A 114,004-nucleotide genomic window follows, 5' to 3' on the forward strand; every position below is an offset into this window, starting at 1 on the left:
CCAAGATCGCATCGATACTTCAATGGGCGATCTCCACGTCAACAGACAGTATCCAAAGGGCGTACCCCGGCTCGCCTCGCCATAACAGATGGCAAAATCATGGCCGCGATATGCGCAGGGGATCGCGGCCCCGCCTCTCACCGCGTGGTTGATTGTCAGCCCCGCCCCCGCGGCGGGAGGGCGAAGCAGAAATGCTCCCAGGAGCGCGCCGTCCGCTGGACGGAGGAAGGGGCGGTGGTTCGAGCATAAACTGCAGCAAACCGGCGAGGGGCGGAGCGCGATGGAATTCCATCGGTCGCGGTGATGTGATGCTGTTATCATCGCGGCAATTCTACATCTTATTTGACCCCGCTCCACGCGCCTACCGTCACTCTTCAAAGAACGCGCTCGGCGCGCCGGAGACAAGGAAGGAGAGGCCATCAGGGGAAAAGGGGAACAGCAAATATGTACAAGACATGGCTTATGGCTTGTGTGGCCATCACGCCGGGCGTCGCGTTCGCGCAAAGCGCCTCTGAGAACGGCCTTCAGGATATCGTCGTTACCGCGCAGCGCCGCCCCGAAACGGCGCAAAAGGCCGCCGTGGCAATTAATGTGGTCTCTGGGACGAGCCTACTTGATGCGGGCATCACCCAGTCGGACCAACTCGGGAAAGCGGTTCCCGCATTGACCATTCAGCGGATTGGGCCCCAAAGCGCCGCGTTCATTCGCGGCGTCGGAAATTTCTCGGTGACATCCCAGAGCGACCCGGCGGTCGCCTTCAACTATGATGGTGTATATGTGGGCCGCACCACGGCGACCACCACTTCCTTCTTCGATCTCGACCGCATCGAGGTGCTCAAAGGGCCGCAAGGCACGCTCTACGGTCGCAACGCCACGGCAGGCGCAATCAATATCCTTCCAGCTCAACCTAAATTTGGCACCAATTCGGGTTACGTCACCGCCTCCTACGGAAACTATCAGGCACTCACCACCGAGGGCGCCGTCAACCTGGCACTCGGCGACGACATAGCCATCCGGGCTTCGGGCACGGTCATTCACCGCGACGGTTATCTGGAGGACGGCACGTCCGACGACAAATCGCAAGGCGCGCGCCTCCAGCTCAAGGCCGCTCTCACACCTTCGCTGACAGCGCGCCTGGCCTTTGATTACTCGCATATCGGCGGAAATGGCCTGGGTCTGAGCTATCTAAACAGTTTCGCCTGCAGCGCGGCAACCAAGAGCTGTCAGGTGACCCCCGTGGGCATTCCTTTGGCGCAAGGCAATCACTCCATCGCCTCGCAGGCATACTGGCAGTCGCGCCCCGTCCTGACGGTCGCGGGCCGCACCATGGACGCGTTCCCAGCCTTGTTCCGAGATGCCAGCTTTTATGGCTATACCGGCACAATCGAATATGACACCGGGCGTGGCGTCCTGACCGTCGTTCCGGCCATACGCATCGACAATGACCGTCATCTCACCCCGAGCGGGGGTTTCCCGGCACTCTCTGACGAGAAGCATGACCAGTACAGTGTCGAAACTCGCTTCGCCGGCAAGATCGCGCCTTTCGACTACACGGTCGGTTTCTTTTACTTCCGTGAGAAATCACGAGCGCTCACTGGCGCGAACACGGGAGGCTTCTCGGCGAGTTTTCAAAGTCCGCTCAATGTGGAAACCAAATCCTATGCGCCGTTCCTGCGCCTGACTGCAAACGTCAGTTCTGCCCTGCGGCTCGTTGGGGGCGTGAGATACACGCATGATGACAAGACTTCGGACGCTACGGTAACGAGCTTCACCGAAATATGCGTCATCGCGCGGTGCCCGACGGCTATCCTCCCGCCAGCTGTTCTCACTGCGTCTCAGCTTCCGTTTGCCGTACCTGCCGCGGGCGGAGCGCCCGTGCCGGGACCGACACCTGGCACCATCATCACTCGCTCCGACATCGCGTTCGATCAGGCGAAAACGTTCAGCAAGGTAACTTGGCGGGCTGCCATAGAATATAACGCAGCACCCGCCTCTCTGCTTTACGCCAGCGCGGAATCCGGGTTTCGTTCTGGCGGGTTCAGCACATCTGTGGGCTACGAGACCTACGATCCCGAATATATCACTGCCTATACTCTCGGCGCGAAAAACCGCTTCTTCAACAATATCCTTCAGCTGAACCTCGAACTGTTCTGGTGGAACTATACCAATCAGCAAGTCGCCAAGCCTGGCGTCGACCGCGCCGGGCGACCAGGAAATTTCACGCAGAACATCGGCAAAAGCCGGATCAGGGGTTTCGAACTTGAAGGGCGGCTTTTGATAACGCCGACCACCGAAATTTCGGGTGACGTCCAGTATCTCGACACCCGATTTACCAGCTTCGTCTATCAAACGGCAAAATCGCTGGGATATCCCCGCACCTTGTGCGACGTGTCGGACAGCGTCGCGGACACCACCTCATACGATGTCAACTGCTCAGGCATGCCAGCCTATAACGCGCCCAAATGGACGATCAATCTGGCCGCGCGAAAGAGCGTCCCGGTCGGTGACTATAAAGTGGCTTTCGGCGTTGACACACAATTTAAGACCGGGAGATTCATAAACGCGGATTTTGGTCCGGAGCAATATCAGCCCTCCTTCTGGACGACGAACGCGCAGGTGAGCTTTGGACCTTCCGACAACCGTTGGTCAGTTCAGGCCTTTGTACGCAATCTCCAAAATGACCGAACACTTACCGCCGTCATTGGCTTCCTTGGCCTGCAGTCAGCCTATATCAGCCCTCCGCGCACATACGGGCTGCGCGGATCCGCCAAGTTCTAGGATGCTAGCATCGCCCGCGCCGGATCGTGCGGCCCGGCGATCAGGCCTGCACCGCTGATCTATCGCCGGCGCGCTGCCCGCGTGCCAGTTCGCAGCTTAAGCGCGCGCCTGGCACGTGCGTGGTAATTGTCTGAACATTCGGAGGTATGCGGCCGCCGCCAGTCACGCTGTGCGCACGCCAGACGCCTTTTGCCAACCGCAGCTTGACGCATCATCCGACCCCTTATATACGATATCCGATCGGATCGAGTGACGATAACGTCACCATATGGATGTCATGAAAGGGGAGGTTGATGAAAAAGGCGATATTTTTAGCGGGCACGGCAATCTTATTTACGTCGAACATTGCGTTCGCACAAACGGGACCATCGGAAGCCCCCGCATCGACCCCGGCCGATCAGTCAACGACCGGTCTTGAAGACATCATTGTCACCGCGCAGCGAAAGGTCGAGACAGCGCAGAAGGCGGCGCTGCCGGTCAGTGTGGTTTCGGGCTCGGATTTGAGCGATTCCGGCATCACGGCATCAAACAGGCTGAGTCAGGCCGTGCCTGCGCTCACGCTGGTTCGGATCGGTGCCCAAAGTGCGGCATTCATCCGGGGCGTCGGCAATTTCTCCGTGACATCGCAAAGCGATCCTGCGGTCGCATTCAACTATGATGGTGTCTATATCGGGCGGAACACGGCGACTATCACGTCCTACTTCGACCTCGATCGGATCGAGGTGCTGAAAGGCCCGCAGGGCACCCTCTACGGTCGCAACGCTACGGCCGGGGCTATCAATATCATTCCCGTCCAACCGAAATATGGAGAGTTCTCCGGCTTCGGGTCGGCTTCCTACGGAAATTACGACGCAGTCGTCCTCGAAGGGGCAGTTAATGCGCCCTTGGGCGAAAATGGTGCGTTGCGCGTGTCGGGAACCTACATCAATCGCGATGGGTATCTGAAGGACGGCACGTCGGACGACAAGTCGCACGGCCTGCGGGTGCAGCTCAAATCGGACCTCACGCCGTCGCTGACAGTCCGCGCGGCCTTCGATTATTCGCATATCGGTGGAATGGGCTATGGCACCAGCTACCTCAACACTTACACATGCAGCGCCGTCACGACCGCCTGTACCGTCACGCCACTCGGCATCCCCGTATCGGACGGCGTCTTGTCGCCGCGGTCGCAGGCGTTTTGGCAGTCGCGTCCCGTGCTCACCGTTCCAGGAAGAAAATATAATCCGTTCCCTGACCTGTTTCAGCAGAGCAACTTCTATGGCGGCAGCGTCAATATCGAATATGATACCGGCGCCGGTGTCCTGACGATCATCCCCGCAGCACGCTTCGACGAAATGAAGGGGCTTGCCGTGTGCGGAGCCTTCCCATGCATTTCTTCGGAAAAGCATGATCAATATAGTGTAGAAACGCGCTTCGCGGGCAAGATTTCACTATTCGATTATACCCTTGGCTTCTTCTATTTCGACGAGGAATCGCGTGGGCAAACCCAGGCTCAGGCGTTGCCATTCTCGGCAAGCTTCCAAGGTCCGCTGAATGTTGCAACGAAGTCCTATGCGCCGTTTGTGCGGCTCACGGCAAACCTTACGCCGCGGTTGCGTATCGTGGGCGGGGCTCGCTACACGCATGACAGGAAGAAGTTTGATGCGACGGTGACGGGCTTCACGGAAATATGCGTCCTGCCAAGCTGCCCCAATGCCATTCTGCCTCCACTGGTGCTTTACCCCTCGCAACTTGGCTTTAATGTCCCCGCTCCGGGTGGGCCTCCGGTCCCGGGGCCGACGCCCGGCACCATCATCTCGCGATCTGATGTCTCTTTCAGCCAGCGCAAAACCTTTGAAAAGGTAACGTGGCGCGGGGCCGTCGAGTATGACGTCGCGCCAGCGTCAATGCTGTATGCCAGCGTTGAGACAGGTTTCCGGTCTGGCGGATTCAGCACGTCGGTAGGATATGAAACCTACCAGCCGGAGTATATCACCGCTTATACGATCGGTTCGAAGAACCGCTTCTTTAACAATCGCGTGCAACTCAATGCCGAGCTGTTCTGGTGGGATTATTCCAATCAGCAGGTCGCCAAGGCCGGCGTCGACCTTCTCAACAGGCCGGGGAATTTTACGCAGAACATCGGCAAAAGCCGCATTCGCGGACTCGAAGTGGACGGTCGATTCCTTGTCACCACGACGACGGAAATAAGCGCCGATGTCCAGTATCTGGATTCGAAGTTCACGAGTTTCGTGTACCAGGCAGCCAAGTCGCTTGGATATCCTCGGACGCTTTGTGGCGTCTCAACCAACGCGTCCAACGCCACGCTTTACGACATCAACTGTTCTGGAAAACCGGCGTATAATGCGCCGAAATGGACGGTGAATTTTTCGGCCCAGCAGACCGTTCCCTTGGGTGACTATAAGATCGTGTTCGGTGCGAACACCCAATATCGCAGCGGTCGGTTCGTCAATGCGGAATTCGGCCCGGAGCAATATCAGTCGTCCAGCTGGACTTCCAACGCCCAGGTCACCTTCGGCCCGGAAGATAACATGTGGTCTCTCCAAGCGTTCGTCCGAAACATCGAGAATGATCGCCTCCTGGTGTCGGCGACCCAATTCAACGGTTTGCAGGCGGCATATACAAGCCCTCCCAGAACTTATGGCGTGCGAGGTCTTTTCAAGTTCTGAGCACGCTCTCGCTACGGAAAATGCCCCGGCCTGCAACGGCCGGGGCATTTTTTTATCTGCTATCGTGCCGCCCATGCGAGGCGGTCTGGTCTCTATATCGAGAGCTACTTCTTGGTGGTCTTGGCCAGCGCGCAGATTCGAGCGATCGGCGTGGGATCGACGCGACCAGGCTGATTAACATTGAACCAACGGTCCGGCACCGGCGGACTGGAGATAGGGTCCTTCAGATTGAAGCTGGCGAACCCCTTCACTTCAATCTCGCGATAGCTGGTTTCAGGGCAATTGATTTCCAGCTTCTTCAGAATGGAGCGCATGCCTTGACCGTTCGCACGCAGGCGAAAGACTTCGCCCCTAATCCAGGCCGTGACATGTCCGTTGGGAAGTTTTTCAATGCTGGTCGGATCATAAAGCGTAAACCGGGTGGTATCGAGCGTATTTTCGACGAAGTTCCCCTTGGTGATGTTCCGGCCGACCCAGTCGCGCAACTCCGCTTCACTAGCCCCCTCGGCAGGCGGTTGGACGGAGGCGGTGGCGTGGTGGCCGGTGCTCATGTCCTCGCTCCACGCTGAGGCGGGGACCGTCGTCGCGAAAAGCGCCGCCGCCAACGGCAGCCAGTTCATGTAAAGTGGGCGTCTCATTAAAAAATCCTCTTTGCTCGATTGGGGGACTTCAACACCGTGTCCAATAGCCGTCAGTACGCGCCAGAAGGGCCGTTCCACCGAGAGACCATGAGAGCGGGGCGCTGGCCATAAGGCGCAATCGCAGCGCGGTCCGTTTTCACTTGTCCGACGCCGCCCCGCTCACTTCTGATGGGTAGGCGCGCGGAACGCACTTGTGGCCGTCCTGAACTAGCGGACTGGGGGGGCTCGGTCAGATATGAAATACATCTCACCGATCACAAATTACCATCTCCGGGTTTCTTATCGATATCGCTTATAGATGGGTTCCATGCGTGTTTGGCTGACGGCGATGTGGTGTCGCATGGCATCGGCGGCGGCGTTGGCGTCACCGGCAGCCATTGCCGTCCAGATGGCGGCATGCTCCTTGACGGCGGCCTCCGTGACGGCGGTCTGATGGCCGAGGCGGATGAGGTGCATGTGGGCGTAGATGCGTCCCAGCGCCTCGATGATATTCTCGTTGCCACAGGCTTCGGCGATGATTTCGTGGAAGCGCGCGTCGAGGATCGCGAAGCGGCCATAGCTCGGATCGCCGGGCTCGGCGAGGCAGGCTTCCATGGCGGTGATCATCGCGGTGAGTTCGGCGCGCTGGGCCTCATTCATGCGCTCGGTGGCGAGCGCGGCCGCCGCAGGCTCGAGCATCATCCTGAACTCATACATGCCGCGGAAGCGCTCGCCCGATGGGATGGGCGCGGCGCTGTAGCCCGCATTATGCTTGCGCAGGACGAGCCCCTCGGTCTCGAGCCGGATCAGCGCCGCCCGGATCGGCGTCTGCGACACGCCGAAATCGCGCACGAGGGCATCGACCGAGATCCGCTCACCTGGCGCAATGCGCAAGGTGATGAGCTGGGTCAGAAGGGCTTCATAGACATCGTCGCCCACCGCATTTCTGCGGGGCAGGGCGAACTCCTCGCTAGGGGAGCCTGACAAGCTGAGCTGGCTGAATCGAGACATGAGCTCTCCTTAGCAGGTTGACGCAGATTTACATCCCTTATATACGATATCCGATCGGATTCGGTAGCGATCGTTCCGCTCGCGACCGCAGCGTCGATGTCTTGGCTGCTACACCATTCAGTGGGAGGGGCGCAAAATTATGAACACACCCCTCGGGCCGACACCGTCTTTACGTGCCGTGCAATTCTTGTGATGAAGCTCACCCACATTCGCGACGTCATCGCCGTTGCCGAGCGGGGAAGTTTGCGCGCGGCAGCGCGGCATCTCGGGGTTGCACAGCCGGCCATCACGCGAAGCATACGCGAAGTCGAGAACATTCTGGGCGTGGTCCTGTTCGAGCGTCACACCCGGGGCGTCGTAACAACGGCGATGGGCGAGACCTTTTTGCGGCGCGCAGTTGTTGTGCAGAACGAGTTGAGACTTGCCCAGGACGAGATCGAGCAAATTCGTGGCGCCGAATCTGGGCATATCTCTGTTGTGCTTTCCACGGCGTCGCATCTAACGCTGCTACCACGCGCACTGGAGCGGTTTCGCCGGCGTTTCCCTCACATCGTCTTGCACGTCCGAGAAGGCCTGATCGCGAATTGCGAACCCCTGCTGCAGGACGGTTCCTGCGATTTCTATATCGGCCCGCTTGCCGGCTGCCAGCCATCTCACCAGTTCCTCGTCGAGAAGCTCTTCGACAGTCGCAGCGTTGTCCTCGCTCGAAAGGGGCATGCGCTAGCTGGATCCGTTTCGCTGGCCGATTTGGTTCCGGGGAAATGGCTAAGCGCTGCCGACGCTATCGCCGACGACAACGAGCTCGACTCGCTGTTCGCACGAAACGGCTTGCCGGCCCCTGTGGTCGAGATGTTTGGCGGTTGCGGCCTGACGACCTTGATCGCAGCGGTCAGCTCCGACCTGTTGGCGCTGGTCCCCGACCAATGGCTCGTTCTTCCCAATATCTACACGATGTTCGAGACGATCAACGTCGCAGAAGAGCTTCCGAGCTCGATGACATGCGTAGTGCGCAGGGCCCATCTCCCGCTCACGCCTGCTGCCGAATATCTATGCGACACCCTGCGTTGGGCCAGCCAGGTCTATGTCGCTGCTGTCACGCACGGACACAAGCACGCCCTGTTCTCCGACAAGCCACCGCTGGGTCTTGTTCGCGCGCTCGGCTGAGCCTGCGGCGCATCCACGCATAATTAACTGAGATATAGAATGGCGCGACGCCCTCAACATGCTGGTCAACATGACCTAACCACAGGGCCGATAGCGTCGAGCCTGCTCGCGTTCGCGTTGCCAACGCTCGCTTCGAATGTCCTCCAGACGCTCAACGGTTCGGTCAACGCGATCTGGGTCGGCCGTTTCCTTGGAGAAAGCGCCCTCGCCGCGACCGCGAACGCGAACATCATCATGTTCCTCATGTCGAGCGCGGTGTTCGGTTTCGGCATGGCAGCGGCGATTTTGGTGGGCCAGAGCTTTGGCCGGCGCGACGTTGACAGTGCGCGTCGCGCTTTCGGTTCCGCTGTCGGCATGGTCGTTGTCGGCTCAATGATCATCGCGACGCTCGGCTGGATTTTTGCACCAAATATTCTGCATGTACTTGCCACCCCGGGGGCCGCCCTGGCGTTCGCGCTTTCCTATCTCCGCGTCATTTTCATCGGGCTGCCAGCCTCAATGTTGCTGGTGCTGCTCACTGGTGGACTGCGCGGTTCGGGCGACTCCCTTACCCCCTTCTGGTTCATGGGGCTTACAGTTCTGCTCGACGCCACGCTGAACCCCGTCTTTATCCTTGGTCTTGGGCCGTTTCCCGCGATGGGAATCGCTGGCTCGGCCATGGCAACGCTGATTGCAAATGTCGTCTCTGTGGCCGCGATGCTCGGCTACATCTATCGGCGCAATCTGCCGATCCGGCTTCGCGGAGCGGAATGGCAATATCTTCTGCCGGGCCGCGCCTTGGCCACGACCATTGTCGCAAAGGGCCTCCCGATGGGAGCGCAGATGGTGGTGGTGTCGGTCGCCGGGTTGACCATGATCGGCCTCGTCAATCGGCTTGGAGTCGATACGGCCGCTGCCTATGGAATCTCGCTCCAGCTGTGGGCTTATATTCAGATGCCCGCGGTCGCGATCGGCGCCGCAGTCAGCGCCATGGTTGCGCAGAATATCGGTGCCGGACGGTGGGACCGGGTTTCGCGCATTACTACCGCGGGTCTTCTGATAGGCTTGGCGGTCACGAGCACGATGGTGACTTTCATCTTGCTGTTCGACCGTCCCATTATGACGCTCTTTCTAGGCTCGCACAGCCCGGCCTTGCCTATCGCCAGCCATATCCAGCTTATCGCGAGCTGGAACTTCTCCCTTTTCGCGATGACCATGACCTACTTCGCCGCAACGCGCGCGAACGGCGCGGTCATGGTTCCCCTGCTGACACTGCTGGTCGCGTTCTTCCCCGTGCGCATTGGTTTCGCCTTCATCGCCAAACCATGGCTCCAAGCCGACGCTCTCTGGTGGAGTTTCCCTGTCGGTTCAATCGCGGCGCTCGGGATAGCCGCGACATATTATTATCACGGCGGCTGGCGCCGGAACGTACTCAAGGTGGCGCCAACGCCTCTCGAGACCGATGATGGCGTCGAGGCCGTCGCAACCGACGTTGGGCGGCAGCATCCCAATGGTTGAACTGCGGCCACACCCCGTTCGTCCCAACTGGCGCCGCGATACGTGCAGCCGCGGCGCTGGCTTTGATTTGGCCCAAGTCGGCCGCTCACAAGCATCCCGCCGCAGGCAGGGCGCACGCAATCACTTCTCCTCGAGGGAGCATGACGAAGGCGCGCGCCCACTTTGCAAAAGCACAGCCCGAACCAATCGGCCGAAACGCGCCGCGCCCTCTTTCAGCAAGGCCAAGGAAGCCGCACATGCCAATTGAAGATATTGATCTGCTGATCGTCGGTGCAGGTCCCGCGGGGCTTCTTGCATCTATCATCGCCTCGAAGCTCGGCCTAACGCACCAGGTTGTCGAGCGGCGCGCGGGACTTCACACCGAGCCGTCCGCCCATGTGCTTAAAACCCATAGTATGGAGGTATATCGCCGCCTCGGCATGGCCCACTCGATTGTCGCCCAAGGCACGCCTGAAAGCCTTCAGCAATGTGTGACGTGGTGCGAGAGCGTCACCGGCGTCATCTACGGCAAGCTGAATCTGGTCGGCCAGAAGGGCAGGGTGCCTCGTTTCACCGAAATCAGCCCTGCCCATTCAGTCAATATTCCGCAGAGCGTCGTCGAGCCGATCCTCCATGCGCGCGCGAAAGCGCTCGGCGGCGATAACATCGTATCGTTCGAAACGTACTTTCGCGGCTTTTCGCAGGATGGTGACGGCGTCATCTCGACGCTTGAGGATGGGGCAGGGACGCGCGCAGTTCGGTCGCGCTTTCTGATTGGCGCCGATGGCGCTGGCAGCCGCGTGCGGCGCGCAGCCGGAATTGATGTCGAGGGTCCGCCAGCGCTCGCGAACTTCCTGGCGATCCACATCCATTCCGACGTCCGCCCGCTGCTTGAGCGAGCACCCGGCGTCCTTTTCTTCATTCACACACCCGACCTCGAAGGCTTCTTCATCATGCACCAGCCTAACGGCTCCCAGGTGCTTATGATGCGGTACGACCCTGATCTTACGCCGTTCGAGAGCTTTGGTGAGGCTCAGTGCCGCGATATCATTCGGCAAGCGATAGGCGCAGATCATGCGTTCACCGTGGCGGCCATCGATCGCTGGGCCATGACAGCGCAGGTCGCGCGCGACTATCGCCGGGGCCGTGTGCTTCTGGTCGGTGACGCAGCCCACCGCTTTCCTCCGACGGGTGGTTTGGGTCTCAACACTGGTGTCGAAGACGTCGAAAACCTGATCTGGAAGCTCGGCGCGGTGCTGCGCGGGCACGCAAACATGACGCTCCTCGACAGCTTTGCCGAGGAATGCCGTCCGATCGCGATACGCAACACCAAGCAATCCGTCACGAACCGAATCCGCATGGCGGAAGTTGCAGCCGCAATCGGGGCAGATGGCAGCGATGCCGACTTCCGTGCAGCAATCGAGGAGTTGAGATCCGATCCCGGGGGCGCCCGTGCGCAGGCGGCACAGCAGGCAGTCGACGACCAGCTGCCGCATTTCTCGTTCCTCGAACTGGAAATGGCCGCCACGCCGCTCAGCGGCGCCTTCTTGCCTGCCGAGCGGTCCGTCGCGCAGCCGCTCGCGCCGGTCGAAGGCTATCTGCCCAGCTTTGCTCCGGGCAGCCACATCCCGCATCTGTGGATCGCCCCGGATGTGTCCACCATCGACATGCTGCGCTTTGATAGTTTCACGCTGTTCGTGCCCAAAGAGGACGAGGCTGCATGGCGGTCCGCCGTGGCGGAGCTACCGGGGCAGGGGATGCCCGTGGGCGTGGTCGCGCTCTCAGGAGATATGCGGTCCGATCGAGCGAGCGCTGCCGACTATTGGGGCGACACGCCTTATGCTGTTCTCGTTCGTCCCGATGGGCGCATCGCCTGGGTCGAGCCTGCGGCGCTTCGGGACCGCGCCGGCGCGCTGCGCGACGCGCTGCACAAAGTCACACGCGCTGCGGAGCATCCCGACGAGGCGGCGGCAGCATGAAACGCGTGGTCCTAATATCGCCGCCACGCCGCAGAGGACGGCTCGCCGCGTGCCCGAGCTGCACATCATATTTTCAAGGAGACCTGATTTGAAACTCGTGAGCTTCACCACCGACAACGGTCCGAGCTTCGGCGTGCTTCGTGAAGATGGCATCATCGATGCGGGCGCGCGTATGCCGCAATATGCTGATCTGACGGCAGCGCTGGGAGATCTGCCGGGCCTCGAAGCCCTGGCGGGCGATCCGGCGGACTATCCGCTCGGTTCGGTTAAGCTTCTCCCGCCCATCCCGCGTTCGAGCCGCATCATCTGCGTAGGCCTGAACTATAAGACCCACATTGCCGAGACCGGTAATGAGCCACCAGCCTTTCCAAGTCTGTTCCCCCGCTATCCCGACTCCATCGTCGCGGACGGCGAGCCGATCATTCGCCCGCGGGTATCGGTAACGCTCGATTTCGAAGGCGAACTGGCCGTCGTCATCAGCAAACCAGGCCGGAACATCCCGGTAGATGCGGCGCTCGACCATGTCGCAGGTTACGCCTGTTTCAACGACGGATCGATCCGAGAATTCCAACGCCATACCAACCAGGTTTTGCCCGGAAAGAATTTCCACCGCACGGGCAGCTTCGGACCTTGGCTCGTTACCAAAGACGAGGCCGGCGACGTAAACGACCTCCAGCTCACCACCAGGCTCAATGGTGAAATCGTGCAGCAGTCCGGGGTCGACGATCTGCTTTTCGGCGTAGAAGCCCTCATCGCCTATGTTTCGCAGATCTGGGAGGTTCAGCCGGGCGACGTGATCGTCACCGGCACCCCGGGCGGCGTAGGCGCGCTTCGCAAGCCTCCATTATGGATGAAGCCTGGGGATCTCGTCACCGTGGAAATTGACCGGTTGGGGACATTGTCGAACCCGGTCGTCGCTGAGGAAGACCTGTTATGACAGCGCCTACCCGCCTCTCCCATATCGTGCACCGAACCAATGAACTTAAAGTGATGTGCGACTGGTACTGCGCCGTCCTTGAGGCGCATGTCGTGTTCGCCAACGACCGGATCGCCTTCCTCACCTATGACGATGAGCATCACAGAATCGCGTTCGCTGCTACGGCGGAGTTCGCGCCGCGCCCCACAGTGCCGACCGTCGGGTTCTATCATGTCGCCTTCACGTACGAGACGCTCGGCGATCTGCTCGACACCTACGAGCGGCTCTTAGCGGCAGGTATCCGCCCATGGCGGACCATCAATCATGGTCCCACCATGTCCTTCTATTATGCCGACCCCGACGGCAATGACGTCGAGCTCCAGGTGGATCGTTTCAAGGATCCTCTTGACGCACAAACGTGGATGCACGGAACCGCCTTCGCCAACAATCCGATCGGTATTGAGGTGCGGCCGGAGGATCTCCGCCGCCGGCTCGAGGACGGTGAACCGTTCGATTCCATCATGGTCCGCGAGGATGAACTCGCGCTATGAATTCGGCGGCTCATCAACCTGCGCGCCCGGGACAAGCAGCCCGGTCAGGCGCAGCCTCGTTGGCTTTTGGCGCCCAGCTCGACGCGAGAGGGAAATGAAGTGATCGACAAACGAGAGGCTACTGCCGAAGACGCGCTTCGTGACGTTGCGGACGGCGCCACCGTCCTGATCGGTGGCTTCGGCGAAGCTGGTAGCCCTACCGAACTTGTTCATGCCCTTATTGATCAAGGCGCGCGTGACCTCACGATCGTCAACAATAATGCAGGAAACGGGGAAATGGGCCTCGCACGCCTTCTCCAGGCGGGTCGTGTCCGGAAACTGATCTGTTCCTATCCGCGCAGCTCGCACAGCTTCGTGTTCAGTGCGCTGTTCAAGAAACGTGAAATCGAGCTCGAGCTCGTGCCACAGGGGACGCTGGCCGAACGGATCAGGGCGGGTGGCGCCGGCATTCCGGCCTTCTATACACCAACTGCCGTCGGCACAGCCTTGGCCGAAGGTAAGGAAGCGCGCGAGTTCAACGGGCGGGCCTATTTGCTCGAGCACGCCATCCAGGGCGATTTCGCGCTCGTCAAAGCGCGCGCGGCCGATCGATGGGGCAATCTCGTCTATAGCAAGGCGGCTCGCAACTTCGGGCCCCTCATGGCGATGGCTGCGCGAACAACGCTGGTCCAGGTGCGCGAGCTGGTGGAACTCGGCGACCTAGATGCTGAGGCGATCGTTACGCCGTCCATTTTCGTCGATCGGATCGTGCAGATAGCCGAGCCCGTTAGCGAGCGCGAAGAACTCCTAAAACTTGGTCGAAAGAAACTATCGTGAGCGGTTGGTCCACTGATGAGATGGCGACCCGTGCGGCCGCCGATATTGAAAATGGCTGGTTCGTCAATCTCGGCATCGGGCTGCCCGAACGCGTCTCCGATCATATTCCAGAGGGCCGCGAGGTGATCCTGCACAGCGAGAATGGAATCCTTGGTATGGGGCCGCGCGCACCCGTCGATCAGGAGGATTCGGATCTCATCAATGCAGGCAAAAACCCCGTCACGCTTATCGCGGGCGGGGCCTATTTTCACCATGCCGACAGCTTCGCGATGATCCGCGGGGGCCATGTCGACCTCTGCATACTGGGCGCGTTCGAGGTGGCTGCAAACGGAGACGTTGCAAACTGGTCGAGCGGCAGCGACGAAGTGCCGGCGGTCGGCGGCGCAATGGACCTCGTCGCCGGCGCTCGATTGGTCCGGGTGATCATGTCGCAGGTCACGCGCGCCGGCGCACCGAAGCTGCGGGCATCGCTATCGCTCCCTGCCACCGGTCGCGGCGTCGTCGATTGCATCTACACCGATCTGGCCGTACTTCGCCCGGCCGGAGACCATTATTCCCTTGTCGAACTCGCGCCGGGCATCTCGCTCGACGAGCTCCGCGCGAAGACAAGCGCGCCGGTTCGCGCGTGAACCAACGCGTTCCGATCCCTTGGAGCTCTCCGCTTCATGTGGCCGGGGACGTTCGGTCGCCTTGCCATAAAACAGGGCGGCGATCGCGCACGCCCGACCGTTGTGAATGGGAAACGGACCTCCTACCGATGACAGCAATCGCGTCGCACGGGCGCAGACAATGAGCACATCCAACCGGCTCGACCGCCGTCACGCGCTCGCGCTGGTGGGATGGGGTAGCCTTGCAGCGTTATTCCCGCCGTCCGCACGAGCCGCTGCCAGGGACCAACGTATGGACTTGGATGCCCATGGCTGCGGGGCACCGCAGATTGGCAACATCATCGATGTCCATGCTCACGCAATCCTGCCTTCCTGGATAGACGCCCTCAAGCGAAGCCCGAGCGATATGGCGCCGTTGGCTGCCATCCCCTGGAGCCCGCAAATGGCCATCGATACGATGGACCAGAACGACATCAGCCTCATGGTGCTGTCAAATCCGCTTGGGACCAGAGGGTTCGCGGGTTCGGACGCCAACCAGCTGGCGCAACGCATGAATAACGAACTTGCGGCGATGGTCTCGGCTCATCCGCGCCGCTTCGGCGCTTTCGCCGCCCTTCCTCTGACCGATGTCGAGGCCAGCCTGGTCGAGCTCGACCGTGCCCTCGGGTCGCTCGCCCTTGACGGTGTCTGCCTTCAGACCAACGCGGACGGCGCGTATCTCGGTGATGGAAGATTCGACCCGCTGTTCGCTGAACTGGACCGCCGTCGCGCTGTCGCCTTCGTCCATCCGGTAGCGCCAAAGTTTCAAGCCAGTATCGGCCTGCCGTTCAGCCCCGGCATCATGGAGTTCATGTTCGACACCACCCGAGCCGTCGCCAGCATGGTGTTTTCGGGCATGCGCAGCCGCTATCGGAACTTCACCTATATCGCTACCCATGGCGGGGGTACAATTCCCTATCTCGCCGAGCGCTTCGCGACTGACAATATGCTCCCGCAGGGCGGCTACCGCGTCGCCATGAGCGCGGACGATATTCGCCGCGATCTGCGGAGTTTCATATTCGATCTAACCTCGGCGACAAGCGCCGGTAGCATCGCGGCCCTCAGAGCGCTGGCGCCCGCCGATAACATCGTGATGGGCTTCGACTATCCAATGCGGCACCGCGAGAAGATCGCCGAGGCGCTCGCGGACATCCTTCGTTCCCCGTCGATAGCAAACGCAGACCTGCCTGGTCTTTGTTGCGGAAACGCACTCCGATTGCTGCCTACCGTCGCGCGGAGACTGAACTGATGGAAAGTCTATCAGTGACGTCAGACCTGAAGCCGGGGTCGCTGGAGCCGGCCGCGCGCGTTGGCCGATCGGCCTACGCCGCGCGGCGCGTAGCAGCCCTCTCGGCCGATGCCCTTCAATCGATAGAGACGGCCCATGTATGATTTGTTAAAAGGGCTGAGGATTGTCGAAGGCGCCGCGTTTATCGCGGGACCGTCGTGCACGCTTCATATGGCGCAGATGGGCGCCGAGGTCATCCGGTTCGATAACATTGGAGGCGGTCCTGACTATCAGCGATGGCCTCTGGCAAGCGCGCGCGACCATTCTGCCAGCCTTTATTGGGAGGGGCTCAACAAAGGGAAGAAGTCGATCGCACTCGATCTGTCGAGGCCAGAGGGACGCGAACTCGCGCTCGCTCTCGCGGCGGCGCCAGGCGACAATGCCGGGCTGTTCGTTACAAACTACCCGGCGCGCAGCTTCCTCTCGCACGCAGCGCTCGCCGCACGTCGCGCCGACATTGTCTCGATCAGGATCATGGGCTGGGCCGATGGAACGCCAGGGGTCGATTACACGATCAATGCAGCAGCCGGCATTCCGACGATGACCGGGCCCGTAGACGCCGACCGCCCGACGAATCATGTCCTTCCCGCGTGGGACCTACTCGCCGGCGCTTATGCCGCATTCGTCGCGATCTCAGCGATACACAGGCGCTCTCTCACCGGCGAAGGTGCAGAAATCCGGCTGCCTCTGTCCGACGTGGCCGCCGCGAGCCTCAGCCACCTTGGGCAGGTCGCAGAGGTCCTGCTCCACGGCGATCGGCCCCGCATGGGCAATGAACTCTATGGCGCGTTCGGTCGCGATTTCCTGTGCGCCGACGGCACCCGACTGATCGTCGTTGCGATCACCTCCCGCCAATGGACAGGCCTTGTGATGTCGCTGGGGCTGGCCGAAGCGGTGGCGGCGATCGAGGCCGAGACGGGCGCGCAGTTCGAGCGCGATGAAGGCGCTCGGTTCCAGCATCGGCACCGCCTCTTTCCCTTGGTCGAAAAGGCCATGGCGCTGCGCAACGCAGATGATCTCGGTGCGGCTTTCGACGCCGCCGGCGCGACCTGGGGACGCTATCAGACATTAGGTGAGGCGGTCTCTAAGGATGCCAGGTTCGTCTCCGGCAACCCGATCTTCGAACCGGTGCGTCATCCCAGTGGTCATAGCTACCCCACGGCCGGCGCCGCCGCGACCTTGGTCGCCGAGAACCGCGCGGCGGTGCCACGCGCGCCTCGACTTGGCGAACATACCGATCAGCTCCTCGCCGATCTCCTTGGTCTCAGCAACGGCGAGATCGGCGCCCTTCACGACGCCGGCCTGATCGCATGATTCTCTCAGAAGACGATATCCGGTACTGGCAGACATGGGTCGGGCGTACCGCTGCGCGTGATGAACGCCTTGATCCTGCTGCGCTGCGCCGGTTCGGATCGGCCCTGGGGGAGGCCGGGCAGCCCTCCCTCGCGCACTGGGCGTTTTTTCTGCCCGACATCCCTGTCGATGAACTCGACGTCGACGGACATCGCAAGCGTGGTGGGTTCCTGCCGCCCGTGACTCTGCCACGACGCATGTTCGCTGCGGCCACAATGCAGTTTCGCGCGCCTTTGCTGATTGATGAGCAAGCGACACAGACCGCGACGATCCGCTCCGTTACGCGCAAGTCCGGCCACGCAGGCGAACTGGTCCTTGTCGAGGTCGAAAACAGGATCCTTCAGCGCGATCTGTTACGGATCGTCGAGGTCCAGACCATCATCTACCGCGATGAAGGCCCGGCCACGCCGCCGGTTGCGCCGGCTCCCTTCACGGTGCGTGAAGAGGATATGGTGTGGCACCCAAGCACCGTAGAGCTATTCCGTTTCTCAGCGGTGACTTTCAATGCGCATCGCATCCATTATGATCAAACCTATGCGACCTCTGCCGAGGGATATCCAGGGCTTGTCGTGCATGGCCCACTTACCGCAGCGCGGCTTTTCAGCCTAGCGTATCGGCAGGGGCAACCTACCGGCTTCGCATTTCGCGCGATGGCGCCGCTCTTCCAGGGCCAGCCAATTTTGTTGCGCGCCGGGTCCGCCCCCGGCACCTTCGAAGCCGTCCGTTGCGACGCGGCGGTCGCGATGCAAGCCAGCGCCACCTATGGCTGAGCCATCCCGGCACGCCTCAACCCACCGAGAATACGAGGAGCTTCTTCATGCTGAACCGCAACTTCCTACAGGCCTCACGCTGCGCACAGCGCGTACAGGGGAGGCGCTGATATGCGCCGCGCCGCTATTGTCAGCCCGCTGCGTACGCCGATCGGCGGCTTTGGCGGAGCCCTGCGCGATGTTCCGGTCGAGACTCTGGGCAGCCTCGTCGTCAACGCCATACTTGAGCGCACCGGTCTCGATCCCGCGCGGATCGAGGACGTCTGTTTCGCACAGTCCTACGCCAATAGTGAAACGCCCTGCGTCGGACGCTGGATTGCACTGGAAGCGGGCCTCCCCATCGAAGTTCCAGGTTTGCAGCTGGACCGGCGCTGCGGGGGCGGCCTCCAGTCGATCGTGACGGCCGCGATGATGGTGCAGTCCGGCGCCTGTGACGTGGTGCTCGCAGGCGGCGTCGAAAGCATGAGCCGCATCGAATATTACAGCACCGAGATGCGCTGGGGCAGGCGATCAGGCAATGCCGCCCTCTACGACCGACTGGATCGCGGGCGGGAACGCTCCCAGCCCGTCGGCCGCTTCGGCTATATCTCCGGGATGATCGAGACGGCTGAAACGCTTGCACGCGAATATGGCATTGATCGCGCGGCTGCCGATGCCTTCGCCCTCGAAAGCCATCGTCGAGCGGCTGCCGCATGGGATGAAGGGCGGTTCGCCGACGAAGTCGTTCCGGTGCCCGTCCCGCAGCGCAAAGGCGAACCTAAGCTGTTCGAACGCGACGAGGGTATCCGTACGGACAGCTCAGCTGAAACTATGGCGAAGCTTCGTACGATCACGCCCGACGGTGTGGTGACCGCAGGCAACGCCGCTCAGCAGAATGATGCCACCGCTGCCTGCCTTGTGGTCGCCGAGGACAAGCTCGACGCCCTCGGTCTCGATCCGATTGCCTTTCTGGTGGGCTGGACCGCCGTGGGATGCGACCCGGCCCGCATGGGAATTGGCCCGGTTCCAGCAACGTTGCGCCTGTTTGCAAAAACCGGGCTCAGCTTCGACGACATGGGTCTCGTGGAGGTCAACGAGGCCTTCGCGCCCCAGGTCCTCGCTGTGCTCAAGGGCTGGGATTGGGATGACCGTAGCCGCCTCAATGTAAATGGTTCGGGCATCTCCCTCGGGCATCCCGTCGGCGCGACGGGCGTCCGCATTATGACAACGCTAACCCATGAGATGAAACGTCGCGGTGTGCGCTACGGCCTGGAAACGATGTGCATCGGGGGCGGGCAGGGGATGGCCGCGATCTTCGAAAGGGCTTGAATCGCTTCCCCCTGCGAACGCCGGTCTCGCTCGCAGACTTCGCTCCTGAAGACCGGCGACGGTTTGACGGACGGGGTGTCGCCTGCCGTCGATCGATACGACGGCAGGCGAGGGGCTGGCGCCTGCCGGTGCCTCGTCGAACCACCAAGTCTCACGCGCGATAGGGATCGAGCATGGCGGTTTGTACGCCATCGAGGATTTCGATGGCGGCGAGCTGCCCGATAATTGGGGCCATGGTCAGCCCGTTGTTCATGACGGCGACAAACAGATTTAGATGGCTCCTGACCGTTCCCGCAGTGGCAAGGCCGTCCTTTCGCCATGCCGGCCTGCCAACCGTCATGAAATCGAGCTCGGCATGCCTCATCTTTGGGAAATAGGCGGCAGCCTCGGCGAACATTTGCCGGCCCAGAGCCTCGGTCGGCGCAAGGCTCCTGCTGCCGGCGAAGTGATAGCCTGCAACAATCCTCCCGTCCGGGTTCTGCTTGATGCTGAATTTCGGAAGAAGGACGACCCGATCGATGATCGGTGCCATCGCCTTGCTGTGCGCGAGGACCCCGGATCCTTCGACGAGCGACGCATCGACGCCGATCTGCTGCGCCAGCGCGGCGGAAGGGAAACCGGACGCAAGAACGAAATGGTCCGCGTTCATCTCCCCGCGGTTCGTCATGATCCCTTGGACACGTCCCCCGGTCGCCCGCAACTCGGTCACATCGCAGGGATAGACGAGCTTCGCTCCGTGGGCCTGCGCTTTCTCGAGAAGAATGTTAGTCGCATGGCTTGGGTCAAGTGTCGCTTCATTTTCGCAAAACGCCGCGGCAGCGACGGGTCCGGTCCGCACCCCCGGCAGCAGCGCGCCGATCTCGACCGGATCAACCAAACGGACGGAAAGGCCCATCCGAGCGCGGGCCAGCGCGTTCACCTTGAGCGCCTCCGCCTGAAGATCTTCGCCGACCCATTCGACGCTCCCGCCCCACTGGATGCGAAGCGCGGGACCGATCTCAAGTGCTAGGCGCTGCCAACCCAATATACCAGCGACGTGGAGATCATAATAGGGCAACGGGTCGCGCGCGTACGCGTTAATCCAGGCGAAAGACCCTTGCGTCGCTCCCGAACCCGGCTGCGCTTTGTCGAGAATGACGACCTCGGCGCCGCGAGCAGCGAGATGATACGAAATCGAGGCGCCCATGATGCCCGCGCCGATCACGATCACGCGCTTTCGCTCGCTGGCGCGGGCTGGAGCCAGGGGAAGCGCGGCGATGGCGCTGGCCAGAGCTAGACTGATCTCGCGGCGCGTCATCGCGGTCATGATTCCTCCTCCGGTAAGCTAGACCTCGTCACGCGTTAGACCCTGTAGGGGTCGAGCAGGTCAGTGAGCACGCCATCAAGGACCTCGGTCGCCGCGAGTTGTCCAATGGCTGGTGCAAGCGTGACACCGCTATTCATCACCGCCAGGAACAGGTTGCGATATCGGACGGTTGATCCGGCCACGGGGAGACCATCCGTGCGCATCGCTGGCTTGCCCAAGGTCATGAAATCAAGCTGCGCCCACTTCAGCATCGGCAAGAAGTGTGCGGCCCTGGCGAGCGTCTGCTCGCCGAATTCGCGTGTCGGCAGAAGTTTGCGGCTCCCGGCAAAGTGGGCTCCGGCTACGATCCTGCCGTCCGGATTCTGTTTGATGCTGAACTCAGGCAGCAGAACCACGCGGTCGATGAGGCGGGGCATTGGCTTGCTGTGGGCCAGGACGCCGGAGCCTTCGATGATCGGAGCCATAATTCCGACCTGCCGCGCCAGATCCATCATGCCCCCCCCGGCCGCAAGGACATAGCTGTCGGCCCGCATCCGGCCGCGGTTGGTGATCACCGCATCGATGCGGCCATCCCGGGATTCTAGCGAGAGAACATCGCACCCGCTTATCAAGCGCGCCCCCAACCTCTGCGCGTCCGCAAGCAAGGCCCTGGTCGCCTGAAGCGGATCGACCGTCGCCTCGATCTCGGCGAAGCTCGCCACCGCGACCGGACCCGTCTCGACCCCAGGCAGAAGCGCGCGAACCTCGTCAGCAGTGATCAGGCGGATTGGGTAGCCCATCCTTTGACGTTCGCTCACCGTGGTGCGCAGCGCTTCAGCCTTGTCCGGTGCGTCGAACCATTGGACGCTCCCGCCCCATTGAACGGTCAGCGCGGAACCCAGTTCGCGTGCTACGCGGCGCCAGCCCATCACCCCGGCCAGATTAAGTTCGTAATAGCCTGCCGGTTTTTTGTCATAGGCATTGATCCACGCGAACGAGCCTTGTGTCGCACCGGCGGCCGGACCTGCCTTTTCAAGGATCGTGACTTGTGCGCCGCGCCTCGCGAGATGAGACGCGATCGACGCGCCCATGATCCCCGCCCCCACAATGATCACATGTCTTCGCGGTACCCTGACTGCGCCATGGACCGGGATACCGGTCAGGGAGGCTGCAAGACCTACTGAGAATTCGCGGCGGCTCACCTTGGGCATTGTCGCATCCCTCATCGCGGACCGTGAGCTGATCGCTCCGTTCCAGCCGCTTCGCGCCTGCTCGCTCGCTCACCGCAGGTTGCGCACGCCCAAGGCCGCCCACTTATAGTCGAGCGCGGGCTTTCTGGAGCGATGGTATTTTCTGACGGGTGATACGGCCCGGTTGTCGTCCCGGATCCTAGATCTCGGTTGCCCTTACTCTTTGGGAGCGTGTCCGCGGCTGAACAGCCGCTCCCCCGACACGCGGCGGAGCGGCTGGCGTTAGAACTTGGCCGAGGTACGCACGCCATAGGTGCGAGGAGGGCTGGTATAGCCTGACAGAAGGCCTAGAAACCCTGTTCCGGCGACGATCAGGCGGTTGTTCTCGATATTGCGGACATAGCCCGCGATCGACCACCGGCCGTCTTTCGTACCGAAGGACAATTGCGCGTCGCTCGACCAGCTCGCCGCCTGAACCTGCTCGGGGCGATAGTCGACATTTGTATGGCGCGCCGAGCGATGTTGTGTGTTCGCGCTCAACACCATCTTATAGTCGCCGATCGGGATGGTCTGCTCGCCCCTCAGATTGAAGGTCCAGGTCGGAGCGTTGTAGGATTGCAGACCGGCGCAGTCGACGTCGTAGAGCGCCGCGTTGGCGGCATTGGTCGACACCTTGCAAAGAGTGCGCGGCAGTCCGAGGAACTTGGCTTGTTGATAGGTGAAGTCGATATTCCTTGCCTTGAGATACTGGACATCGGCGCTCAGCAGGCTGTTCGGCGTCACCAATATGCTAGACTCGACCTCCACTCCTTTCATCCGGCTCTTGCCGATATTCTGCGTGAAATTACCCGCGCGCCCGATCAGATCGACGCCTGAATGCGCGACCTGGGCGTCAGTATAGTCCCACCAGAACGCCTCCACGTTGAGCTGGACCCTGTTGGCCAAGAAGCGGTTCTTCGAGCCGATCGTATAGGCTGTCAGATATTCCGGCTTATAGGTTTCGTAGCCGACCGAGCTGCTGAAACCGCCCGAACGGAAGCCTGTCTCAACGCTCGCATAGAGCATGGAGGCAGGCGCGACGTCGTATTCGGCGGCGGCCCGCCAGGTCACCCGGCCGAAGGACAGGTGGTTATCGAAGGATATGTCGCTGCGGCTGATGATGGTGTGCGGGGTAGGACCAGGCACGGCCTGCCCGCTTGCCACCGGAATGGCGAACGCAAGCTGCGAGGGGTAGAGAACCGCCGTCGGGAGGATGGCGTCCGCACAGGTAAAGCCTGCGGCGCAGCTTTCCGAGATGGTGATGCTCTTCACGCTAAACTGCTTGGCATCATGGGTGTACCGCAGACCCCCGACGACCCGGAGCGATGACGTCAGGTTCGCGGTGAGCCTTGCAAAGGGCGCGTAGGATTGTGTCGCAATCTTGCTCGGCGAGGAAAACCCCGCCGAGATCCCGCTGGTGACCGACCCCGAAACCGATTGCCCGTCGGCGTTGAAATAAAAGAAGCCTAATGTGTAGTCGACCTTCCCCACCTTACCTGCGAAGCGCGCCTCAGCGCTATATTGAAGGTCGCTGATGCGGTTGGAGATCGGGAACCCTCCACCCGGCGCGACGTGTCGCAATTCATCGAAACGGACCGCGGGTATCAAGGTTAGGACGCCGGCCCCAGTGTCATACTCGACGGCGGCATTAGAGCCGTAGAAGCTGTAATCCCTGTTAAGACCGGGGAACGGATCGTATTTCCTCCCCGTCACGCGTGTTGCCTGGTTCGTCCAGAATGCCTGCGCGGCGGGGGACAGGTTGCCATCCGATCGCGGGATGTTGGTCGGCTTGACGAGGCAGGTCAGCGTCGTTGCGTTGCAGCTGAAAGTGCTCAGATAGTTGATGCCAAGCCCCGCGCCGCCCAGGTGAGAATAATCGAACGCTGCGCGGACCGTCAGCGAAGGCGTAAGCCTTGCTTTGAGTTGAGCCCGGAATGCCTGCGACTTATCGTCTGAGGTCCCGTCACTCAGATAGCCGTCACGATTAACGACATTGCCCGAGAGCCTGACAGCTCCGTCATCGCCGACGGGCAGATTGATGGCGCCCTCGACCACCAGATCATTGTAATTTCCATAGGATAGGGAGGCGTAGCCCGAAAACGATCCGAATTTGGGTTGAGTGGGGATGACGTTGATGACGCCAGCCGTCGCGTTGCGGCCGTACAGCGTGCCCTGCGGACCCTTCAATACTTCGACGCGTTCAAGGTCGAAAAAGGTTTTCGGCGTGATAGCGCTGTTGAAGTAGACACCGTCATAATTAAGGGCGACGGCGGGGTCACTCGTAGACGCTACGGAGAAGTTTCCCACTCCCCGCACGAAATAGACATTCGAAGGACCAACTTTGGCGATGGTCAGCGATGGGACCAGCTTGCCGAGCTGGTCGGTCTCATAAACGCCAGCTTCGACGAGGGCATTTCCTCCGACGACGGTAATGGCGACGGCTGCGCGCTGGGCACTTTCCTGCCGGCGCTGGGCGGTGACCACGATCTCATCCAATCCACCTTCACTCTCGACCGCCGCTGACGTCGACTGCTCCTGCGCCCGACTCACACTTGCCACACAGCTCAACAGGGCTGTTCCACCCAACAACAACATTTTTCGCACGTCTATCCCCCTGTTAATAAGAATCGCCCCTCCCTTGTGATTGTCGCAATAGGCTTGTTGATCGTTGCCCAACGGCAGTCGCGACAGATGCAAAAATTTGTGCAGTGATGTGACAATGGAGGCGCCTGGAGCACATCTATCGCGCCAACTCCTGAAAACATGGCGACGCCGCCCTTTGGTCTGCCGCGTAGTGCCTGCTAGCACGTGCTGAACGCAGCAACCGGCATCGCACCGTTCTTGACGCTCTCTCCCGCACGCTATATGCGATATCCGATCGGATTTTATAAGGTTGTGGAGAGTCTCTGATGCGTAAGAAGTTTCGCGCCGCCGTTATCGGTATGGCTCTGGTCTGTACGCCCTTGACGGGGGTTGGCCTGGCTTCCGCGCAAACCCCTCCCGCCGGCGAGTCTCCGCCAATGCACGACCGGATCGTCGAGCAACTGCGCAAGCTCGCCAATGCACCCGTCAACGTCGTGCCGTTGCGCGGCGGGGCCTATTGGGTTCCTTCCGCCACGGGATCAACCAACGGCGGATTCATCATTGGCGATAAGGGTGTCATCGTCATCGATGCCCAGATGTTCAAGCCAACGATCGATAAAATGCTTGCCGAAATAGCCAAGATCACTCCAAATCCGGTTACGACGATCATCCTGACGCATTCGGATCCTGATCACATCAACGGCTTGCCCTTCTGGCCGCGAGGGGTCGAGGTCATCTCGACGACAGAGACCAAGGCGCAGATCGAACGCATGCTGGTCAATCCGAAGGTGAATGGCGAACTGCTTCCGACTCCCGAGATCCGCGACTACGTCCCAAGGCTGGCGATCACGGGAAAGCGGCGGATCGTGCGCAATGGCGTGACGATCGAACTACTACACATCGCACCGGCGCATACCGACGGGGACCTCGTCATTTATCTCCCGCAGCAGAAGATCGTTTATGCGGGCGATCTTACCCCGCTTGGGCCCTATCCGGGCATTCACACCTTTAAAGGTGGGTCGCTCGCGGGCTGGATCGCGACGATGAAGGCCATGTTGGCCCTGGATGCCGACACCTATATTCCCGGGCATAACGACATCCTCAGCAAGGCGGAATTGCAGCGCCGTCTCGACGCGACAATCGCCCGACGCGCGGAGATCAAGGCAATGATCGAAAAGGGCATGACTCTCGAACAGGTCAAGGCAGCGTTGCACGATCCGGCGCCAAGCGGCGAGGGCGCTATGTTCCCGGGATTCACCGAGAACACCTATGAAGAGCTAAAGGCTCCAAGCGAACGCGCCAAGATTAAGTCGATGATCGCCAAGGGCATGACCCTCGAACAGATTAAAGCTGCCGTGCACGAACGGGCGCCAATCGGACTGGAACGCCAGTTCCCGAGTTTCGTCGAGCGTACTTATCGCCAGCTGACCGCACGGAACGGATCGCGCTAGATCCATCGAGGGCGGCGGCGCCGAAAGCGGCGCCATGTGCGCCCAATGCAGCCCTAGGTACGGGCTCCGCGATGGCGGCGACAGAACGGTTGAGGCCGCTCCAAGATTTCAATTTCTGAGGCGGAAACGAGGGCACGCGATTTAAAATAGAGCAAACACTCTAGAAAAAGCTTGTGACGCAGTACATTTTAAGTAGATCAAACGCTCTAATATTGCATGGGAGGGCTCTGAGCGCCGCTCCCGCAACCATCCTCATGAGGAGACACTAATGCAGATGCGGCAACTTGGCGCTAATGGCCCACAAGTTTCGGCGATTGGTTTAGGTACCATGCGAACCTCCTTCGTGCCCGGTAGCGGGGATGAGGTCACGATCGCGACCATCCAGGCCGCGCTCGATGCCGGCATCAATCTGCTCAATACCGGCGACTTCTACGGAATGGGCTCCAACGAGTTGACGATCGGCCGCGCCATCAAGGGACGACGCGACGACGCGCTTGTCAGTGTCAAATTCGGACCCATGCGGACACATTCCGGCGGTTTCATCGGCTTCGATGGGCGGCCGAGCGCCGTGAAGAATTTCGCGGCCTATTCGCTCACTCGCCTGGGCGTCGACGTCATCGACATCTACCAGCCCGCTCGCGTGGATCCGGCAGTTCCCATCGAAGAGACCGTCGGCGCCATTGCCGACCTCATCAAGGAAGGGAAGGTGCGCTATCTCGGGCTTTCCGAGGCCTCGGCTGACAATATCCGACGGGCGCATGCGGTCCATTCGGTGACCGCTCTCGAGATCGAATATTCGCTCGCAACCCGCTTCATCGAAAAGACCATTCTTCCCACCGCGCGCGAGCTCGGTATCGGCGTGGTTGCCTATAGTGTGGTCGGTCAGGGGCTGCTCGTGGGCAATATCGAGGGCGTGCTGCCACCCGGCGACCCGCGTAAGATCTTCCCGCGCTTCGAGGATGAGAATCTCGTTCACAATCTCAAGCAGGTAGCTATCCTGAAGGACATCGCCAGCCGCAAAGGCTTCTCGCCGGCGCAGATCGCGATCGCCTGGGTCCTCTCGCGCGGGGACGATATCGTCCCTCTGGTTGGCATGAGCCGGCCGACCCGCGTGCCCGAGAATCTCGCCACCCTCGATATCGTGCTAACCGATACGGAACTGGCTGAACTCGACGCGGCCTTCGCGCCGGGCATGATCGCCGGCGACCGCTATCCTGCGCATGCCCGAGCCCTCGCGCCCGAATAGGCTCGAACGGATCAGGGATACACGCTCGTCAAGGTAAGGGCGGCTGCTTCCTGCGCGGCCGGCCTTTCAACTGTCGGCGGTCGGGTCAGCGGCCGAGGGCAGGCCTCGTACGGTTGCTTGAATTGCCAGACGGCGCCCTAAGATAGAACGTGGGCGTCCACGACAACTCGACGCCGGGACCATGGGGTTGAAAGATCATCTCGCGCACGCCCCACAAAGGCACGTTGACCGCGTCCGTGTCACCCCTCCGCGTAAGCGGCTAGGAGCCGTTCTGCTCTTTGCAGATGCGGTCGGTCGACCATCTTGCCGTCCAGCTTGAGTGCGCCAGCGCCAGGTGCTGCGTTAAATGCCGCGACAACCCTGCGGGCGTGCGTCGCATCCTCGTGCGATGGCGTGAATCCAGCATTGATAGCAGCAATCTGGTTCGGATGGATCGCCATCATTCCGCTGAAGCCATCGCGTCGCGCGCGAGCGACGTAATTGCCCAAAGCATCGAGTGCGTGGATATCCGCAAACACCGTCTCGATGGCCGGGACGGATGCCGCATGCGCGCCAAAGAGCGTGAGCGCACGAGCGACGGCGAAAGGCGACGTGAGACCCCCGTCCTCGTCCCGCGGCGTTCCGGCACCAACCGCGGTCGCGAGGTCTTCCACGCCCCAGGTCAGGCCCGCGAGGTCCTTTTCGACTTCGGCGAACGATCCTATGCCGAAAATCCCCGCAGCATGCTCAGCCGCTATGGGGAGGACGGGCGGCAAGGCGGTTCGCGCCCTTGCCTGCAGGGAGCGAACGGTCGATCCACCTTCCGCCTTGGGTAAGACAATGCCGTCTGGCCTTACGGCCGCGATCGTGTCCAGATCGCGGTCGATTTCGCCACTGTCGAGCGGGTTGATGCGTACAAAGGTCGTGATTCCCGGGTCCGATGCGAGCCAATCCAGCACCGCGGATCGCGCCGACGGTTTGTGGTCTGGTGACACCGAGTCCTCCAGATCCAAGATCAGCGCGTCAGCACCCGAGGCCGCCGCCTTGGAGAAACGCTCGGGACGATCGCCCGGGACGAAGAGAAGCGAACGAAGCCGCATTTACAGCCCTTTCCACGCAGTGCCTGATGGTGGCTTGAGGCGGCATCTGCGAACCCGGCCTCAGAACGGGGCCGGACCGACGAAAGGAACTATGATACGGCGCCGCCCACCGGATCGACGGCCGGTCCCGCCGCCAGCTCTCAGGACTTCGAGAGAAAGCCCGTGTGACAGGTGCTTTGCTTCCAGCTGTCACCAACACGGTTCCACGTCTGACTGACGATAGCGGTGATGTTAACGATGTTCTCGCCGCCCGCCACTTGCACCGACTGCGACAACGGGCCCACGACGACGACGACATCGCCATAGACACGAATGTTGAGTTCACCGCGCTCAACCTTGTGAAAGGTGTATTTGCTGCGGATGCCCTCCAGATATTCGGACTTGGTGTCGAACTTGCCGGTTCCATGCACATGGACGAGGTCGTCGATGAGCATTGCATCGAGGGCATCGACATCGCCTGACACCAGCGCCGCGCAGCGCCGCTTTTCAAGTTCCTGGATCGCCTGCACCACGGCTTCACTCATTTCTGTGACCTTTCCCTCTAACATACGCGCGGCTAGCGCCGCTCGCGATCCTCTATCATCGATTCAAAGTAGACACTATAGTCTCGTATGAGTTTTTGGGCGCAACGATCTGTCCCGCTGCGATCTCGCAAGTTTCGGCTAAACGGGCCCAGCCACGCAGCCCGCAGTTGCCGCGAAGCGATGACACGACAAGCTGGGCGCGCCTTTTGACCCAGGATAGGCCGCTTCCTCTCGCCGAATAAGATCGATAATTTCGCTGGCTGATAACGAATTGCCATCGCCTCTTTGGCCACTCAGCCACGCGAGGCCCGGTCTTAGGACAGCCACGGTCTGGCAAACGATGCAAGCCGTGGAAGGTCGTAACAGATCGATGCGCGATCATTATCACGGTAAAAAATTTACATCTTCCCACGTGGCCGATGCCCCCCCTAGCGGGGATCTTCAAAAACCTGCCGGCCAAGGCTTTGAAGTAGAGGATGTGGCGAGGGGTCACGCCGGGCGCGTCGCGCGGCACCCTTTCCCCACCACCTCCGCGTCGAAGCCCAACATTACGCGATACCGCTGTGGCTCGATGCTACGGCGCCTGCGCTCGACCAAGATGCTCACAGTGCATCTTCAAATGAAACAGACGAGTTCCGCCAAGGGGCCGCCGTGTGGACAATGAGGGAGGGGATATGAAGAAGGTGACGACAAGCAGCGTTATAGCGATCGGCTGCGCGCTGCTCGCGCAGGCTGGTTTGACATCTGCGGCCCAGGCACAGTCTAACGGCGGGGAGGGCGGACCCGCAACGAGCGCGGCTATGCCGCAAGACCCTAGCGACGCCGGCATCAAGGACATCGTCGTCACCGCCACACGCCGTTCAACCAACCTGCAACAGGTGCCCGTGACGGTGACCGCCTTGCCCGCAGAAGCGCTCAAGGCCCAGAATATCACTGGCGTCCTGCAACTCTCCGATGCTGTTCCGGGCCTACAGGTGTCAGCGACCGGAGGCAATAACCTCTATCTTCGTGGCGTCGGATCGACCAGCGGGGGCTACGCTGAGGGACAGGTCGCGATGTATATCGACGGCCTCTACCTCACCAATCCAGCGATGAGCATCTTCTCGTTCAACAATATCGACCAGATCGAGGTGCTCAAGGGGCCACAAGGCACGCTCTACGGACGGAACGCCACGGCCGGCCTCATCTCGGTCACAACCCGTAACCCTGGCGATGCGCCACGGCTCGACGCCACGGTCGGCTATGACAACTACCAGACCCGGACCGAAACGCTCTACGGATCCATCCCCGTCTCCGACACTCTGGCGGCCAATGTCGCGGTTTATGACACCAAACAGAATAAGGGTTGGACCAGGAACAGCCTGACGGGCCGCGACGGACAGACCGCCCGTGAAACTGCCGTCCAGACGAAGCTCCTGTGGAAGCCAGGCTCCGACACGAAGGTCACGGCCAATTTCATTTATGATACGAACAACCGTACCTACGGGCTGGTGTATCAGGAACTTCCCGGCACGATCGCATCGGACGGCACGCCCTTCCTCGGAGGAGACCGGTTCGTCGCGCGTGTCGATCCCAAGGCGCCGCTCAAGGCGCAGATCGCCTCGCTGAAGATTCAGCAAGATCTCGGCTTCGCGTCTTTGATGAGCCTTACCGGCTATCAGCACAGCAAACAGGATCTCGTGGCGCTTGGTACGGTCGCGACGCGCGATGGCGTTGTGCTGGACTTCAACAACAGCAGCCGGAGTTGGAGCCAAGAACTTCAGCTCACCTCGCGCACGAGCGCCTCCCGGCTTGATTGGATCGCGGGGTTCTTTTTCTTCAACGACCACACTGTCCAGTCGCTGGGCATGTACACGACCTGTTCGGGATCGGTCTGCGTTCCCGGGCCCGCGCCGACCAGGGCCACGGGGCGCCCCAAGACCAATTCCTACTCCGGCTACCTTGACGCAACTTACCGGCTCTTCAGCGCAACGAAACTGACGGTCGGCCTGCGCTACACGAATGAGACGAAGTCGCTGACGAGCGTCCGGGTACCGATTCTCGGTCGACCGGACAGCGTCGCCTCGCCGACCCTCTTATTTCCGGGAACGTCCGGTATCCCGGGATCTACCAACTTCGAGAAACTCACCTACCGCATCGTCCTCGCCCAGGACTTTGGTCCCAATGTTCATGCCTATATATCGGACAATCTCGGCTTCAAATCGGGGGCCTATAACGCGACAAGCTTCGTCAATCCGGCCGTGAAGCCGGAAACGCTTCACGCTTATGAGGCAGGGGTCAAAAGTCAGTTTTTCGATCGTCGGGTCCGGCTCAACCTCGCCTACTTCCATTACGACTACAAGGACGTGCAGGCCCGCTTCGCGAACCCGCCCGCTCCGGCGATATTGCGTAATGTCGCCAAGGAGAGGCTCCGGGGTCTCGACGTCGACTTCACGATTGCACCGTTCCCAGACTTTTCCGTCAACGGGGGGTTTGAAGTCCTCGACAGCAAATATATCGACTATCCAGGAGCCGTCTGCTGGACCAAAGGACCAGATCGCACTGTAAACGGCGTCACGGTCGGAACTGTGACGTCGGCCATATGCAACGTAGCGGGCCGCAAAGTCCCCTATGCCGCACCGTTCACGGGCACGCTCGGGTTCAGCTATACGGTCGACACCAACCGGGGTCGGTTCACCTTCAGCGCCAATGACCGCTATACCAGCCGCTACTCGCTGGCGCCCGATGGCAGCATTGATGCGCCGCGCGCGCACAATGTGAATGCAAGTCTGGCCTGGACGTCGCCCGAGCGCCGTTATGACGTTCAGCTCTACGTGCGCAATCTCACGAACAAGTACAGCTATGCCGCCGGCGTGACCTCAACCTCCGGTTTCACTATCACGCCCAACGCGCCGCGCGTCTTCGGCATGACGGCCGGCCTGCATTATTGATGGCTAGCTGTGTGTGGCGTCGGTACGTCACGCCCGCTAAACGAAGCACTTCAAAAGACGCCTGCTGGCCGGCTCCGGCCTAGCCAGCAGGCCGGCTGCCCAGCTGCCCAGCCAGGCCAGCGCGTCGTCCCGGTTTGCAAACACCTTGAAGAGGCCGCCGGATTTGACGCGTTTCACCTGCAGCTTGACCAGCACACTGGAAATCACAAGCGCGGTCGGACCTGGCAGCTTCGTGCCTGCGATCACAGCCGACAAGGCGCGCAAGACGTCCTGACCTGCGGCGGCTGGTCGGAGCAATCCGCGAGATAATAGACGGTCTCATCCGGATCCACACTGGCGCGAATTTCAACCATCGCCTCGCGCCATCGCTGCTCAAAGGCGGCGACGGTGTCGAGGGTCCAGAACCCTCGTGCTACCGCAGTAACCATCCGATTGTGCCGATCTATCTCGAAGTCGAACCCCGGAACGATGCCGTGTCGGCCATGTTCAATTCCTGTCCGCGCCATGGAGACACTGACGATTACATCATGGCCAGAAGCCTGTCTGTCGTTTTCGCACCCACTCGGCCGATCATGTCGGGGCGGGCCTTTTGCGAGCGGTGCGATCAGTCTGGCAGACACGGCTCTAGTCGAACGGCCGCCACCAGGACAGGAGCTCGGGGCCTTCCTTCTTCAATCTCTCGGCCACCATCGTTGCGGTCGCGTCCGCGTCCGCAGGAGGAATACTGAGGCTCCGGAGGAACATGCTGGTCATGGTCTCAATATAGGCTCGCGGAGCAGTCACGCGGCGCAACTGATGCATGGCTTCGACCTTCGTGCCGATAATGAGGTCGACCGCGATATCGAGATCGGGAATCGAGAAATCACCAGAGACGAAACCCGCCTCGAGATCCTTGCGCATGTCCGACGTCAGCGCATTGCTTCGGCTCAGACGATGGCCATGCGTGATGAAGGTTGCCCAATCAGGATCGATCACCGCCCGCGACAGAAAGAGCTGAAAGCCCGTTGCAGCGCGAAATTTCGGATCGGTCAAATCCGAGTAAATGGACGCCCTCATCAGCGCGAACTCTTGCGACAGCTGTGCAGTGAGCTCCTGCACCGCCTCCTCGAGCGAAGTGAAATGCTTATAAAAGGTCGCTCGCGAGATCTTCGCTTCTCGCACGACGTCATCAACGACCGCTCCGCTGGGGTCGCTGCCTGGATAGGCCACAAGCACGGCGTCAAGGATCTGCGCGCGCGTCCGAACCCGCTTGGTCTGCGCCGCGCGCGCGCGAAAATTGCCAGCATCAGACCCCGTCATTGTCACAATCGCACTTCTGTCCCGAGTTCAACCTGCCGCGGACAGGCTTCCGCAACGGCGCCTGTTCGTAGGCAACAACGTCCCTCATGAAAAGCGCCCCGTCCGTCCCCGCCGCCGGCATCCATCACATCCGCCCATGACTGATCCGGATCGCTTGCTCCAAGGCGCCCGCCGCACCCTCAGGACCGCTCTTCGAGCGCCACAGGACATGACCATCGGGACGGACTGCAACAGCGCCATGATCGCCGATCCCCAACAGATCGCGCGCGGCGTTCCCAAAGGACTGTGCGTCTACATGATAGCACTGCACCGCGATGCCGGCCGTTGCCGAAACATTCTTCGATACTTCCCGCCACCGCGGTTCTGCATAGAACAGCGTGACGCCTTCCGGCTGGACCTGGCCGAGCGTAGAGGCGGCGAAACATCCGCTCGCCGAGGCAAAGGGCAAACGCGCACCCGGGTGCGCGTCCGGCCGGTAGTGGCAAGGCCCGGCGGACGGCGGCGGCGATCCATCCGGAACGAAGGCGCCCGCGATATAGGAAAAGCCGAGATCAGTGCCCGCGCCCTGCGCAAAATGCTCGGCCTGCGCATCGATCGCTATCTGAACGGCCGCGCGATGCGCCTCGGCCTGCGCGCTATCGCCGTCGATCCGCAGCGTGCCCGGCGCATAAGCCGAAACAGGGCCCTTCGCAGCGTCTGCGGCGATCGGCGCAAGTGTTGCAACACCCAAGGCTTCGTCGATCAAGCTCATCTTCATGAGATTTTGCACGCTTTGATCAGTGTTGCGCTGCGCCACGGGCCGGCGCTCGCTCTCGTAGCTGTCAAGCAGCGTCTCTCGCGCACGTCCCTCGATCACCGCAGCAAGCTTCCAGACAAGATTATGCGCATCGTGGATCCCGGTATTCATGCCGAGACCTCCCATGGGTGGAAACCGATGGGCTGCGTCTCCCGCCAGAAAGATGGGGCCACTACGATAGGTGCCGGCGACCTGGGCGCTCATGTTCCAATGGTTGAGCCCGATAATGCGGACGTCGACGGCGTCGGTGCCGATCGCTTTGTTGACGAGCGCGCGCGCGTCGGCAGTGTCGAAACTATCCGCGGGCAGATCCCCGATCGGCACGAGCATTGCCCAGACCTGTCCCTCCTTGTCGAAGGAGATGAACACCCCCCGCGCGTCCTTGCCGCCGATCCAGTAGAGTAGCCCCCGCCGGTTCACACGAAATCGCTCGAGGTCGGCATGAAAGTAGATGGTGAGAAACCGCGCGAGTGTCCGCGGCCCATGCATCTCAATGCCGACCGAGCGTCGTACGGTACTGCCCGCGCCGTCGCAGCCGAGAAGCCAGTCATAGACCTCGCTGGCGGTCTCGTTCGACGCGATCGATCGTATGGAGACGCGGGCGCTGCCATCATCCGCCGTCACATCGACCGCCTCATCCCCGAAGCGCACCGCGCCGCCAAGCGCAAGCAAACGCTGATACAGGATCATTTCAATGAGATTTTGCGCGATATTGACCGAGGAAAAGGCGCTGAGCGGTCCGCGATCATCCTCGGCCGCGCCTGCGATCCGCAGCACGCCATATTGACGCGCGGCCAGGCTCTCGACCCAGACGACCATGCCGCTTGCGCTACTGATCGCCGTCGGATCGCCCTGCTCGGCCATCGTTTCGGCCAGCCCCATCTCGGCGAGGATCTCCATCGACCGCGTGTTGATGACATGCGCCGCCGGCAGGCTCTCGAGCCGGGGCCGTCGATCGATCACGGTCGGACGATACCCTCGCAGCCTCAGCAGGATGGCACCTGAGAGGCCGGTCGGGCCGGCTCCGACGATCAGGATATTATCTCTTGCCGGCGGTGTCGAACACTGCACGCTGTTGCCCCCCCCTGAAGATGTACGGCCGTCTGATCGGCCGCCCAGCCTTGACCGATCAGTGACCCAGACGAACCATGGCGCGCACGCCATAGGTTCGGGGCGCCCCGATATTCGCGGCGATGAGGCCGGGAATGAGAGCATTTTGGATGCCCCCTGAATAATAAACGGACCCTGTCAAGTTGCGCCCAAAGACACTGACGGCATAGCGCTGATCGGGCGAATTATAGGTGAGACTCGCGTCGAAAAGCGCATAGGCATTGTCTCGCTCGGCCGGAACGAAATCGATCGTCAGCCATCGCGCACTGGCGAAGGTCAGATTGCCGTCGAAGCTGATCGAGCCCCCGTTGGCGAGGCTGAACTCATGACGGTAGCTGGCCAGGCCCGACCATTTGGGAACGCGGGCGACCTGAAAGCCGCGGCAATCGCCCAGGAAGGCAGGCGACGGCCCGGTATTGGTCGACGATCCATATGCCGGCACGGGAAGGGCTGCCCCCGGTGCATAGGGACCGGTCACCGCACACCCAGTGCTCGCAGGGTTGAAGCCGGGGGCAGGGGGCGGGAGGCTGGGCGCCAGGAAGGAGAAGCTGTCGTAGCGCGAATGAGTATATTCGACGGACAGCGAGAAACTGTCCGCGCGTGTCGGACGCGCGGTCAGTTCCAGCGTGCCGCCATAAAGCGTGGCGTCGCCTGAATTGAATGTCGCGACGCCGAGAGTCCCCGTCGCGTCGATCGCGGGACGGGTGTCCTGAACCGCCTTATATTTCCAGCGGAACCCCGACAGGTTGATCTGCAACTTATTGTTCAGGAACCGGTTCTTCGTGCCGATCTCGAGCGCCTCGAGCCGCTCGGGCGCATATTCGTTGGGAGACGCCGACGACGAGAAGCCGCCCGACTTATCGCCGGTGCTGTAGGTCGCGTAAAGGAGGTTGCGCGACGACACGTCATATTCGGCGCCGACCTTGTACGAAACCTTGTTGAAGGTCGCGTCGCCGGTATAGAATTTGGTGCTGTTGGTGATCAGGCTGGTGTTCGACCCGGTAAAGCGCTTCCGTTCGCTTGTGTAACGCAGGCCGCCGATCAGGCGCGCGCCGTCGGCAATCGTTACTGTCGCCTGGCCAAAACCGGCATAGGATCGCGTCTTGGGTTTCGAGATGATGTACTGACTGAGGAAGGCTGCCGCCTTGGCGAATGACTCGCCCCGTTTCGTGTCTTCGTCGAAATAGTACCCGCCAATGACCCAGTTCAGCGCCGCGCTGCTATGGGAGAGACGCACTTCCATGGACTGCTGGGCGAACACATTATGGTTCTCGACACGTGCGCCGAAGTGCGCGGCGTAATTGGTGTCGACATGCCGATATGCAGGGATGAGCGTTAGCGTCGCGAAGGGCAGGGACCAGTCGAGCTGGGCGCTCAGATTATAGAGCTTTGTGTTCTGAAAGCTGTCGGGCTGCACATCTTCGGCGAGCAATCCGCCTGGGAGCGCATTCTGATAGGCGTTTGCCGCTGCGCTCGATTGCGCTTCATACGGATCGGAACCAGGGCGACGGGGCAGGTAGACCCGATCGTAGCCCTTCCCACCCAAATGGCTGTAATCGGCGTTCAGCAACAGCGAGACGTCGGGGGTCGCCTCCCATTTCAAGCGGACGCGCGCCGATTGCTGAATATCGTCATTCGTCCCGTCCGATAGATACCCGTCACGGTGCACGATGTTGCCCGCAGCCCGGATCGCGGCGGTCTCGCCGATGGAAAGATTGATCGCAGCGGTCAGCCGCCAAAGATCATAATTGCCGGCCTCGCTGCTAAGATCGAGCGAACGGGTGCCGAGGCGCGGCTCATTCGTGATCAGATTGATAGCGCCGCCTGTTGCGTTGCGACCGTAGAGCGTACCTTGGGGGCCCTTGACCACCTCGACGCGGGCCAGATCGTAGAAATTGCCGCTCGTGCCTTCCGGCCGGCCAACATAGATCCCGTCGACGTTGAAGGCGACCCCCGGCACCGACATGGGGTTGGCAGCGGCGCTGCCGACGCCCCGGATGAAGACCTGCGTGTTCCCGCCGCTCTGGCCGATCTGAACGCCTGCCGTGACCCGCTGCATGCCGGAAAGATCCGTAACGCCGCCCTTGTCGATCTCCTCGCCGCTCAACACCTGGATGGTGATCGGCGCGCGCTGCGTCGTGGTTGTCAGGCGCTCGGCGGTCACGACGATGTCCGTGACGCCGCTATTGTCCTGCACCCCGCCATTACCCTGCGCCCCGGGGGAGGCGCCACCAGCCGTCTGGGCTATGGCCGCGTCCGGCAAGAGCAGTACAGCAACGAGCGCCGCTACGGCACACGCATTACAGAATTTCCGTCTCATATCCCTCTCCCGGTTTTCTCTTCGGACGGCAGGTGTGTCCGCTCTGCGATCCCGGCTATGACCGGTGACCGAACACGTCCCACGCGTTCTCTCGCCTTCTCGGAAGGGCTGCAGCCGCCCTGCCTGACAGTCTCCTGTCCGAACCAAGTCCGCTGCCCATTTAGAATAGTTTAGATCCCGCTCTCCGCGATTGCGGCCGCGGAGAGCGGGACCTTTACGCGGCGCTGGCGCCCCCTTTGCCCCAACCCGACGCAAAACCTCTCGCGTGCGTGTGATCAGGCTCCCAGTCGATACCGCCGATCGTTCGTATCGCGACGGCGGTGTTTCGCCCAGGCGCGCTGCCCGCATCGCGAGCCCTGTCGACGCGGTCTTCCGCGCTGCGCGCTGCCTCGAGCCCAGGATGATGATGGATGATGATGGCTCCGGGCACCGTCTCAACACTGCTCAATCCGAATCCGGCATCTCCGGAAGGCGGCATCGAGCAAAGCGTCCGGCCGAGATCCGCGCCTCTTGATCGGCTGACGAACAGGCTCGAGGCCCCTTCGCTCGCCCCTTCGCTCGGCCGCTCCGGCACCAACATGTCGTCGGTCGCGATCCAGAAGGCGGCTCCCAGGTCAGTATCCTTCCCTGACGGCGCATCGAGGACGTCGGCCAGGTCACCCCGAGCTGCGCCTTGATCGAGTTGCGCCGCCAGTTCGACAAGTGGAGAGCCACGGCACAATAGCCGGAGTTCGGCGACCAAGGCTGCGACCTGAGGCGGGCGGTGCGCGGCGACGACTGTCCTGAGCCGATCGATCCAGTCCCTCGCGACGACTGCTGGCAGCTTCACGAAGCCATCGCGCGCATAATCTGCGGCTTCCTGGCCGGTAATCGAGCGCAGTGCGGACATCGCGTCACTCTCCTTATTATCTAACCGACCGATCCGAACTGGAAGTGGCTCAGTCGGCGCCACACGCATTCAACGTCTCGTCGATCGGCCGCTTGCGATCTGGGGTCGCATTCGCTGCCTCGTTGCACCGGCCAGGTCAGCCTGCCCCGTCGGGCAGCCATCCACGGAAGGTCTCCGACAACCCGAAAGGGTCTCGCGAAGCCTGGCCTCGCGCGCCCTCCCGACTCCGCCGGCAACGTCCCTTCGGGTTATACAAGATGGACATATTAGTCAATTATGAGTCTCGCCATCTTATATGTTGGCACGACGGACGCCAGGATGGCAGCCCTAGGGCCGTCCGTCCCGTCGCCACCAATTTTGGAACCTGCTTCAGGCCACCGGCGTCCGATCTTCCCACACGATCGGAAATTCCGGCGAATCCATGACGTCGCCTTCGCGTAGCGAGGGGCTGGTCATATCGGCCTGGGTCCGCAGATGATAACGCAGATCAGCGCCCCCATAGCGCAGCGCGGCGGCACGCCGGATCCGGCTGGGATCCGTGTTCCCGGTCGACCCGTGCAGCGTCCGATAGTGGTGAACGATGATGTCGCCAGGCACGGTCTCGACATAGCGAACGCCATATTTCTCCTCGTTCCCCTCGATATCGGGAATACGCTCACCCGCGGAGCCGGGCAGGGTGGTTTGACTTACGAACATATTGGCTGCGAACTGGCGGCCCCACAGATGTGAGCCCGGCACATAGCCCATCGCGCCATTCGCCTTGTCGACGATATCGACCGGTATCCAGAAGGTAGCGCACTGCTCGCCGGTGCAGTTGAAATAGCTCTCGTCCTGATGGAAAGCCGTCCGCCGCGCCGCGCCCGGCTCTTTCAGGAAAATCTGGTCGATGAGGAAGTTGACCTTAGGCGACCGGTAAAGCTGCGCCGCAAGCTCGGGCAAAGGCGCGCCCAGGCAAAGCGCCTTCAGCGAGGGATGATCCTTCCACACATTAGTGCTGAAGCAGAAACGCCCAGTCAACGCAGAGCCTCCGTCCGACAACAGATCATCGCCTGCGGCATTGGCCAACTTCTCCAGAGTCTCGGCTTCGGTCGAGCGGACGACGCCGTCGACGTACAGCGTCTGGATGACCTCGCGCAGCCGGTCCACCCACTCGCTCGGGAGTATCTGGGGCAGCTTCACGAAGCCGTCGCGCTCGAAATCGGCGATCTCCTGGTCGGTTATGGAACGGAGTGCGGACATGACGATATTCTCCTTGATCATTGGCATGTCGAAAGGCTCGACTGCTCTGTTTTTCCGGGGTGTTCTGGCTCGGTCCTGTCTTGCCCGAGCCAATCTTGTTCAGCGCGCCGAAGCGCGGTGATCTCTTCGGGCCGATCAATGCCGGGCAAGCTGCTCGAAACCGCTCGCCCGGCGCGCGCGCTGCTATAGGCGATCCACCGATACGGCATGCGCAGCGACGCCAAGAGTGCGTCGTCGATGGCGATCGCCTGATCCGGACGTACGGGGGCAATGGCGTCAAACAGATAGTAGGCCCGGAGCCCTGCGACGAGCCAGTCGCCGTCGGTTCTGACGGCACGCCACAAAAGTCGCGTCTGGCTGGTCAACTGAATCTGCGTGCCGTCCATTTCGGTCAGCCCCCTCATCGTGCAACCGCAGTCCGCGATCGCGCGTTCCCCACGAACCGTAACGACCGCGGGGCTCATTTGATGAATGCCCAGGATCGCGCTCGCGATTTGCCGGGAGGCGGCTACGAAACCAGCGCCGGACCCGCGAAACCAGGATATCTCCACAACGGCATCGGGATGGTAACAGGCTGCCATCTCATCCCAGCGTTCGCCATCGCGCGCCGCTCGCTCTCGTTGGATGAGCGCGTCGATGGCGTAGCAATCGAGATAGGTATGGCTACCGTCGCGGTCGGGCATCTGCAGTGTCTTCCTCTAAGCGGGGTGTCAGATCTTGACGCCTTCGACACCGACCGGTCCGCTCGGCGGACGCCGCTTGAGTTCCTCTTCATTCTCGCCAGCGAGCAAGCGCTCGCGCAGCGCGTCCGGATCGAACTCGACGCCGATCGGATTGATATTGAAGGCATCCGTGAAGAAGAACTGTGTAGCCTCTTCGACCGTGTCGAAATTCTCTACCTGGAACTCAAGGTGATTTCCGTCCGGATCCTTGTAATAAAGCGATGTCGTCGGCCCGTGATTAATCGCCCAGGCCGGCTCAATGCCAAGCGCCTTGAGGCGGGCATGGTTCTCGAGCAGGTCGGCTAGCGACCCGTAGGTGAAGGCGACATGGTGAAGGCCCGCCGAAGCGGATGATTGTTCGCCCAGAGCCGGGATGCTGACCACTGCAATCCGATGATGTTCGCCGTCATATGTCAGAAAAGCGAGGCCGGGATTCTCGTATGACGCGGTCGCGTGCATCACGAGCTTGTACCAATTTACCAGTTCTTCGAAGCGTGAGGTACGCAGGACAAAATGCGCGAGCTTGATCGGGGGTACGATCTGGGCTGCAATATCGGATGATGGGTTAATCAGGCTGGCCATCGGAGCTCTCCTTGATGTCGGCGAAAAATCGGAGCGGGCTGGGGCGGTTGTCGAACGCGAACGCCGTCCCTACGCTGCGACTTCGAGAAGCGAGCGGCCGTAACCGACCATCGATCCCTCAAAGAACGCGTGCGTGCTGATCATGTTGATGTTGCGGAACGCCAGCTGAAGGCGCGAATCCCCGCGGAACGCGTTCGCGCCGCATCCCAACACGAGATCGTTGACTGCATCCCTGCAGAAACGGGTCAGGAACGTCGCCTGAGCCTTGAATGCAGCAAGTCCGGCGGCATCCATGTTGGCGCCTTCTGGCGACTCGACCAAGGCGAGCATCGTGTCGAGCAACGACTCGGCGACCCAAGCATTGGTCAGGCCCGTTCCGATCATGTCTTGAACGCTCTGCTTTTCCTTGGCCTTGGCACCGTCGTTCGTGCCGACGCGACCCGTCGAAATATCGAGCGCCTCTGTAGCCACGCCGCGCAGCGCGCCGACGAACGCCGAAAGGACATAGGCGAAGGTCACGAGCATCATGGGCCGGGTGTAAAAGCTGTTCTCGTGCAGCGCCGCTCCCGGCGTCGCACCCTTCATCAGCGCTGGCGCAGGAACCGTGCGGTAATCCGGCACGAACACTTCGTCGAACAGGACGTCCCAGCTACCCGTCGCGCGCATACCCGCCACGTCCCAGCTGTCCTCCAGGGTGACGTCCTTAATCGGCACGATGAGGCTGATCGGCGGGCCCTTGGGCGTGCCGCCCTCAAACACCATCCCGGCTCCAAGGATCCAGTCGGCGTGGGGTGCGCCCGAGTTCCAGCCATTGCGGCCGCTCACGCGAAATCCGCCGTCGACCGGCGTCAGCCGTAGCTTGGGCGCAAGCACCCCGGCGGAGCAGGGCGAGGGGTTGTCCGCGAAAATCTCCGCCTGTCCCTGCTCGGGGAACTGACAGTGAAGGAAATTATGTCCGATATAGAAGGAAAGCACCCAGGCCGTGGCGAGATCGGACGCCGCGACGATCTGAATGATCTTTGAAGCCGTGACGAGACCTGCCTCAACCCCCCCGAAACGGTGCGGAACGAGCGTCGAAACCAGCCCTTCCTCGACGAACCGCCGCGCGAGATCATCGGGCAGTTTGCTGTCACTGTCGATCTCGCGCGCGCGCGCCCTGACCTCGTCGGCAAGCTTGCGCGCGCGATTGATCAGGACTGTCGAAGTCGGCTGCATTCTTGTTCCTCTCCATCATGTCGCTCGGAGTGACCCTCCGCTGCGATCCGAAAATCTTAGCTTGGTGTCGCAAAGCCGCTCGCGAGCAGGTCGAGCGCCTCGGTAATCAGCGGCAGAAAAGGACCGGGCGCCTCGGACCTCAGAAAGATCGCGATCGCTGTTTCGGTAACCGCAGCAACGGCCGCGGCCACGGAACGCGCGTAGAGCGCGCCCGCCTCCATCCCCGTACGCTCGGCGACTGCGCGCGCGAATTCGGAATTCTCGGCAAGCGCCTCGCGCATGATCTGGCTCTGGATCGCGCCATGGCCAAAGAGCAGGCGCAGTTCGGCCATCGTTGCGGGTGACGGGCCGTCGGCGTTCTCGGCCGAGCGCAGCCAAGGTTCTCTGACGGCGGCGCGGATCGCATCCCACAAAGGCTCGTCACGGGGGCGATCGCGCAGCACATCGGCGGCGAATTGCATGCGTTCGACATAGCGGTAGGTCACCGCCTCATATTTGTTGGCGAAGTAATTGTTGAATGTCCGTGGCGACACGCCCGCCGCCTCGGCGATGTCGGTCGTCCGGATCGATTCGAGCCCTCCATTGTGCATGCCCAACTGGATCGCGGCGTCGGCAATCGCCCGGCGAGTCGACAGCTGATTGAGCTCGCGCATTGAGGGCTTTTTGCGGGATGAGACCGTTTGCATGGAAATCTCCTAACTGAAACTTGCGCATTCGGCAAGTTATGCGTAATGAGCATGGTGTCAGCTCCGGTCAGCACCCTGCTCCGAGCCGCTCCAGCATAGAAGGGTTCACAGGCATGAGTCGTCGCTTGTTGTTGGGATTGTCCGGCAGTTTACGCCGCGGCTCCGTGAGTACCGCGATCTTGAAATCACTAGCGAGTGCAGTGAGCGACAGAGCCGAGCTAAGGATTCATCCGCTGGGCGATCTCCCGCTCTACAACGGCGACGAGGATGGCGAGCATGCGCCCGAGTCGGTCGCCGCACTCAAAGCTGCGATCGCCGACGCCGAGGGCGTCGTGGTGGCCTCGCCAGAATATAATTATGGTATCTCCGGCGTACTCAAGAATGCGATCGATTGGGCATCGCGTCCGGCCTATGCATCGGTACTGAAAGGCAAGCCGGTCCTTATCATCTCGTCATCGCCAGGTCTCACGGGCGGCGTGCGTGCGCAGGCCCAGGCCCGACAGACATTTGCGGCGACGTTGTCGCGGGTCATCGCGCACCCCGAGGTCGTCATCACCGAGGTCTATCAGAAAGTCGTCGAGGGCGCGCTGGTCGATGAGACGGCACTCGCATTTACGACCGCCGCGCTTGATGCGCTGCTTGCTGAGATCGCGCTCCTCGCCGAAGCCGAACCCGAGGCTGCGCTCGCGTAGCACGCCGTATCGCCGGGGGGGGCGACCAAGGCCGACACGCGGTGCGACGCCCACCTGTCCGGCGCATGGTTCCAGCGCCTCAAAAAATCATCAAACTGGAGAGATTGCCGTGGCTAAGATCATTATTTCCTGCGCTATCACGGGCGGTATTCACACGCCGACCATGTCGGATGCGCTTCCCCAGACGCCCGAGCAGATCGCCGAAGAGTCGATCGCGGCAGCCGAGGCCGGTGCCGCCATTATCCACTTGCACGCGCGCGTTCCCGAAGACGGCAGACCGACCGGCGATCCGGAAGTGTTCGCGCGCTTTCTGCCTGTCATCAAGCAACGCACCGACGCCGTGCTCAATCTCACGACTGGCGGGAGCCTCACGATGCCCGTGCAAGAGCGCCTGGCGGCGGCGGTGCGGTTTCAACCGGAGGTCTGCTCGCTCAACATGGGCAGCATGAACTTTGCCATCTTCCCCGTCGCCGGACGCATCACCGAATGGAAATATCCCTGGGAGAAAGATTATGTCGTCAACTCCGACGACTATGTCTTCCGCAACAGCTTCCGTGACATCGCCTACATGTTCGAGACGCTGGGTGGCATGGGCACCAAATTCGAGCACGAATGCTACGACCTTTCCCATCTCTACAACCTAGCGCATTTTGTCGATCGCGGTCTCATCGAGCCACCCTTTTTTATCCAGATGGTCTTCGGGCTGCTTGGCGGCGTCGGCGCAGATCCCGAGAATCTGGCCTTTATGAAGCAGACCGCCGATCGTCTGTTCGGCAAGGAGAATTTCCAATGGTCGGTCCTAGCCGCCGGTCGCCATCAAATGCAGTTCGCGACACAGGCAGCACTGCTCGGCGGACATGTGCGGGTGGGCCTCGAGGATAGTCTGTATATCGAGCGCGGAAAGCTCGCCACGTCGAACGCCCAGCAGGTCGAGAAAATCCGGCGCATTCTCGCCGAACTGGGCCATGAGCCTGCCACCCCGACCGAAGCGCGCGAGATGCTTGGCCTGAAGGGCGGCGACCGTACCCTGATCTGATGATCGTAGCGCATTGGCGGCAGGTGCTTCGCCGACGCGCCTGAACCCCCTTTGCCGACAAGCTTGAGAGACGCCGCATGAACATGGTGATAGATCAATCGAGGCGCGACCTGGTAACGGCGCTGGAGCATCTCGATACCCGGCTGCTCTGGCTGTCTTCGTGGATGATCCACAATGCCAATCACATCCGGCCGAAGCCAGATGGACTGAAGGTTGGCGGGCATCAGGCGAGCTGCGCGTCGATCACCGCGATCATGGCGGCCCTCTACTTCCACGCGCTCGGTCCCAACGACAAGGTCGCCGTCAAGCCGCATGCCGGTCCGGTCCTGCACGCCATCCATTATCTGCTCGGCAATCAGACGCTCGACCACATGCAACGATTTCGGGGACTGGGCGGCGTGCAGAGCTATCCGAGCCGGACCAAGGACATCATTCCGGTCGATTTCTCGACTGGCTCGGTCGGGCTTGGTGTTGCAGTGACGGCATTCAGCAGCCTCGTCCAAGACTATCTCATCGCCCATGGTCAGCTCCGCGAGGAGCAGGCAGGTCGCATGATCGCGCTGATGGGCGACGCCGAACTCGACGAAGGTAATATCTATGAATGCCTAATCGAAGGCTACAAGCATGATCTGCGCAATTGCTGGTGGATCGTAGACTATAACCGCCAGTCGCTCGACGCCACCACTGCGGATCGCATGTTCCGCCGCTTTGACGACATCTTCGAAACCTGCGGCTGGCGTGTGGTTACCCTTAAATATGGCAAGCTCCAGCAACTGGCGTTCAAACGGCCAGGAGGCAAGACACTCGAACAATGGATCGATGCGTGCCCGAACGCCGACTTCGCGGCTCTGACCTATCAGGGCGGCGCCGCCTGGCGCGCAAGGCTTGTCGCCGATATTGGGTTGAAGCCGCACGTCGGCAAGCTGCTCGCCAGTTACGACGACGACGGACTCGCCCGGCTCATGACCAATCTTGGCGGCCATTGCCACGAGACGCTGATCGACGCCTTCGATGGTGCCCGCGACGAAAAGCCAACGCTTTTCATCGCCTATACGGTGAAGGGGCACGGTCTCCCGCTAGCCGGGCACAAGGACAACCACTCGGGCATGATGAATCCTGCCCAGATGGAGCAATTCCGGGCGAGCCTCGGCGTTGAGTCAGGCAAGGAGTGGGACTTTTGGAGTGGCCTCGGCGATAACATCGCCTCTGAGCTTGAAGCAGTCGTCGCGGCCAGTCCCATTGCGCGCGCGCGCGCCGAGCCGGAGGCGCTCCCGGTACCGGTTCCCGCGCGTCTGCATGTGCCTGACGGCGCCGAACAGTCGACCCAGGCGGCGTTCGGGCGCATTCTGCTCGAGCTCGCGAAATCGAGCGACGAACTTGCGGACCGCATCGTAACGACCGCGCCTGATGTGACTCAGACAACGAACCTTGGCGCCTTCGTGAACCAGCGCGGACTTTTTCGTCGCCAGGAGCTCGCTGACGTCTTCCACAAGGCGAAGATACCATCCGCACAGAAATGGTCCCAACATGCCGCCGGGCAGCACATCGAACTCGGCATCGCCGAGAATAACTTCTTCCTGCTGCTGGCCTCGCTCGGGCTGGCCGCCCCCCACTTCGGCACGCGTCTTATCCCTGTCGGCACCGTTTATGACCCCTTCATCTCGCGCGGCCTCGATGCCCTCAATTACGGCTGTTATCAGGATGCGCGCTTCCTTCTGGTAGGAACGCCGTCCGGCATCACGCTCGCGGCCGAAGGCGGCGCGCACCAGTCGCTCAACACGCCGCTGATCGGCATGGGGCAACCAAACCTAACCTATTTCGAGCCGGCGTTCGCCGACGAGCTGACCGTCATGATGCGCTGGGCGTTCGATCACATGCAGCAACCCGACGGGAGCTCGGTGTACCTCCGACTCACGACACGCGCGATACCGCAGGCCACTCGCGACGGGCTTAGTTGGGAAGCAGACGCTTTGAAGGGCGGCTATTGGTTGCGTGGGCCCGGGCCCGACGCGCAGGCGGCCATCGTGTTCACCGGTGTCGTGGCACCAGAAGCCCTAGAAGCCTGGGAAGAGCTGGCCGACGACATCCCCGGCATCGGTCTGCTCAATGTGACCTCGCCCGACCTGTTGCACCGCGGCTGGTCTGCCCGTCGCGCGGCGCGTTGGACCGGCGGAGGCGTCGAACCCTGCCATGCCGAGACACTGCTTGGCGCGCTGGCGCCGCACGCCGGCCTGGTCACCGTCCTCGATGGCGCACCGGGTGCGCTATCGTGGCTCGGAGGCGTAACCGGCATGCGTGTCAGCCCGCTCGGGACGGACCGCTTCGGACAAACCGGCAACCTTCCCGATCTCTACCGAATCTACCGGCTCGACAGCGAAGCGATCGTCGATGCCGCGGCTGAACTCTTTCTGGGCAAGTGACATGACGGTGCAACTCAAGATGCCGGCCTTGTCGCCGACGATGGAAAAGGGAACGCTAGCGAAATGGCTGGTTGCCGAAGGCGACCTGATCAAAACCGGCGATCTGATCGCAGAGGTCGAGACCGACAAGGCCACAATGGAGGTCGAAGCCAGCGACGCCGGGCGATTGACAAAGCTCGTGGTGGCCGAGGGTACCAGCGACGTGCAGGTCGGAGCGGTGATCGCCCTCATCACCGGCGCTGAGGAGTCAGCGGAGGCGGTGTCTGTAAAATCGCCGCCCTCAGCTGGCGCGGAGGCACCCGCCGCTGTCTCGCCGCCGGTCGAAACAGCACCCCGCGAGACGACTCCGGCAGCAGTTTCAACTGAAGCCGAGCGCCCGCCCCGTCAGAGACCGGCCGATCGGATCAGGGTCAGCCCGCTCGCTTCGCGCATTGCACATGCGAAGGGCATCGACCTGTCGGATATCCGCGGCACAGGCCCGGGAGGGCGGATTGTTCGCGCGGATTTGGGCGTTTCGTTACCAAGCGAGGCGCTGGTCGCCTCGGCGACCCCACCCGCAGCGCCCCTCGTTGCCGCCCTCGTATCGCTGCCGCCAGAGGGCGTACCGGTAACGACGGCGAAGCTTAGCGGCATGCGCAGGACGATCGCGCGTCGGCTGACCGAGAGCAAGCAGACGGTTCCTCATTTCTATCTAACCATACGCTGCAATCTCGATCCCTTGCTCGCGCTTCGTGGCGAACTCAACGCCGCGCTGGTGCAGCGGGGCATCAAGCTCAGCGTCAACGATATGGTGATGAAGGCGATGGCCCAATCGCTGATCGCCGTTCCCGATGCCAATGTCCAATTCGGAGGCGACGACCTTCACCGCTTCGGGCGAGTCGATATCGCGATGGCGGTCGCTATCGACGGAGGACTCATCACGCCGGTGATCCGCGGCGTGGACACGCTCTCACTGTCGAGCATCGCGCAGGCGAGCAAGACGCTCGCCACCAAGGCGCGAGACGGCAAGCTGCTGCCTGAGGACTATCAAGGCGGCACCGTCTCGATCTCAAATCTCGGGATGTTCGGTATCGATGAGATGGTCCCCGTCATCAATCCGCCGCAGGCGCTCATCCTTGGCGTTGGCGCGGGGATCGAACAGCCCTGGAAAGTGGGAAGCGAGATTGCCCTCGCCACCGTCGTCGCATTGACGGCTAGTTTCGATCACCGCGCGATCGATGGGGCCGTTGCCGCGCACTTCATGCAGTCGTTGCGCGAGCATATCGCCGACCCGCTGTTGCTCTGCAGTTGAGGGGCAGGTCGTGGTGACGGGCAATCAAGGACGGCGCGCGGTCGCGGCGCAGTGCGCCAGGCTAACTGGCCGGTCCCTTGCTGAACAGCTTGCGACCACCGACAGCCTCGCCGGGGGAGACCTTCGATGATGGCGACGAACATCTCTTTCATGGCGCGAGGCGCGTGCGGCGCCCAAACGGTGTCGCCAACTACCCGGCCAAAGCCATGAGCGTAGTGGACCCGCAGCAGTTCCGCCACGTCCTTGGCCATCACCCAACGGGCGTCTGCATCATTACGACCGTGCTTGAGGATGGCGCACCAGCCGGCATGGCGGTCGGATCCTTTCTGTCGGTGTCGCTCGATCCACCACTCGTCGGCTTCCTCCCCGCCAAGACTTCGGCAAGCTGGACGAAAATCGAGAAATCGCCCCGCTTCTGCGTGAATATATTGGCCGACAACCAAGTCGATCTTTGCCAGCGTTTCGCATCGAAGACCGAAGATAAATTTGCCGGCGTAGCCCATCATATGTCCGCTTCCGGATTGCCGATGATCGACCGGGCCGTGGGCTGGATAGAGTGTACGCGTCACGCCATCCAGGATGCGGGCGATCACTATTTCGTTCTCGGCGCGGTGGAGACGCTGGCACTCGCCGACGATCGCCGACCGCTGATCTTCTTCAGGGGCAACTACGGCCAGTTCATGTCGCTGCCAAGATGGCCGGATCCCATTGTCTGATTGCGAGTATTCCAATGAAAACTGAACCCGTTGTGATCGCCAGTTACGCCCGGACTCCGATGGGTGGCTTCCAAGGCGCGCTATCCCAACTCACGGCGACGCAACTGGGCGCCGCAGCCGTACGCGCCGCCGTCGATCGCGCCGCCGCTCCGATCGCCGCGATCGAGCGGATCTACATGGGCTGCGTCCTGCCTGCCGGGCTTGGCCAGGCGCCGGCCCGCCAAGCCGCGCTCGGCGCCGGCCTTCCATCGAGCGTTCAGGCGACCACGGTGAATAAGATGTGCGGATCAGGGATGCAGGCCGCAATCATGGCAACTGAAACGCTGCATGCGCGAGCCGCAGACATCATTATTGCCGGCGGCATGGAGAGCATGACCAATGCCCCCTTTGCTTTGCCCAAGCATCGCGGCGGCGCACGCATCGGCCATGATCGCGTCATCGATACGATGATGATGGACGGGCTGGAGGATGCCTACACGGCAGGCAAGCCCATGGGCGCTTTTGCTCAGGACACTGCCGACGCCTATCAGTTCACCCGCGAAATGATGGACGCTTATGCCGTTCGGTCATTGACCCGGGCGCGCAATGCCCTCGAAAGCGGGGCCTTCGCCGACGAAATCATTCCGGTGACCGTGCCCACGCGTTCCGGACCGATGCAGGTGCACACCGACGAACAACCCGGCAACGCGCGTCCCGATAAAATCGCTTTGCTCAAGCCAGCCTTCGCGTTCGGCGGCACGATCACGGCCGCGAGCTCGGCATCCATCTCCGATGGCGCCGCGGCGTTGGTGCTGACGCGCGAAAGCGTGGCGCGAAGCCATGGCATGCCCATGCTGGCACGCGTCGCGGGAACAGCGGCATTTGCTCATGCCCCGGATCAGTTCGCCACGGCCCCAGTTCACGCCATTCGCGCGGTACTCGGAAAAGCCGGATGGTCCGTAGCGGACGTCGATCTCTTCGAGGTCAACGAAGCATTCGCGGCCGTCGCCATGATCGCGGCACGGGATCTGGACCTCCCGGACGACCGCCTCAACATCCATGGCGGCGCGACAGCACTTGGCCATCCGATCGGCGCCTCGGGCGCGAGGATCATCGCCACGCTGCTTGCGGCTTTGCGCAAAGTGGGCGGTCGCCGCGGGGTGGCGAGCCTTTGCATCGGCGGAGGCGAAGCCACTGCGATGGCGTTTGAACTGCTCTGAGGAGGACCAGATGGAATTAAGCCAGGTTGCAGCGATCGTGACAGGTGGCGCGTCCGGACTAGGCGCGGCCACGGCCGATCGACTTGCCCATGGCGGCGCGAACGTCACCATTTTCGATATGAATGCCGACTTGGGGGACGCAAAGGCCAAGGAGATCGGCGCACGTTTCGCCTTGGTCGATGTCGCGGACGAGGCGGCGGTTAAGACCGCGGTGGCTCAGGCCGAGGCCGCGCATGGCGTCGCCCGGGTCCTCGTCAATTGTGCCGGCGTCGCCACCCCGGGCAAGGTCATCGGTCGTGACGGCAAGGCAAGTGCTCTGGCCGATTTCTCGAGGATCGTTACGATCAATCTGGTTGGAACCCTCAACGTTCTCGCCGCCTTCGCCGAACGCCTGCACGATGCTGAGACCCTCGGGGAAGAGCGCGGCGTCATCGTCAACACCGCCTCGGTCGCCGCTTATGACGGCCAGATTGGCCAGGCCGGCTATGCGGCGTCGAAGGGCGGCATCGTCGCGATCACGCTCCCTGTTGCGCGCGAGTTCGCGCGCTATGGGATCCGCGTCATGGCGATCGCACCTGGCATCTTCTGGACGCCGTTGCTGGCAGGGCTACCGCAGGATGCCCAGGATTCGCTCGGCAAGCAGGTCCCGTTTCCGAGCCGCCTCGGCAAGCCGGAGGAATATGCTCAACTCGTTGAAAGCATCGTCGCCAATCCGATGCTCAACGGCGAGGTCATCCGGCTGGACGGCGCGATCAGAATGGCGCCGAGATGATCGCATGACTCCGTTCGTCCTTGTGGCCCCGGCCGGCACGCCCGCCGCGCGTGTGCCGGCAGGCATGGCGGGGAGGCGCCCGTTCCAGGAAAGACTGAAACACCGCTTCTCGGCGCACCGGAGGTTATCTCTAGCCGAATGGTCGCTATGAGGGACGCTTTCATTCCGCCACATACGCTGCCGACGGTCAATCGCCAGATGGCACTCGTGCAGCGTCCGGCCGGAACCCCTCGCGCATCAGATTTCGAATGCTTGCGGGGGGCCGTCCCCACTTGCGGTGAGGGCGGATTTCTCGTCCGCAACCTCTATCTGTCGGCGGATCCTGCGCAGCGCGGCTGGGCGGCAGATACCGCTCTCACCCCGTTCGGAGCGCCAATGCGGGCCCTGGCCGTCGGGATTGTCGTGGATAGTCGCGACGAGACGGTGGTGCCGGGCGACATCGTCTATGGGCGTTTCGGCTGGCAGGATTATGCCGTCGCCGGGCATGACGACCTGTTCTCCCAAATCCGTGATCCGCAGACCCCCATCTCCCTCTATGCAGGCGTGCTCGGCATGCCGGGGATAACGGCGTGGCTGGCGCTGCGACAGCTTGCTTCGCCTTGTGCGGACGATCTACTTCTGGTCACCACGGCCGCAGGCGCTGTCGGGAGCGTCGTCGGACAGCTCGCCCGGATGAGCGGGGCACGGGTGGTTGGTCTCACGGGAAGCGATGAGAAGGCGGCGCGCTGCGTGGCGCGCTACGGCTATCATCAGGCGCTGAACTATCGGACCGGAAATCTGGCCCAAGATCTGGAAAATGTTGCGCCCGAAGGGTTCACAATCTTCTTTGACAATGCTGGCGGCACCATTGCTGACATCGCCCTCCGCACGATGCGCCGGCACGGGCGAATAATTCAGTGCGGCACCGCTGCAACTCCGGCGTGGAAGCCGATACCAACGGGACCGCGAAACGAGCGCGAGATACTTATGCGCGCGCTCAGCTGGACAGGCTTCATTATTTTTGACCATCGCGCGCGCTTCCCCGGGGCGCTGGAGGCGCTGACCGCCATGGTGTTGGCGGGCCAGCTGACTCATGATGAGGAGATAGTGTCGGGAATGGACCAGATCGCCACAGCGTTCGAAGGTATGATGACCGGTCGCAACAGGGGCAAGATACTGGCTTTCATTGGGGAGGACCGAACCGGATGACCAGCTTGGGCAGGGCGGCAGCCGCAATAGAACCGCGCAAAGCAGATGGGAGCTTTCTCCAGTGCTGGCGTGCAATTTCGCGGTGGCGTGCCAGGCCACAACGCCGGCCAAGCCGCCACAGTTACGAAGGCAAGGCCCGGAAGATGCGACGAAACAAGTTGATATCAAGATGGACGAACAGGTCCATCTTGACTCAGGGGCGAGGCGCGGGATAGCCTCGGCTTCTCAGATCAGGCGCCCGCCGCGCGCTCGGCACGATGGTCCATATTGGATCAGCCAGAAGTTCTGGCAGGAAGGATGTCCGATGAAAAATAAGCGCTTGGGAGTCGGAATCATTGGCCTTCAGCCCGGACGCAGCTGGGCCTCTCGCGCTCATATCCCGGCCCTGCGTGCGCTGGCCGATCGGTTCGACATCATCGGTGTCGCGAATAGCAGCCCTGAGAGCGCCAGCGAGGCCGCCGCGGCGTCGGGCATCTCGAAGGGGTTTGCCGACGCTCGGGCGCTGGTGACGGCGCCGGAAGTCGATATCGTCACCGTCACCGTCCGCGTGCCTTTTCACCGCGAGTTGGTAACCATTGCGCTTGAGGCGGGAAAGCACGTCTATTGTGAATGGCCGCTTGGCAACGGGCTGGTCGAAGCCGAGGACATGGCAGCGCTCGCACGATCGGCCAATGTGCTCGGTGTTGTCGGGACGCAGGCCCGCGTCTCGCCGACAATACTCCATCTGAAACAGCTGCTCTCCGATGGCTATGTCGGGGATATCCTGTCCTCCACGCTTGTCGGCCGCGGTGGCGCTTGGGGTGGCCCGATCCAGGACAAGAAGGTCCAGGCCTACCAGCTAGACGCCGCGAATGGTGCGACCATGCTGACAATTCCCGTTGGCCACACGCTTGCCGCCGTGCGCGAGGTTCTAGGCGAGATCGGTGCGGTGGCGTCCGTGCTCGCCACCCGACGACCCGTAACGATCGTCGCTGGAACCGAAGAGAGCCTCCCGGTCACGGCGCCTGACCAGGTCCTCGTCAGTGCGACCTTGATCGACGGCGCGCCGTTATCGCTCCATTATCGCGGCGGCGCGCCACGCGATGGGCAAGGCTTTCTATGGGAAATCAACGGAACGAAAGGCGATATTCGTATCCGAGCGCCGCTCGGCCATGTCCAGATGGTCCCGCTGTTGCTCGAGGTCGCCCGAGGCGACGATAAGCTCTTCAGCCCTATCGATATACCACAGGAAATGGTGGGAGACCTGCCGGCCGATCCGGTGACCGGCAATGTCGCGCGGCTCTATGAGCGCATGGCCGACGATATCGAACACAGCACGCGATCCGCCCCGACGTTCGATGACGCCGTCGCGCTCCATCGTGTGATTGATGCGATCGAGGACGCCGCCAGGCGGCCTGGAACGCGCGTGGAAAGCTGACATCGGTGCAACCGGCCGTCGTAGCCCTGCCGCCACGGCGCTGCTTCTGCCCTGCGCCGCTTACACACTGACATTAGGCACGAACTACAGAATATTTCAGGAGGGAATCAGAGTGACCGACAAATCCTATCGCCGGCGAAACCTTCTTCTCGGTGGCCTCGTGGCCGCGCTGGCCCCGCTCGCCGCCAGATCGGCGACCGCAGCCCCCAGAGCCAAGGCGGGCACTGGCAAGACCCCGCCACCGCCCGGCGGTGGAGGCCATCTCAAGGATGCCGCCGGCATGCTCGATAGGGTTGCGATCGAGCAGGTCCTGTTGCGCGAGCGCTTCGGCCGCGAAACCCACGACTTCGACACCGAGCAAGCATGCTTCACGCCCGATGCGTTCATCGAGGCATCCTGGTTCAAGGGCAGTGCAAAGGACTTCGTCGATCAAGGGCGCAAGCAGGTCGCCAACGCCCGGGGTTCCAGCAGACTCATCAGCTTCGATTCTCTTAGTCCTGTCGTGATCTGGGTAAATGGTGATCGCGCGATCGCCGAGGGCTCGACCGCCGTGCACCAGGTTCTGCCGATCCAAGGAATCGAGGCGCATATGACGAGCTTTACCCGGATAATGTCGCGTCTGCAGCGGATCGACGGCGAATGGCTCATCGCCGCCAAGCACGCCGTCTATATCCGGGATGTTCTCGAGCCGATGAACCCGAAGGAAGTCCCCGAGATCGACACGGAAAAGCTGAAGCAATACCGGCCGTCCTATCGTCATCTCAGCTACGTCCTCTCGCTTGCGGGCATACCGCTGCGCGACGACCTTCCCGGCGTTGACCGCCCTGAAGCCGTGACGGCGCTGCGCGTCTCGGAACGCGAGTGGCTGGCACAGGGCTGACGTCCGCGGGGCGGGAGCTTGATGGCGTCGGGCCAGGCCGGTCCTGGCTTTTGTCGCCGGGGCCGTGCGGCGGGCCGGGTGTCTGTAGCTGACCCCGCCTGCCTGAACAGTTTCCGGCCCGATCTCGGTTCCGCGACCTCACCTCGATGGCGCGCGTCGAACGACCGCGGCCGCGCCCTGGATCGTGGAGGCTAGAGCGCTTTTCGATCAGTGTGGATCATAGCCGCACGACAACGTCGCCGGGCCGCAGTTCGGGCACGAGCACCTGGGTGACATAGGCTTCGAACCAATCGCCGTTGATCGGCCCGTCCAGCACCATCGGCGCGATCATGCCGGTCATGCGCAGACCCGCGACCAGCGTGGTGGTCTTGCGGTGGCCGTGCGGGAAGCCCATCCGCAGGCGCTCGCCCCTGGCACAGCGGCCATGGCTGCGGGTCATGTTGGTCGCGGTCCAGGTTTCGTCGATGAACACGAGCCGTTCGGGGGCGAGGTCGGTTGGCCATCGAACCAGTCATGCCGCTGGCTCAGGACGTCGGGGCGGTCCTGCTCGATCGTATGGCCAGTCTTTATGGATGGCCCACCCCTCACCACCGGCGCAGGCTGGCGTCGTACAGAGGAGAAGCTGACCATTATCAAGACGCCCGTCGCCGTGCTGGGAATTGACCTCGGCAAGAACAGTTGCAGCCTGGCCGGTCTGGATGCCAGCGGCGCCGTAGCGCTGCGACGGCGGATGACGCGGGAAGGCGTGATCGTGTTTGTGGCCAAGCTGCCGGCCTGCGTCGTGGCTATGGAAGCCTGTTGCGGGGCGCATTTCCTTGGACGGACGTTTCAGGCGCAAGGACACGAGGTGCGGCTGATGTCGCCCGAGTATGTCCAGCCTTACGTTAAGGCTCAGAAGACCGACGATCGTGACGCGGAAGCGATCGCCGAGGCGACGACTCGGCCGACCATGCGGCTGGTGACACTGAAGACCGAGGCGCAGCTCGACTTGCAGGTGCTGCACCGGGCTCGGCAACGGCTGGTGACCTCGCGGACCCGCCTGACCAATCAGCTCCGTGCGGTTCTGCTCGAACGCGGCATCATTCTGCCCAAGCGTCGGGCATCCCTTGTTCAGCGGCTGGACGAACTGATGAACGGTGAGCTCCCGATCAGCGTCCGAGCGGTCCGGCTGCTCGGCGACCTACGGGACGAGTGGGCGAGTCTGGACCGGCGGATCAAGAGCTATGACGACGAGCTTGCGGCACTTACCCGTGACGACGCTCAAGCTCGCGCGCTCGCCACCATCCCGGGTATCGGCGTCATCAACGCTACCGCGCTGCTCGCCGCTGTCGACGACGGCTCGGCCTTTGCGAGGGGAAGAGATCTGGCAGCGTGGCTTGGCCTGACGCCACGCCAGCACTCCACCGGCGGCAAAACCAGGCTGCTTGGCGTCAGCAAGCGAGGGAACAAGTACATTCGCGTGCAGCTGATTCACGGCGCGCGTGCGGCCATGGCGCACTTCGTCAGGCAGGCCACGCCGACGGGCGAGTGGGTGCGCCGGCTGGTCGCACGTGCTCACCCCAACGTCGTGGTGGTGGCGCTCGCCGCGAAGCTGGCACGGACCGCATGGGCCGTGCTCCGTCATGGACGCAGCTTTGATCGTCAGACGCCCGTGGCAGCCTGACCAGGAATAGCGGCTCTGCTCAGCGCCGACGCCGCTCACGATGTCTGTGGAGGTGAAGGACAGATGGCGTAACGGTTGACCCCGCGTCGCGACAGCCTGGGCAAAAATGTGGTGCTCGACACCCCCGTCTTTATGAGGCCCGTGACGCGCGAGATCCATCTTGGCCAGGGCTGAAGCCTTGAGACCGGATACGTTGATGCAGACCAGCACGTCGTCCAATTTCACTCTTGCAGACGGGGTGGGCCATACGTTTTTTGCGCGTCATACCGTGACGAATGAAGAACCGGTGAAGCCCGGCCACCGAGACCTCCAGGCCAAGCTCGAGCAGCGCCAGGCGCAGTTCTTCCAGCGAGATGTCCTTGCGCGCCTCCCACACGGCGAGGATCTCCGCTCGCCGCTCCTCGACCCGGCGCGAGCGCATGTCGCCACCTTGAGGCTTGGGAGCAAAGTTGCCGGTCATGCGCCGCTGATCCTGCCAGCGGATCGCCGTCGAGGGCGCGACCCCGAAGCGAGCCGCCGCAGCACGGCAACTCATCCCATCATCGATCGCCGTCAGAAGCCGCCTGCGCAAATCCATCGATAGAGGTTGTCCCATCCATGCCGGCCTCCTTCACCAGCACGGATTCTGAATCAGAAATCGCGCACGGTGGGAATCCCTCGACGATTCATAACGGTCGAAAATCGCTCTAGCCACTGTCTTGTTCGATGGCAGACGGAATAGCTAGTGTTAGGTCCGCGTGCCCGGCGACATATCGTTCGAGCATCGCGGAAGCTATCGTCACGCTGACGCGCGGCCACCTGAGCAGCCATTTAGAAGGTCCGGCGCTATCGTGCATTGCCGTACGTGGACAGCTTTGTGCGAGCACTGAACGTGCCTGACTGACACCTCGCGAGATCAAGCCGCAGAATTTCAGAAACTGGCGATGATGATTGAACCGGCGCAGATCGCCGGCTTCCGCCAGGATGGTCAGCGCGTTAATCGGGCCAATATCAGGAATCTTGCGCAGCAACTGGTAATCGACATGCTCGGCCAGCCTGGCATGCGCAAGACGCTCGATCTCATTACGCTGCTGGATGAGACTGCGCGCCTGCGCGATGATCATACGGAACATCGTAATGGCTGCCGAGTCCTCTGGGACCGGCAGAGCGACGGAAGCGCAGGCCGTTTCGTAAATATCGTTGATGAGCCGTGCCTTGGAGACCTTGCGACCGATGAGCGGGCAAGCTTCCGCTGAGAACGCCTCACGGTCGAGTGCCATGATACTGGCAGGCGCCGGAAAGCGCTCGATAAGTGCAAAAAACCGGTTGGACCTGCTGTTGCCAGCGAAGCGGGCGATCTCGGGAAAGTAGAGCGGCAAATAGCGGGTGAGGATCTGGTGCCAGGTTTGCGTCTTGGCTTTGGAAATCGTCTCGTGAATCTTCGACAGTTCCTGCAGGTCCTTGATTCCGGCGCCAGCGGATCGACATAGCGCTGCGTCGCGCCGATCCGCAACATGTGCAAGATTACCTGCGCATCTTTGGAATCGTTTTTGTCCCAACCGTTGTGCAGTGCCTCGCGTGTGCGGGCGAGCGCGACTGACGAAATGAGGCGCAGCTCAAACCCCGCGTTCAGCAGTCTCTGTGCGCCAGCGTGCGACAGTAATTTCTCAAGCTGGACCTCGGGATAGGCGGCGCAGAACCGGGCCGCGACCTCGCCCATCGCGATCTGGCAGAAAAGCAGCGGCGCACTGATCTTCATGTGCCCACGCGGCGTCTCGCCGCCCGAGGCGATCGCCGCGACGGTCTCGTCGAGATCGGTCAGCAGCTTGGCACTACGTTCGTGGAGTGCGCGCCCCTTCTCGGTGAGCTTGAGATCGCGGCCGCCCCGCTCGAGCAGGCGCAGGCCCAAGCCAGCCTCGAACTCCGCCACCCGGCGCGACAGCGTTGCCTTGGGGCGATTTGCGGCGCGGGCAGCCTTACTGAAGCCGCCGTGGCGGGCAACGAGGTTGAAATTGGCAAGCGCCACGTGATCCAGGTTTCACCTGCAGGACAGTTAAGCGGAAAGCTGCACACTTCGCCTCGCCAGCGAAACAGTCAATACCGAAGATGATAGGGGCTTTCGCGTATGCAACGAAACCGGACGGCGCTGGGCCGCCCGGTTTCGCAGGCCGAGAGTCCGGCCGATATCCGTTGCGTGTTAGTTGGCGAGGAAGGGATTGATCGCGGCGACCGTTTCTTCGAAGCGATCCTCCTTCTCCGCCCGACGCATAAAGTCGACCTCTTCTACCAGCACCTCGGTCGGCGTCTGATCGCGCTGCATCTGCTCCATGACCTGGTCGATGAATACCTCGGGCGGCATGAAGCGCTCGTTGTTCTCCTGTCCCGGCGTCAGCGTGGTGCGCAGTGCTGGCGGGGCGATCTCGATCACCTCCACCTTGTCCTTGAGCACCGCGCGCAGCGAGACGGTGTAGTTGTGAATGCCGGCCTTGATCGCCGAATAGGTCGGCGCGATCACCAGGGGCACGAAGGCGAGCCCCGAGGTCACGTTGACGAGCGCCGCATCCGGCTGCGCGACCAGATGGTCGATCAGTGCGTTGGTGAGCCGGATCGGACCCAGGAGGTTGTTGGTGACCGATTCCTCCGCGTCAGCAAGATCGCGCTTGGAAGCGAGAGTGCCTTCCATACGCATGATGCCGGCATTGTTGATCAGCACGTTGGCCTGAGGGAAGTGGCTGGCGATCCGCTGCGCGAAGGCATCGATGCTGGCCGGATCTGTCTGGTCGAGCGGCAGCGTGTGCATGTTCGCATATCCCTGCGCCGTCTGAGCGAGCGCCGCCGTGTCACGGCTCGCGATGATGACGCTATTGCCCGCATCGTGCAGCCGCTGCGCCAGCAAGCGACCGATGCCCGAGCCGCCGCCGGTGATGATGATGGTGTTGCCGCTCTTCTTCATGTCAGTTTTCCTTCATTGATGGATACGGAATGCTGTTCCGTCTCTCTGAAAGATGAGATATATGTTCAAAGAACCGGAGATAAGCCGCTTGATTGGCACGCTCCGTTCCACACATGAGACACTAAAAGGAGTTCTGCATGAGTTTGGAAGGTGGTTGCCGCTGCGGCGGGGTTCGGTACGAGTTGGCGAGCGATGATCTGCCGCTGACCTATGCCTGCCACTGCCTCGACTGTCAGACGTGGAGCGGCAGCGCGTTCGCGCTCCATGCGATCGTAGCCCAAAATGCGCTTTCGATCGAAGGAAGTGTGCATGACTTCCGCCTGCCCGAAGGACAGGAGGCGAGGCCATCCGACCATATCGGGTGCGCAGTCTGCCTCACTCGTATCGTCAACAGGAACGAAGCGCTGCCGAACATGCTTGTGCTACGGGTTGGTACGCTCGACCGGAGCCGCGATGTCAGCCCCGCCGTGCACATCTGGACGCGTCAGAAGCAGGAGTGGCTGACGATCGACGATAGCACGCCTACCTTCGAAGTCTCCCCCACACCGGCCGAATTCGCGGCCGCATTGAGCGGATAGAAGCGTCTTAGGCCATGGCGCCATCGAATCGGTTGCGCGCCGACGCGAAGCGCAGCGAAGAAGCAGTCATCAAAGCTGCGCGCGATCTCTTCGCCGCCGAAGGAATCGACGTGCCGAACCGCACGATCGCGCAGGCAGCCAATGTCGGTGTCGGCACGCTCTACCGACGATTTCCGACCCGCGCCGACCTCATCGCGGCCGTGTTTCGCCAGGAGATCGATGCCTGCGCGCGGGCGGCCGGCGAACTCGCGGGGACACAGCCGCCTTTCGAGGCGCTCGCCGACTGGCTGCGGCGGTTCGCGGCTTTCATCATGACGAAGCGCGGCTTTTCGACCGCGCTGCATTCGGGCGATTCCGCCTATGCAGGGCTTCCGGTGCATTTTGAGGAGCGGCTTTATCCCGCACTCGACGGCCTGCTTGCAGAGGTGCGGAAAGTGAAGGCGATCAGGGCTGATGTGACGGCCGACGATCTCGTCAAGGCGGTCGCTCGGCTCGTGGCGCCCGAGGACACAGGTCTCGGCGAACGGATGCTGGAAATCCTGATCGATGGGCTGCGGGCAAACTGACGAGGTTCGCAGTCCGCCCGCAGCGGCGATCGAAGCGCAACGCGCGCTCGATCTACTTCTGTTCGATGGTGCCCTGCGGAACGGGCGCATCGGTCACGTCGCTGACCGCCGAGCGCCACGCTTCGTCCGAACCCGAAAGGGTGCTGCGCAGGAAGGCGGTCGATAAACTCTGGACAGCAGCGACCCGCGCCGGGTCTTCATCGGTCGTCTCACGAGCTTCGTAATTCGGAATGCCCCCGAGCGAATGCTCGCCGCCACGGACCTCGAACAACGCCTTGGCGCCAGGGCTGAGGTCGTAGGCTTCGCGCCACCAGTCGGGACCGCGGACGGTCATCGCGCCATTGTCGTTTTCGCCCGCCACCACGAGGGTCGGGGTCTGCAGGCCGGAGAAGTCCGGGTGCATGAACGGGAAGTTCTGCGTAGCGAACTCACTCAGATTGTCTCCGCCGGTCCCAGGCACCGCAAACAGCACGCCGGCCTTTACGCGCCCGTCGCTCAACGAGACGGTCGACCCGTCATCGGGATCGGGATGCGTCGCGCCGAGGAACATGCTAGCGGTCTGCGCACCCCAGGAATGCCCCGCCACGGCGACGCGGTCCCGGTCGATCCGTCCTTTAATAAAGGCGACGGCCTCCTCGATCGCGTCGAGATTGTCGAGCAGCGCGAGGATATCCTGCTCGCGGTGCCGCCAGAGTTGGGGACGGCGCGGATCGTCCGCGGCAAGCGCGATCATCCGCGAGTCCAGATGAGTCGGGTTGATAACCGCGAAGCCGTGAGACGCCCAGTAATTGACGAGCGGGCCGTAAGTATAGAGCGATTGCCCATTCCCGTGCGAGAAGAGGATCACCGGCAGGCTGCCGCCCTCGGCGGGAGCGGTCACCCGGTAGGTCAGATCCTCGCCGCGTCCTTCGATCGGAAGCGAGAGAGGGCCCATGGACAGCGCGGGTGCAAGGTCCATGGCACCCGACCGGATGGTTGGGTTGGCATGTGCTGGCATTGGGATCTCCTTGTCTCCGGCAAGAGCGCCGAAGCGATGGCCGATTATATGCGGAACGTTGTTCCGTTTTCAAGACGTGGGTAAGAAGGCGTTTCTAGAGCGAGCCGTCCGCGAGCATCTCGCGGGTGCGCTTCAGCGTCGAGGGAAGCGCAGCCTTGTAGCCTTTGCCGCTGTCGAACTGCGCCTGCTCGGCTTGTTCTTCCGGCCCACCGGGCTCTTTGCCGCGCAGACCCAGATAGCAGTAGAACTTGAGCTGCAGCGCGCCCTTTTCATCCTCGAACAACTCGTTGATGATTGCGCCTTCACGTGGGCCGCTGGCCTGGAAGAAGGTCACCTTGGACTGCGGTTCGAGCGCGATGATCTCGCGCACGGCCTCGTTCCCGATGGTCGCTTCGCGCACGAAATGGGTGGCACTTTCCTCGGTCACTTCGCAGCGCGTCCAGACACCAGGCGGAAGGAACAGCCGCGCGTCGCGCGCCTTACGCTCAAGCCCTTGCCAGATCTGGTCGCGGGTGAGCGGAGTCTCGCGATCGGGGTTCACTGGCACGGCAGCGGTCGAATAGATCATGATGTGTCCTTCGCGATTGGGGTGGAACGCCTTTCAAATTAAGGGTCCGCCTCGCGCGCACTAGGCGCCGACTTCGAACGTACCGTTTCATTGGTTGAACGTCGGCGGCAATTGCGATTGTCTCTGTGGCGAGACGATACGTCCCAATCGATCGTCTATTCGCTGCTCGGGTAACCCCTAATCTCCAGCCCATCACGGAGGAGTTTCGCCATGACCCGCACCGCCCAGTCCGCGCGGAATCCGAACGATGTACCAATTACGCGCGAAGCTCTCGTCCCCGGCGCGATCCGCGACGTGTTCGACTTCGTCGCGGCCGAGGACGTTTTGCCGAAGATCCTGACCGGTTACGGACTTGTGCCCGGGATATCGCACACTTCCGACATCACCGGCCCCTGGGATCAGCCCGGCCCGCGGCGCATCGTCCATCTGCTCGACGGCAGCACTGTGCGCGAGGGCGTGACCCATTATGATCGGTCACACTATTTCGCGTACCGGGTGAGCGACCCGAGCTTCGCACTGAAGCACCTGATGGTCGAAGCGAAAGGCGAGTTCTGGTTCGAGGAGACCGATGCCGGAGCGCAGGTGCGCTGGACCTACACCCTCCGCGCCAAGAACCGTCTCCCGAAGCTCCCGCTTCGCCTCTTCGTCGGCACGCAGTGGACGGGCTGCATGGACGTCTGCATGACGAACGTCATCGCGCACTTCGATGCGCTCCGGTCCGCTGGTGTGCCGCAACCCGCGCTCGACGCCACCGCGCTGCCACAGACCTGACGGGCAAGCGCCGCTCGCCCATACCGGAAAAGGAGTTCGTCCGATGATTGAGAGAAAGACATTCGAGACCGCCCGACACCGCACCGCCTATCTCGAGGCGGGACCTGCCGACGGCCCGCTGATGATCTTCGTCCATGGCTGGCCCGAAGCGCCGTTCGTGTGGATCCGCCAGATCGAATACTTCTCCGAGCAGGGCTGGCGCTGCATCGCACCGTGGATGCGCGGCTATGGCGCATCGTCCGTGCCGAGCGACGTCGCCGCCTACAGCAACCGCGAGACGGTCGCAGACCTCGTTGAGTTACACGACAGCCTCGGCGGCGCGCCGGCAGTCTGGATCGGTCACGACTGGGGCAGCCCCGTCGTCTGGGCACTGGCCGCGCACTATCCCGAGCGATGCCGCGGCGTGGCGAGCGCGAGCATCCCCTACATTGCCCGCGGCTTCGCCCTGCCGAGCCTCGTCCCACTCGTGGACCGGGACATCTACCCGGTAGACACCTTCCCCGTGGGGCAGTGGGACTATTGGCTAGCCTTCCGCGAGCACTTTACTCCGGTCGCGCGCGCTATGGAGATGGATCCCGCCGGCATCCTGCGGCTCGTGTTCCAGCCCAGTCCTTCCTTGCCCGAAAAGCGTGGACCGGCCTTCTCGGCCACGAGCCGCCAGCGCGGCGGTCTATTCGGTGGCGTGGAACTCGCCCACATCCCTGGCGATAACCTGCTGCTCGACGGAGCCTATGTCGAAGAAATGGCACACGACTTCGCCGCAAACGGCTTCTCGGGTCCGATCGCCTGGTATCTCAACGACGACGCGAACATCGAATACGCTCGTGAGGCTGTTGATTTCGCGCGCCTCTCCATGCCGATTCTCTTTGTGCATGGCGGTCGCGACGAGGTCTGCGAGACGGTCCATAGCCAACTCGCCGAACCCATGCGCGAGGACTGTTCGGATTTGACAGAGGTCGTGATCGACGCTGGCCACCAACTGGCGCTCGAAGATCCGAAAGGGACCAATCGCGCGATCGCCGAATGGCTGGCGGAGCGCAACCTCTAGGCTCGTTTGGCCAGGCGGGCCATCTTCTCGCCCAGTCAGGGCAAGCGCGAGCGTCTCATCGCGGTCTTGCCGATCAGGCCCCGGAACCAGCGCTGGGCGAGATTGGCATCGTTGCGTCGATGCCAATTCATCGTGAACGGCGCGGACGGGAGATCAAGCGGGGTTTTGGCGAGAACGACCTTGCCCGCCGCCTCGAATTGATGCGCGAGACCAGTCAGCATCGTGCAAAAGGCATCGGTCCGCTCCACGACGAGCGCGGCGGCGAAGGCGTTAGGCACGGTGAGCACGAGGTTGCGCTGCAAGCCCAATTGCTCGAGGCGCTCATCGACGATCCCGAACCGGTCGTCCTCGGGGGAGAACAGGACATGCGGCCAGGCGAGGAAGTCGGACCGGGTTAGATCGCCTCCTACAGCGGGGTGACCGCGCCGCATCATCGTAACGAACCCATCCTCGAATAGCGGACGAGAAAGGATACGACCGGCCTTTTCCGTCGGCGGGACGCCGATCGCGACGTCCGCTACACCTCTGTCGAGCAGAGCGATTGCTTCATCGCGGTTATCGAAGCCGCGCACATGCATGATGATGCCTGGCGCGGCGCGCGTAAGCTGCTCGAACAAGGCAGGAAGCAGCGAGATCGTCGGCGGATCGGACATAGCAATGGTGAACGCCATCTCCGCCGTTTCCGGCTCGAAGTGGTCGCGGAAGGAGAAGGCCGCTTCGATCTGCGCCAGCGCCTTGCCGACAGGTTCGTGCAGTTCGAGAGCGCGCGGCGTGGGCTGCAATCCCTCAGCCGTACGAATGAAGAGCTCGTCTTCCGTCAATTCGCGCAGGCGCGCCAGGGTGCCGCTCATGGCGGGCTGTGTGCGTCCGACGCGCGCGGCGGCGCGGGTCACGTTGCGCTCGGCCATGAGGGCCTCGAACCCTACGAGCAAATTGAGATCGATGCTGCTGAGATTCACGATCGGCGCAAACCTTCCCGCGCCATATCATAAGCAGCGCTGATGATGTCATATCAGGATTATGTGGTTACGCAATGGCGCAAAGCTTGCCACCTTTGACGGGCAGTCAAGGAGCAAGTCGATATGAAAGCCCTCGAATACACAGATTATGGCAAGGCACCGGTCGTCGCCGAGCGGCCCGTTCCTGAAGCGAAAACGGGTGGAGTGCTCGTGAAGATTGCGGGTGCCGCTCTCAATCCGCTCGATACCAAAATCCGCGCCGGTTACATGACCGACTTCTTCCCGGTCGCATTTCCCTACGTACCCGGAACCGACATCTCGGGAACGATCGAGGCAATCGGCGACGGAGTGTCGGGCTGGAAGCCGGGCGATGAGATCGTCGCCCGGCTCGATCCCTCCCAGGGCGGCGCGTTCGCTCAATATGCTGTTGTCTCTGCCGACCAGTTGGTTCGCGCGCCGACATCGATGCCACTCGCCGAGAGCGCGGGTCTAGTCACGGTCGGCGGCACGGCCTGGCAGATCCTTTTCGAGGAGTTCGCGGTCGCTTCGGGCCAGCGGGTTCTCGTGCACGGCGCTGCCGGGCCGGTCGGTGCCTTCGCGGCGCAACTCGCCGCACAGGCTGGCGCGGAGGTCTTCGCCACTGCTTCGGCTGCTGATGCCGACTACGTCCGAGGTCTCGGCGCGGCGACGGTCATCGACTATCGCTGCGCACGCTTTGAGGATCACCTTTTCGATATGGATCTCGTCATCGACACGGTCGGCGGCGATGTCGAAGAGCGCTCGCTCAAGGTGCTGAAGCAGGGCGGCACGCTGATCGCTACGCCGATGCCACCCAACGAGGAGCGCGCTCGCCAGGCAGGGGTCGAGGCGAAGTTCGTTTTTCACGCCTCCGACGCAGCGAAGCTCGGACACGTCGCGGAGCGCGCCGACCACGGTATCAAGGTGCGCGTCGACCGGATTATCGGCTTGGAAGAAGGCGCGGACGCCTTCGCCCGCCAGGCAGGCGGCGAAGCCAAGGGCAAGATCATCTTCGAGCCGCAGAGGTGAGCGAGCGATCGGAAGGGTCGGTCAGCTCTTTCGGCGCGGCTCCTCGCGCAGCCTTTCGTCAACCGCGTCGTCGGGTTCCTAACCGCGCGCGATCCATGACACGATATCAAGAGGACATTCACATTATGGACGCCATCACCACCACCAAGGGTGCGGTCCAGGACGCATGCCTTGAAGCCTTGCGCCGGTTTTACGCGGCGTTTTCGACCGGCGACGCGGCCGAACTCGATCATGCACTGACCGCGGATTGGGACGAAGAACCCCGTAACCAGGGGCAGGAGCCCGGCCGCGAGCCGATGAAGCAGTTTATCAACGGCGTGCGCCAAGCGCTCCCCGACCTAACGATCGAGATCAAGGAGGTCGTCTTCGGCGGCGAGAAGGCTGCTGTTCGCGCCGAAATGCGCGGTACGCATTCGAAGGATTTCTTCGGTGTTGCTGCAACCGGCAAGCCTTACGCGATCCGCCTGCACGAGTTCCACGCGTTCGAAGGATCGCAAATTGCCTACACCTGGCACATGGAGGATTGGTTCGGTTTCCTGAACCAGATTGGCGCTTGGCCCGTCGCTCCTGAGGGAGACGAGAAATGAGCGGTGCAGGTCAGGTCGCGATCGTCACTGGTGGATCGGGCGGCATCGGCCGCGAGACGGTGCTGCGGCTCGTCGCGAGCGGATTCAATGTCGTTGCAAGCTATTCATCGTCCGAGACGGATGCTCGGACCCTTTTGGCCGAAAGCGAAACCTTGCCCGGAAGGGTTGTAATTATGAAGGCCGATGTGTCGGTCGCCGGTGATGTCGAGGCCCTGTTCAATAAGGCGGAGGAGAACTTCGGCGGCGTCGACGTCTTGGTGACCGCCGCGGGCATCTTCAAACCAACCACCTTCGCCGAAGCGGACGAAGCGCATTTCGACCGCGAGATGGCCGTCAACCTGCGGGGAACATTCTTCTGCCTTGTACAGGCTGCACGCAGGCTGCGCGATGGTGGGCGGATCGTCGCGATCTCGACGACGACCCTAGCGCTCAAGCCCCCGGGCTATGGCATCTATAATGCCGCCAAGGCCGCAATCGAAGCCATGATCGCCATTCTCGCTAAGGAAGTCGGAGGCCGCAGCATCACCGCCAACTGCGTCGCGCCGGGTCCGGTCGAGACCGACTTCTTCCTGAAGGGCAAGAGCAAGGAGGAGATCGCCGCACGGGCCGCGGGTGCCCCCTCCGGTCGCTTGGGACAGCCCGACGACATCGCCGACGCCATTGAGTTGCTCGTGTCGGGGAAGGCCCAGTGGATCAACGGCCAGAGCGTGCGTGCCAATGGAGGCATGGCATGACCGCCGGTACGGAAGAGCGTCAAGTGGCACTGGTCACCGGCTCGGCGTCGGGCATCGGCCGCTCGGTCGCCGATGCGCTGCGCGATGCAGGCTACATCGTTTACGCCGGCATGCGCGGGGTAGAGGGTCACAATGCGGAGGCGGCCGGGTCGCTACGGGCGGAAGGCGACGACCGCATCCATCCGATTGAAATGGACGTTCTTTCCGAAGATAGCTGCGTGGCTACGGTCGAAGAGATCCACGGCTCGTGCGGCAGGCTCGACGTGGTGGTCAACAATGCCGGCATGCTGATGAATGGAATGGCGGAGAGCTTCACGCCGGACCAGTTCATCTCGATACTCGACACAAACGCCGTGTCCTGGCTGCGCGTCAATCGCGCAGTTCTGCCGGTGTTGCGGTCGCAGGGTCGGGGAACGATCGTCTATGTCGGTAGCACGACGACCTACATCCCCGAGCCCTTCATCGGCGTCTACGAGGCTAGCAAAGCTGCAGGCGACGCGCTCGCGCGGGCTATGGCGCTTGAGGTTCGGCCGTTCGGGATCGAGAGCCTGTTTCTCGTCCCGGGCGCCTTCCCCATCGGAACCGATCATTTCGCCGATGCCAGAAGCGGCGAAGATCGGGAGCGGAATGCCGCATATGCTGGGCTCGCGGGCCGGTTACCTGCGCTGACGCAGCGGATCGAGCATATCGACCGGGAGAACGGCCTCCAACTCACGGTGCGATCAGTCGGCGAACATCTCGCACAGGCGCTTCGCTTACAATCCGGCGATCGGGCGGATCACGTCTTCGTCGACGGGCAAGCGAAGGGCGCCGATGCTATCGCTGAGCTCATTGGGCAGGCGCAATCACGCTTTTTTGCGAAATTGGGTTTTGGCGACCTACTGCCAAAGCATCAAATCGCAATGCAGAGATGACCCAAAAGGATGTGCTCAGAACGCGAGGGAAGGCCAGCTTTCGCATGCGAAGCAGTTTCCGCTTCAGGCAGAAATGCATGAACGGCGCATACATCTTCCACGGGATCCGGAGGTGGCTATGCTAAACGGAAGGCGCGGCCCGGGTTCCCGGTCTGCGATCGCTTATGTTGCGATATCTGCTGGTGCTGGCAGCGTAGAACTTGGTGTGCCGAGGGAAATCGATAGTAACGAGGGCTAGGCATCATGCCCGATCTGACGCTAGACCTCCGCTACCTGAAGTACGCAGTCCATGTCGCCGAGGCGGGAAGCTTTCGCCGTGCTGCGGAACGGCTCTCGATCGCGCAGTCCACAGTGAGCCGACGCGTGCAGTTGCTTGAACGTCAGTTGGGCGTTTCGCTTTTTGAACGTTCGCGATCGGGAGTCGGTCTGACTCCTGAGGGGGAGCGCTTCCTCCAACAGGCTTCGGTGGGAGCGCGCTATCTTCGTGACGCCGCTAGTGAAATTCGAACCGTCAAGCGGACCACGACCGGGTTTGTACGGTTTGGATTGCTTGAAGCTTTTACAGCGTGCCCGATCATCGATGTTCTCGGCCGCTTCCGAAGGCGCAACCCGACAATCGAAGTCAAGCTGGAGGAAGGTACATCGGAGGCGAACACTATGGGCGTGAAGCGTGGTCTGCTGGATGCAGCGATCAGCCTAAACGCGACTGTTGGGTCTGTTTTTCGAGTTCGACGGCTTTGCGAACCTGATTTGTACATCGCGCTATCTCCGCTCCATAATTTGGCAGCGCGGCAACATCTCACATGGGATGAAATCTGCGATGAAATCTTCCTCGTTCGCTCGGATGGCGCCGGCCGCGAGCTTACCGCCATGCTTCACCGGATGGTAGGCGCCGTTCAAGGGGCGGTTCAACTCTCCATCCACCAAGTCAGCCGAGAGACCCTGTTGACGATGGTTGAGGAGGGGTTTGGCGTCACTGTCACAAGTGCGGTCTCCCGGGCGGGCATCACGTTGATCCCGTTCACGGCAGTGCGTCCGCCTACCGCCACGATGATATCGTCCCGTGACAACGAAAATCCTGCCCTGCCGCTGCTGCTGAAGTGTTTCGATACACTCCCCAGCGTTCTGCCGAGCAGCACAGTTTAGTTGTTGAGTGTGCTCCCTCGTCTCGCCCTCGCGAAGCCCCGGTCGGTTGCGATGAACCGCAGTAGCATGGGGACAATTAACTTAGCGGGCTCGATAGCAGACTGCCCCTGCTCGCGGCCCAGTAGGTCACCGTAGTCGACAAGGTCCTGGTGGAGTGTCGCGGGTAGTTCGACCTGCACCTTGACCGGCTTCTCATCTGCGATGGGTCCAAGCTTCAGCTTCGACATCATACCCCTCCATATGGTTCGAGAACCAGATCTTGCGTCACAATGACGCGCACCGGAAAGCCAGGCCGGATAGTGAGGGTCGGCGCAACATTGAGCTGGTGACGCACTAACTGCTGGCCAGCATCGTTGATCGTATCCTGACCTCCGTTTCGGATCGCTTGGACAAGGCGATCGTCGTCATCGACTGCGAGTTCGGCGCCGACGCTGAGTAGCGTCGACAAGCCTGCGGCGTTCGCGAGGTCCCGCCAGTGATAATCGACGCCGTCTTGCAGGCCGGCGAACCCCTCAGCGTCTGCACCTGGCTGACGCTCCAGAATGAGCGACCGGCCGTTCGGAAAGATCAAGCGGTTCCAAACCAGCAGAACGCGGCTTTGGCCGAACTGCACATTGTTGTCGTACTGGCCGATGACGCGTGTGCCCTGAGGCACCAGAAGGATGCGGCCTGTCGGACTATCGTAGATGTTCTCGGTTACCTGTGCGGTGATCTGGCCCGGGAGGTCGGAACGGATGCCGGTTATGAGCGCCGCCGAGATGACTGCGCCCGCCTGAAGGATGTTGGGCGACGCCGGAGCAACAACGCGATCAGCGGCAACGGTGCGGCGATCGGTAGCCGCATTGAGAAAAGCGTTCTGGCGGTCCTGCGCCGAGGGTGTCGCTGGCGGCGGCGCGAGGCCAAGGCTCGCCAGGTCGGGGAGCGCCGGCGGCGCGATGGTGGAGACTGCGGCTGAGGCGCCAGCACGCGTCTCGGTGCCGGAGAAGAGACGGCTTGTCCTGGCTGTTTCATTCTCCTGCAGCCTGCGCTGTTCCTCCGGACTGATGCCCGGATTGGAGGTAGCGATGCCGGGCGTGGGCACGGGCTGGCCGCGTTCCTGCGCGCCGACGATGGGCCGGCCGAGATCTCCGGGCAGCGGCGGTCCAAGGCGAGGGACGCCACTATAGTCACGCGGCAACCCGGCGAGGCCATCGGCGGTCGAGCGGTTCTCCGTTGAATAGAGTTCCTCGTTCGGGCGCCCGCCATCGCGGGTTTGAAGCGCATAAACGAGAGCACCGCCGAGCCCGACGCTGGCGACGAGGCCGATGCCCGCGAGGACCTTACGCGACAGCCGGGTGACACGCGGCGGCTCGGCGCGCAGTCGCATCGGCGCGGCGCTGACCGACTCGCCGGTCAAGGGCTGCGTATCGTCGTCCGGCAGTTCCTCGTTCCGGGGCGGATTCTTGCTCACGATGCGGGCCTCCCGTCGGTGCGGGTGACGCGAACGCGCTTCTGACGATCGCCAGAGCCGAAGCGCAGTTCGGCCGCAGCGAAGAGCCGGTCGACGATCATGTGGTGACCGCGAACGCGGTAGTTGACCAGCTCGGAGGTGTTGCCCTCGGGACCGACCACGAACAGCGGCGGCATCTCCCCCTGGCCAATGCCACGCGGGAATTCGATGAAGACCTGACGACCGTCATCGAAAGCGCGCAGCGGTCGCCACGGCGCGCGGTCGCCCTCGATCGCATAGCGGAAGTTGACGTTGGCGAGGTCGACGCCGCTGGCCACAGGCTGTGAGGCCTGCGCCTCGGCGTTGTGTCGGCGCAATGCGATCAGCTGATCCTGCGGATACTGCCAGGAGACAGACGCCATATAGGTCCGCTCGGTTGAGCGGAGCTCCATATGATAGGTGCGCAGGTTGGTATTGATAACCAGGTTTGTCATCAGGTCCGCACGGGTCGGCTTCACCAAGATGTGGATTTGGCGCGTCGCTCCTGAACCGCTCTCGGTATCGCCGATGATCCAGCGCACCGTATCGCCGGCGGCAACGGGACCGGCGCCAACGAGCTGTTCGCCGGGCTGCAATGCAACGTCCGTGATTTGCCCGACGGCCGTGTAGACCTGATAAAGCGCGCCCCGGGTGAAGGGATAGACCTGCATCGAGTTGATGAAGCCGTCCCGCACTGGCTGGATGCGCGCGGCCGCATTGGCCTGGTTCACCCTCGCCGCAGGATCGGCCGACTCGGGCGCGCGCCGCGTCTCCTCAACCGGCTTCATCTGACCCGGCAGCGGTAGCGGCTGCGGCAACTCGACAACCTGCACAGGCGCGGGCGGATCAATGGTCTGCACGGCCGGTGCGGCATTGTCGTAGGAGATTTCCGGCGGCGGCGTGGTGGTAGCGCAGCCGGCGAGCGCGGACGTCGCCAGCAACACGAACGGCAGTGCGGATTTGCGCAGAGCCGGAAATATCAGGATGTGTGAAGCCGGGCTTCCGGCTTTACGGAAAGACGGTTTCATTGCCCAAGCTCCCGTGACCAAGAAATAGCGTTGACGTAGATGCCGAGCGGATTCGCCCTGAGGTGGTCCGCATTGCGGGGAATCTGCACCACGATCGTCAGGATCGCGGTCCAGCGTGTGGTCTCGGCGAGCTGACCGTTCTCATAGCGGCGCTCGACCCAGGCGACGCGGAAGCTGTCGGGCGACGCGCGTATGACGCTGGAAACGTCGATGGCGATCTGCTGGCGACCGACCTTGACGAACGGATCGTTCGCTCGGGCGTAATCGTTCAGGGCCATGGCGCCGCGATCGGTCGTAAAATCATAGGCGCGCAGCCAGTTCTGCCGCACGATGATGGCATCGGCCGGGATGGAGCGGACCTGCTCGATGAAGCGCGCCAGGTGAAAGGCGATCTGCGGATCGGACGGTCGGTAGTCTGCGACGGCAGGCGCGACGGCCTGCGCTTGGCCGAGGCGATCGACCTGCACCACCCATGGAACGATCGTTCCCCGCGCCGACTGCACGACGAGCGCGGTGGCAAAGCCGGCCGACAGGATTAGCGAGCCGAAGGCCATCAGCCGCCAGTTCTTCGCCTGGACGCGCGAGGCGCCGATGCGCTCGTCCCAGACGTGGGCGGCACGCTGATAGGGGGTCTCTGGCTCTGCGGCTTTGCCGTAATGGGTGGAGGGTCGTTTGAACATCAGCGATCGCCTTCGGAAAGATTGACGGAGGAGCCGCCGCCATGGGCGTCGCCGGAGCGGACGGCATGGGCCGTGGCCTGGACGGCATGGGTCATGCGCTGCGAGCGGCGCATCCGCTGGGCCCATGCGGGCGGCCCGCCGTCATTAGCGGAACGGGCGGTATCGCCGACGGTCGAACCCATGGTGGAAGAGCCGCCCGTCACCTCGAATGCGGCCTTGCCGCCGGCGTTGAAGCTGGAGCGCATGCTTTCGACCGCACGCGATGCCGCGCGACGCAGCGGCGAGACAGCGGCACGTCCGCCAGCGCGGGCAACGCCGCCGAGCCCAGATGCGACCCCGGCCGCGCCCGACTGTCCGGCCGCGCCGAGGCTATAAGCGGTGGATGCGCCTCCCGCGGCGGCTGCGCCGCCGCGAGCGGCTGCGGCCGCTCCTCCGGTCAGGGCCGCGCCACCGGATGCCGCGGCGCCGACGGCGCCTGCACCGAGCGCGACCATGCCGCCTGCGGCGAGGCCGGTTCCGACCGCGGCGCCGGCGCTGAGCTGCGGACCGCCGGAGACGAGACCACTGGCGATGCCGGGACCGAAGATGCCGAGGCCGAGCAGCGACAGGGCTGCGAGCACGATCGCCATGGCTTCGTCGATAGTGGGTGTCGCCCCGCCAAAGCCGGAAGTGAACTCGGAGAACAATGTCGAGCCAATGCCGATGGTGACGGCGAGCACCAGCACCTTGATGCCGGAAGAGATGACATTGCCGAGCACGCGTTCGGCCATGAAGGCGGATTTGCCGAACAGGCCGAACGGAATCAGCACGAAGCCGGCGAGGGTCGTCAGCTTGAACTCGATGACCGTGACGAAGAGCTGGATGGCGAGGATGAAGAAGGCGAGCAGCACCAGCGCCCAAGCGAGGAACATGCAGGCGATCTGGATGAAATTCTCGAAGAACGACCAGTAGCCCATCAGGCTGGAGATCGAGTCCAGCAGCGGCCGGCCGGCGTCTAGTCCGGTCTGTGCGACCTTGCCGGGGCGCAGGAGATCGGCTGTGGTGAAGCTGGTGCCGCTGGCCTTCAGACCGAGGCCGGCGAAGCTTTCGAAGATGATGCGGGCGAGGTTGTTCCAGTTGCCGATGATGTAGGCGAAGACGCCGACGAACAGCGTCTTCTTCACTAGGCGCGCCATGATGTCGTCGTCGGCGCCCCATGACCAGAACAAGGCGGCGAGCGTCACGTCGATCACGATCAGCGTCGTGGCGATGAACGCGACTTCGCCGCTGAGCAGGCCGAAGCCGCTATCGATGTAGCGGGTGAAGACTTCGAGAAAATGGTCGATGACGCCTGTGCCGCCCATGATGCTATCTCGCCTGGTCGAGCTGCGGCGGCGCGATCGGTTCGGCGGGCTCGAAATTCGGCTGATCGGTGCGGCCTGGTTGGGGGGTGACATTGACCTGCGGCGCTGGCGGCATGTCCGGCAGTCGCTCGGCAGGACGCGCGCCGGGCGCGAGGAAGCGGTTGCGGTTCTCCGCCCAGGCGCGCAGGCATGCCGGATCACGCGGACCGGCCTCGCCGAGCAACTGGCAGCGGATCAACTCGTCGCGCAACGGATCGGCCTGCACCTGATTTGTCCGGGCGGAAGGCCAAGCCTCGGGCGCTTCCTCTTTCCGGTTCATCTCGATCGCGGTTGCGGTGATCGCGACCGCCACGAATACGACGGCGCCAAGCCGGGCGAGCATCTTGCCGTCCATGGCCGCGCCCTCAGTTGCCGTTCGGGAACATGCGGGCGTTGCCCGGCTGATAGCCGGCGCCCGGCGTCAGGAAGCGGCGGCGCTGCTCACGGCCCTGTTCGGCCGCCGCCGCGCGTTCCGCTTCGGAGAGGCTCTGCGCACGGCCATTGGCGGCGACGACGGCGGTGAGATCGGCGAGTTGCTGTGCCTGCAGCGCAAGGAGCTGGTTGCCGGCCTGGCTCGCCTGCAGCGCGCCTGTCGCGCCCTGGCTCTGGCCGACCAGCGCCGACATCAGGGTCCGGTTGGTGTCGATGTTGCCGACAACGCCGGCCTGCACCCGCATGGCGTCCTGCAGGCCGCCGACGGTGTTCTGCCAGCGCTCGCGCGCGCCGGCGACGAGTTGCTGATCGGACGCCGACATCGAGGCATTGCCGTAGGTCGTGCGGAACGCCTGGTCGATATTCTGGACGTTGTAGGCGATGCGCTGCGCCTCACCGAGAAGTTGCTGGGTGCGCTGCACGGAATGCTGAAGCTGCTGGAGAGACGAGAATGGCAGGCTTGTAAGGTTGCGCGCCTGATTGATCAGACCGGTCGCTTCGTTCTGAATCGAGGTGATCTGGTTGTTGATCTGCTGAAGCGCACGCGTGGCGGTCAGAAGATTCTGTGCGTAGTTCGTGGGGTCGTAGACGATCCCTCCGAACTGCGCGAGGGCGGGCGCCGCCAGAAACGGGATCGTGGAAACGGATGCGGCGAGAAGCGCGGCGGTCATGCGCAATGCGCGCGAGCGGGAACGAACGGAACGGGTCATGGGCGTGCCTCCGGATCGGTTTGGGGGGTGATATTGGTGAGGTCGGCGACAAGGTCGGCGGCCCAGGCGAGCCGGTTTTCGGCAAGCCATTCGGCAAGGAATCCGTCCGTGCCGCTACGGGCGTGAACCGCGGCGATGAGCGCCTGGTGCTGCTTCGACGAAGCTGCACAGAGCGCGAGCGCCACATCCGACAGGCCCAGCTCGAACAGCCGGTTGCCGCGCCGCGACTGGCAGTAATAGTCACGCTTGGGCATTGCCCGCGCGAGGATCTCGATCTGGCGATCGTTGAGGCCGAACCGCCGATAGATGGCGGTGATCTGCGGCTCGATCGCCCGCTCATTCGGCAGGAGGATGCGGGTCTGGCAGCTTTCGATGATCGCCGGCGCGATCGCTGACCCGTCGATGTCCGAAAGCGATTGGGTGGCGAAGATGACGCTGGCGTTCTTCTTGCGCAGCGTCTTCAGCCACTCGCGGAGTTGACCAGCGAAGCCCTCGTCGTCGAGGGCAAGCCAGCCTTCATCGACGATCAGCAGCGTCGGCCGTCCGTCGAGGCGGTCCTCGATGCGGTGGAAGAGGTAGGCGAGCACAGCTGCGGCGGCGCCGGTGCCGATCAGCCCTTCGGTCTCGAAGACCTGAACATTGGCCTCGCCCAGATGCTCGGCTTCGGCGTCGAGCAGCCGCCCATAGGGACCGCCGACACAATAGGGCCGGAGCGCCTGCTTCAGGTCGTTGGACTGGAGCAGGACGGACAGACCCGTCAGAGTCCGTTCGCTGATGGGCGCAGAGGCCAGCGAGGACAATGCCGACCAGAGATGCTCCTTGACCTCGGGCGTCACCGGCACGCTCTCGCGCTCCAGGATCGCGACCAGCCAGTCGGAGGCCCAGGCACGCTCGGCGACATCGTCGATCCGCGCCAGCGGCTGAAGCAACACGCTGTCGTCGGACCCTTCGGTGAGGCCGCCGCCGAGATCGTGCCAGTCGCCGCGCATGGCGAGAGCTGCGGCCCGGATCGAGCCCCCAAAATCGAAGGCGAAGACCTGTGATTGCGGATAGCGCCGGAACTGTAGCGCCATCAGCGCCAGCAGCACGGACTTGCCGGCGCCGGTCGGACCGACGATCAGCGTATGGCCGACGTCGCCGACATGGATGGAAAGCCGGAACGGGGTCGAGCCTTCGGTCTTGCCGAACAGCAGTGGGGGTGCTGCGAAGTGTTCGTCCCGTTCCGGTCCCGCCCACACCGCAGACAGCGGAATCATGTGGGCGAGATTCAATGTGTTGATCGGCGGTTGCCGGACATTGGCGTAGACATGGCCGGGCAGCGAGCCGAGCCAGGCATCCACGGCGTTGATCGTCTCGGGCATCGCGGTGAAGTCGCGGCCCTGGATGACCTTTTCGACCATCCGCAGCTTCTCGGCGGCAATGCGCGGATCATCGTCCCAGACAGTGATCGTCGCCGTCACATAGGCCTGTCCCGCGTAGTCTGCGCCCAGCTCTTGAAGAGCCATGTCGGCGTCGGCAGCCTTGTTGGCGGCATCGGTGTCGACCAGCGCGGAGGCTTCGTTGGTCATCACCTCCTTGAGAATGGCGGCGATCGACTTGCGCTTGGCGAACCATTGCCGTCTGATCTTGGTCAGCAGCTTGGTGGCGTCGGTCTTGTCGAGCAGCACGGCGCGCGTCGACCAGCGATAGGGAAAGGCCAGCCGGTTCAGCTCGTCGAGGATGCCGGGCGTTGTCGCGGTGGGAAAGCCGACGATGGTGAGGATGCGCAGATGCGGGTCGCCCAGCCGGGGTTCGAGCCCGCCGGTCAGCGGTTGATCGGCCAGCAGCGCGTCGAGATACATCGGCGTTTCGGGCACGCGGACGCGATGCCGCTTCGTCGAGACGGTCGAGTGCAGATAGGTCAGCGTCTCGCCGTCATCGAGCCAGGCGCATTCCGGCATGAAGGCGTCGATGAGCTGGAGGATGCGATCGGTGCGATCGGCAAAGCCGCGCAGGATCTCATGCGCGTCAACGCCGGCGTGATCGCGGCCCTCGTAGAGCCAGGTCTCCGCGCGGGCGGCGTCCTCCGCCGGCGGCAGATAGAGGAAGGTCAGGAAGTAGCTGGATTCGAAATGCGCGCCGGCTTCCTCGAAATCGGCCTTGCGTTCGGCATCGACCAGGCCGGAGGCGCTGTCGGCGAACATGCTGGCCGGATAGGTGGCGGCGCCATGGCGCTGCGCCTCAACGAAGATCGCCCAGCCGGAGCCGAGGCGCCGGAACGCGTTATTGAGCCGGCCGGCGACAGCGACCAGCTCGGCCGGCACGGCACTGTCGAGGTCGGGGCCGCGGAAGCGGGCTGTGCGCTGCAGGCTGCCGTCCTTATTCAGGACGATGCCTTCGCCGACCAGAGCGACCCAGGGGAGGAAATCGGCGAGGCGGGTGTTGCGATTGCGATATTCAGCGAGGTTCATCATTGCCGTCGCTCCTCAGACCGAGAGATGGCCGGGAATGCGCAGATGCTTGCGCACGACCTCGACGAACTGCGGATCGCGCTTGGCCGCCCAGACGGCAGCAAAATGCCCCACGGCCCAAAGGCCGAGGCCGACCAGCCAGAGGCGCAGCCCGAGGCCGACCGCGGCGGCTAACGTGCCGTTGAGGATAGCGAGCGAGCGCGGCGCGCCGCCGAGCAGGATGTGCTCCGTCAGCGCCCGGTGGACCGGGACAGAGAAGCCCGGCAGTTCGCCGCCATGGTCCGAGCCGTTGGCCATCAGACGAGCGCCCCGCCGCCGAACGAGAAGAACGACAGGAAGAAGCTCGACGCCGCAAAAGCGATCGACAGGCCGAAGACGATCTGGATCAGCTTGCGGGCGCCGCCCGACGTGTCGCCGAAGGCGAGTGTCAGGCCGGTGATGATGATGATCATCACAGCGATGATCTTGGCGACCGGTCCCTCAATGGATTCGAGGATGGATTGCAGAGGCGCTTCCCAGGGCATCGACGAACCGGACGCGTGGGCGGCCGGCGCAAGCGCGAGCGTGAGGAAGGTGACGGACACCGCCGTTGCGACGTGGCGGCGGATGCGCAGAGCATGCTTAATCATGACGGGTCTCCTGTGAGGGGCTGGTGTGCGGGGGTGACGCGGTAGTCGCCGTCGGGGCCCAGGCCCTCGATGCGGGCGAGTTCGGCCAGGCGGCGCGATGCGCCCCGGCCCGAGAGGACGGCGACGAGATCGATCGTCTCGGCGATCAGCGCGCGCGGGACGGTGACGACGGCTTCCTGGATGAGCTGCTCCATGCGGCGCAGTGCGCCGATGGCGGTGCCCGCATGGATGGTCCCGACGCCGCCGGGATGGCCGGTGCCCCAGGCTTTCAGCAGATCGAGAGCCTCAGCCCCGCGCACTTCGCCGATCGGGATGCGGTCGGGGCGCAGGCGAAGCGAGGAGCGAACGAGATCGGAGAGCGAGGCGACGCCGTCCTTGGTCCGCATGGCGACGAGATTGGGTGCCGCGCATTGCAGCTCGCGGGTGTCTTCGATCAGGACGACGCGATCTGAGGTCTTCGAAACCTCGGCGAGCAGCGCGTTGGTGAGGGTTGTCTTGCCGGTGGAGGTGCCGCCGGCGACGAGGATGTTGCGATGGTCGGCGACGGCCTGCCGCAGCGTCTCGGCCTGACCTGCCGCCATGATCCCGGCGACGACATAATCGTCGAGCGTGAAAACAGCGACGGCGGGCTTGCGGATCGCGAAGGCCGGCGCGGACACCACGGGAGGCAACAGCCCCTCGAACCGCTCCCCCGTCTCGGGCAGCTCGGCCGAGACACGCGGGGCGCCCGGATGCACCTCGGCACCGACATGGTGGGCGACCAGGCGGATGATCCGCTCGCCGTCAGACGGCGACAGCAGCTCGCCCGTATCAGCCAGTCCCTCGGAAAGCCGGTCGACCCAGAGCCGCCCATCGGGGTTGAGCATCACCTCGACGATCGCGGGGTCTTCCAGATACTGGGCGATTGCGGGGCCGAGCGCGGTGCGCAGCATGCGCGCGCCGCGAAGGATCGCCTCCGATTTCTGGTGAGTGGCCGCCACGTCGTCCCCGTTCTCCTGCGGGTCCGCGAAGTGCGGCCCTGGATCGGGGATGAGTAGAAGAGGGAGAAATCATGGCCTGACAACAACCATAATGTGGTCGTCGTACTGTGGCGTACAAAGACAGGGAAACGGCGGAACGCAGGAATACTTGCGCCGTCCGACGTCGTGATTAATCCGTGTCGCGCGCGGGCGCGATGTCTTCTGAAATCTCTTGCCTGAGCTTCGGCCCCTGCGCGAGTCGACGGCCAAGTGCAGTGACGAACGCTTCGTAACGCTCGCCGGCTTTGGAGCGCGCCGCAGCTTGGGCGGGCTCTGGCAGCGGCGGGTTTGTCGTCAGCCAAAAGCGGACGAACACCGCCAGCGTTTCGACCGCTATGCCAAGGTCGCGCTCCATCCGCGCCATGCGCCGGTCGAGCTGATCGAGCCGTTTGGCCGTGACCGCTTCCTGGCGTTCGGCCGCATCGGGCGACAGGAAGGACGCGATGCCGGCTTCCGCGATCAGCGAGAGGGATTGATCGCGCCGGGCGGCATGCGCGGCGAGCGCCTTCATGACGTCCGGTTCGAGATAGACCGACAGCCGCTGCTTTTTCGGAGGCTTTGCCACAGTCGCCTCCTACAGCTCGATGCCGTCGCCGGGATCTAGGGACGCCTGGCGAGCCACCTGGCGCATGGTCTGGTTCATGCGCGAGAGACGTGCGGCGTCTTCATCGGCGTCGTCGCGGGGATCCATCTCGAACTCGTTCTCGATAGGTTTATTGATCTCGACTGGCTTCGCGCGGCTCAGCTCGGGCTGATGCCGGCGCTCGGAGTCGGTCGTATCCTCATCTTCCGATCCGCTCCCGCCGCCGGTAGCAGTCGCCCCGGGCGGTATTGCCGGAAGGGGGAGCGTGCTCCAGTCGTCGGGCCGGGCCGTTGTCGGTTTCACCAACGTCGGCGGCGTCAGGATGCGCTCCTGAAACCGGCGGTCCTCATAGTATTTGGCCTTCTTCGCGCGGATCGGCGGGGTTCCCGCCACCATGACGATCTCGTCGGCGGGCGGAAGCTGCATGATCTCGCCGGGTGTCATCAGTTGCCGGGCTGTTTCCGAGCGCGAGACCATCATGTGACCGAGCCAGGGCGAGAGGCGATGGCCGGCATAGTTCTTCATCGCTCGCATCTCGGTGGCGGTGCCGAGCGCATCGGAGACGCGCTTCGCGGTGCGTTCGTCATTGGTCGCGAAGCTGACGCGGACATGGCAGTTGTCGAGAATCGAGTTGTTCGGCCCGTAGGCCTTCTCGATCTGGTTCAGCGACTGGGCGATGAGGAAGGCTTTAAGGCCGTAGCCAGCCATGAAGGCGAGCGCACTCTCGAAGAAGTCGAGGCGGCCGAGCGCCGGAAACTCGTCGAGCATGAGCAGCAGCCGATGCCGGTTTCCCTTCGACTGCAAATCCTCGGTCAGGCGCCGGCCGACCTGATTGAGGATCAGGCGGATCAGCGGCTTGGTCCGGTTGATGTCCGAGGGCGGCACGACGAGGTAGAGCGTGGTCGGATGCTTGCTGCCGACGATATCGACGATGCGCCAGTCGCAGCGGCGCGTGACCTCGGCGACGACGGGGTCGCGATAGAGGCCGAGAAATGACATCGCGGTCGACAGCACGCCCGACCGCTCGTTGTCGGACTTATTCAGCAGTTCGCGTGCGGCGCTGGCGATCACGGGATGCGGGCCAGCCTCGCCGAGATGGGCCGTCTTCATCATGGCGGCGAGCGTCGACTCGATCGGCCGCTTCGGATCGGAGAGGAAGGCGGCGACGCCAGCCAAGGTCTTGTCGGCTTCTGCGTAGAGGACGTGCAGGATCGCGCCGACCAGCAGCGCATGGCTGGTTTTTTCCCAGTGATTCCGCTTCTCCAGCGAGCCTTCCGGATCGACGAGAATGTCGGCGATATTCTGCACGTCACGAACTTCCCACTCGCCGCGGCGCACCTCGAGCAACGGATTGTAGGCGGCCGACTTCGTATTGGTCGGATCGAACAGGAGCACGCGGCCGTGGCGGGCGCGATAGCCCGCCGTGAGTGTCCAGTTCTCCCCCTTGATGTCGTGGACGATGGCGGAGCCCGGCCAGGTCAGCAGTGACGGCACGACCAGGCCGACGCCCTTGCCGGATCGTGTGGGCGCGAAGCACAGAACATGCTCGGGACCGTCATGGCGGAGATAGTCGCGATCAAATTTGCCGAGGACGACGCCATCCATGCCCAGCAGGCCGGCGGCGCGGACTTCGCCGGCGCCAGCCCAGCGGGCGGAGCCGAAGGTCTCGGCGTTCTTGGCTTCACGCGCCCGCCAGACCGACATGCCGATCGCGACGGCGATGGAGATGAAGCCGCCGGACGCGGCGATATAGGCGCCCTCGATGAAGATCGGCGGGGCATAGGCATCGTAGAAATACCACCACCAGAAGAAGGCCGGCGGATAGTAGATCGGCCAGTCGGCCAGTTCGAACCATGGAAGTCCGAGCTGCGGCTGGAAGCCGAGACGGTAGGCCGTCCACTGCGTCGCCGCCCAGGTTGTCATCAGCACGATCAGGAAGACGGTGAGGATCTGGCCCCACAGGATTTTGGTCGCCGACATGCGGGCACTCCTTTCTTGGTTGGGCTACATGCCGAGGCCACGATTGCGGCCGAAACTCCAGTCGACGCCGCCGGCGCCGCGCGAAACGCCGGAGACGTGCTGACCGATCTGGCGTTCAAGGGTTGGCGACCAGGGCACGAGCTGGAAGCCGAGGCCGTCGTCGATCATGGCGAAGCGGCCGGAGGCGAGCGCGAAGCGCTGGCGATAGGTGCCTGCCACGTACTCGCCCGTCCCGGCCTTCGTGAACTGACGCCCGGTCTCGGCGGCGAGCTGCTCGCCCAGGGCCTCCACCTCGCGCTGGCGCAGCTTGTCGATCAGGCCCGGCGAGAAGCTGACACCGCGGGTTTGCCGCTCCGCGAGCCCCTGGCCGACGAGATGGTCGGCACGCCGGTCCATCGCTTGGCGCACCTCCGCGCCGAAGCCGCCGCCGCCGAGCGCGACGGGATCGCGGGCGATGGCTTGCCGATCGAGCCAGGTGGCGCCGGTCGCATTGACCTGCCGTTCGATGTCGAGATCGGAGCGGACCGCGAGCGCGACGCGGCGGCGGCCTTGCGCGTCATCGAACTTGCGCAGCTCGACGATCGAGCCCGGCGCGCTGTCCCCAGCGGCATCGAGGTCGGGCAACTTGATGTGGTGGGTCCGCCCATCGGTGCCATCGACGACGGCATAGGCGGTGCCCTTCAGCTCATCGTCGAGACCACGATCGACCAGCCGTCCGACGACGGGATCGTTGAGGCTCTCGCCGGCGAGCACGTAGCTGGCTGCGCCGCGCTCGATGCCGCGCTCGGTCAGGCCGCGATGGATGCGCTTGATGATGTCGCCGCGCTCGCCCAGCTCGCGCAGCGTTTCCTCGGCGTTCTCCGACACCATCCACTGGCCGGGGCCGACCTGATCGGCGAGACCGAGCGTCTCCAGCTTGCGCAGCCGGCCGACCTTCATCGCATGAAATTCGTCCGGTTGGCGGTCGGGGTGCGGGGCAAGGTCGATGACGCCGGTGCGATAGCTGTCGCGGGCAAGTTGCCGGTCGAGATTGGTCCAGCGCTCCGCCTCGATCTGCCGTTCAAGGTTGCGGCGGATCTCGTGATCGGTGCGCGGCCCCAGCTCCTGGGTGACGAGATCCTGCGCGCGAGCGCGCATGCCCTCCTTGATGTAGTCGCGGGAGATGACGAGGTCCTGGCCGTCATCGGTGCGGCCGCGCAGGATGATGTGGACGTGCGGGTTGTCGGTGTTCCAGTGATCGACGCCGACCCAGTCGAGCTTGGTTCCGAGGTCGTCTTCCATCTGGCCCATCAGATCGCGGGCGAAGGTCTTCAGGTCGGACATCTCCGTTGCGTCCTCGGGTGAGACGATGAAGCGAAAGTGATGGCGGTCATCCTGGGTGCGCTTGGCGAAGGCCTTGGGATCGGCGTCCTCGGTGTCCGGCCCAAACAGCTTGGCTTTCTCCCCATCCCGGGTGACACCCTCGCGCCGCAGATAGCTGAGGTGGGCAGAGAGCGGGGCGGCCCGCGCCGTATGACGGACGACGCGGGTCTTGATCACCGTGTTGCGCGATCGGCTAGTCAGGAGACGATTGGCCTGCACGGTCGCGCGCTGACCGCGGCCAAACCGCGAGCGGTTGCCCGAGCTGATCTTGCCGGAGCGTGAGACGCTGCCGCCGGCCCGCTGGGCGGCCGCGAGCGCCTGCGCGATGAAGGGCCGCGCCTGCTGTGCGCGGGTGGAGCGGATGCGGCCCGGCCGGATGCGGAAATCGTCCTCTCCGCTCATGGCCGCGATCCCGCACATCGCGCAATCGCGCGGAAATCCTTAACGAAATGGCGAATGCGCAGGCTGCGCCGATCAGGCGCACCTCGCGCAAATACTCTGTAAGTTCCTGAAAACACACGACCGCACCAAGCCGCACATCGCGCGCTTTTATCTCGCCATCGTGCGGTTGTGTTGCCTGCTCCTCCTCCCCGGACCGCCTTCTGTCCGCCAGAGCCCGCCATTCCCCGATCCGGTGCGAACGCCGTCATCGGGGGCTTTCTGATGCATTGCGAGCCACGAACAGCCCATCGGTGCGTGGCGCAATCGCGTTTGGATCGCGCGCCGGGGCTGGCGTTGTTGCTTCATCCGGTGCGCTTTCACGTTGCACCGGAGCGACGGTCATGCTGCTCGATGGCTGCACGACGAAGAGCGGCGCACGGGTCCAGGCGAGCGGATCGGCGGCCGCCACCACGACGGGGGAGACCATCTCGCCGCCACCGACGACGGGTCCGAGCATGGCGACATAGGTGCGCGTTTCGGCGGGCAATGGGCGTCCGGCGAGAGACTCTTCGTAGCGCCCAGGCCCAGCATTGTAAGCCGCGAGGAAGCCCGGCGAACCGTAGCGGTCGTGCATCTCGCGCAGATACGCCGCGCCCGCCAGGATGTTGTCGCGCGGATCGTAAGGGTTCGCCCCGAGGCCGTGACGGGCGCGAAGGCTGGCCCAGGTGGCCGGCATGATTTGCATCAGCCCCATCGCGCCGGCCGAGGAGATGGCGCGCACATCACTGGCGCTTTCAACGCGCATGACGGCGCGAATCCACGCTTCGGGAATGCCGAACCGTTGCGCCGCTTCGGTGATGAAGGCGGCGTAGGGATCGGCGCGCGACGGGCGATCGGCGGGCATCTCCTGCGCAGCGGCGGGCGCGAGCGGCGCGGCGAGGAGCAGGCCGGAAAGGAGAAGGAAGGCTGCGCGTCGGAGGGCGATCCTCCCTCCGACGACAGGTTGCGACCGGATGACGGGCATCGCTTTAGTCCCGCTCGCCGCGCTTCGGCGGGCGGTTCCAATGCAAGCCCCAGCCGGATTTATCATCGGCCGACTGGAAGAGATTGGCGCGGATTGGATGACCGAAGGTCGGATCGTCGATCTGCAGCGAGACGTAATCGCCGGCCTTCTCGCCGGTACGCTTCCAACCCGCGCCGATCTCGGCGCCGGGTTCGTTGTTCATACCGTCGAAGACATGAACGCGGAAATCCGGCGCATTCTCGGCATCGGAGGCCTCGGCCGGAATGATGATGATGTCCTGCTGCAACAAGAGCGTTTGCAAATGGCCGATGAAGCCGGAATCGTCGCGCGTGAATTGACCGATCAGGGACATGATTTTCTCCGTGGCTGTGCGGTGGACAAGGTCATGGGCGTGCCGTCACCGCGTCGGCGCGCGCCAGACGAAGCGGCCATCGCCGACCTCGTCGGTGTAGAGCGGGGTGGCCCGGCCAATGACCGAGCTGGCGGGGAGCGGACCGAAGTAGCGGCCGTCGAGGCTGTCGCGGACTTCCCAGTTCATCAGGAACAGCTCACCGTCCGCGACCACGCGGCAGCCTTGCCAGATCGGCAATGGTCGGCCGCGACGGTCGTGGTCCAGCGCATCGCCCATCGGCACGGCATCGACCGTGATGGCGAGCCCTGTTCTGCACACGCGCTGCCCGGGAAGCGCCGCGACGTGCTTCATGAGAGGCACGCCGCGCGGCAGATATCCGCCGTCCGAGAGGAAGGTCGCGAGCGGCTCGGGCGCGCGGACTGCGACCAGATCGGTAACGTCCAGCCGGCCAGGTGCGCCGATCGCGTACAGGCCGATCGACGTGCTCGCCGAAGCATTCCAGATCAGCTTCGGCGCGAACGAGGCGATCGACGCGATGCCGAGCAGCGACACGGCGGCCGTCGTGACCAAGGCATAGGCGAGCCGCGTCATGCGCCAATCTCCCGGCGCAGAATGAAGGCGCGGTGCTGCTGCGCATCGTAGGCGCGCGGGGCTTCGCCGACGGTCAGCCGGTTATGGACATGACGCCAGTGATCCGGTGAAACCTCGATCGCATCGATGCCGCGCGCCTCGATCGCATCGATGAGCTGGAGCACGCGCTCCACCTTCGGCCAGCCATCGGCGCGCAGCAGGATGTCGCCACCGGGGCGCACGAATGGCAGGGTCTGACAGTGCTCACCGGCATTCACGGCGCGGACGATGTCGAGGCGCGACAGCGCGGTGCCGTAATCGTTGGAAGTCCAGCGAACGAAGGCGAAGACGCTGTTCGGTGCGAACGACACGACGCGTCGACGGCGGTCGAGGATTTGTTCGGCTGTCTCAAGGCCGAACCTGATCCAGAACTCGATCTTCTTCTCAATCCACGTCAGCTCGACATGGGTCAGGGCATCGGCGGCAAGCGCACTCGGCAAGCCGCTGCGCACCGATGCGTGGGCGACGCCGATCATTGTGGATCTCCTTCGCTGTGTGGGAATTCGCGCTCGAACAGGGCGCGCAGCATGTCGGCGACGGTCTGTCCGCGCTGGAAGGCTGCGATCTTGATCCGGCCGCGCATGTCGGCGGTGACGTCGATCGTCAGTCGGGCAGCGAAGTCGGCCGCGGGCTCCGCACGCGGCGATGGCCGGTCTGGCGCCTTGATCCAGCTTTCCGGGTCCGCCGGCCGAGCGGCGAAGCTGCGTTTCGGGGATCGCTCGCTCATACGCCGATCCTCGCGACTTCGGCGGCGAGTGCGGCGATCTCCCGCGCGGCAGGCGAGGTGTCGTCCTGCTCGGCGGCGAGCCGTCCGGTCTGAACGACATCGGCGAAAGCGATGCGCTGGCCGATGGTTGTCAGGAGCGGCGGCGGGTCATGATCGGCCAGCGTCTCGGCGGTCTCCCGGGCGAGCACTGTGCGCGCCGCGCAGCGGTTCAGCACGAACCGGGCTTTCAGGTCCGGGCGGTAGATCCGCGCTTCGTTGAGCAGCGTCAGCATCTCGGCCGACGCCCAGCCGTCGAGCGGCGATGGCTGGACGGGGATCAGCACGAGGTCGGCGGCCAGCAGCGCCGAGCGCATTAGCCCGGCGACACGCGGCGGTCCGTCGATGACGACGTGATCGACGTCGCGCGCCAGCTCCGGCGCTTCGCGGTGGAGCGTATCGCGCGCCAGGCCGACGACACCGAACAGCCGTTCCAATCCCTCCCGGCTGCGTTGCTGCGACCAGTCCAGCGCCGAGCCTTGTGGATCGGCGTCGATCAGCGTCACGCGCTTGCCATTGCGCGCCCATTCGCCGGCGAGATGCAGGGCGAGCGTCGTCTTGCCGACGCCGCCCTTCTGGTTGAGGAGCGCGACGATCATGACGGTCTCCCGGCGATCGGGGACTCGTCCACAGCCGTCGAAAAACGGACTTCCGTTAGAAAGATTCCGTAGGAATCTAGGTTAGATAAGTTACTGGGCTCGCAAGGCGCTGATTTAGCGCGATGAATCGGCGATTTCGGTCCCCGATAGCACGAGAGTCCGGTCCCCGATGGCACGATAGTGCCGGTCCCTGATAGCACGAGATGATTCACAGCTTATCCCCAGGGCGAGTTGTCGAGCGGCGACGTCGGCGCGGGATGCCGAGAGCGTCGGGATCGGTGGGTACGAAGGACAGGATTTCGGGGCCGCCGACGCATTGCTCGATGGTCAGGCGGTAGCCAGGTAGCGGCTGGCGGCGGACGATGTCGCGCAGGTCGTAGGCGAAGTGCTTGAGCGGCGAGAGGCTGCCGGACTTGGCGTGGAGATGCGGGAAATCGAAGCTCCAGCCGAACTCCTGTTTGCCGCCATGCTTGCGCACGAGGCGATAGAGCCAGCGCTCCAGGCCGCCGGTCAGCCCGAAATAGTTGCGGTCGATGGTCAGCACCAAAGCATCGTCGAGCACCGCGCCGTAGAACCAGTCGGGCAGGATCAGTTCGAGCCCGAGCGGCCGGCCGCGGTGATCGGCGCGCTCCTTCCACTCGTTGATCCAGGAGAAGCGGTGCATCCGCCGCTCGGTCGGCTGGCGGATCGAGGTCGCGATGGTGGTGGATTGAAGCCGGTCGAGCGCGGCCTTCAGCCGGTCGTAATCGCGCAGCGAGACGCCGCGTCCGATGAAGTTCAGGATCTCATAGGGCGTTGTCGCCATGAGGCGAGACGGGCGCAGGCCGACGTCGCGCGCTTCGACGATCTGCGAGGCCGCCCAGATGAGCACGTCAGCGTCCCAGATGGTGGCCATGCCATGCTCGGCGACGGCCTCGACCCTGATGACGACCGAGCCCGCCTTGAAGTCGATCGGCGCCAGGCGCTTCGACTTGGCGAGCGAGAAGAACGGATAGGCCATCAGGTCCTGCGCATCGCGTGGCGCGAGATCGCCGGGGAGCGCTCGGAACAGATCGAGCTGCGCGCGTTCGTCGTGGTGATGCGGGCGGGACGACATGGCCGGACGCCTCAGCGCGGCTGGCGGCCGGCGAAGCGGCGGTCCGCAGGCTCTTGCCTCTTGGCGGGCAGCACCGTGCCGCGCGGATCGGATGTCGAGCTGACAAGGCCGCGATCCGCCCAGGTCTGGAGATCGTCGATGGCGTAGACGACTCGGCCGCCGAGCTTCCGGTAAGCCGGACCGGTGCCGTAGGTCCGGTGCTTCTCAAGCGTGCGCTCGGACAGTCCGAGGAAGCGAGCGGCTTCCTGCGTTCGCAGGTAGCGTGGCGGAATGCCGGCGGTAGTTTCGGCCATTGTCGAGCCTCCATGGTCTCGTTGGGGGCCGCTGCCGTCAGGCGGCGGTTCGAGAGCACGGTGGCGTGAAGACGGTGGGTCGGACGATGTCGAAGATAGAAAGCTAATTTCGACACGCCCCAGCCGGCCGAAGGCAGGCTATGATCGGCGGGGTCGGCGCAGGAGGGAGCGGTAACCGCCTTCGACGAGTTTCACGCCGTCGCGCACGAGCCGGATCGTTGTTTCACGAACCGAGTTTCCGACCCAGGATTGCGCGTCGATCTGGTATCCAAGGAAAAGGGTTTCGCCGATGGCGCGATAGGTCTCACCCGCATAGTGCGCGTCGACCGCTTGGAGCATCCTTCGCATTCGCTGGCGTCGTGGCGTGGTCAGGCGATCGTCGGGTGGGGTTTTCTGCCTGCACATCGTCGACCAGAAACGGTCGATCGCCTGGAGCCGATCCGGCGTGATGTCGTCGAGTATGACGACGACGGCGAGCGGTCCGTGGCCGGCTTCGCCATGAAAAGCCATGTCGAACATCTCGCCACCGGCGGCGAGACGAAGAGTCCCGTCGGCAGCAAGAGGAGTAGAGGAAATTTGTTCGCTAGTTACCCCTGTGCCAGCGGGCGATGCTGGTGACGGAACGAGGAGAAGTTTGAACGGATCGGCGGTAAGGGTCCAGGAGATAGCCGTAGTCAACGCACTGAGGGCAGGGTCTATAGCGAAAAGATAACCCCCAGCGATCGGATAACGCCTGCGCTTTGTCCGGAGCGAGATGCCCTAAGCGCTGAAGTTCTGAATATTCGCGGCGGTAGTCGTGGTTTCTCCGCAAAAACTCCCACGCGATATCTGGCGCATTCAGACCATCAATATAGTCATACGCCGAGCCAGTTCTCCAACTTCCTTCCTCAGACATGCTTTTACTCTCCTGTCGCGCCTCTCTGGGGCGAGCAATGCGGAGAGCACGATTCCAAGTTGTCTTTGGCTTGGGAAGTTCGAAGGTGGCGCAACGTGATGCGGCTTCCGCATCACCGTCGGATCAGTGGTAGCTCGACCGGACCAGATGGCGAAAGCCGTTCTCGGTCATCCATTTCGCGCGGGCCAGGTGGGTGGTGTAGACGCGCGCAGCCCGCTGGGCATCTTTGTCAGGGTCGAGGCCGAATATAACGGTCACCGCTTCTTCCCAGCACGCACCATTGGCCTCGGCATCCAGCAGTCGCAGATAGGTTTTCAGGTGCTCGCGGTCATAGGGCGTGAGCACCGAGCTATCGGGCGGCTGGTCTAGGAAATCTGTCTTGGTCACACCGGTCCCCTGAAGTCATTCTTATCCATTCCGGTGGAATTTGTTAACCGTGTGTCGGGTGCATCGCAGCAAAATCGGCACTGGTGATGGCAACGGCGTACCGAAGGCATGCGGTTGGCAAGGGAGACGTTATCGCTTGTCGATTTTTCCACGAACCACCATCACACCTTCGCCTTGGTCGGTGGTCAGGAGGAGGATGCCGTTGCCTTCAAGCGCCCGACGCACCTGATCGCGCGTGGTCTCATACACCTCGAGCCCGCTTGCGGATTCGAGGCGCTTCAGCGCGGTCAGTGATACCTGGGCCTTGTCAGCGAGCGTCTCCTGATTCCATCCAAGCAACGCGCGTGCGGCCCGCGATTGTCGGGCGGTGATCATGCATGATCACCTCCCACTCGGACATACGCGCACACCAGAACTACGACTATAATAGTCGTTCTTGCGGGCCGATGCTACCTCATACTGCCTTTGCGGGGTGGCCTAGCAGTCAGTGGAACGCAAACTGATTCGGTCGCCCGACAAGCGATCGGCCCCGCCCGGACTGTCCGGGCGGGGCGTCGCGCTGGCCTCACTCGCCGTTGCGGCGGTTCGGGCGGGACCAGATGAGGCTGAAGCCTTCACTTTCCTCGTCGTCGAAGAGGTTGGCGTAGATCGGGGCGTTGAAGCTGGGGTCGTCGAGCTTCAGGCCCAGATAGGCGCGGCCCTCGTTGGAGGTCTTGGACCAGGCGGCGCCGATCTCGGCGCGGCCGACGAAGATGCGGTGGCTGGGGGCGTTCTCGCCGGTGGCGCGGGCATCGGGGACGATGCGGACGTTCTTGGTCTGGAGGCTGAGGGTGACGATTTCGCCGGTGAACTCGTTGTTGCCGGTCTTCTTGAAGGTGCCGATGGTCGCCATGGTAGTTCTCCTTGAACTCTGTTCCGAGCCCGCACCATTGCGGCCTCGATGGCGATCGACAGGCCGGAGGCGATTGACGGCGCACCCCGCAGGGGCCTGACAGCAAAGGAGGGACTTTCTTGTCTCGCGAGGAATGACGGCGCAGCCGGCAGGGGATGAAAGTTTCGACGCCGCTGTTGCGGCATAGGCGATCGAGGCGCAGCCGACCTTCGGCCAGATCAGCCCATTGAAGAGGCCGTGTTGGAGCGGTCGACCTGACAGAGACGCATTACAGGAGAACGTGGCGCCCATCTTCGACCGACATGACCGTGGTCACATCGAGCGATCGCAATGTCACCCGGCAACGTCAAACCAAATGTCCGCCGGCTTCCCGCACGGACGCGCGAGATCGCACGCTATCGCCACTCGCAACGCTGGCAGTGCTGTCACCGCGCCGCTTCCAGTACCGCTTTTCGAGAGGATGGCACCCCAGTCTGGGCTAGCCGTGGACCCCAGCTTCAACGCCATGCAAGCGCACCCTACAGACGAGGAGGGCGAGCGAGAGGTAAGCATCAGCTCCTGTCCTGCAGCCGCGGGTGACGATATCAGGCGCGCGCGATGTTTTGCCCGGTCGGCCCGGGCGCGGCCATCGCTGTCACCCGGATCAGCGCCGTGATGCCAACGGCGATTGCGCCGATGACGGAGAAGACGATCTGCCAGGTGTCGGAGGGCATGGTGTGTTTCACGATGCCATGCGTCGCGTGGTAGCCGGCGAGCGCCGCGGGTGCGACGAACGCTAGGGCGATCGCGAGGCGTATCCAGAGCGGACGGATGAAGGCGAGCAGAAACTGACCGAGGCCCAAAGTCAGTGCGGCGGCGGCGAGGCCGACGACGATCGCGCCGAGCCAGCCGGCGCCGGTCTGATAGGTCCATGTCCCGGCGCTGACGCCCGCGAAGAACGGCAGCGCGAAGACAGCCAGCGTGAACAAAAGCCAGCACAGGCCGCCGATCGCGGCGATGCTGGCGAGGATACCGATAAAGATCATGGCGGTGGTCTCCGTGAGATAAAGGTCTGACGGTCGCGCCTCCACCACCACCACGGCGCGATCTGAAGTATAGCGGAAGATGACCGTTGACGGGAGCGGAAATCGGTTCGATTCCGGCGTCCTCGACTGGCGATCGCCCCCGATCAGGGGGCGAAGGGATCGATCTCCGCCACGATCTCGGCGTCGCCGTCGAACTCGGTGATGGGCGTGACTGAATGGGTGCCGTCGCCTGCCTTGAAGATGATGATCGCGACCATGAGGGTGGTGGCGAGGCTGAAGGCGTAGGCCTGTGCATCGTTGAGGGACATCGTACCGGCTCCTGTCTTGGAGGCGGGGGACCATCCCCCGCGTGACAGGCGCCCGATGTGTCCGGCTGAGGGCCGCAATCACCGCGGAGGCGTAGCTGGAGCGGCGGCATGCTCGCATAGCCGACCCTTCACGGGTTGATGGCATCAGGCCTTCGGCTGGACCAAGGATCAGCGAATGGATGCGGGGGTGGTCTTCCGCCGGTCGGAGGGGCCACCAGACAATTGGACTTCGATGCATCTGCCGGTCCGCCAGGCGTCCAACCGGTCGTGCTGCCGTCGACGTCAGCCGCTATAGTGCGGCACGAGTAACTGCCTGCGAGGTCGCTGCATGACGAAGGTGCCGAAGAAGAGCGATTTCCCCGTCGGTCAGGTGCGCCGCTATCTGGAGCCAGGCCCGATCGTGCTGGTGTCCTCGAAGTGGGAGGGCAAAACCAACATCATGACGCTCGGCTGGCAGACGATCCTGGAATTCTCGCCGTCGCTCGTCGGCCTGATGATCTCGGGCGGCAATCATAGTTTCGAGATGATCCGAAACAGCCGCGAATGCGTCATCAACCTGCCGACGACGGCGCTGACGGACACGGTGGTCGGGATCGGCAATAGGTCTGGAAACGAAATCGACAAGTTCGCCCATTTTGGGCTGACGGCCGAAGACGCCGCCGAGGTCGATGCGCCGCTGATCGGCGAGTGCCATGCGAGTTTCGAATGCCGGCTGCACGACGATGCGCTGGTCGAAAAATACAATTTCTTCATTTTCGAGGTGATGAAGGCGCACGTCGCCTCGTCGCCGAAGCATCCCGAGACGCTGCATTACACTGGCGACGGTGTGTTCATGGTGTCCGGCAAGATCATCAGCCGGCGCTCCCAATTCCGGCCCGAGATGTTGGGATAGTGGATGGCGCTCACGCGCCACCCGTGCCGAACTTCCAGACCGGGATGCCGAGCTTCTTCGCCTTGTCGGCGAGGTTGTCCTGAATGCCGGTGCCAGGGAAGTGCATGACCCCGATCGGCAGGACGTCGAGCATCTGATCGTTGCGCTTGAACGGCGCGGCCTTGGCGTGCTTCGTCCAGTCTGGAGCAAATCCGACTTGCGGCACCTTGCGATGGTCGGCCCATCGCGAGGCGATCTTTTCGGCGCCCTTCGGTGATTTTCCGTGGATCAGCACCATGTCGGGGTGCTTGGCGTGGACCTGATCGAGCTTGGCCCAGATCAGCGTGTGATCGTTGAAGTCGAGCCCGCCGGTGATGGCGATCTTCGGTCCTGCCGGCAGCAACACCTCGTTGTCGGCGCGCCTCTTGGCGGCGAGGAAGTCCCGGCTGTCGATCATCGCCGAGGTCAGATTGCGATGGTTGACCATCGATCCGCTGCGGGGACGCCAGGGTGAGCGGGTGTGCCGTTCGTATTGCTCGGCGGCCTGGTCGCGCATCAGCTCGAAGGCGTTGCGGCGCTCGATCATCGTCTGCCCTTCGGCCGTCAGGCGTTCCAGCTCGACGGCCTTCACCTCGGAGCCGTCCTGTTCACGTTGCCCGCGGCGCTGCGCCTGCTCGTTGTCGTCTAGCTCGCGTTCGATCCGGTCGGTGGCGCGGTGGAAGACGTTGACGGTCGACCAGAGGAGATCGTCGAGGTCGGGCTCGAGGCGGGTGTCTTCCAGGGTGACGATCAGGGCGTCGAAGATATCGGCGATGGCGCCGGCGACGTGATTGCCTTCGGGCAGCGGCCTTCCGTCGGGTTCGTCCGCAAAGGGACGGTAGCCATAAAGCTGAAGTTCGTGGAGGACGTGGTCGGTGGGCGATGATTCGTGATGCGGCTCGTAGCTGTCGTCGTGCTCGCTCATCGGGATGCTCCTTCGTCGGTGTGACCGCGACCCTCGCGGCCTTCTGGCGACGAAAGCCGGCAGGCGGACCGGACCTGCACCCGGAGCGAAGCGAGAGGGCTGGAGCGCAGCGGAGGACGGCGAAGGCCGGCTATTTTGTTTCGCGATGGAGAGGCCCGACGGGCCGCCGGAAAATAGTCGGGCGCCGACGTTGTTGGTCCGGGCCGTTTGCTGGCCGATCGCCCTCTCGAAGGCCGGGTTGCGGCTCTCCCCGACCCTTGGGAGCATCCGAGCGAGTGCTAAGCGACGGCGTTGCCGTCACCATCACTCCTGCCGGCTATGCCGCCAGTGCCATGAAGCGCGCGACATCCTGCGGTGCGATCTGCACCCGCGCCGCTGCCCGCAGGCTTTCCATTCCCAGGCTGCGGAGATCCTCGTTGAAGTCGCCCAGTCTCGGAGACACGACGATCGCCTCGATCCCGGCCGCGCTCGCCCGTTCGATCAACATCGCCATCGCTCCGTCGCCCGCCGGATCGTTGTCGCGCGCGATATAGAGCCTGCGCAGTGTCTCGGGGAACTCGATGGCGGAGAGGTGTGCTGCCGAGAGCGCCGCCGCCATCGCCATGTCGGGCAGCACGCATCGCAGCGACAGCACCGTCTCGATGCCTTCGCCGGCCGCCATCACCTCGCCCGGTACACCGAAGCGGACCGCGTGCCCGAGCAGATCGCCCATCGCCCGTCGCGGGGTGTCGATCGGCGCCTTGTCCGAGCCGTCGGGAGCAAGCCAGGTGCGATGTGCGCCGGTGATCCGGCCAGCCAGATCGGTGACGGAGGCGATCATCGCCGGCCAGGTCTCGGTCGGGGAATGTTCGTCCGGGCGGTAATAGCAACGCGGGTGGAATCGCAGCGATCCGGTTCCGTGCAAAGCCGTAATTGCACGTTCCCGTAGATACGCTTCCACGACAGTGCCCAAAATCGGCTGCGACATGCCGACGAGCCGCCGCGCCGCTTCCGGCAATCCGGTTGGCGCTGGTGGTTTGCGCTCGCCACCATGCGGGTGGTCAGATTCGGGATGTGGCATCGACAGGAATGTGCGCGCCTCGTTAGTGACGTCCTTGAAGTCGATCAGGCCGCAGCTCTCGCGGATGACGTCGAGGAGATCGCCATGTTCGCCGGTGGCGGCGTCGGTCCATTTGCCGGCCGCACCCTTGCCGGTGTCGCCGCCCTTCAGCCGCACGAACATCGAGCGCCCCGGCGTGTTGCGAACATCGCCGACCAGCCAATAACGGCCCTCGCGACTTCCGGCCGAGAGGTAATGACGGCAGACCGCCTCGGCCTGCCGGCCGAGACGTTGCGCCAGTTCGGAAGCTTCATGACGCGCCATCACGCTGCCTCCCGCTCGCCGATGCGCTCGACCGGGAAGCGTTCCAGCACCTTGGTGAGGATCGCCGGGCCAGCGGCGTCGGTCGGCACGAAGAAGCGCAGCTTCCAAGAGATGATCTCGCTGAACAGGCCATAGGCCCGCAGGCGATCACGCATCGCTTCGGTGAAGCCCGAGAGTTCGATGCGGTTGGCGCCCATGACGCGGACGCGGCGAAGCTGCATGCCCTCGGCGAGGTCGAGGATGGTGCGGCCGTCCATCAACGCCGTGAACGCGTCGTCTGGGGTCAACGTGCTCGCTCCCGTCGCCAGTGCGCCCGCGACCCACGCCGGCGAGACGCGGCGGCCGATGATGCGCTCGCCCGCATCGGTCTGGAGCCGATAGACCCGCGTTGACTCGTTCGGCAGACGCTTCCAGATCGGTAGGAGAAGCCCGGCGACGATGTGTATCGTGCTGTCGGCGAACTCCGACACCTCGGCCATCTCGGCGGTCCAGGCCTCCGCGAAGCTGTTCCGATCGGCTTCCTCCCAATGGCTCTCGTCCATCGAGCGCAGGGTGGCGTGGTGCTGTTCCATCGGGCGGATCAGCGCGACGCGACGCTCGATCTCGCCGTCGTCGAGCATGATGGACGATGCCGGGACCTGTACGGCGGCTCGGCCGGAGCGGTCGTTGACCAGCAGCTTCGTGCGAGGATCGGCGAGAAGATCGAACGCGCCGTCAAGCGAGGTCGGACGGTTGCGCTCGCGCCGTGTGATCGTGAGCAACTGCGTTTCGGCGCTTGTGCCCGGATGGATATGGATGGTCCTGCGGTCGGTGACGATGAAGCTCTCGGCCTGGAGCGTCTCCAGCCCGAGGTCATAGACGCCGCTGGCGATGGCGCCCTCGATCTTGGCGTTGAGGAGCTGCTCGAACGCCGTGAACAGGATGCCTTGCAGTTCGATGGTCAGCGCCAGCAGCCGGTTGAGGAAGGTGGTGATCGGCGGCAGCTCATCCTTGATGCCGTTGTCGTCCATCAGCTTCAGGCCAGTGGCGTCCTCGAACATCTGCAGAGAGCAACCTTCGACCTTGCCGCGGACCAGCAGCAGATAGAGCTGGCGCAGCGCGTCGCGCGCATAGTGCGATTCCAGATTATCCTCGGGCCGGAAAAGACCCTGGCCGCCGGTCTGGCGCTGGCCGCGCGTGATCGCGCCCAGCGTGTCGAGCCGACGGGCGATCGTCGACAGGAAGCGCTTCTCTGCCTTCACATTGGTGGCGATCGGCCTGAACAGTGGCGGTTGCGCCTGGTTGGTGCGGTTGGTGCGGCCGAGCCCCTGGATCGCGGCATCGGCCTTCCAGCCCGGTTCGAGCAGATAGTGGACGCGCAAGCGCTGGTTCCGCGCCGACAGGTCGGCGTGATAGCTGCGGCCCGTGCCGCCAGCATCCGAGAAGATAAGGATGCGCTTCTGGTCGTCCATGAAGGCGGACGTTTCCGCCAGATTGGCGGAGGCGGCGCGGTTCTCGACGGCGAGGCGCTCGCTCTTCCTCACGATCCGCCGCGATCGGCCGGTGACTTCGGCGACGATGTCCGTGCCGAAGCGCTGCACGATCTGGTCCAGCGCGCCGGGGACCGGCGGTAGGCTGGCCAACGTCTCGATCAGGCTGTCACGGCGCACGACGGCCTCGCGACTCTCGACGGGCCGGCCATCCCGATACACCGGCCGCGACGACAGATTGCCCTCGCTGTCGGTGAAGGGCTCGTAGAGCTGCACCGGAAAGGAATGGGCGAGGTAATCAAGGACATATTCCCTCGGCGTGATGTCGACGCGGACGTCGTTCCATTCCTCAGTCGGGATCTCGGCCAGGCGGCGTTGCATCAGGGCCTCGCCAGTCGAGACGATCTGGATGACGGCGGCGTGGCCATCGGCCAGGTCCTGATCGATCGCGCGGATCAGGGTCGGCGTCTTCATGCTGGTGAGCAGATGGCCGAAGAAGCGCTGCTTGGCGCTCTCGACGGCCGAACGGGCGGCGGACTTCGCCTGCCGGTTCAGCGTGCCGGTATCGCCGGTGATGTGGGCGGCCTGCATGGCGGCGTCGAGATTGTTGTGAATGATCGCGAACGCCCCGGCATAGGCGTCGTAGATGCGCGTCTGCTCGGGGGTGAGCTGGTGCTCGACCAGTTCGTATTCGACGCCGTCATAGGAGAGCGAGCGAGAGGTGTAGAGGCCCAGCGAGCGCAGATCGCGGGCGAGCACCTCCATCGCCGCAACACCGCCGTCCTCGATCGCTTCCACGAATTCGGCGCGAGTCGAAAAAGGAAAGTCTTCGCCGCCCCACAGGCCGAGCCGCTGGGCATAGGCAAGGTTGTGGACGGTGGTGGCCCCGGTGGCCGAGACATAGACGACGCGCGCGTTCGGCAGAGCGTGCTGGAGGCGCAGGCCCGCACGACCCTGCTGCGAGGCGGCGGCGTCGCCGCGTTCGCCCTTGCCGCCAGCGGCGTTTTGCATGGCGTGGCTTTCGTCGAAGATGATCACTCCATCGAAATCGGAGCCCAACCATTCGACGATCTGCTTGACGCGCGAAAGCTTCTCGCCGCGGTCGTCGGACCGTAGCGTGGCATAGGTGGTGAATAGGACGCCTTGGCCGAGCGTGATCGGCTTGCCCTGCGGAAAGCGCGACAGCGGCGTCACCAGAAGGCGTTCCATGCCGAGGGCCGACCAGTCGCGCTGAGCGTCCTCGAGCAGCTTGTCCGACTTGGAGATCCAGACGGCCTTGCGCCGTCCGCGCATCCAATTATCGAGGATGATCCCGGCCGACTGGCGGCCCTTTCCGGCGCCGGTGCCGTCGCCGAGCATGAAGCCACGGCGGAAGCGGACGGCGTTTCGGGCATCGTCGGGCGCTGCCGAGACGAGATCGAAGGTCTCGTCCACGGTCCAGGCCCCGGCGAGGAATTCGCCATGGGCCTCGCCGGCATAGATCACGGTTTCGAGCTGGGCGTCCGACAGGATGCCGTCGATGACGATGTTGGCGGGGAGCGTCGGCCGATAGCTCGGCTTCGGCGGTGCGACCGAGGCCATGGCTGCCGACTGGACCAGCTTGGTCGGGTGCGCCTGAGCGCCGGGAATACGGATCGCCTGAAGCCCGTATTCCTCGTAGATTGCATCGGTCAGCCGGCCTCCCTCGGGAGGCGTCCAGTCGACGGTCTCATAGCCGAGTTCGATGCCCTCGGGTTCGGTGATCGACCGGGCAACTGGCGATGATGCGGCGCGGGCGAGATAGCCGCGCACGGTGCGGGGAGCCGGGGCTGACGCGGCGAGCGACGGCAGTGTGACCGGCAGGCGGGCTGGGAGCTGGGCTTCGATCCAGCGGAGCAGCGTGGCGACATCAGGCGCGACACCGGCCGATGGTGGAAACGAGGCGGGATCGTCGGCGGGCACCTTGTCGATGACGGTCAACCGGGTTGCGATGGTCGTGCCATGCTTGGCATAGACCGCACCGTCGATCGCCGCAGTGAACACGACGGTGCCGCGCTCCTGCAGCCGGCCAAAAGGGTCGCGCCAGGCCGGCGCATGGGGCGCGAAGCTGGCGCCCGTGATCGTCACGAGCCGTCCGCCATCCGCCAGACGCGCCAGCGCCGACGCGACGTGGCGGTAGGCGGCGTCGGCCATCCGGCCGGAGACGTTCGCCATCACCGAGAATGGCGGGTTCATCAGCACGACGCTCGGCACGGCGGTCGGATCGAGGTGATCGTCGATCTGAGCGGCGTCGAAGCGCGTGACGGGAAAGGTCGGAAAGAGGGAGGATAGGAGTTCTGCGCGGGTGTGGGCCAGCTCGTTGAGGACCAGCCTCGCCCCGGCTAGCTCGGCGAGGACGGCGAGTAGCCCGTTCCCGGCCGAAGGCTCCAGCACGCGGTCGGTGGGTATGATCGCGGCGGCGGCGAGCGCAGCGAGACCAAGCGGCACTGGGGTAGAGAACTGCTGGAAGGCCTGCGTCTCCTCCGAGCGCCGCGTATGCGTCGGCATCAGGCTCGCGATCTTGGTCAGCATGGGTAGGCTGGCGGCCGGAGACCCGGACTTGCGCAGAACCGCCTTTCCGTACTTGCGCAGAAACAGCACGATCGCCGCTTCGCAGGCCTCGTAGGCCGTCTTCCAGTCCCAGGCGCCGGTTGTGTCAGAAGCGCCGAATGCAGCCTCCATCGCGCCGCGCAAGGTTACGGCATCGACTGGCTGGCCGCGTTCGAGGTGGGAGAAAAGATGATGGGCTGCGGCGAGGATGGCGGCCGGCGCGGGGTTCGCCGCAAGCGGAAACGACGCGGCCGGAGCGGCCGCAGAAGCGGAAGCGGAAGCGGAAGCGGAAGCGGAAGCGATGGTCATGAAGGGCACCTCGAAAGAGCGAAAACGGAGGAGCCAGCAGGCGCTCTCTCTCGACCGCACCGGCTCGAATCCGTCCCGGCCCACCTCTCACTCTGGCGCGGGGGATGACCTTTTGGCCGCTTCGTCTTCCGAGGTCGGACGCGCGGCGCTACACTCCATCATCAAACACATGGCGGGCGGCAGCCTCGACGATCGAGGACACGCGCCCGCTTCACCGAGCGAGGACAAGGGAGAGACGGGTATGAAGGGACGCGCGATCGGCATGGTGGCGGCGGGATGCCTAGTGGTGGGGTTCGGCGCGGGATTCGTGGCGCGACCGATGATTTCGCCGGGTGGGTCCTCGGCCGCCGCCGTCGCTGGCGTTGCTCAGCCCACGGAGGAGGAGGCCGTCGCCGCCGTCCGTCGTCATCGACTGTTCTCGGGAACGTCGCTCGCCAATGCTACCCTGAAGCTCGGCGACTGCTCTCCGGGTGGCGTCGGTCCTGGCGTGACATGCATGACGCAGCTCACGATGGACCCCACCCGGGCCAGCGCCACGCCGCAAAACAGGCCGGTGGGCTTCGCGCGCGTGAACGACCAGTGGGAGGTGGCGGTTTGGTAGAGTCGCCGTCCGATGACTTGAATACGGCGGCCTGACCCCCCAAATTATGGAGCTCAGGGTCGCTGCAAAATTCGTAGCAATATAAGAACCGCTTGCAGCGATAGCTGTAAGAGCTGAACAGCCCGATCAACGGGCCGCCGCTGATCTGCACCGTGCTTGCACGGGCGGGTCTCGGCTGTGCGGTTCACCGATCCCGTCAATTCCATCGAACCGTCCATTCTACGAAGGAGGTTCTGATGGGTCAGATCCTAAAATTTCCGACGAAAAGAATCGAGCCGCTCACCATCCGGAGCGGGCCTAAGCATCGAGTCAGCGTCGAAGTGCTTGATCAGGTGCGCCCGAGGCGCACGCGCTGGGCCGTTCAGTTCGAAATACAGGACGTTGCCGGGTTCGGGGCGCTCGACGGTTTCACGGATGCTGCCGTTGCTGCTGGCTATCGGCACCGGTTTCGCGTCACGAGCACCAAATCGTCGCGGCAGTTCATAGCGGAGACGGCTGACTTGGTGGCTGCGGGCAAGCTTGCCATTTGGATCGACGGCGTGCGGGTACGCTCCCGCATCGAACGGCGTGCATAAGAACCGGCTGGGGCGGTGGTTACCGCCCCAGCCGAGTCCCAGATCATTCGGCGGCGACAAGCTGATCCAACTCGTCTTCGCCGTCTGCGGCTTGCTCGTCCTCCTCAGTGAGGAAGTCCGGCAACGCGTCGGCGTCACCGGCGTCAGTCTGATCGGCAAGATCAGCAAGGCGCAGCGGTTCGGGTAGCCAGCCGCTGTCGGCCAGGAGCCGTTCGGCTTCCTTAGCCATGTCGCCCTTCTTCAGATGGTCGATGAGCTGGGCGGCCTGTTCGCCCTTCGCCTCGCGGACTGCTTCGAGGATGCGCGGCTTGGTCACGCGATTGAGGTAATTGCCGAAGGTCGGACGCCAGCCGGCCTCCACCATGTCCAGCCCGGTTGCCCGTCTCAGGCGGTCGGCCTGCACAAGCCGCATGTCGAGCGTATGCTGCGACACGCCGTTGGAGCTGTGCGGATTTGGCCGCTCGAAGAGCGCGTTGACGCCGTAGCTAACGCAGTGTGCCAACAGCGCCATGCGGCTGGTGTCGCCCAGGCCGGCCAGCCAATCCCAAAGCGCGTCGTCGTCTTTCGGGATGTCGGCGGCCCAGGCATCGTGCCGCTCCTGCACCGCCCGCGCGGAAGGGCTGTCCGCCAGACCCTCGTCCTGTGCGGGGAAGTAGATGTGCTTCACCCCCGCTTCCATGGCGCCGTTATACATGCGGGTCATGAACCGATCCGAGACGAGCTTGTGCAGCAGCGCCGTCATGGCGACGTGCGGGTTGTTCGCGACGGCATCACGCAGCGCGAGCGTGCGGTAGGCGGTCAGCTCGATGACCAGGCGTTCGGGCAGCGGCTTGATCGCGTCGTCTTCGTCGTCATCTTCCGGCTCGGTGGGCTGGCCGCCGATCGTGATGACAGCGCGCTGCACCGTCGCATTGGCGGGGTCATGCGATACGCCATCGGCCCCCGACCCGGTGTCGCCGTCGCCCTCGACCGGGATGGCCGGAACGTCCTCGGGACGGACAAAGCCGCGATCGACCGTGAGCGAGCCGTCGGCGTCGATGCTGACGAACACGCCGGCGATGGCGATATCGGCCGGCTCGTAGTGAACCGGGCGCTCCTCGAAGCTCGCGAGTGCGGTTTCGATTTCACCGAGGCGCTGATCGATCTCGTCCGGCAGCTCGTCGGCATCCTGATATTCGGCTTCGAGCCTGGCCATCTCGGCGTTCAGCGCGTCGATAGTAGCCAGCTCTTCGGCCGAGAGGTCCAGCGGCGTGCCGGTGATCTCCTGCAGGCCGCGCGCCGCATCGTACGGGAAGCTCACGGCCACCTCGATCCACTTCCAGCCTTCGGCAGCGATCGTCTCAGCTTTGGCCTTCAGCTTTTCGCCAACGAGGCGGTCGAGAAGCGCCGCATCTTGCAGCCAGCCGCCGTCGTCGGACTGGAACAGGTCGCGCATGACGATGCCGCCCGCCGACTCATAGGCCTCGATGCCGACGAAGACGGCACGTTTGTCGGAAGCGCGCACCGTCGTCTCGGTCAGCAGACGCCGGATCTGATAGGGCTCCTTGGACCAGGCGTCCTTGATCGCGTCCCAGACCTGCTGCTGGCGGGCATGGTCTTCGGAGACCGTGAACGCCATGAGCTGCTCCAGCGTCATGCCGTCCTCGGCATAGACGTCGAGGAGCGCCTGAGAGACCGAGGCGAGCCGCAGCCGCTGCTTCACCACATTCACCGGCACAAAGAACGCCGCGGCGATTTCCTCCTCGGTCATTCCCTTGCCGCGCAAGTCCTGAAAGGCGCGGAATTGATCGAGGGGATGAAGCGGAGCGCGCTCGATATTCTCAGCAAGCGAGACCTCTTCGGCGAGGATCTCGCTGTCATGGTCGCGCACGACGCAGGGCACCGGCGCGATCTTGGCGAGGCGCTTCTGCTTCACCAGCAGTTCGAGGGCGCGGAAGCGCCGGCCGCCGGCCGGAACCTCGAACATGCCGGTCTCGACGCCATCGGCATCGACGACAGGCTGGACGCTGAGGCTCTGAATCAAGCCGCGACGCGCTATCGAGGCCGCGAGGTCCTCGATCGAGACGCCGGCCTTCACGCGCCGGACGTTGGACTGGGACAGGACCAGCTTGTTGAAGGGGATGTCGCGCGAGGACGACAGGGTGATCTTCTGTACGGCAGTAGCCATCGGGGTAGTCTCCGCGACGGGCGCCGAGAGCCTCTCTCTCAGCCCTAAACCCGTCACGAAGCAAAGCGCCGCCCTCTTCCTCTAAAGGGGCAGCACCACGGAACGGACTTGAGAACACGCGGAAGCGCAAAGCCGGAGATACGGAAAATCGCATCTCCGGCTTCCCGGATGTCAGGCGGCTCGATCGAACAGTTTCTTCGCCTTGCCCTCCATGTCGAGGCGAGCGTCCTGATGGGACTTGTCGCGTGCGACGGCGGTGATGCCCTGAACGAAATCGAAGATGCTCTCGGGCGGGCGACCTTCCTCGGCCAGCACCGTGTCGATGATCTTGCCGGTTTCGGCCTTGGAGAAGCCGCGGCGGCGCAGGAAGTCGGTGCGATCCTCATCGCTGCGCGCCACGATCCGCTCGCGGGCCGCCTTGATGCCGTTGACGAAAGGCAGCGGCGAGGAATTGGCGAAGTTCGCCAGTGCCGGCGCCGCCTCATGGGCGAACCGATTGGCGGCATATTTGGAGTGGCGGATGGTGATCTCCTCGAAATCCTCCACGCCCCAGAGGTTTCGATTCTGGCAGACCGCGCGCAGATAGAAGCTCGCCATGCCAAGCGTCTTGGCGCCGACCTCGGAATTCCAGCAGTAGAAGCCCCGGAAATAGAGATCCGGCGATCCGTCCGGCAGGCGACCGGCTTCGATCGGGTTCAGGTCATCGACGAGGAAAAGGAAGACGTCGCGGTCGGAGGCATAGAGCGTCGTCGTGTCTTTGGTTATATCGACGCGCGGATTGTAGATTCCCGTCGACCAGTCGAGCACGCCTGGCACTTTCCAGCGGGTGTCGCCGGTGCCGTTGCCGGCAATGCGCTGGACGGCCTCGACCAGTTCGTGATCGTAGATGCGGCCATAGTCTGGGCCAGTGACGGCGCGCAGCTCGATGCGACCGTTATCAGTTTCCAGTGTCTTGATCTGTTCGGCCCGATTGGACGTCAGGCCGTATTGCAGGTTGATCGCGGCGAGAGGCGCGGGAAGCTGGCGCAGATAGGCTGCCGGCGCGCCGACCAGGCTGGCCAGTTGACCGAAGCTCCAATGGGTCGGGGCGATGGGCGTATTCGTGCCTGGCAGAATTAGCGCCAGGCGCTCCGGGTCGCTGCGGTTCGCCTCCACATGGATGAGGGCGCTCTCCACGACGCGCGTCCGGCTGCGGTCGGCGCGATCGCGAACGGAATATGCCAGCTCGGACAGTGACAGATATCGCTCGTCGGCCGGGCGCGAGAACCATTCCGACGAGACGCGGCCGATGCGCTCGCCGCGGCCGACATCCACCTTGTAGCCGCCGCTGGTGTCGCGGCGCGCATCGAGAACTGAAACCTGGGTCATGGGACCAATCTCCATGACGGGCGCCGGAGACCTCTTCTCCAGCCCTCAACCCGTCACGGAAAATGCCTCAGCACTCTCACTCTCAGGGGGCGTTGCGGGGCAGGCTGTGCAGAAACTCGCACTGGCCCGCCCGACGATCCGGCCCGAAGGGCCGAATGGATCAGGCGACCCCGATCATTTTCCCATGCCCGAAGGCATTCACTGCGTGAAGGACGTTGAAGGCCAGGATCGACAGGGCCGCTTCCGCTCTCACCGCTCTCAATCCCCGTGTCAGGAACCTGCCGCCACCCGACATTCGTTTGATTGTGCCGAACGGATGCTCGACCGTGCAGCGCCTAATCCTCATTAGATCTGGATCGGCATAAATGCGGGCTTCCATCCGATCGAGCGCCGCCTGATCGAACAGGCGATGGATCGTGCGCTGGGCGCCCGGAGTGCATTGCGATTTTATAACGCATGCCTTGCACGCGCCCGTTCTATAACGGATCGCTCGATTGCGCGTGTGCTTGCCCGATGGTCGGAGTGTTTCGCCCGCGGGGCATCTGATCGTGTCGCTTGCTTCGTCATACACGAACTGAGTGGGACGGAAGTGGTCGCTGTTCATGGCACCGCGTTTGATCGGCGCTGACACGGTGATGGCTTCGCGCTCGCAGCGGGCAATTTCCTCGGCGTTGGAATAGCCTCCGTCGGTCAAAACATGGAGTTGCTCGGCATCGAGCACGCACTTGGCACCCGTCGACATCGCGTGGAGGAGATGACTGTCGTTTGCGTCATTGAATACGTCGTGATGGATGATGAGGCCGCTTTCGACATCGACAACGCTCTGAAGATTGTAAGATGGCATCTTCGGCGCGCGGCCATAGCCCATCGGCTTGGCGTCCGGCTCACCGAAGACCAGAACTTTTTCCTCGCGTTTTTCCAGTTCGGCCTGACGCCTGGCCAAGCGTTCCCGACGCTGCCGGAGCGCGGCAATGGCGGACCCGAACGCTTGGCGATGAGCTGGTTTATCGCTGAACCCTTGCTCGACCTGCTCATCGATCGAGTCCAGTCGATCCAAATAGTAGCTGATCTCCCGTTCGGTGTGCGCAAGGTCTCGCGCCAACCGCTCCGCACCTGCGATGTTTTTCGGGCTGGCGACGGCCCGCATCTTCGTGCCGTCGAGAGCGACCGTCTGACCGCCGATCAACCCGTGGCTCCGGCAGAACTGCACGAACGCGGCGCTTGCGGCGACGATCGCCTCGGGATTGTCGTGCCGGAAGGCAGCGATCGTCCGATAGTCCGGCGTGAGCCGCCGCATCAGCCAGAGCGCTTCAAGATCACGATGGCAGGAGCGTTCCAGCAGGCGGGACGAACGCACTTGATTGAGGTAGCCCCAAATATAAAGACGGAGCATGTCGGCCGGATGATAACCAGGTCTGCCAGTGGCAGCGCTGATCGCGCGGTCAAACCCGAGGTCCACCAAGTCGAGATTGACGACGAAGGCATCGACGACGCGCACCAAAGCCTCGGGCGCTACATAGTCATCAATGCAGGGCGGTAGGAGAGCAGCCTGCCCGCGATCCACGCCTTCAATAAAGCCCATTCGCGCCTCCCGCCTTCTGCTTCGCGTCGAAGATTAGCGGACAGGCTGATAGCTGACAGGCAATTCAGATCAGGCGTTCGGTAGTTGAGTCGAGCGGTTCAGGCATCGCGCGGGGGGCATAACGTAGCCGATGATTCCGGTCCGAGCGCCTCGATTATCCGGCAGGTGGCGACCGTTCCACCGTCACAGGATTCGATCACGGCTTTCAGTTCGCGCCGCAACGCCGTCAGATCGGCGATCTTGCGTTCGACCTCGCGCAGATGCGCCTCCGCGATGCGGTCCACCGTCGTGCAATCACGCTGCCGATCGTCCGATAATGCTAGCAGCGCGCGGACCTGATCCAGCGAAAAGCCCAGATCGCGTGAGCGGCGGATGAAGGACAATTGCCCCAACTCGGCCGCGCCATAATCCCGATAGTTTCCGCTGGTCCGAGGCGGCTTGGGCAGGAGTCCGATCCGTTCGTAATAGCGGATGGTCTCGATCTTGGTGCCGGTCGCCTTGCCCATATCGCCGATCGTCAACGTCATGCTCTTGACCCTGTAGTTGCTACAGGGTGCATATAGGGCGTCGCGTTGAAATATCGAGGTGACGACATGGCAGGTGGATGCTGCGGCGGGTGTGAATCGACGCCGCCTACCCAGGACAAGGCGTGGCGGCGGGTGCTGTGGATTGCGCTGGCGATCAACGCCGGCATGTTCGCGGTCGAGATCATCGCCGGCGTCGCCGCGCAATCGGCGTCCCTCAAAGCCGACGCGCTCGATTTCCTGGGAGACAGTGCCAACTACGCGATCAGCCTGGGCGTTGCCGGCTTGGCGCTCCAATGGCGTGCGCGGGCCGCGCTGCTCAAGGGCGCCTCGCTGCTCCTACTTGGCCTCTGGATTCTCTGCAGCACGGTCTGGATGGCAGTCGCGGGCACGCTGCCCGAAGCGGAAACGATGGGAATCATCGGAAGCTTGGCGCTGATCGCCAATCTCGCCTGCGCGGTGATGCTCTGGCGGCATCGCGAGGGTGACGCCAATCGCCGATCAGTATGGATTTGCTCGCGCAATGACGTGATCGGCAACATCGCCGTGGTCGCCGCCGCCTTGGGCGTGTTCGGCACCGGGACGGGCTGGCCGGACATCGCGGTTGCGGCGACCTTGGCCGGACTCGGCGTCAGCGGCGGCTGGCAGATCGTTCGGCAGGCGCGCGCAGAGCTGCGTCAATCGGCGCCGAACCGGAAGCGGACACCGCCGTTGATCGTCCGCCCGTCGAGCGGCCCCCAGGCATCAACGGTCCATGCCCCGTCCGGGGCGCGGCGTGGCAACAGCAGCGGGTCATAGCGCGTCTGGCGGAAGTTCAGCAAATTCTCGGCGTTGATGAACAGGCTGACTCGCCCCAACGTCAGCTCGCCCATTGCGCCCAGCTCGACATAGGAGCGACTGCGGGATCGGTACGGGTTGTCCTCCAGCGCTTGCCGGCCAGTATAATAGGCTTCCAGCCCGATCCGGCCGCGGCCGTGCTTTTCCCATACGGCCGTCAGGCCGGCCGTGTTGCGGGGCGTTAGCGGCACCAGGCGCCGGCCAGGACCATCGGGGTTCGGCTCGCGCGCGTCCGTGTGGACGTAGCTGCCGGTGAACGTGATCGCCTCCCAGCGGTAGCGCAGCAGCAGCTCCGCCCCGCGTGTGCGCGTCACGCCATCAGCATTGACCAACTCCGCGCGCGTCGCGCTCACGTCGCGAAGCTGCACGGCATGGTCGATGTTCGAACCAAATAATGTCAGGCTAGCTTCGATAGGTCCTCGCGCATAGCCGAAGTCGATCGACGCGGTGTCGGCCGTCTCGGCCCGAAGCCCGCGCAGCGGCTCGATGCGCGACAACCCCGCTGCCTCGACCTCTTCGATGAAAGGCGTGGGCGCGTAGAAACCGCGTCCGAGGGAGGCGCGCACGGTCCACGGCCCTGGCTTGAACAGCACTGACAGGCGCGGGCTGACCCGCGTGCCATATTCGCTGTGATCGTCGAGACGCGCACTTCCCGCCAGCGTCAGGTCGGCAAGTAGCTTTTGCTCGATCTGCGCGAATATCGCCGGCACGCGGTAGGTGTAATCGAACGCCGGAAAGGCGCGCGAGCGGTAGCTGTCAACCTGATAGGCAGCGCCCGCTAGCCAGGTCGTACCGCGGCTGCCGCCGCCGAGCGACGCTTCGGTCAGCAGCGTCCGATGGCGATCATTCTCCACCACCGAGCCGAACGTATGCCGGTGCTCTTGCGTTACGCCGGACGCGCGCAGGTAGAGCGTGCCGACGCCTTCTATGGGTGTTTGCGCGTTCAGGCCGGCATCGAGACGTCGACTGCGCTGATCCTGGGGGAAGGCCGAACCGTCCGGGGTCACCCGGCCAGGAAGCGTTCCGCCGCGACGCTGTTCGGTCAAGGCGCCCATGGTTAGGAACGCCTTGGCGCCGTCCGCGCCTTCCCAGAACAGACGCGGACGGAACGTCCAGCGATCGTAGGCCGGTATGTTGGCCCAGCCATCGCCGTCTATGTCCTGTCGTTCCTGCCGGTTGAAACCGCCCGTCAGCGAATAGCTAAGTGCGTCTGTCAGCGGGCCGGAATTATAGGCGGTCACATCCTGACCCCCGCGGCTGGTCGCGTTCAATAGGAGCTCGCCTTGCTGCTCCGGCGCGGGCCGGCGTGACACGAGGTTGACCACACCTCCCAGCGCCGACGGTCCATAGAGCGCGGAGGCGGCGCCTTTGATGATCTCGACCTGGCCCAGATCCGTCGGCGGTATCTGAAGCAAGCCGATCGACGGCGCCTGGCCACCATAGAGCGGGAGGCCGTCGGCAAGGATCTGCGTATAACGCCCCTTCAAACCTTGGACGCGGATGTTCGCCGCTCCGAGCGCAGGCGATGTAACCTGCACCCGCAGGCCCGGCGTTTCACCAACCAGCATAGCGATGTTGCCGGGAGTCATGAGGATCTTTTCCTCGACTTCCTCCCGGTCCAGCACTTCGACGCGGATCGGCTCGTCCTGTACCCGCCGACCCGTGCGGGTCGCTTGGACGATGATCTCGTCAACTTCGTCAGGTTCTTCCGTCGCTGGACGGTCCTGCGCTGCCGCGGGAATTGGTGCGATAGCTGTCGCCGCGATCGTCAGAATCGCTGGCACGGCGAACGCACGGAAATGATTCTCACACGTCAAAGCTGTCCCCAAAATCGTTCGCGCAACCAGCGCGGCGCTCTCAGGGATGGCCCCATAGAGGCTGTAGCTACTACAGGGTCAAGCGGAGTTTGTTGTTCGGCGGCGAGCTAAGCGGCCAGAGTTTTCGCACAGCCTGGGGGTCTCCCCGCAGAAGGGGTCGGCCGAGACGGTACGGCTCGACCGCAGGGGAAAGCCTTCCCCATCACTCTACAAATCCAAGGTTAATTCCAAATTTAGCAAAACTTCGAACACTCGCTTCACCCAGAACGACAATTTTAGTCGTAAGGGAAATGTCTCTTGTTCAGGTGGCCCGGGATCTTTGCTTCAATTACAGAACAACATACTTCGGATGATTGCAAAGGGGGAGCCTCTTTCAGCAACCGCTCGCCAGCTTTGCCTTGAGTTCGAGTTGGTGTTCCCCGAGATCGTGTGCACGGTTCTCGCGGTGGATCGGGCCGGCTTGTTGCATCCGATTGCCGCACCGAGCTTACCCGAAGAGTTCAGTGCCTCGCTCGAAGGCGTGTTTATCGGACCGGATGTCGGGTCGTGTGGTACGGCGGCGTATCTGGGTGTCCCGATCGCAGCCGACGATATCGAGCATGATCCCAGATGGAGCAAGTACCGCGGACTCGTAATGTCGGTGGGCTTGAGGGCCTGCTGGTCGTCACCTGTAAAGGATGAAGACGGTGCGACCATTGGCGTGGTGGCGCTCTATTTCCGTGAGGTGAGAGGCCCGGACGATAAAGAGCGGGCCGTGATGAGCACAAGCATCGAACTTTGCGAGATGGCTCTCAGCAGACATGCGCGTGTCGTCGATCGTGAACGACGCGCAAGCGTGGATGCTCTGACAAGCTTGCCGAACCGGGCTGCATTCAATGCCGCGATGGCGCGCGTGCCATGTGAGGATGTCGGGTCCTGGGCGTTGCTTGTGGTGGACCTCGATAACCTGAAGGTCGTTAATGACACGTTCGGACATCAGGCTGGTGATGGGCTGATCCGGGTCGCCGCGCAGCGGATTTCACGGGCGATGATGCCGGATGTGACCTTCCGTGTCGGCGGTGACGAATTCTCGGTCATCGTGCAGGCCCACGCCAGCCTGGCGGATCTCGATGCTACTGCAGCGCGAATCTTCGATGCGTTGGAAGCGCCGGCCGATTGTGATGGCCATATGGTTGTTCCCAAGGCGACGATTGGCGGAGCGGTCCTTTCGCCCGGAGACGCGAGCGCGATGGCTGTCAGCCAGAACGCCGATTTCGCGCTCTATCACGCAAAGGAAACAGGTCGTGGGGGTTTCGTCCGCTACTGGCCCGGGATCGGCACCCGGATCACGCATCGCCGAGACGCCATTCGCGATGTGACAGCCGCTCTGCGGGACGGGCGGATCGAGGCCTACTATCAACCGATCGTTCGCCTCGACAGCCGAGAGATCGTCGGGGTCGAGGCGCTCTGCCGGATGATATCGGAGGCTGGCGAGGTTGTGGCGGCGAAGAATTTCCAGACGGCGACCTCCGATGTCCATGTCGCCACGGCGCTGACCAGCCGAATGCTGTCGATCGTGGCGAGTGATGTGCGCCGGTGGCTCGACGAGGGCCTGTCGTTTGGACACGTGAGCGTAAATGTCTCGACCGCGGACTTCTACGCCGGGAATTTGGGCAGCAAGCTGAGAGAGAGTTTCGTCGAGGCTGGCGTACCGCTGTCCCATCTCATCCTCGAGGTAAACGAGGATGTTTATGTGGGACAGCGGGACCGGGTCGTGGCCCGCGAGATCAAGACGCTGCGCGAGAGCGGCCTTCTTGTGGCGTTGGACGATTTCGGCACTGGCTTTGCCTCGCTGACGCACTTGCTTACGGTGCCGGTCGATATCATCAAGATCGATCAGTCCTTCGTTGCAAGACTATGGCCGGACGACGCGAGCCTGGTCGTCGTGGAAGGTGTGATCGACATCGCGACAAAGCTCGGTATTCGCGTTGTTGCCGAGGGAATCGAGACCGAAGTGCAGGCCAGCCAGCTCTGGGCAATGGGGTGCAAGCTCGGCCAAGGGTTCGGCTTTTCGCGTGCCGTGGGCCGCAGCGCGATGACCCGGCTCTTACAGCTACATTCTCAAGGCGCCGGCGCGGTGCCGCTCTATCCTCACCACGCGCCGCGCGAAGACCATAGCGCCGATGGTCGAAAGTGGTCGACCGCCACGGGTTGACGGCCTCGGGCGGCGGGTCCGTATAAACGCTATGCCCGGCCGTAGGGACAGCATCCCTCCTGGCGATCCCAAGATTTCGGATGTTCTGCACGAAGAAGTCTGCGGACGAACGGGGGTTCAATCTGCTAGGAGTAGTATCAGCCATTTCGCGATGAAGGACGATTACTCTCGGCCCATCAGCTACTCTAACGGCCAGGGAGGATTGTCATGGATTTTGAGGATCTGGTTACGGCGCTGTCGCCGCCGCCAAACCGGGTTGGAAAATCCGACGGCGAGCACGAACACCATCTCTACGAAGGCGCGGTCATGGTCGCCTATGCCATGCACCTGTTGCGGACGCAGGATACCCAACACGTGCGTGTTCACCCGGATGGAGAGCACGGCAAGCAATTCGACTTCGCGGCCTGGCTGCTTCGACGCGACTTCATCAAAATCTCCAGCGTCGGCACCACCAGCTATGGCGGCACCTATCGGAACGCTGCGGGTCAGGAGGTCACCGTCAATCCAAAGTCGGGGCTGGGGGATGTGGTCGCAGAGGTCGGCAATCACGTCATCTCCGCCGAATGCAAAGGCGGGATCATCAACACGAGGCATTCCGGCCAGGTGTCCCGGCTCTACAAGGGCTTGTGCGAGACCGTCGGTATGTTGATGGCGACGCCGTCGCAAGGACGGCAAGTGGCCGTCGTCCCTTTTACGGAGGGCACCTTGCGTCTGGCCGAACGACTGGCGCCGCGTTGCGCCCTGGCCGGCATCGAAATTGCCCTGGTGGGCAGGCGGGGCGAAGTCAGGGATGTGCGGCCTGGGTCGGCTGGGGGTTGAGATGGTGAGACACTCCGCACGCTCATCTCGCGGCAAACGCGCGCTGTCCATCGATCCCACATTGGGCTGGACCTATTTGTCCCGCGAGGCGCTGGCCCGCGCCAAGGCGCAAATGGATGAGGAATCCATGGGCGTACGCGACGAGATCGGATTCTTGACGATCCATCAACGCTATGCCGATCGCTTCTTTCCGGGCACATCGGTGCTGCATACACGCGCCCGCTACGCCCTCTTTGTGCCTTGGCTGTTCGAAGATCTCGCCGGAATGACTGGACCGGCAGCACAGCGGGCTCTGCGCGAACGCGAGAGGCAACTTGCCGGCCGGCTAAGGGAGATGGGCGAATCCCAGGTCATCGGCGGACGTGTCTTCCCCAAACCGTCGAGCCAGCCGCCGTCAACGGTGTATTGGAATGCGCTCGCGGTGTGGGGAATTTTGCGTCCGCGATTGAATGAGCGGACCATTTCCCGCGGTCAGGCGCACAGACTGCTCAGGACCGCCGGCGCGGCTACGGACGACGATGGTCAGCCGCTTCTCAGTTTCGATCCGCCGTTCGTGCCGCTTCCAGGGCGTCCGGAAAATTGGCAGGGCGGCGACATCACCCTTCGGTTGACGGCTGAGGAAGCCGAGTTTCTACGCGAGCGACTTGTTCAGTTGCGTCGCAACGGCGGCAACGAACTGTCTCTGCTCGCACGCCTGATTAGGGCCGAGACGGAGGCGCCCGCCGAAATGTGGGCGGACGAGACTCAGGCCGTCGCTGGACCCGATCAGGCTCCGCTCATGCGAGCGCAGCAGGCGGCCAGTCTCGCGGGCGTGGGTCGTGCGATCTATGACGCCTTGCTGGAGCGCGTCGTTGAGGTCGACGACAAACGGGAAATTGCGACCCGTCACCGTGATCATCTGGCGGCGATCATCACAACGCATGGTCGTCTCGCGGCCAAGCTCGATATCAGCGCGCTGGAGGCGGACATCGGCGCTCTGCCACCCAAATTGCTTGCTGTCGTAACGGCGACAAGAGACTGGATTGCTTCGAGATCGGGCAATCCCGCCGCGCTATTCGATGTCTATGCTGCGGCTGAAGCCCGCAAAGGGCCGCGCGCCCGGCTTGCTCCGACGCCCAATGGACGTGCTCGGCGCCTCGAATGGTCGAGCGACGAACATGGCTTGGCAAGCCCGCTCCACTATAGATGGGAGCAAGTCAGCACGCTTCTCAACGACCTCGCGGAGGCTGCATGAGCGGCGAGGTCGAGAGCTGGCCAGCCCTCTCATTCCTGGAGGGCTTGCGACCCGGTCCCGATGAAAGCGTGGAGCTGGCCCTGCTCGCGTCCTACTCGGCAGATCTAGGGACGATCGGTGCGACCTTGCTCGCCCTGGCGGGTAAGGACAGCGATGCGGGTCGTGGCAGCCCGTCCGACTTCGCCGACGCGGTCGAGCGGTTGCGGGGTAAGGTGCGGATCATCATCCAGCGCGGGCGTCTTGCGAAGATGCGGCGGACACCGCGCATTGCGGCGGTGCTGGACCAGTTCGTCCGCGAAGTGGATTTCGACGAAGCGACGCACAGTTGGCATCCCAAGGCCGCATTGGTCCGAACACGCAGTGAGGAAGGCGACATCGGCTGGCGCCTATGGATCGGGAGCCGGAATCTCACAGAGTGCGTAAATCGCGACATCGGGCTCCTGCTCACCTCGGGGGCGAAAGGCGGTTCTCCGATTCCTGGGGCAGACGAACTCGCGCGTGCGTTGGCTGACCGGGCCGCACTCAAGGGCGTGCACTCGGCTGCCCTTGCAACGACGATTGCGAAGGTGGCGTGGCGAGCGCCAGCGGGAGTTCGCGTCGAGCGAATCCGCTGGTCCGCGGGCAATGGAGAGCAGACCGCGCCGATCCCCCCGACCGGAACCGATGAAGTCGTGATCGTCAGCCCCTTCATCGACAAAACTTTCTTGGCGCGCCAAACGCCAAAGAGCGGGAAACCAGCACGGCGCGTCCTGTTGACGACGATGCGCGAGATCGAGCGGGTCGGACCGTCGCTGACGGCATTCGATGATCTGCTGGCACTGGACGCACCGGATTATCCCGTTGGTGATCCCGAGCCTGATTCTGTCTCCTCGACTTCCTCGGCTGACGTCGCCGACGGTGACGGTGACGGTGACGAGGAAGAACAGATCGGCCGAGGCCTTCACGCAAAACTGTTGTTCATCCGCGCCGGTCGGAAGCGAACCCTGTGGTTGGGAAGCGCGAACGCCACCATGCGCGCCTGGACTGGACGCAATGCTGAGGTGACGGCCGAGCTGCTCATCACGGACGCGATTGAGAAAGGCCTGAAGGCCCTTTTGGGATCGGCCAGGCTCGTTCAAGCGCCCGATACAGAATATGCGCCCGACGCGGCGATGCTGGAGGAAGAAGCGCTCGAGCGGGCACGGGCGCAGGTGGCGGCGCGTTGGGCCGCGACGCTTAGCATTGACGGAGATGAGGCATCTCTTACCCATCGCTCCGATCTCTATCCGGGCGGCCCGCATCCGGATGAATCCGATATCGTGCTCGAAGTCGGGCCGCTTCATGGCGAGTTTATAATCTGGCCCGCACAGCAAGATGAGGTGAGGTTGGGGACTGTGGTTCCCGCTGAGCGCAGTGAGTTTGTGCGTTTGCGCGTCAGTCGCGGTGAAAAGGGACTCTCGTGGCTGCAACGGGCGCCGGCCGAACCGCCGTTCGGAGAGGATCGCGACCGCGCGGCCTTCGTGCGGTTTCTCGGGGCCAGAGGATTCCTTCTCTGGGTGGCCGGCTTGCTGGCCGATGACGGCCGGCTCAGCGAAGGCGATTGGGCGGACGAAAGACAGTTAAACCGGAAAGCCCTGGGAGCAAATCCAGCGCTCGATCTCTCTCTGCCGACGCTGGAAGAGATGTTGGCGGCGTGGGCGCGCGACCGGGACAATTTCCGAGAGATCGAGCGAAGAGTCTCCG

General features: G+C 63.2%; 104 protein-coding genes and 5 pseudogenes (2 of these 109 only partly in view). 45 read left to right on the forward strand and 64 right to left on the reverse strand.

All coding sequences use genetic code 11. The features are described 5' to 3' along the window. Window positions 1–23, reverse strand: partial view of an ethanolamine ammonia-lyase subunit EutB gene (locus tag C1T17_RS06390; RefSeq protein ID WP_104952728.1) — the beginning only. 1,345 nt of this gene lie to the left of the window's left edge; only the first 23 of its 1,368 coding nucleotides appear in the window; the start codon lies at window positions 21–23; the stop codon falls past the left edge of the window. A 421-nt stretch (window positions 24–444) separates the two neighbouring features. Between C1T17_RS06390 and C1T17_RS06395 the strand changes: the two genes are divergently transcribed. After that, entirely contained in the window at window positions 445–2,778 is a 2,334-nt protein-coding gene (locus tag C1T17_RS06395; RefSeq protein WP_104952729.1) for a TonB-dependent receptor, read from the forward strand. Between the two features lie 293 nt (window positions 2,779–3,071). After that, the gene (locus C1T17_RS06400) at window positions 3,072–5,447 is read left to right on the forward strand and encodes a TonB-dependent receptor (protein WP_104952730.1); all 2,376 of its coding nucleotides are present in this window, start codon (window positions 3,072–3,074) and stop codon (window positions 5,445–5,447) included. Between the two features lie 104 nt (window positions 5,448–5,551). Here C1T17_RS06400 and C1T17_RS06405 read toward each other — a convergent pair whose 3' ends face one another. Together C1T17_RS06405 and C1T17_RS06410 are read right to left on the reverse strand one after the other, a co-directional pair. Next, window positions 5,552–6,085 (reverse strand): hypothetical protein, encoded by a 534-nt coding sequence (locus C1T17_RS06405; protein ID WP_145958963.1) that lies wholly within the window; start codon window positions 6,083–6,085, stop codon window positions 5,552–5,554. Between the two features lie 282 nt (window positions 6,086–6,367). After that, complete coding sequence (locus C1T17_RS06410; RefSeq protein ID WP_104952721.1) at window positions 6,368–7,078, reverse strand: GntR family transcriptional regulator; 711 nt, start codon at window positions 7,076–7,078, stop codon at window positions 6,368–6,370. A gap of 192 nt (window positions 7,079–7,270) precedes the next feature. Here C1T17_RS06410 and C1T17_RS06415 point away from each other — a divergent pair, with 192 nt between their 5' ends. From C1T17_RS06415 to C1T17_RS06465, 12 genes are all read left to right on the forward strand, one after another. Continuing rightward, window positions 7,271–8,242: a LysR substrate-binding domain-containing protein gene (locus C1T17_RS06415; RefSeq protein WP_223262908.1), complete on the forward strand. Its 972-nt coding sequence runs from the start codon at window positions 7,271–7,273 to the stop codon at window positions 8,240–8,242. 39 nt (window positions 8,243–8,281) lie between these two features. Then, window positions 8,282–9,739 carry an MATE family efflux transporter gene (locus C1T17_RS06420; RefSeq protein WP_104952733.1) on the forward strand — a complete coding sequence of 486 codons (1,458 nt, stop codon included), beginning with the start codon at window positions 8,282–8,284 and terminating at the stop codon, window positions 9,737–9,739. 236 nt (window positions 9,740–9,975) lie between these two features. Further along, complete coding sequence (locus C1T17_RS06425) at window positions 9,976–11,697, forward strand: FAD-dependent monooxygenase (protein ID WP_189338516.1); 1,722 nt, start codon at window positions 9,976–9,978, stop codon at window positions 11,695–11,697. Between the two features lie 97 nt (window positions 11,698–11,794). After that, window positions 11,795–12,634 carry a fumarylacetoacetate hydrolase family protein gene (locus tag C1T17_RS06430; RefSeq protein WP_223262909.1) on the forward strand — a complete coding sequence of 280 codons (840 nt, stop codon included), beginning with the start codon at window positions 11,795–11,797 and terminating at the stop codon, window positions 12,632–12,634. Then, on the forward strand, window positions 12,631–13,164 hold the full coding sequence (locus tag C1T17_RS06435) for a VOC family protein (protein ID WP_104952736.1): 534 nt from the start codon (window positions 12,631–12,633) through the stop codon (window positions 13,162–13,164). The genes C1T17_RS06430 and C1T17_RS06435 overlap by 4 nt, the downstream gene beginning before the upstream one ends. Before the next feature lie 99 nt (window positions 13,165–13,263). Further along, complete coding sequence (locus C1T17_RS06440; protein WP_104952737.1) at window positions 13,264–13,980, forward strand: 3-oxoacid CoA-transferase subunit A; 717 nt, start codon at window positions 13,264–13,266, stop codon at window positions 13,978–13,980. Further along, window positions 13,977–14,609: a 3-oxoacid CoA-transferase subunit B gene (locus tag C1T17_RS06445; RefSeq protein ID WP_262982731.1), complete on the forward strand. Its 633-nt coding sequence runs from the start codon at window positions 13,977–13,979 to the stop codon at window positions 14,607–14,609. Before C1T17_RS06440 ends, C1T17_RS06445 begins: the two co-directional genes overlap by 4 nt. Window positions 14,610–14,769: 160 nt before the next feature. Then, window positions 14,770–15,876 carry an amidohydrolase family protein gene (locus C1T17_RS06450; RefSeq protein WP_189338517.1) on the forward strand — a complete coding sequence of 369 codons (1,107 nt, stop codon included), beginning with the start codon at window positions 14,770–14,772 and terminating at the stop codon, window positions 15,874–15,876. After that, window positions 15,876–16,019, forward strand: coding sequence for a hypothetical protein (locus C1T17_RS21210; protein WP_189338518.1), 144 nt, complete (start codon window positions 15,876–15,878; stop codon window positions 16,017–16,019). Before C1T17_RS06450 ends, C1T17_RS21210 begins: the two co-directional genes overlap by 1 nt. After that, window positions 16,012–17,229, forward strand: coding sequence for a CoA transferase (locus C1T17_RS06455; RefSeq protein ID WP_104952740.1), 1,218 nt, complete (start codon window positions 16,012–16,014; stop codon window positions 17,227–17,229). The genes C1T17_RS21210 and C1T17_RS06455 overlap by 8 nt, the downstream gene beginning before the upstream one ends. Beyond that, a complete protein-coding gene (locus C1T17_RS06460) occupies window positions 17,226–18,038 on the forward strand; it encodes a MaoC family dehydratase N-terminal domain-containing protein (protein WP_104952741.1) in 813 nt (270 codons plus the stop codon). The genes C1T17_RS06455 and C1T17_RS06460 overlap by 4 nt, the downstream gene beginning before the upstream one ends. Before the next feature lie 111 nt (window positions 18,039–18,149). Then, window positions 18,150–19,346 (forward strand): acetyl-CoA C-acetyltransferase, encoded by a 1,197-nt coding sequence (locus C1T17_RS06465; protein ID WP_104952742.1) that lies wholly within the window; start codon window positions 18,150–18,152, stop codon window positions 19,344–19,346. A 151-nt stretch (window positions 19,347–19,497) separates the two neighbouring features. On the opposite strand, the gene C1T17_RS06470 is transcribed toward C1T17_RS06465, so the two are convergent. The 3 genes from C1T17_RS06470 to C1T17_RS06480 form a co-directional block, all read right to left on the reverse strand. Continuing rightward, window positions 19,498–20,652: an NAD(P)/FAD-dependent oxidoreductase gene (locus C1T17_RS06470; RefSeq protein WP_104952743.1), complete on the reverse strand. Its 1,155-nt coding sequence runs from the start codon at window positions 20,650–20,652 to the stop codon at window positions 19,498–19,500. A 35-nt stretch (window positions 20,653–20,687) separates the two neighbouring features. Continuing rightward, the gene (locus C1T17_RS06475; RefSeq protein WP_189338519.1) at window positions 20,688–21,842 is read right to left on the reverse strand and encodes an NAD(P)/FAD-dependent oxidoreductase; all 1,155 of its coding nucleotides are present in this window, start codon (window positions 21,840–21,842) and stop codon (window positions 20,688–20,690) included. 261 nt (window positions 21,843–22,103) lie between these two features. Next, window positions 22,104–24,410, reverse strand: a complete 2,307-nt coding sequence (locus C1T17_RS06480; RefSeq protein ID WP_189338520.1) for a TonB-dependent receptor — start codon at window positions 24,408–24,410, stop codon at window positions 22,104–22,106. Between the two features lie 359 nt (window positions 24,411–24,769). Here C1T17_RS06480 and C1T17_RS06485 point away from each other — a divergent pair, with 359 nt between their 5' ends. Then, a complete protein-coding gene (locus C1T17_RS06485) occupies window positions 24,770–25,894 on the forward strand; it encodes an MBL fold metallo-hydrolase (RefSeq protein ID WP_104952746.1) in 1,125 nt (374 codons plus the stop codon). A 268-nt stretch (window positions 25,895–26,162) separates the two neighbouring features. Then, on the forward strand, window positions 26,163–27,140 hold the full coding sequence (locus tag C1T17_RS06490; protein ID WP_104952747.1) for an aldo/keto reductase: 978 nt from the start codon (window positions 26,163–26,165) through the stop codon (window positions 27,138–27,140). Between the two features lie 239 nt (window positions 27,141–27,379). Here C1T17_RS06490 and C1T17_RS06495 read toward each other — a convergent pair whose 3' ends face one another. Both C1T17_RS06495 and C1T17_RS06500 read right to left on the reverse strand, forming a co-directional pair. Then, window positions 27,380–28,219, reverse strand: a complete 840-nt coding sequence (locus tag C1T17_RS06495; RefSeq protein WP_104952748.1) for an HpcH/HpaI aldolase/citrate lyase family protein — start codon at window positions 28,217–28,219, stop codon at window positions 27,380–27,382. Between the two features lie 140 nt (window positions 28,220–28,359). Continuing rightward, a complete protein-coding gene (locus C1T17_RS06500; protein WP_189338521.1) occupies window positions 28,360–28,743 on the reverse strand; it encodes a nuclear transport factor 2 family protein in 384 nt (127 codons plus the stop codon). 674 nt (window positions 28,744–29,417) lie between these two features. Between C1T17_RS06500 and C1T17_RS06505 the strand changes: the two genes are divergently transcribed. Further along, window positions 29,418–31,673 (forward strand): TonB-dependent receptor, encoded by a 2,256-nt coding sequence (locus C1T17_RS06505; protein WP_104952750.1) that lies wholly within the window; start codon window positions 29,418–29,420, stop codon window positions 31,671–31,673. 36 nt (window positions 31,674–31,709) lie between these two features. Here the strand turns inward: C1T17_RS06505 and C1T17_RS06510 are convergent, their stop codons facing one another. The 11 genes from C1T17_RS06510 to C1T17_RS06555 all read right to left on the reverse strand — a co-directional run bounded on the left by C1T17_RS06510 (window position 31,710) and on the right by C1T17_RS06555 (window position 42,498). Continuing rightward, window positions 31,710–31,928: a hypothetical protein gene (locus C1T17_RS06510; RefSeq protein ID WP_145958965.1), complete on the reverse strand. Its 219-nt coding sequence runs from the start codon at window positions 31,926–31,928 to the stop codon at window positions 31,710–31,712. Further along, window positions 31,916–32,179, reverse strand: a complete 264-nt coding sequence (locus tag C1T17_RS06515) for a hypothetical protein (RefSeq protein WP_104952752.1) — start codon at window positions 32,177–32,179, stop codon at window positions 31,916–31,918. Before C1T17_RS06515 ends, C1T17_RS06510 begins: the two co-directional genes overlap by 13 nt. Window positions 32,180–32,297: 118 nt before the next feature. Continuing rightward, window positions 32,298–32,888 (reverse strand): TetR/AcrR family transcriptional regulator, encoded by a 591-nt coding sequence (locus C1T17_RS06520; protein WP_189338522.1) that lies wholly within the window; start codon window positions 32,886–32,888, stop codon window positions 32,298–32,300. Window positions 32,889–33,096: 208 nt separating this feature from the next. Then, window positions 33,097–34,839, reverse strand: a complete 1,743-nt coding sequence (locus tag C1T17_RS06525; protein ID WP_189338523.1) for an FAD-dependent monooxygenase — start codon at window positions 34,837–34,839, stop codon at window positions 33,097–33,099. 58 nt (window positions 34,840–34,897) lie between these two features. After that, a complete protein-coding gene (locus tag C1T17_RS06530; protein WP_189338524.1) occupies window positions 34,898–37,198 on the reverse strand; it encodes a TonB-dependent receptor in 2,301 nt (766 codons plus the stop codon). A gap of 214 nt (window positions 37,199–37,412) precedes the next feature. After that, window positions 37,413–38,087, reverse strand: a complete 675-nt coding sequence (locus tag C1T17_RS21215; protein ID WP_189338525.1) for a hypothetical protein — start codon at window positions 38,085–38,087, stop codon at window positions 37,413–37,415. A gap of 369 nt (window positions 38,088–38,456) precedes the next feature. Further along, window positions 38,457–39,326 carry a phytanoyl-CoA dioxygenase family protein gene (locus tag C1T17_RS06535; protein WP_189338526.1) on the reverse strand — a complete coding sequence of 290 codons (870 nt, stop codon included), beginning with the start codon at window positions 39,324–39,326 and terminating at the stop codon, window positions 38,457–38,459. A gap of 17 nt (window positions 39,327–39,343) precedes the next feature. Then, window positions 39,344–40,009, reverse strand: coding sequence for a nuclear transport factor 2 family protein (locus C1T17_RS06540; RefSeq protein WP_104952757.1), 666 nt, complete (start codon window positions 40,007–40,009; stop codon window positions 39,344–39,346). A gap of 27 nt (window positions 40,010–40,036) precedes the next feature. Beyond that, window positions 40,037–40,630, reverse strand: coding sequence for a VOC family protein (locus C1T17_RS06545; RefSeq protein ID WP_104952758.1), 594 nt, complete (start codon window positions 40,628–40,630; stop codon window positions 40,037–40,039). Between the two features lie 69 nt (window positions 40,631–40,699). Beyond that, entirely contained in the window at window positions 40,700–41,845 is a 1,146-nt protein-coding gene (locus tag C1T17_RS06550; RefSeq protein ID WP_104952759.1) for an acyl-CoA dehydrogenase family protein, read from the reverse strand. Between the two features lie 56 nt (window positions 41,846–41,901). After that, window positions 41,902–42,498, reverse strand: a complete 597-nt coding sequence (locus C1T17_RS06555) for a TetR/AcrR family transcriptional regulator (RefSeq protein WP_189338527.1) — start codon at window positions 42,496–42,498, stop codon at window positions 41,902–41,904. 146 nt (window positions 42,499–42,644) lie between these two features. On the opposite strand from C1T17_RS06555, the gene C1T17_RS06560 reads away from it, so the two are divergent. From C1T17_RS06560 to C1T17_RS06605, 10 genes are all read left to right on the forward strand, one after another. Then, entirely contained in the window at window positions 42,645–43,223 is a 579-nt protein-coding gene (locus tag C1T17_RS06560) for an NADPH-dependent FMN reductase (protein WP_104955043.1), read from the forward strand. A 109-nt stretch (window positions 43,224–43,332) separates the two neighbouring features. Then, complete coding sequence (locus C1T17_RS06565; protein WP_223262836.1) at window positions 43,333–44,259, forward strand: 3-keto-5-aminohexanoate cleavage protein; 927 nt, start codon at window positions 43,333–43,335, stop codon at window positions 44,257–44,259. 77 nt (window positions 44,260–44,336) lie between these two features. Beyond that, window positions 44,337–46,679 (forward strand): transketolase, encoded by a 2,343-nt coding sequence (locus C1T17_RS06570; RefSeq protein WP_104952762.1) that lies wholly within the window; start codon window positions 44,337–44,339, stop codon window positions 46,677–46,679. 1 nt (window position 46,680) lies between these two features. Continuing rightward, window positions 46,681–47,970, forward strand: a complete 1,290-nt coding sequence (locus C1T17_RS06575; protein WP_104952763.1) for a pyruvate dehydrogenase complex dihydrolipoamide acetyltransferase — start codon at window positions 46,681–46,683, stop codon at window positions 47,968–47,970. A gap of 206 nt (window positions 47,971–48,176) precedes the next feature. Continuing rightward, the gene (locus C1T17_RS06580) at window positions 48,177–48,686 is read left to right on the forward strand and encodes a flavin reductase family protein (protein ID WP_104955044.1); all 510 of its coding nucleotides are present in this window, start codon (window positions 48,177–48,179) and stop codon (window positions 48,684–48,686) included. Between the two features lie 14 nt (window positions 48,687–48,700). Then, window positions 48,701–49,885, forward strand: a complete 1,185-nt coding sequence (locus C1T17_RS06585; protein WP_104952764.1) for an acetyl-CoA C-acyltransferase — start codon at window positions 48,701–48,703, stop codon at window positions 49,883–49,885. Between the two features lie 10 nt (window positions 49,886–49,895). Next, complete coding sequence (locus C1T17_RS06590; RefSeq protein ID WP_104952765.1) at window positions 49,896–50,657, forward strand: SDR family NAD(P)-dependent oxidoreductase; 762 nt, start codon at window positions 49,896–49,898, stop codon at window positions 50,655–50,657. A 147-nt stretch (window positions 50,658–50,804) separates the two neighbouring features. Continuing rightward, window positions 50,805–51,845, forward strand: coding sequence for an MDR family NADP-dependent oxidoreductase (locus C1T17_RS06595; protein WP_189338528.1), 1,041 nt, complete (start codon window positions 50,805–50,807; stop codon window positions 51,843–51,845). Between the two features lie 304 nt (window positions 51,846–52,149). Then, window positions 52,150–53,262, forward strand: a complete 1,113-nt coding sequence (locus C1T17_RS06600) for a Gfo/Idh/MocA family protein (RefSeq protein ID WP_104955045.1) — start codon at window positions 52,150–52,152, stop codon at window positions 53,260–53,262. Window positions 53,263–53,374: 112 nt separating this feature from the next. Further along, a complete protein-coding gene (locus C1T17_RS06605; RefSeq protein WP_223262837.1) occupies window positions 53,375–54,142 on the forward strand; it encodes a nuclear transport factor 2 family protein in 768 nt (255 codons plus the stop codon). A gap of 226 nt (window positions 54,143–54,368) precedes the next feature. Here the strand turns inward: C1T17_RS06605 and C1T17_RS06610 are convergent. After that, window positions 54,369–54,709: pseudogene (locus C1T17_RS06610) on the reverse strand (transposase); the annotation flags it as partial. Between the two features lie 82 nt (window positions 54,710–54,791). On the opposite strand from C1T17_RS06610, the gene C1T17_RS06615 reads away from it, so the two are divergent. Then, on the forward strand, window positions 54,792–55,805 hold the full coding sequence (locus tag C1T17_RS06615; protein WP_223262910.1) for an IS110 family transposase: 1,014 nt from the start codon (window positions 54,792–54,794) through the stop codon (window positions 55,803–55,805). 232 nt (window positions 55,806–56,037) lie between these two features. On the opposite strand, the pseudogene C1T17_RS06620 reads toward C1T17_RS06615, so the two are convergent. The 4 genes and pseudogenes from C1T17_RS06620 to C1T17_RS06635 all read right to left on the reverse strand — a co-directional run. Continuing rightward, window positions 56,038–56,400, reverse strand: a pseudogene (locus C1T17_RS06620) (helix-turn-helix domain-containing protein); the annotation flags it as partial. Between the two features lie 148 nt (window positions 56,401–56,548). Further along, window positions 56,549–57,429, reverse strand: a pseudogene (locus C1T17_RS06625) (transposase); the annotation flags it as partial. 264 nt (window positions 57,430–57,693) lie between these two features. Beyond that, window positions 57,694–57,810 (reverse strand): annotated as a pseudogene (locus tag C1T17_RS21580) (LysR family transcriptional regulator); the annotation flags it as partial. Window positions 57,811–57,981: 171 nt separating this feature from the next. Further along, on the reverse strand, window positions 57,982–58,737 hold the full coding sequence (locus C1T17_RS06635; RefSeq protein ID WP_104952767.1) for an SDR family oxidoreductase: 756 nt from the start codon (window positions 58,735–58,737) through the stop codon (window positions 57,982–57,984). Window positions 58,738–58,874: 137 nt separating this feature from the next. Here C1T17_RS06635 and C1T17_RS06640 point away from each other — a divergent pair, with 137 nt between their 5' ends. Then, on the forward strand, window positions 58,875–59,315 hold the full coding sequence (locus C1T17_RS06640) for a GFA family protein (protein ID WP_104952768.1): 441 nt from the start codon (window positions 58,875–58,877) through the stop codon (window positions 59,313–59,315). A gap of 14 nt (window positions 59,316–59,329) precedes the next feature. Further along, complete coding sequence (locus C1T17_RS06645) at window positions 59,330–59,881, forward strand: TetR/AcrR family transcriptional regulator (protein WP_104952769.1); 552 nt, start codon at window positions 59,330–59,332, stop codon at window positions 59,879–59,881. Window positions 59,882–59,933: 52 nt separating this feature from the next. On the opposite strand, the gene C1T17_RS06650 is transcribed toward C1T17_RS06645, so the two are convergent. After that, window positions 59,934–60,878 (reverse strand): alpha/beta hydrolase family protein, encoded by a 945-nt coding sequence (locus tag C1T17_RS06650; RefSeq protein ID WP_223262838.1) that lies wholly within the window; start codon window positions 60,876–60,878, stop codon window positions 59,934–59,936. A gap of 94 nt (window positions 60,879–60,972) precedes the next feature. Then, window positions 60,973–61,446, reverse strand: a complete 474-nt coding sequence (locus tag C1T17_RS06655) for an AtaL-like protein (protein ID WP_104952770.1) — start codon at window positions 61,444–61,446, stop codon at window positions 60,973–60,975. A gap of 210 nt (window positions 61,447–61,656) precedes the next feature. Here C1T17_RS06655 and C1T17_RS06660 point away from each other — a divergent pair, with 210 nt between their 5' ends. Both C1T17_RS06660 and C1T17_RS06665 read left to right on the forward strand, forming a co-directional pair. Beyond that, the gene (locus C1T17_RS06660; RefSeq protein ID WP_104952771.1) at window positions 61,657–62,217 is read left to right on the forward strand and encodes an SRPBCC family protein; all 561 of its coding nucleotides are present in this window, start codon (window positions 61,657–61,659) and stop codon (window positions 62,215–62,217) included. A 43-nt stretch (window positions 62,218–62,260) separates the two neighbouring features. After that, entirely contained in the window at window positions 62,261–63,265 is a 1,005-nt protein-coding gene (locus C1T17_RS06665) for an alpha/beta fold hydrolase (RefSeq protein WP_189338529.1), read from the forward strand. Window positions 63,266–63,300: 35 nt separating this feature from the next. Here C1T17_RS06665 and C1T17_RS06670 read toward each other — a convergent pair whose 3' ends face one another. After that, complete coding sequence (locus tag C1T17_RS06670; protein ID WP_104952773.1) at window positions 63,301–64,224, reverse strand: LysR family transcriptional regulator; 924 nt, start codon at window positions 64,222–64,224, stop codon at window positions 63,301–63,303. A gap of 123 nt (window positions 64,225–64,347) precedes the next feature. On the opposite strand from C1T17_RS06670, the gene C1T17_RS06675 reads away from it, so the two are divergent. The 5 genes from C1T17_RS06675 (at window position 64,348) to C1T17_RS06695 (ending at window position 68,652) form a co-directional block, all read left to right on the forward strand. After that, window positions 64,348–65,271 (forward strand): NADP-dependent oxidoreductase, encoded by a 924-nt coding sequence (locus C1T17_RS06675; RefSeq protein ID WP_104952774.1) that lies wholly within the window; start codon window positions 64,348–64,350, stop codon window positions 65,269–65,271. A gap of 125 nt (window positions 65,272–65,396) precedes the next feature. Next, window positions 65,397–65,858: an ester cyclase gene (locus tag C1T17_RS06680; RefSeq protein ID WP_189338530.1), complete on the forward strand. Its 462-nt coding sequence runs from the start codon at window positions 65,397–65,399 to the stop codon at window positions 65,856–65,858. Further along, window positions 65,855–66,592, forward strand: a complete 738-nt coding sequence (locus C1T17_RS06685; protein ID WP_104952776.1) for an SDR family oxidoreductase — start codon at window positions 65,855–65,857, stop codon at window positions 66,590–66,592. The genes C1T17_RS06680 and C1T17_RS06685 overlap by 4 nt, the downstream gene beginning before the upstream one ends. After that, window positions 66,589–67,506, forward strand: coding sequence for an SDR family NAD(P)-dependent oxidoreductase (locus C1T17_RS06690; RefSeq protein WP_104952777.1), 918 nt, complete (start codon window positions 66,589–66,591; stop codon window positions 67,504–67,506). Before C1T17_RS06685 ends, C1T17_RS06690 begins: the two co-directional genes overlap by 4 nt. A gap of 243 nt (window positions 67,507–67,749) precedes the next feature. Then, window positions 67,750–68,652, forward strand: coding sequence for a LysR family transcriptional regulator (locus tag C1T17_RS06695; protein ID WP_104952778.1), 903 nt, complete (start codon window positions 67,750–67,752; stop codon window positions 68,650–68,652). Here the strand turns inward: C1T17_RS06695 and C1T17_RS06700 are convergent. The 29 genes from C1T17_RS06700 to C1T17_RS21220 all read right to left on the reverse strand — a co-directional run bounded on the left by C1T17_RS06700 (window position 68,649) and on the right by C1T17_RS21220 (window position 91,020). Then, a complete protein-coding gene (locus C1T17_RS06700; protein ID WP_189338577.1) occupies window positions 68,649–68,879 on the reverse strand; it encodes a DUF2274 domain-containing protein in 231 nt (76 codons plus the stop codon). The genes C1T17_RS06695 and C1T17_RS06700 overlap by 4 nt on opposite strands. Continuing rightward, a complete protein-coding gene (locus tag C1T17_RS06705) occupies window positions 68,879–70,102 on the reverse strand; it encodes a TrbI/VirB10 family protein (protein WP_104952780.1) in 1,224 nt (407 codons plus the stop codon). Before C1T17_RS06705 ends, C1T17_RS06700 begins: the two co-directional genes overlap by 1 nt. Further along, on the reverse strand, window positions 70,099–71,148 hold the full coding sequence (trbG, locus tag C1T17_RS06710) for a P-type conjugative transfer protein TrbG (RefSeq protein WP_104952781.1): 1,050 nt from the start codon (window positions 71,146–71,148) through the stop codon (window positions 70,099–70,101). The genes C1T17_RS06705 and trbG overlap by 4 nt, the downstream gene beginning before the upstream one ends. Continuing rightward, window positions 71,145–71,828, reverse strand: a complete 684-nt coding sequence (gene trbF / locus C1T17_RS06715; RefSeq protein ID WP_104952782.1) for a conjugal transfer protein TrbF — start codon at window positions 71,826–71,828, stop codon at window positions 71,145–71,147. Before trbF ends, trbG begins: the two co-directional genes overlap by 4 nt. Continuing rightward, window positions 71,828–73,171 (reverse strand): P-type conjugative transfer protein TrbL, encoded by a 1,344-nt coding sequence (trbL, locus tag C1T17_RS06720; RefSeq protein WP_104952783.1) that lies wholly within the window; start codon window positions 73,169–73,171, stop codon window positions 71,828–71,830. The genes trbF and trbL overlap by 1 nt, the downstream gene beginning before the upstream one ends. Before the next feature lie 4 nt (window positions 73,172–73,175). Next, window positions 73,176–73,565 (reverse strand): putative entry exclusion protein TrbK-alt, encoded by a 390-nt coding sequence (trbK-alt, locus tag C1T17_RS06725; RefSeq protein WP_104952784.1) that lies wholly within the window; start codon window positions 73,563–73,565, stop codon window positions 73,176–73,178. A 10-nt stretch (window positions 73,566–73,575) separates the two neighbouring features. Continuing rightward, complete coding sequence (gene trbJ, locus C1T17_RS06730; protein ID WP_104952785.1) at window positions 73,576–74,352, reverse strand: P-type conjugative transfer protein TrbJ; 777 nt, start codon at window positions 74,350–74,352, stop codon at window positions 73,576–73,578. Continuing rightward, on the reverse strand, window positions 74,349–76,805 hold the full coding sequence (gene trbE, locus C1T17_RS06735) for a conjugal transfer protein TrbE (protein WP_104952786.1): 2,457 nt from the start codon (window positions 76,803–76,805) through the stop codon (window positions 74,349–74,351). Before trbE ends, trbJ begins: the two co-directional genes overlap by 4 nt. Before the next feature lie 12 nt (window positions 76,806–76,817). Continuing rightward, window positions 76,818–77,099, reverse strand: a complete 282-nt coding sequence (locus tag C1T17_RS06740) for a VirB3 family type IV secretion system protein (RefSeq protein ID WP_104952787.1) — start codon at window positions 77,097–77,099, stop codon at window positions 76,818–76,820. Continuing rightward, entirely contained in the window at window positions 77,099–77,431 is a 333-nt protein-coding gene (locus tag C1T17_RS06745; RefSeq protein WP_104952788.1) for a TrbC/VirB2 family protein, read from the reverse strand. The genes C1T17_RS06740 and C1T17_RS06745 overlap by 1 nt, the downstream gene beginning before the upstream one ends. After that, window positions 77,428–78,411 (reverse strand): P-type conjugative transfer ATPase TrbB, encoded by a 984-nt coding sequence (trbB, locus tag C1T17_RS06750; protein ID WP_104952789.1) that lies wholly within the window; start codon window positions 78,409–78,411, stop codon window positions 77,428–77,430. The genes C1T17_RS06745 and trbB overlap by 4 nt, the downstream gene beginning before the upstream one ends. Window positions 78,412–78,580: 169 nt before the next feature. Beyond that, complete coding sequence (locus tag C1T17_RS06755; RefSeq protein WP_104952790.1) at window positions 78,581–79,015, reverse strand: CopG family transcriptional regulator; 435 nt, start codon at window positions 79,013–79,015, stop codon at window positions 78,581–78,583. 9 nt (window positions 79,016–79,024) lie between these two features. Beyond that, window positions 79,025–81,013, reverse strand: coding sequence for a conjugal transfer protein TraG (locus tag C1T17_RS06760; RefSeq protein WP_104952791.1), 1,989 nt, complete (start codon window positions 81,011–81,013; stop codon window positions 79,025–79,027). A gap of 24 nt (window positions 81,014–81,037) precedes the next feature. Further along, a complete protein-coding gene (locus C1T17_RS06765; RefSeq protein ID WP_104955049.1) occupies window positions 81,038–82,777 on the reverse strand; it encodes a relaxase/mobilization nuclease domain-containing protein in 1,740 nt (579 codons plus the stop codon). A 244-nt stretch (window positions 82,778–83,021) separates the two neighbouring features. Continuing rightward, window positions 83,022–83,780: a lytic transglycosylase domain-containing protein gene (locus C1T17_RS06770; RefSeq protein WP_104952792.1), complete on the reverse strand. Its 759-nt coding sequence runs from the start codon at window positions 83,778–83,780 to the stop codon at window positions 83,022–83,024. A 4-nt stretch (window positions 83,781–83,784) separates the two neighbouring features. Then, the gene (locus tag C1T17_RS06775; protein WP_104952793.1) at window positions 83,785–84,132 is read right to left on the reverse strand and encodes a DUF736 domain-containing protein; all 348 of its coding nucleotides are present in this window, start codon (window positions 84,130–84,132) and stop codon (window positions 83,785–83,787) included. Window positions 84,133–84,177: 45 nt separating this feature from the next. Continuing rightward, window positions 84,178–84,723, reverse strand: a complete 546-nt coding sequence (locus tag C1T17_RS06780) for a S26 family signal peptidase (RefSeq protein WP_104952794.1) — start codon at window positions 84,721–84,723, stop codon at window positions 84,178–84,180. Beyond that, window positions 84,720–85,238 (reverse strand): DUF2840 domain-containing protein, encoded by a 519-nt coding sequence (locus C1T17_RS06785; protein ID WP_104952795.1) that lies wholly within the window; start codon window positions 85,236–85,238, stop codon window positions 84,720–84,722. The genes C1T17_RS06780 and C1T17_RS06785 overlap by 4 nt, the downstream gene beginning before the upstream one ends. Then, window positions 85,235–85,489, reverse strand: a complete 255-nt coding sequence (locus tag C1T17_RS06790; protein ID WP_104952796.1) for a hypothetical protein — start codon at window positions 85,487–85,489, stop codon at window positions 85,235–85,237. The genes C1T17_RS06785 and C1T17_RS06790 overlap by 4 nt, the downstream gene beginning before the upstream one ends. Further along, entirely contained in the window at window positions 85,486–86,124 is a 639-nt protein-coding gene (parA, locus tag C1T17_RS06795) for a ParA family partition ATPase (RefSeq protein ID WP_104952797.1), read from the reverse strand. The genes C1T17_RS06790 and parA overlap by 4 nt, the downstream gene beginning before the upstream one ends. A gap of 208 nt (window positions 86,125–86,332) precedes the next feature. Beyond that, entirely contained in the window at window positions 86,333–87,220 is an 888-nt protein-coding gene (locus C1T17_RS06800) for a replication initiator protein A (RefSeq protein ID WP_104952798.1), read from the reverse strand. Window positions 87,221–87,231: 11 nt separating this feature from the next. Beyond that, window positions 87,232–87,513, reverse strand: a complete 282-nt coding sequence (locus C1T17_RS06805; RefSeq protein WP_104952799.1) for a helix-turn-helix transcriptional regulator — start codon at window positions 87,511–87,513, stop codon at window positions 87,232–87,234. A 138-nt stretch (window positions 87,514–87,651) separates the two neighbouring features. Next, window positions 87,652–88,191 carry a DUF2285 domain-containing protein gene (locus C1T17_RS06810; protein ID WP_223262839.1) on the reverse strand — a complete coding sequence of 180 codons (540 nt, stop codon included), beginning with the start codon at window positions 88,189–88,191 and terminating at the stop codon, window positions 87,652–87,654. Then, window positions 88,097–88,408, reverse strand: coding sequence for a transcriptional regulator domain-containing protein (locus tag C1T17_RS22100; RefSeq protein WP_223262840.1), 312 nt, complete (start codon window positions 88,406–88,408; stop codon window positions 88,097–88,099). Before C1T17_RS22100 ends, C1T17_RS06810 begins: the two co-directional genes overlap by 95 nt. Window positions 88,409–88,531: 123 nt before the next feature. Beyond that, entirely contained in the window at window positions 88,532–88,795 is a 264-nt protein-coding gene (locus C1T17_RS06815) for a DNA -binding domain-containing protein (RefSeq protein WP_189338531.1), read from the reverse strand. Window positions 88,796–88,924: 129 nt separating this feature from the next. Further along, window positions 88,925–89,170, reverse strand: coding sequence for a hypothetical protein (locus C1T17_RS06820; protein ID WP_104952800.1), 246 nt, complete (start codon window positions 89,168–89,170; stop codon window positions 88,925–88,927). Between the two features lie 190 nt (window positions 89,171–89,360). Then, a complete protein-coding gene (locus C1T17_RS06825; protein WP_104952801.1) occupies window positions 89,361–89,687 on the reverse strand; it encodes a DUF736 domain-containing protein in 327 nt (108 codons plus the stop codon). A gap of 584 nt (window positions 89,688–90,271) precedes the next feature. Next, complete coding sequence (locus tag C1T17_RS06830) at window positions 90,272–90,712, reverse strand: hypothetical protein (protein WP_104952802.1); 441 nt, start codon at window positions 90,710–90,712, stop codon at window positions 90,272–90,274. Window positions 90,713–90,855: 143 nt separating this feature from the next. Beyond that, on the reverse strand, window positions 90,856–91,020 hold the full coding sequence (locus C1T17_RS21220; RefSeq protein ID WP_189338532.1) for a hypothetical protein: 165 nt from the start codon (window positions 91,018–91,020) through the stop codon (window positions 90,856–90,858). Window positions 91,021–91,348: 328 nt separating this feature from the next. Here C1T17_RS21220 and C1T17_RS06835 point away from each other — a divergent pair, with 328 nt between their 5' ends. Then, window positions 91,349–91,912, forward strand: a complete 564-nt coding sequence (locus tag C1T17_RS06835) for a flavin reductase family protein (RefSeq protein ID WP_104952803.1) — start codon at window positions 91,349–91,351, stop codon at window positions 91,910–91,912. 10 nt (window positions 91,913–91,922) lie between these two features. Here the strand turns inward: C1T17_RS06835 and C1T17_RS06840 are convergent, their stop codons facing one another. From C1T17_RS06840 to C1T17_RS06850, 3 genes are all read right to left on the reverse strand, one after another. Further along, window positions 91,923–92,855, reverse strand: a complete 933-nt coding sequence (locus tag C1T17_RS06840; RefSeq protein WP_104952804.1) for a DUF2493 domain-containing protein — start codon at window positions 92,853–92,855, stop codon at window positions 91,923–91,925. Window positions 92,856–93,171: 316 nt separating this feature from the next. Beyond that, window positions 93,172–94,218, reverse strand: coding sequence for a toprim domain-containing protein (locus C1T17_RS06845; RefSeq protein WP_104952805.1), 1,047 nt, complete (start codon window positions 94,216–94,218; stop codon window positions 93,172–93,174). Then, window positions 94,218–98,564 (reverse strand): strawberry notch family protein, encoded by a 4,347-nt coding sequence (locus C1T17_RS06850; protein ID WP_104955052.1) that lies wholly within the window; start codon window positions 98,562–98,564, stop codon window positions 94,218–94,220. The genes C1T17_RS06845 and C1T17_RS06850 overlap by 1 nt, the downstream gene beginning before the upstream one ends. 112 nt (window positions 98,565–98,676) lie before the next feature. On the opposite strand from C1T17_RS06850, the gene C1T17_RS21590 reads away from it, so the two are divergent. Further along, window positions 98,677–99,165, forward strand: a complete 489-nt coding sequence (locus C1T17_RS21590) for a hypothetical protein (protein ID WP_223262841.1) — start codon at window positions 98,677–98,679, stop codon at window positions 99,163–99,165. A gap of 236 nt (window positions 99,166–99,401) precedes the next feature. Beyond that, entirely contained in the window at window positions 99,402–99,740 is a 339-nt protein-coding gene (locus C1T17_RS06860) for a hypothetical protein (RefSeq protein WP_104952806.1), read from the forward strand. A gap of 43 nt (window positions 99,741–99,783) precedes the next feature. On the opposite strand, the gene C1T17_RS06865 is transcribed toward C1T17_RS06860, so the two are convergent. From C1T17_RS06865 to C1T17_RS06880, 4 genes are all read right to left on the reverse strand, one after another. Further along, complete coding sequence (locus C1T17_RS06865) at window positions 99,784–101,907, reverse strand: ParB/RepB/Spo0J family partition protein (protein ID WP_104952807.1); 2,124 nt, start codon at window positions 101,905–101,907, stop codon at window positions 99,784–99,786. Between the two features lie 171 nt (window positions 101,908–102,078). Next, window positions 102,079–103,275 carry a DUF932 domain-containing protein gene (locus C1T17_RS06870; RefSeq protein WP_104955054.1) on the reverse strand — a complete coding sequence of 399 codons (1,197 nt, stop codon included), beginning with the start codon at window positions 103,273–103,275 and terminating at the stop codon, window positions 102,079–102,081. 160 nt (window positions 103,276–103,435) lie between these two features. Then, on the reverse strand, window positions 103,436–104,857 hold the full coding sequence (locus tag C1T17_RS06875; protein ID WP_104952808.1) for an IS1182 family transposase: 1,422 nt from the start codon (window positions 104,855–104,857) through the stop codon (window positions 103,436–103,438). A gap of 98 nt (window positions 104,858–104,955) precedes the next feature. Further along, the gene (locus tag C1T17_RS06880; protein ID WP_104952809.1) at window positions 104,956–105,384 is read right to left on the reverse strand and encodes a MerR family transcriptional regulator; all 429 of its coding nucleotides are present in this window, start codon (window positions 105,382–105,384) and stop codon (window positions 104,956–104,958) included. A 45-nt stretch (window positions 105,385–105,429) separates the two neighbouring features. On the opposite strand from C1T17_RS06880, the gene C1T17_RS21595 reads away from it, so the two are divergent. Then, entirely contained in the window at window positions 105,430–106,179 is a 750-nt protein-coding gene (locus C1T17_RS21595) for a cation transporter (protein ID WP_411269216.1), read from the forward strand. Window positions 106,180–106,259: 80 nt separating this feature from the next. Here C1T17_RS21595 and C1T17_RS06890 read toward each other — a convergent pair. After that, window positions 106,260–108,002: pseudogene (locus C1T17_RS06890) on the reverse strand (TonB-dependent receptor plug domain-containing protein); the annotation flags it as partial. Window positions 108,003–108,384: 382 nt separating this feature from the next. On the opposite strand from C1T17_RS06890, the gene C1T17_RS06895 reads away from it, so the two are divergent. The 4 genes from C1T17_RS06895 to C1T17_RS06910 all read left to right on the forward strand — a co-directional run. Then, complete coding sequence (locus tag C1T17_RS06895; protein ID WP_104955055.1) at window positions 108,385–110,229, forward strand: putative bifunctional diguanylate cyclase/phosphodiesterase; 1,845 nt, start codon at window positions 108,385–108,387, stop codon at window positions 110,227–110,229. Window positions 110,230–110,436: 207 nt separating this feature from the next. Continuing rightward, window positions 110,437–111,048, forward strand: a complete 612-nt coding sequence (locus C1T17_RS06900; RefSeq protein ID WP_104952811.1) for a hypothetical protein — start codon at window positions 110,437–110,439, stop codon at window positions 111,046–111,048. A gap of 1 nt (window position 111,049) precedes the next feature. Beyond that, a complete protein-coding gene (locus C1T17_RS06905; protein ID WP_104955056.1) occupies window positions 111,050–112,282 on the forward strand; it encodes a DUF6361 family protein in 1,233 nt (410 codons plus the stop codon). After that, on the forward strand, window positions 112,279–114,004 hold the 5' portion of the coding sequence (locus C1T17_RS06910) for a phospholipase D family protein (RefSeq protein WP_104952812.1). Its footprint extends 134 nt past the window's final position; 1,726 of the gene's 1,860 nt are visible here — the first part of the coding sequence; it begins with the start codon at window positions 112,279–112,281; the stop codon falls past the right edge of the window. The genes C1T17_RS06905 and C1T17_RS06910 overlap by 4 nt, the downstream gene beginning before the upstream one ends.

Origin of the sequence: Sphingobium sp. SCG-1 (genome assembly GCF_002953135.1) — a bacterium.
In the GTDB taxonomy this organism is placed as follows: Bacteria; Pseudomonadota; Alphaproteobacteria; order Sphingomonadales; family Sphingomonadaceae; genus Sphingobium.

Excerpts from the sequence above, each read along its gene's own strand:
- C1T17_RS06395 (WP_104952729.1), top strand. The coding sequence starts at position 445 with ATGTACAAGACATGGCTTATGGCTTGTGTGGCCATCACGCCGGGCGTC.
- C1T17_RS06400 (WP_104952730.1), top strand. The coding sequence starts at position 3,072 with ATGAAAAAGGCGATATTTTTAGCGGGCACGGCAATCTTATTTACGTCG.
- C1T17_RS06405 (WP_145958963.1), bottom strand. The coding sequence starts at position 6,085 with ATGAGACGCCCACTTTACATGAACTGGCTGCCGTTGGCGGCGGCGCTT.
- C1T17_RS06410 (WP_104952721.1), bottom strand. The coding sequence starts at position 7,078 with ATGTCTCGATTCAGCCAGCTCAGCTTGTCAGGCTCCCCTAGCGAGGAG.
- C1T17_RS06415 (WP_223262908.1), top strand. The coding sequence starts at position 7,271 with ATGAAGCTCACCCACATTCGCGACGTCATCGCCGTTGCCGAGCGGGGA.
- C1T17_RS06420 (WP_104952733.1), top strand. The coding sequence starts at position 8,282 with ATGGCGCGACGCCCTCAACATGCTGGTCAACATGACCTAACCACAGGG.
- C1T17_RS06425 (WP_189338516.1), top strand. The coding sequence starts at position 9,976 with ATGCCAATTGAAGATATTGATCTGCTGATCGTCGGTGCAGGTCCCGCG.
- C1T17_RS06435 (WP_104952736.1), top strand. The coding sequence starts at position 12,631 with ATGACAGCGCCTACCCGCCTCTCCCATATCGTGCACCGAACCAATGAA.
- C1T17_RS06450 (WP_189338517.1), top strand. The coding sequence starts at position 14,770 with ATGAGCACATCCAACCGGCTCGACCGCCGTCACGCGCTCGCGCTGGTG.
- C1T17_RS21210 (WP_189338518.1), top strand. The coding sequence starts at position 15,876 with ATGGAAAGTCTATCAGTGACGTCAGACCTGAAGCCGGGGTCGCTGGAG.
- C1T17_RS06455 (WP_104952740.1), top strand. The coding sequence starts at position 16,012 with ATGTATGATTTGTTAAAAGGGCTGAGGATTGTCGAAGGCGCCGCGTTT.
- C1T17_RS06460 (WP_104952741.1), top strand. The coding sequence starts at position 17,226 with ATGATTCTCTCAGAAGACGATATCCGGTACTGGCAGACATGGGTCGGG.
- C1T17_RS06465 (WP_104952742.1), top strand. The coding sequence starts at position 18,150 with ATGCGCCGCGCCGCTATTGTCAGCCCGCTGCGTACGCCGATCGGCGGC.
- C1T17_RS06470 (WP_104952743.1), bottom strand. The coding sequence starts at position 20,652 with ATGACCGCGATGACGCGCCGCGAGATCAGTCTAGCTCTGGCCAGCGCC.
- C1T17_RS06475 (WP_189338519.1), bottom strand. The coding sequence starts at position 21,842 with ATGCCCAAGGTGAGCCGCCGCGAATTCTCAGTAGGTCTTGCAGCCTCC.
- C1T17_RS06485 (WP_104952746.1), top strand. The coding sequence starts at position 24,770 with ATGCGTAAGAAGTTTCGCGCCGCCGTTATCGGTATGGCTCTGGTCTGT.
- C1T17_RS06490 (WP_104952747.1), top strand. The coding sequence starts at position 26,163 with ATGCAGATGCGGCAACTTGGCGCTAATGGCCCACAAGTTTCGGCGATT.
- C1T17_RS06495 (WP_104952748.1), bottom strand. The coding sequence starts at position 28,219 with ATGCGGCTTCGTTCGCTTCTCTTCGTCCCGGGCGATCGTCCCGAGCGT.
- C1T17_RS06500 (WP_189338521.1), bottom strand. The coding sequence starts at position 28,743 with ATGAGTGAAGCCGTGGTGCAGGCGATCCAGGAACTTGAAAAGCGGCGC.
- C1T17_RS06505 (WP_104952750.1), top strand. The coding sequence starts at position 29,418 with ATGAAGAAGGTGACGACAAGCAGCGTTATAGCGATCGGCTGCGCGCTG.
- C1T17_RS06515 (WP_104952752.1), bottom strand. The coding sequence starts at position 32,179 with ATGGCGCGGACAGGAATTGAACATGGCCGACACGGCATCGTTCCGGGG.
- C1T17_RS06530 (WP_189338524.1), bottom strand. The coding sequence starts at position 37,198 with ATGAGACGGAAATTCTGTAATGCGTGTGCCGTAGCGGCGCTCGTTGCT.
- C1T17_RS21215 (WP_189338525.1), bottom strand. The coding sequence starts at position 38,087 with ATGTCCGCACTGCGCTCGATTACCGGCCAGGAAGCCGCAGATTATGCG.
- C1T17_RS06535 (WP_189338526.1), bottom strand. The coding sequence starts at position 39,326 with ATGTCCGCACTCCGTTCCATAACCGACCAGGAGATCGCCGATTTCGAG.
- C1T17_RS06540 (WP_104952757.1), bottom strand. The coding sequence starts at position 40,009 with ATGCCCGACCGCGACGGTAGCCATACCTATCTCGATTGCTACGCCATC.
- C1T17_RS06545 (WP_104952758.1), bottom strand. The coding sequence starts at position 40,630 with ATGGCCAGCCTGATTAACCCATCATCCGATATTGCAGCCCAGATCGTA.
- C1T17_RS06550 (WP_104952759.1), bottom strand. The coding sequence starts at position 41,845 with ATGCAGCCGACTTCGACAGTCCTGATCAATCGCGCGCGCAAGCTTGCC.
- C1T17_RS06555 (WP_189338527.1), bottom strand. The coding sequence starts at position 42,498 with ATGCGCGAGCTCAATCAGCTGTCGACTCGCCGGGCGATTGCCGACGCC.
- C1T17_RS06560 (WP_104955043.1), top strand. The coding sequence starts at position 42,645 with ATGAGTCGTCGCTTGTTGTTGGGATTGTCCGGCAGTTTACGCCGCGGC.
- C1T17_RS06570 (WP_104952762.1), top strand. The coding sequence starts at position 44,337 with ATGAACATGGTGATAGATCAATCGAGGCGCGACCTGGTAACGGCGCTG.
- C1T17_RS06575 (WP_104952763.1), top strand. The coding sequence starts at position 46,681 with ATGACGGTGCAACTCAAGATGCCGGCCTTGTCGCCGACGATGGAAAAG.
- C1T17_RS06580 (WP_104955044.1), top strand. The coding sequence starts at position 48,177 with ATGAGCGTAGTGGACCCGCAGCAGTTCCGCCACGTCCTTGGCCATCAC.
- C1T17_RS06585 (WP_104952764.1), top strand. The coding sequence starts at position 48,701 with ATGAAAACTGAACCCGTTGTGATCGCCAGTTACGCCCGGACTCCGATG.
- C1T17_RS06590 (WP_104952765.1), top strand. The coding sequence starts at position 49,896 with ATGGAATTAAGCCAGGTTGCAGCGATCGTGACAGGTGGCGCGTCCGGA.
- C1T17_RS06595 (WP_189338528.1), top strand. The coding sequence starts at position 50,805 with ATGAGGGACGCTTTCATTCCGCCACATACGCTGCCGACGGTCAATCGC.
- C1T17_RS06600 (WP_104955045.1), top strand. The coding sequence starts at position 52,150 with ATGAAAAATAAGCGCTTGGGAGTCGGAATCATTGGCCTTCAGCCCGGA.
- C1T17_RS06635 (WP_104952767.1), bottom strand. The coding sequence starts at position 58,737 with ATGAAGAAGAGCGGCAACACCATCATCATCACCGGCGGCGGCTCGGGC.
- C1T17_RS06640 (WP_104952768.1), top strand. The coding sequence starts at position 58,875 with ATGAGTTTGGAAGGTGGTTGCCGCTGCGGCGGGGTTCGGTACGAGTTG.
- C1T17_RS06645 (WP_104952769.1), top strand. The coding sequence starts at position 59,330 with ATGGCGCCATCGAATCGGTTGCGCGCCGACGCGAAGCGCAGCGAAGAA.
- C1T17_RS06650 (WP_223262838.1), bottom strand. The coding sequence starts at position 60,878 with ATGCCAGCACATGCCAACCCAACCATCCGGTCGGGTGCCATGGACCTT.
- C1T17_RS06655 (WP_104952770.1), bottom strand. The coding sequence starts at position 61,446 with ATGATCTATTCGACCGCTGCCGTGCCAGTGAACCCCGATCGCGAGACT.
- C1T17_RS06660 (WP_104952771.1), top strand. The coding sequence starts at position 61,657 with ATGACCCGCACCGCCCAGTCCGCGCGGAATCCGAACGATGTACCAATT.
- C1T17_RS06665 (WP_189338529.1), top strand. The coding sequence starts at position 62,261 with ATGATTGAGAGAAAGACATTCGAGACCGCCCGACACCGCACCGCCTAT.
- C1T17_RS06675 (WP_104952774.1), top strand. The coding sequence starts at position 64,348 with ATGAAAGCCCTCGAATACACAGATTATGGCAAGGCACCGGTCGTCGCC.
- C1T17_RS06680 (WP_189338530.1), top strand. The coding sequence starts at position 65,397 with ATGGACGCCATCACCACCACCAAGGGTGCGGTCCAGGACGCATGCCTT.
- C1T17_RS06685 (WP_104952776.1), top strand. The coding sequence starts at position 65,855 with ATGAGCGGTGCAGGTCAGGTCGCGATCGTCACTGGTGGATCGGGCGGC.
- C1T17_RS06690 (WP_104952777.1), top strand. The coding sequence starts at position 66,589 with ATGACCGCCGGTACGGAAGAGCGTCAAGTGGCACTGGTCACCGGCTCG.
- C1T17_RS06695 (WP_104952778.1), top strand. The coding sequence starts at position 67,750 with ATGCCCGATCTGACGCTAGACCTCCGCTACCTGAAGTACGCAGTCCAT.
- C1T17_RS06700 (WP_189338577.1), bottom strand. The coding sequence starts at position 68,879 with ATGTCGAAGCTGAAGCTTGGACCCATCGCAGATGAGAAGCCGGTCAAG.
- trbG (WP_104952781.1), bottom strand. The coding sequence starts at position 71,148 with ATGAAACCGTCTTTCCGTAAAGCCGGAAGCCCGGCTTCACACATCCTG.
- trbF (WP_104952782.1), bottom strand. The coding sequence starts at position 71,828 with ATGTTCAAACGACCCTCCACCCATTACGGCAAAGCCGCAGAGCCAGAG.
- trbL (WP_104952783.1), bottom strand. The coding sequence starts at position 73,171 with ATGGGCGGCACAGGCGTCATCGACCATTTTCTCGAAGTCTTCACCCGC.
- trbK-alt (WP_104952784.1), bottom strand. The coding sequence starts at position 73,565 with ATGGACGGCAAGATGCTCGCCCGGCTTGGCGCCGTCGTATTCGTGGCG.
- trbJ (WP_104952785.1), bottom strand. The coding sequence starts at position 74,352 with ATGACCCGTTCCGTTCGTTCCCGCTCGCGCGCATTGCGCATGACCGCC.
- trbE (WP_104952786.1), bottom strand. The coding sequence starts at position 76,805 with ATGATGAACCTCGCTGAATATCGCAATCGCAACACCCGCCTCGCCGAT.
- C1T17_RS06740 (WP_104952787.1), bottom strand. The coding sequence starts at position 77,099 with ATGGCCAACGGCTCGGACCATGGCGGCGAACTGCCGGGCTTCTCTGTC.
- C1T17_RS06745 (WP_104952788.1), bottom strand. The coding sequence starts at position 77,431 with ATGATTAAGCATGCTCTGCGCATCCGCCGCCACGTCGCAACGGCGGTG.
- C1T17_RS06760 (WP_104952791.1), bottom strand. The coding sequence starts at position 81,013 with ATGTCGGCGACCAAAATCCTGTGGGGCCAGATCCTCACCGTCTTCCTG.
- C1T17_RS06765 (WP_104955049.1), bottom strand. The coding sequence starts at position 82,777 with ATGAGCGGAGAGGACGATTTCCGCATCCGGCCGGGCCGCATCCGCTCC.
- C1T17_RS06770 (WP_104952792.1), bottom strand. The coding sequence starts at position 83,780 with ATGCCCGTCATCCGGTCGCAACCTGTCGTCGGAGGGAGGATCGCCCTC.
- C1T17_RS06775 (WP_104952793.1), bottom strand. The coding sequence starts at position 84,132 with ATGTCCCTGATCGGTCAATTCACGCGCGACGATTCCGGCTTCATCGGC.
- C1T17_RS06780 (WP_104952794.1), bottom strand. The coding sequence starts at position 84,723 with ATGACGCGGCTCGCCTATGCCTTGGTCACGACGGCCGCCGTGTCGCTG.
- C1T17_RS06785 (WP_104952795.1), bottom strand. The coding sequence starts at position 85,238 with ATGATCGGCGTCGCCCACGCATCGGTGCGCAGCGGCTTGCCGAGTGCG.
- C1T17_RS06790 (WP_104952796.1), bottom strand. The coding sequence starts at position 85,489 with ATGAGCGAGCGATCCCCGAAACGCAGCTTCGCCGCTCGGCCGGCGGAC.
- parA (WP_104952797.1), bottom strand. The coding sequence starts at position 86,124 with ATGATCGTCGCGCTCCTCAACCAGAAGGGCGGCGTCGGCAAGACGACG.
- C1T17_RS06800 (WP_104952798.1), bottom strand. The coding sequence starts at position 87,220 with ATGTCGTCCCGCCCGCATCACCACGACGAACGCGCGCAGCTCGATCTG.
- C1T17_RS06805 (WP_104952799.1), bottom strand. The coding sequence starts at position 87,513 with ATGGCCGAAACTACCGCCGGCATTCCGCCACGCTACCTGCGAACGCAG.
- C1T17_RS22100 (WP_223262840.1), bottom strand. The coding sequence starts at position 88,408 with ATGTCTGAGGAAGGAAGTTGGAGAACTGGCTCGGCGTATGACTATATT.
- C1T17_RS06820 (WP_104952800.1), bottom strand. The coding sequence starts at position 89,170 with ATGATCACCGCCCGACAATCGCGGGCCGCACGCGCGTTGCTTGGATGG.
- C1T17_RS06825 (WP_104952801.1), bottom strand. The coding sequence starts at position 89,687 with ATGGCGACCATCGGCACCTTCAAGAAGACCGGCAACAACGAGTTCACC.
- C1T17_RS06830 (WP_104952802.1), bottom strand. The coding sequence starts at position 90,712 with ATGATCTTTATCGGTATCCTCGCCAGCATCGCCGCGATCGGCGGCCTG.
- C1T17_RS21220 (WP_189338532.1), bottom strand. The coding sequence starts at position 91,020 with ATGTCCCTCAACGATGCACAGGCCTACGCCTTCAGCCTCGCCACCACC.
- C1T17_RS06835 (WP_104952803.1), top strand. The coding sequence starts at position 91,349 with ATGACGAAGGTGCCGAAGAAGAGCGATTTCCCCGTCGGTCAGGTGCGC.
- C1T17_RS06840 (WP_104952804.1), bottom strand. The coding sequence starts at position 92,855 with ATGAGCGAGCACGACGACAGCTACGAGCCGCATCACGAATCATCGCCC.
- C1T17_RS06845 (WP_104952805.1), bottom strand. The coding sequence starts at position 94,218 with ATGGCGCGTCATGAAGCTTCCGAACTGGCGCAACGTCTCGGCCGGCAG.
- C1T17_RS06850 (WP_104955052.1), bottom strand. The coding sequence starts at position 98,564 with ATGACCATCGCTTCCGCTTCCGCTTCCGCTTCCGCTTCCGCTTCTGCG.
- C1T17_RS06860 (WP_104952806.1), top strand. The coding sequence starts at position 99,402 with ATGGGTCAGATCCTAAAATTTCCGACGAAAAGAATCGAGCCGCTCACC.
- C1T17_RS06865 (WP_104952807.1), bottom strand. The coding sequence starts at position 101,907 with ATGGCTACTGCCGTACAGAAGATCACCCTGTCGTCCTCGCGCGACATC.
- C1T17_RS06870 (WP_104955054.1), bottom strand. The coding sequence starts at position 103,275 with ATGACCCAGGTTTCAGTTCTCGATGCGCGCCGCGACACCAGCGGCGGC.
- C1T17_RS06875 (WP_104952808.1), bottom strand. The coding sequence starts at position 104,857 with ATGGGCTTTATTGAAGGCGTGGATCGCGGGCAGGCTGCTCTCCTACCG.
- C1T17_RS06880 (WP_104952809.1), bottom strand. The coding sequence starts at position 105,384 with ATGACGTTGACGATCGGCGATATGGGCAAGGCGACCGGCACCAAGATC.
- C1T17_RS06895 (WP_104955055.1), top strand. The coding sequence starts at position 108,385 with ATGATTGCAAAGGGGGAGCCTCTTTCAGCAACCGCTCGCCAGCTTTGC.
- C1T17_RS06900 (WP_104952811.1), top strand. The coding sequence starts at position 110,437 with ATGGATTTTGAGGATCTGGTTACGGCGCTGTCGCCGCCGCCAAACCGG.
- C1T17_RS06905 (WP_104955056.1), top strand. The coding sequence starts at position 111,050 with ATGGTGAGACACTCCGCACGCTCATCTCGCGGCAAACGCGCGCTGTCC.